The sequence below is a fragment of the Pseudomonas sp. FA117 genome, from assembly GCF_057370475.1.
The window spans coordinates 4,805,288-4,920,630 of sequence record NZ_CM170675.1 but is presented as its reverse complement, the minus strand read 5'-3'; the positions used below and the strand labels follow the sequence as shown (position 1 = coordinate 4,920,630).

Here is a 115,343-nt window from a genome sequence, read left to right as displayed (position 1 = left end):
GCATCGGCGGCGAAACCCCTCCGGAGTCGATCATGCAGGAATGCCGCAACTGCCTGAACAGCGTGGCTGGCATCCCCGCCAGCGACAGCCGAGTGGACCGCTACCGCAAGCTGCATATCCGGGTGTTTGGCGCATGAGCCGCGACGAGCAGGGGCTGGACTTCTCCACGGTGATCGCCTCCACTGTGCACGACATGAAGAACTCGCTGTCGGCGCTGATCCAGGCCCACGACCAGTGGCTGGCACGCTTGCCCGAGCCTGCCCGCAGCGGCAGCGAGCAGGGGGTGATGGAGCACGAGTTCCGCCACCTCAACGGCATGCTGGTGCAGTTGCTGGGGCTGTACAAGCTGGGGATCAACCAGTTGCCGATCTGCCCCGACTACCACGAACTCGAGGATTTCGTCGAAGCGCAGCTGGCGGCTCAGCAGGAAGTCATCCGCCACCGCGACGTGCTGGCGACCTGGCGCATCGAGACCGAAAGCCCGCTGGGCTTCTTCGACCGCGAACTGGTCGCCTCGGTGGTGGCCAACGTGCTGACCAACGCCATCCGCTATGCCGGCCATACGCTGCTGATCAGCGTCGAGGAGGAGGGCGAGCAACTGGTGATCAGCGTCAACGATGACGGCGTCGGTTATCCACAGCGCATGCTCGAACGCCAGCAGGACTACGTCCAGGGCATCGACCAGCAGAGCGGCAGCACCGGCCTTGGCTTGTACTTCGCCGCCAGGATCGCCGCGCTGCACGAGCGCAACGGCGTGCGCGGGCGCATCGAAATCGCCAACGGTGGTGCGCTGGGCGGTGGGTTGTTCAGGCTGTATTTGCCTTGAGTTCTGCTGCTTGAGGGTCGTTTCCCACGGCTTTGTGGGATAGCTCCCGACCTCGGTTTCATGACTTCAAAGACAGCACTTCAGATGACAATGTAGACACGTTGTTTATACACGTTACTTGCAATCATCTGGAGGGTTTCTACTATGTATCTACCTTTGGAGATACTTATGGAAGTCAAGATTCAACAATGGGGCAACAGCGCTGCCATTCGCCTGCCAGCGACCATTCTCAAGCAGATGCGCCTGAGCGTGGGCTCCGTCCTCAGCCTGGACACCACCTCCGGGTCGATGGTGCTCAAGCCTGTGCAGGCAAAACCCAAGTACAAGCTCGAGGAACTGATGGCCCAGTGCGATCTCGATGCTCCTGAACCTGAGGAGCTCGCGGTGTGGAATGCTGTTCGCCCTGTCGGTCGTGAGGTATGAGGCGTGCTGGGTTCGCCAGAGGCGATATCGTGCAAGTCGATCTTGAACCTGTCGTCGGCCGCGAGCAGCAAGGCGTGTCGCGTCCAGTCCTGGTCCTGACCCCGGCAGCCTACAATGCTGCGGGGCTGGCCGTGGTCGTGCCGATTACCCAAGGCGGAGATTTCGCCAGGCATGCCGGGTTTGCAGTAACGCTCAGTGGGGCTGGTACGCAAACCCAGGGCGTGGTCTTGTGCAACCAGTTGCGTACACTGGATCTCCAGGCGCGTGGCGCCCGACGTGTCGAATCTGTTCCCGACGTTGTCATCGACGATGCGTTGGCGCGCGTACGAGCCCTGTTTGAATGAGCGTGAAATTCATGGAATTTTTGCGCTTCGCTGCAATCCAAGCCTGGCAGTGGTCCGTGTGCCATCCGCTGCACTTTCGAATTTCACCAGGAGCTTGTTCATGTTCACCATGCGTCGTCTGATTATCGTCGCTACCGCTGCTGCCCTGATGTCCGGCTGTGCCGGGCAGAATCCCTATGACAACCAGGGCCAGGCGCAAGGCGAATCCACCGGGATGAGCAAGACAGCCAAGTACGGTGGCCTGGGTGCGCTGGCCGGTGCCATCGCCGGCGCGGCCATCGACCACAACCACCGGGGCAAGGGCGCGCTGATCGGTGCTGCAGCCGTGGGCGCCGCCGCTGCCGGCTATGGCTACTATGCCGACAAGCAGGAAGCCGAGCTGCGTGCACAGATGGCCAACACCGGCGTCGAGGTGCAGCGCCAGGGCGACCAGATCAAGCTGATCATGCCGGGCAACATCACCTTCGCCACCGACTCGGCGAACATCGCCCCCAGCTTCTACTCGCCGCTGAACAACCTCGCCAGCTCGTTCAAGCAGTTCAACCAGAACACCATCGAAGTGGTCGGTTTCACCGACAGCACCGGCAGCCGCCAGCACAACATGGACCTGTCGCAGCGTCGCGCGCAGGCCGTCAGCACTTACCTGACCTCGCAGGGTGTCGATGCTTCGCGGGTATCGGTGCGTGGCATGGGGCCGGACCAGCCGATCGCCAGCAACGCCGATGCCAATGGCCGGGCGCAGAACCGTCGCGTCGAGGTCAACCTGAAGCCGATTCCCGGCCAGCAGTATGACCAGCAGGGCACTGTCCAGCAGTATCCATAAGGCATGAGGAAAGGGCCGCGCACGCGGCCCTTCTGCATTTCAGCGCACGTGACTGGCCTGGATCGCCGTCAATGCGATGGTGTGCACGATGTCATCCACCTGCGCCCCGCGCGGCAGGTCGTTCACCGGTTTGCGCAAGCCCTGCAGCATCGGCCCCAGGCTTACGCAGTCGGCACTGCGTTGCACTGCCTTGTGCGTGGTGTTGCCGGTGTTCAGGTCGGGGAACACGAACACCGTGGCACGCCCGGCCACCTGGCTGTGCGGTGCCAACTGCCGGGCAATCTCCGGGTTGGCTGCGGCGTCGTACTGCAATGGTCCGTCGATCAGCAGATCATGTTCGGCCTGCTGCGCCAGGCGCGTCGCCTCACGCACTTTTTCCACTTCCTCGTCGCTGGCCGCCGAGTCGCTCGAATAGCTGAGCATTGCCACCCGTGGCAGGATGCCGAAGGCCTGCGCCGATTCCGCGCTTTGCCGGGCGATCTCCGCCAGTTCCACGGCGCTGGGGTGCGGGTTCATGATGCAGTCGCCGTACACCAGCACCTGCTCGGGGAACAGCATGAAGAACACCGATGACACCAGGCTGCAGTCAGGTGCGGTCTTGATCAGTTGCAGGGCCGGGCGGATGGTGTTGGCGGTCGAATGCACCAGCCCCGAGACCAGGCCGTCGACTTCGTCCAAGGCCAGCATCATGGTGCCGATCACCACCGGATCCTCCAGTTGCTGCTCGGCCATCGGCGCATTGAGGTTGCGGCTCTTGCGCAGCTCGACCATCGGCTCGACATAGCGCGCGCGAATCAGCTCCGGGTCGAGGATTTCCAGGTCGGCCGGCAGGCTGATGCCCTGGGCCCGTGCTACGGCCTGGACTTCCTCGGACTTGGCCAGCAGCACGCAGCGGGCAATGCCGCGCGCCTGGCAGATGGCCGCAGCCTGCACCAGCAGCGGCTCGGCGCCTTCGGGCAGGACGATGCGCTTGTTGGCCTGCTGGGCGCGCTGGATCAGCTGGTAGCGGAACACCGCCGGTGACAGGCGCATTTCCCGTGGCGTGCCGCAGCGTTGGTGCAGCCAGTGGGCGTCGAGATGGCTGGCGACGAAGTCGGTGATGAACTCGGCGCGTTCACGGTCGTCCACCGGGATCTCGCGGTTCAGCGAGTTGAGCTGGTTGGCGGTGTCGTAGGAGCCCGTGCTCACCGACAGGATCGGCAGGCCGGCCTGCAGTGCGCCGCGGCACAGCTCGAGGATGCGCGGGTCGGGCTTGCTGTCGCTGGTCAGCAGCAGCCCGGCCAGGGGCACGCCGTTGATCGCCGCCAGGCTCACGGCGAGGATGATGTCGTCGCGGTCGCCCGGCGTCACCACCAGTGTCCCCGGTTTGAGCAAGGGCACGGTGTTGGCCACGGTGCGGGCGCAGATGATGATCTTGTTCATCCGCCGCTGTTCGTAGTCGCCAGCATTGAGCACCTGGGCGCCGAGCAGCTCGGCCACATCGCGGGTGCGAGGAGCGTTGAGGTCGGCCTGGTAGGGGATGCAGCCGAGCAGGCGGAAGTCGTTGCCGCGCAGCAGGGGGGAATGCTCGCGCAGGCGCGTGGCGAAATCGGCCATGCTCTCGTCGGTACGGACCTTGTTCAGAACCACGCCCAGCACCTTGGGATCACGTGGCCCGCCGAACAGCTGGGCCTGCAGCTCGACGCGCCCGGACAGCTCGCTGAGCACCTCGTTCTCCGGCGCCGAGACCAGGATCACCTCGGCATCCAGGCTCTTGGCCAGGTGCAGGTTGACCCGTGCCGCATAGCTGGCGTGGCGAGTCGGCACCATGCCCTCGACCACCACCACGTCGTTGCCGATGCAGGCCTGCTGGTACAGGCGGATGATTTCTTCGAGCAGTTCGTCGAGCTGGCCGTCGCCGAGCATGCGCTCGACCTGGGCCAGGCTCAGCGGCGTGGGCGGCTTGATGCCGTGGGTGCGCGCGACCAGTTCGCTGGAGCGTTCAGGGCCGGTGTCGCCGGGATGCGGCTGGGCGATCGGCTTGAAGAAGCCGACTTTCAGTCCGCCGCGTTCGAGGGCACGAACCAGGCCGAGGCTGATGGAGGTCAGGCCGACGCCAAAGTCGGTCGGCGCAATGAAAAATGTCTGCATGCGTGCTTCTCGGAATAAGCGGTGCAAGGGATCAACGGGCAAGGGTAGCGCTATCGGCCCCCTTCGCGCACCAGCCGCAGGCAAAAGCCTGGCCGATACGCCGTGCACGCTCCCGGGCATCGAGCACCCAGGGCCGCGCCTGCCAGGGCGGTTGGTGGCGCAGGTGCTGGGTGTGACCGCACGACAGCTCGACCACCCAGTGGCCTTCCTCGTCCTGGTGGAAGCCGGTGATCCGACTGATGGGCCGTTGCCTGTCGGTCGCGCGTTCGCAATCGGACGAGGCCTTGGTTACACTTGTGCGCTCTACATTCTTTTGCAAAAGGTCTTGCCCCATGCTGATCGCCGCCAACAAGGCAGTCTCCATCGACTATACCCTGACCAACGACGCCGGGGAGACCATCGACAGCTCCGCCGGCGGCGCGCCGCTGGTTTACCTGCACGGTGCCGCCAACATCATCCCGGGCCTGGAAAAAGCCCTGGAAGGCAAGCAGGCCGGTGACGAGCTGACCGTTGCCATCGAGCCGGAAGACGCCTACGGCGAATACCTGGCCGAGCTGGTCAGCACCCTGAACCGCAGCATGTTCGAAGGTGTCGACCAACTGGAAGTCGGCATGCAGTTCCACGCTTCGGCGCCGGATGGCCAGATGCAGATCGTCACCATCCGCGACATCGACGGCGACGACGTGACCGTCGACGGCAACCACCCGCTGGCAGGCCAGCGCCTGAACTTCCAGGTCAAGGTGGTCAACGTGCGTGACGCCAGCGAGGAAGAAATCGCTCACCGTCACATCCACGGTGAAGGTGGCCATCACCACTGATTTCTCAGCTAAGCTCTGAGAGTCGTCAGGCGCTCGGGCAAGTCGGCTTACCCTCTGCGGAGGGTGCACGGCTTGGTCGCGCGCCTTTTTAGTGGGCGAGATTCGCCCCAGCGGCAACCGGGAACCTGAGAGGGGAAACAACATGAGTGCATTTCACGAACTGACGCTCAGGGCGCTGGATGGCCAGGACCTGCCCCTGGCACCGTTCAAGGGGCAGGTGGTGCTGGTGGTCAATGTCGCGTCCAAGTGCGGCCTTACCCCTCAGTACGCATCGCTGGAAAAACTGCACCAGCAGTTCAAGGGCAAGGGTTTCAGTGTGCTGGGCCTGCCATGCAATCAGTTTGCTGGCCAGGAGCCGGGCTCGGAAAAAGAGATTCAGGACTTCTGCAGCCTGAACTATGGCGTCAGCTTCCCCTTGAGCGCCAAGCTGGAGGTCAACGGACCTGAGCGTCATCCGCTGTACCGCCTGCTGGCGGGCGAGGGCGCGGAGTTTCCCGGCGAAATCACCTGGAATTTCGAGAAGTTCCTGGTCGGCAAGGACGGCCGTGTGCTGGCCCGGTTCGCGCCGCGCACTGCGCCCGATGATCCGGCGGTAGTACAGGCGGTCGAGAAGGCGCTGGCCTGACGCGTGCAGGTGCGGGGTTGTGTCGCGTGCAATCGCGGCACAAGGCCGCTGCGGCAGTTACCCAGCAAACCGAGCCCTATCCTGCTCAATCACCCAGATCAATAATGCTGGGCCGGCTGCACCGCTGGCCCTAAGCTCTGGCGCATTTCCTCACCCGTATCGGGAGCGCCGCATGTCCAGCAACCCTTTGTTCCAGCCCTTCAGCCTGGGCACCCTCGAGTTGCCGACCCGCGTGGTCATGGCGCCGATGACCCGTACCTTCTGCCCCGGCGGCGTGCCGCATGACGGCGTCGTCGAGTATTACCGCCGGCGTGCCGCAGCGGGCGTGGGCCTGGTCATCACCGAGGGCACCACGGTCGATCACAAGGCCGCCAACGGTTACCCCAACGTACCGCGCTTCCACGGCGCAGACGCCTTGGCCGGGTGGAAGAAAGTCACCGAGGCGGTGCACGCCGAAGGGGGCCGCATCGCTGCGCAACTCTGGCATGTGGGCAACGTGCGGCGCCTGGGTACCGAGCCGGACGGCAGCGTCCCCGGCTACGGCCCGAGTGGCAAGGTCAAGGATGGCAAGGTGCTGATCCACGAGATGAGCCACGAGGATATCTGCGAAGTCATCGCCGCCTTCGCCCAGGCCGCACGCGATGCCAAGGCCATCGGCATGGATGGCGTCGAGATCCACGGCGCGCATGGCTATCTGGTCGACCAGTTCTTCTGGGCCACGAGCAACCAGCGCACCGACGAATATGGCGGTGACCTCGCGCAGCGCTCGCGCTTCGCCATCGAACTGGTCCAGGCCGTACGTGCTGCAGTGGGGCCTGACTTCCCGATCATCTTCCGCTTCTCGCAGTGGAAGCAGCAGGACTACAGCGCGCGCCTGGTCGAAACGCCCGAGGCGTTGGCGGCCTTCCTGAAGCCGCTGGCCGACGCCGGTGTGGATATCTTCCACTGCTCCACCCGACGCTTCTGGGAGCCTGAATTCGAAGGTTCTACCCTCAATCTCGCCGGCTGGGCGCGCCAGCTGACCGGCAAGCCGACCATCACCGTCGGTAGCGTCGGCCTGGACGGCGAGTTCCTGCAGTTCATGGTCGACACCGACAAGGTGGCCGAGCCGGCCAGCCTGGAGGGCCTGCTGCAGCGCCTGGGCGATCAGGAGTTCGACCTGGTGGCAGTGGGGCGCGCGCTGCTGGTGGATGCCGACTGGGCGCAGAAGGTCCGCGAGGGGCGTGAGGACGAGATCCTGCCGTTCAGCCGCGAGGCGCTGTCGAGCCTGACTTGATCGTCAGCGGCGCGACCGCTGCGGCGTCCTGTGCGCCTGTCTGCCGACAGGCGCTGTAGAGGTAGCCCTCGAACTGCTCGACGATCGCCTGCCAGCCCTGGCGGCTGGCGTGCTGACGGGCATTGAGGCGCACCCGGCGCAGGGTCTCGGCATCTTCGAGCAGCCAGCATGCGGCGTCGATGAACGCGCCCTGGTCGCCCGGCATCGCCAGGGCACCACTGTGTCCATGACGAATATGCTGGGCCGCGGCGGCTTCGTCGTAGGCCACCACCGCAAGGCCCGAGGCCAGGGCCTCGAGCACCACGTTGCCGAAGGTCTCGGTGAGGCTGGGGAACAGGAACAGGTCGCCGCTGGCGTAGTGCTCGGCCAGCTGTTCGCCGCGCTGCACGCCGCAGAACACGGCATCGGGAAACTGCTGCTGCATCTGCAGGCGCTGCGGTCCGTCGCCGACCACGACCAGGCGCAGGCGCTGCTGTGGATAAGTCTGCTGCAACGTCTGCATGCATGGCAGCAGCAGGGCGAGGTTCTTTTCCACCGCCAGGCGACCGACGTGCAGCACGGCAATGTCGTCCGCGCCCAGGCCCCACTGCTCGCGCAGCGCATGGCTGCGCCGTGCCGGGTTGAACAACTGCGCGTCGACCCCGCGGGCCATCAGGGCCAGGCGCTCGAAGCCTCGCCGTTCCAGCTCCAGGCGCTGGCTGGCGCTGGGAACCAGGGTGGTTGCAGTGCGCCGATGGAACCAGCGCAGGTAGTGGGTGAGCAGGCGCGCCAGCAGGCCCAGGCCGTACTGGCCGGAATACTGCGGGAAATTGGTGTGGAAACCGCTGACCACGGCGATCTTCAGGCGTCGCGCGGCGCGCAGGGCGCTGAGCCCGAGCGGGCCTTCGGTGGCGATGTAGAGTACGTCCGGCCGCACTCGGCGCCAGCGGCGCCACAGCTTGTGCATCGATACCTCGCCCCACTGCAGGCCGGGATATCCCGGCAACGGCCAGCCCCGGCACAGCAGCAGCGTATCGTCGGCATTGCCCGGTGCATCACTGGCCTGGCGCGGACGCACCACCTCGACCTGGTGCCCGCGCAGGCGCAGGCCCTCGCTGAGGCGACCGAGGGTATTGGCCACGCCATTGATTTCCGGTGGAAAGGTTTCGCTGACAAGGGTGATGCGCAGGGGCGGAGTATTCATGTCAAAAAGTTTCCGCCTGCTTGGTTGCCATTATGTGACATGAAAATGATCCCCTGGTGACGTGTGATTTCCAGGTTTTTCAGGCCACTGCAATATTTCCCTGCGCGGCACTCAAGAACTGCTGCCCGCCAGCCGATGCAAAGGCATTCGACCGATGGATTGCGCTCTGGGAGAGCGGTGATGTTCAACAACAAACTGAAACAAGAAATCCAGCAACTGCGCGAGGAACTGCAATCCATCGAGCAGGTGAAAAACAGCCTCGACAGTGAAATGCTGGTGCTGCAGCTCGATCCCCAGGGCCGTATCGAAGTCGCCAACGGCAACTTCGAGAAGGAGATGTTCTACAGCAGCGACCGCCTGATCGGCCGCAATATCGAGGAAATCGTCCCCGAACATGTGAAGAAGCTGGATTTCTACCAGCGGATGAAGACGGCCATCGCGCGCGGCGAGCACCTCAACGGTGCCTTCCGCCTGCTGCGCGGCAACGGCGAAGAAGCCTGGTTGCGCTCGATCCTGCAGCCGGTCAAGGGCAGCGACGGGCGGATCAAGTACTTCACCCTGCATTCCAGCGACCTGACCCGCACCATCGAGACCTCGCGCGAGCATGAAAGCCTGATCAAGGCACTGATGCGTTCCACCGCAGTGATCGAGTTCAACCTCGATGGCCAGGTGCTGACGGCCAATGACCGCTTCCTGCAGACCATGGGCTACAGCCTGGAGCAGGTACGCGGCAAGCACCATCGCATGTTCTGCGAGCCGGAGGAGGTGAGTTCTGCCGCCTACCAGCAGTTCTGGGACAAGCTGCGCCGGGGCGAGTACGTTGCCGAGCGCTTCAAGCGCATCGATGCGCACGGCCGGGTGGTCTGGCTGGAAGCCTCGTACAACCCGATCATCGACGCCCACGACGTGCTCTACAAGGTGGTGAAGTTCGCCACCGTGATCACCGACCAGGTGAACCAGGAAATTGCCGTCGCCGAGGCTGCCGACATCGCCTACAGCACCTCGCAGGACACCGACGCCAGTGCGCGCAAGGCCACCGATGTGGTGACCCAGACCGTCGAGGTGATGCGCGGGCTGGAGAGCTCGATGCAGGAGGCGGCCGAAGGTATCCAGGCGCTGGACAAGCAGTCCAAGGTGATCGGCTCGATCATCAAGACCATCAGCGATATTGCCGGGCAGACCAACCTGCTGGCGCTCAACGCCGCCATCGAAGCCGCCCGTGCCGGCGAGCAGGGCCGTGGCTTTGCCGTGGTCGCCGACGAAGTGCGCCAGCTCGCCTCGCGCACCAGCAGCGCCACCGAGGAGATCGCCCGCGTGGTGCAGCAGAACGAGCAACTGGCGCAGGCGGCGGTGGACATCATCGACACCAGCAAGCGCCAGGCCGAGCAGGGCCTGACGCTGGCCGGGGAGACCGGCAGCGTGATCGTCGAGATCCAGGATGGGGCGAAGAAGGTGGTCAATGCCGTGGGGCAGTTCTCCAGCCAGCTGAGTCACTGACCGCTGCCAGGATGGCGCCGCATTGATGCCTTGAAAGCCGGAGGCGCCGCCGGGCCTTTGTGGGAGCAACTGTCTTGCTCCCACCCAAGTCCGGGCATCGGGGCCCGGACGCCTCAGGTGCGCTCGCGCACCCAGAACAACGTCGCCCCCGCCACCGCCGCCGGTATCATCAGCACGTTCACCCCCGGAATCATCAATGCCAGGTAGGTGATCCCGCCAAAGCCCAGCGACTGCCAGCGCTTCTCGCGCAGCCAGGCGAGCATGTCCTGCCAGCTCATCTTGTTGTTGTCGGCCGGGTAGTCGATGTACTGGATGGCCATCATCCAGATGCCGAACACCAGCCACAGCGGTGCGGCCACCACGTTCACCACCGGGATGAACGACAGGATGAACAGGCCGATGGCCCGCGGCAGGAAGTAGCCGAGCTTGCGCATCTCGCGGCTGAAGGTACGCGGCACCATCGCCACCAGCTCACCCCAGCTGAACGCCGGGAAGGTGTCTTCGCCACGGACCACCACTTCGACCTTCTCCGCGAGAAAGCCGTTGAACGGTGCGGCGATCACGTTGGCGAACAGGGTGAAGGTGAAGAACACCATCAGCACCACCAGGGCGACGAACAGCGGCCAGAGAATGTAGGTGAGGAAACTCAGCCAACTGGGCAGGGTCGGCATCAGTGCATCGACCCACAGGCTGAACTGATGGCCGGCAAAGTAGATCAGGCCGCCGAACAGCAGCAGGTTGACCGCCAGCGGCAGCAGCACGAACAACCGCAGGTTCGGGCTCAGGACCAGCTTCAGGCCCTCGCGCAGGTACTGGGGGCCGGACAGGACGGGGGCTTGCATCGGGATGCTCCACAGAAGGAAAACGGACCTGACATTACCGAGTTCGAGGCGCCGACGAAAGGCGCGACACCGGCTGTAACAAAGCATAGGGACAATCCAGGATCGGATTTGTCACTGGATAGAGCCTGTCTATAAGGTGGATTGTCGAAGGATATTTCCTTAATCTTTGCCACCTCGCTACAGTGCGTTCAATTTCTGAACGCCGTGAAACGCCGCGAGCCCTCTACGGGAGGTGGCACCCAGGTTTTCGGACCTGCGCGTTGTAGCCTTCCCCAAGTGCTGCGCAGGTCCTTTTTAATTTGCAGCCGGCCTCGCCGGCACAGCGGTGCCGGCCCGACGTGGCCGGCTCGACAGGAGCACGACATGTCCGAAGTTCGTCATTCCCGCGTCATCATCCTCGGTTCCGGCCCTGCCGGTTACAGCGCCGCGGTCTACGCTGCCCGTGCCAACCTCAAGCCGCTGCTGATCACCGGCATGCAGGCCGGCGGCCAGCTGACCACCACCACCGAAGTCGACAACTGGCCGGGCGACCCCCATGGCCTGACCGGCCCGGCACTGATGCAGCGCATGCAGGAACACGCCGAGCGTTTCGAGACCGAGATCGTCTTCGATCACATCAATGCCGTCGACCTGGCCAGCAAGCCGTTCACCCTGACTGGTGACAGCGGCACCTATACCTGCGATGCACTGATCGTCGCCACCGGTGCCAGCGCCCGTTACCTGGGCCTGCCGTCGGAAGAGGCGTTCATGGGCAAGGGCGTATCGGCCTGTGCCACCTGCGACGGTTTCTTCTACCGCAACAAGCCGGTCGCCGTGGTCGGTGGCGGCAACACCGCCGTGGAAGAGGCGCTGTACCTGGCCAACATCGCCAGCAAGGTGACCCTGGTGCACCGCCGCGATACCTTCCGTGCCGAGAAGATCCTGATCGACAAGCTCAACGCCCGTGTCGCCGAAGGCAAGATCGAGCTCAAGCTCAACGCCACCCTGGATGAAGTGCTGGGTGACAACATGGGCGTGACCGGTGCGCGCCTGAAGAACAACGACGGCAGCAGCGACGAGATCAAGGTCGACGGCGTGTTCATCGCCATCGGCCACACCCCGAACACCTCGCTGTTCGAAGGCCAGCTGACCCTCAAGGACGGCTACCTGGTGGTTCATGGCGGCCGCGAAGGCAATGCCACCGCCACCAACGTCGAAGGCGTGTTCGCTGCTGGCGACGTGGCCGACCACGTCTACCGCCAGGCCATCACCTCGGCCGGTGCCGGCTGCATGGCGGCACTGGACGTGGAACGCTACCTGGACGGCCTGGCCAACGCCTCGTTCTGAGTCGCAGCCTGATCACGAAAAGAACCGGCCCTTTGGCCGGTTCTTTCGTTTCAGCCCGCCGCTGCACTGCGAAACGCTGTGGGCGAGAGTCCGGTCACGCGCTTGAAGGCAGTGCTGAAAGCGCTTTCCGAGCCGTAGCCCAGCGATGCAGCCAGTACCGACACCGGCGTGCGTTCTTCACGCAGGGCGCGTTCGGCCAGGCGCATGCGCCATTCGGTGAGGTAGGTCAGCGGCGCCACGCCTGCCACCGTCCTGAAATGCAGGGCAAAGGTGGTGCGCGACATGGCGCACGCCTGGGCCAGTTCGTCGAGGTGCCAGGCCCGCGCCGGATCGCCATGCATCAGGCGCAATGCCGGGGCCAGGCGTGGTGCGCCGAGTGCGCGCAACCAACTGGCCGGCATGGGCGCGGCGGTCTGCAGGTGAGCCCGCAGGATCTGGATGAACAGCAGTTGTGACAACTGCGCCGAAGCCAGCTGTGCGCCCGGTTGCCCGGCGCTGCGCTCGGCTACCAGCTGATCGAGCAGCCAGCGGAAGTTGCTCGCCTGCTGCGAAGCGGCCGGTACGTGGATCCATGGCGGCAGCACATCGGCCAGCAGGCGTCCGCTGCCGGGGTCGAGCAGCACATGGCCGCCAATATGGGTGAAATCGTTGCCATCACCCAGCACCACTGGCGACTGCCCGGAGGCGCTGAACACGCTCATCGCATCGACAGGTTCGGTATCGAGGTCGCTGGCCAGGACGAAGCCCCGCCTGGCAGTCAGCAGACCGACGTCACCGGTATTGAACTGCACGGCCTGGGGTTCGCCATCGATCCGTACCCAGCAACTGCCCCTGACCACGGCGAAGAACTTGATCTTGTCGGGGGGAGGAAAGCGCAGCGCCCAATGCCCGCCCGCGCTGAAGCCGCCGGTGGTCAGTGACGTGGCGTTGGTGAGCCGGAGTATCTCGGAGAAAGGGTCGATGTTCATTGCCGTACTCTCGCGCAACCAATGCGCACCTTCAAGCATTAACAGTACGCATGGGGCGCCTTAACCTCTCCTGCATCCGCGCCTTGCGCAACGAATCGAGAGAGGAAGGCAACATGAGCGACCCATGGGTACTGGTCACCGGCGGCACCGGCTTCATCGCCCAGCATTGCATCATTGCCCTGCTGAACGAGGGCTACCGGGTGCGCACCACGATCCGTTCGGCCACCCGTGAAACCGAAGTGCGCGACCATCTGAAGGTTGGCGGTGTCGAGCCGGGCGAGCGCCTGCAGTTCGTCGTCGCCGACCTGGGCGCCGATGCCGGCTGGGCCGAGGCGAGCGAAGGCTGCACCTACGTGCTGCACGGTGCGTCGCCCACGCCGTCGGGCGACCAGCAGCGCGAAGAAGACTGGATCAGGCCCGCCGTGGACGGCAACCTGCGGGTACTGCGTGCCGCGCGTGATGCCGGGGTCAGGCGCGTGGTACTGACTTCTGCCTTTGGTGCGGTGGGCGTTGGGCACAGCCCCGAATATCGACGCCCGTTCGATGAGACCGACTGGAGCGACCTGAACGGCAATGTCGCGCCCTACCAGAAATCGAAAACCCTGTCCGAGCGTGCGGCCTGGGATTTCATCCAGCGCGAAGGCGGTGAACTGGAGCTGTCGGCGATCAATCCGGTGGCCGTGCTCGGGCCTGCGCTGGGCGCCGACTATTCGCATTCCATCCGCATCATCGTCAGCCTGCTGCAGGGGCAGGCAGGGTGCCCGCGAATCAACTCGGGTTTCGTCGATGTGCGTGATCTCGCCGACCTGCACCTGCTGGCCATGATTCACCCTGCAGCCAGGGGCGAGCGCTTCCTGGCGATTGCCGGTGAAAGCATGTGGATGACCGAGGTCGCCAAGGTGCTGCGCAATACCTTGGGCGAAGTCGCCAGCAAGGTCTCGACCCGCGAGCTGCCCAACTGGCTGGTGCGTCTGGCCGCGCGCAGCAACCCGAACATGAAGTCGATGGCGCCGCTGCTGGAGGTGGACATGAACTGCACCAGCGAGAAGGCGCGACGCCTGCTCGGCTGGTCGCCCAGGTCACGTGAGGAGGCGATCGTCGCCACCGCCCGCAGCCTGGTCAGCCTCGGGCTGGTCGGCTGACGGGCAGCGGGGTCAGAGGCTCAGGCGCATCGACAGGTCGACTGCCTTCACATCCTTGGTCATCGCGCCGATGGAGATGTAGTCCACACCGGTTTCGGCGATGACCCGCAGGGTGGTTTCATTGACCCCGCCGCTGGCTTCGAGCCTGGCCTTGCCTGCGGTGATGCGCACCGCCTCGCGCATTTCATCCAGGCTCAGTTCGTCGAGCATGACGATGTCTGCGCCGGCCGCCAGGGCCTGGCCCAGCTCGTCCAGGCTCTCCACTTCGATTTCCACCGGCTTGCCCGGCGCGATGCGGTGCGCTGCGGCCACCGCCTCGGCAACCCCGCCACTGGCGGCGATGTGGTTTTCCTTGATCAGGAAGGCGTCGAACAGGCCGATGCGGTGGTTGTGGCAACCGCCGCAGGTGACTGCGTACTTCTGCGCCAGGCGCAGGCCCGGGAGGGTCTTGCGGGTGTCGAGCAGGCGCACCTGGGTGCCTTCGACCAGATCGGCGAGAAAGCGCGCTCGGGTTGCCACGCCCGAGAGCATCTGCAGGAAGTTCAGCGCCGAGCGCTCGCCGGTGAGCAGCGAACGGGCCGGGCCTTCGAGGTGGAACAGGACCTGGTTGGCCGCAGCGCGCTCGCCATCGCTTACCTGCCAGTGTACCGCCACCCGTGGGTCGAGCTGACGGAACACCGCATCGACCCAGGCGGTACCGGCGATCACGCAGTCCTCGCGGGTGATGATGGTGGCCTTGGCCAGGCGCTCGGCGGGAATCAGCTGGGCGGTGATGTCGCCGCTGCCGACGTCTTCCAGCAGTGCACGGCGCACGTTGGATTCGATTTCGGCGGTGAGATCGGCGAGACGTAGGTTCGGCATGGTCGGCTCCACAAGCTAGATGCCGGCGATTATAGGGGAGGGGGCCGCGCTTTACAGCCGCCGATTCCCCGTCTGGCAAATGTGCGCCCGATCGCGTCCTGCAAATGCTGTGTTGGCAGCTGTCATCTTTTTCACGGATAATGGCGCCTTGTATTTGGCGTCATAGCTTTGACGATTCTCTCGCCAGTCGACCAATACCCTGCAAGGAGTCCGGGATGCATGAAGAAGGCAAGATGGGGCCTCTAGGGGTCGCCATCGACAGAGGGGTGCGCACGCCCCTGCCTTGCCTTCCCGTCGTGCTCCTTCAGGTGCGTGACAAAGCCGCGCTGCAATTGCGCCAGGGCCTGCAGGCCCTGTTCGACAACGCCGACGACACCCTCTTCGAGATGGCCGACAAGGCCGGCGACCAGCAACACCTGTACTTCGAAGCCATGCGTGACCTGCGCCTGAAGCGCAAGAGCATCGAGCGCACCTTCATCGATACCTTCCACGACACCTTCCTGCGTATCGGCCAGGTCGATCCGCTGGGGCCTCTGGGCAGCATCGACCTGCCCGTAGGCAAGGCGCAGCGTGAGCGCACGCTGGCGGTCGGGGCGATGGTGGAACGGGTGCTGTCGCGCGATGGCTTTGCCCTCCAGCAACTCGGCCAGCGTTTCAGCGCCTTGCTCGAAGTCCCGCTCGATGCGCGCTGCAATCCGCTGGGGCCTGCCTGCCTGTGCGGGTACTTTCTCGATGCCGGGCGCAGTCTGGGGGTCGACCTCAAGGTCAAGCTGATCCTGCTCAAGCTGTTCGAGCGCTATGTGCTGCGCGACCTCGACCTGCTCTATGGCCAAGCCAACCAGTTGCTGGCGGCTGCCGGGGTGCTGGCAGAGCTGGCGCCCGGGCCGCGTCGGCGTGCAGAGGACCGAGGCCTGGCGGCACGCCGCTCGCAGGCGGCGCTGATCGCCGGTGAGGGCCTGGGCAGCGACAGCGCCGGCCAGGCCTACTTCGCGTCGCTCGAAGGGCTGCTGGCACCGGTGCGTGGCCGCCTGGCGCCGCGGCTGCAAAGCGTGTCGGCGGCGCAGACGATCGGCAGCGCCGACCTGCTGCGCCTGCTCACCCACCTGCAGCACTACGTGCCCGGGCCGTTCGAAGCCGACGATTTCGACCTCGGCCAGCAGCTCGAGCAATTGCTGCTGCGCGTCAGCGTGCGCAGCGGCACGCGCCGGCGCCTGGCGACCGCCGATGAAGACATGATCAACCTGGTCGATCTGCTGTTCGAGTACATCCGCGACGACGACAACCTGCCCACGACGCTGCGGGCCTTGCTCGGTCGCCTGCACATTCCCCTGCTCAAGGCGGCGCTGCTCGACAAGAGCCTGTTCAGTCGGGCCAGCCATCCGGCGCGTCGGCTGCTGAACGAGATCGCCGCCATGGCCATCGGCTGGGAAGGCGCAGGTGAAGGGCTGCATGCGCGCGTGGAGCGCATCGTCCAGCGCCTGCTCAACGACTTCACCGAAGACGCGCGGCTGTTCAGCGATGTGCTTGACGAATTCCTGCTGTTCAGCAGCGAGGAGCGGCGGCGCAACGAACTGCTGGAGCAGCGCACCCGCGATGCCGAAGAGGGGCGGGCACGGGCGTCCCAGGCGCGACTGCAGGTGCAGCAGGCGCTCAACCTGCGTCTGCGCGGGCGTCGGGTGCCGCGCGTGGTGGTGCAGATGCTGGTGGAGTCCTGGAGTCAGGTGCTGCTGCTGGCCTGGCTCAAGCAGGGCGAGGCATCCGTGGCCTGGGTCGATGGCCTGGCGACCATGGACGCCCTGCTGCAGAGCATTGCCCCGCACCCCGAGCCCCTGGCGCGCGAGCAACTGCTCGAGCAGGTGCCTGGCCTGCTCAAGGCGTTGCGCGATGGCCTGGGCGGGGTGATGCTGGATTCCTCGGCGCTGCGCGAATTCTTCGTGCAACTGGAGCGCCTGCACCTGCGTGCCTGCGCCGACCCTGGCCTCTGGCAGAGCGAGGTCGACGAGGTGCGGATCGACGACGAGATCGTTCTGGCCAGCGCCGAAGACTCGACCGACAGCGACGCAACGGCGCTGGACGAGCACAGCCCTTCGCTGCGCCAGGTGCAGCGCCTGCGGCTGGGCACCTGGATCGAGCTCAGCGACGAAGACGAACCCTTGCGCTGCAAACTGGTGGCGCGGATCGACAGCAATGATCGTCTGGTCTTCGCCAACCGTACCGGCATGAAGGTCCGTGAATGGAGCCATGCCGGGCTGGCCCTGGCGCTGCATCGCGGCGAGGCGCGGGTGCTGGACGACGGCTTGCTGTTCGAGCGTGCGCTGGATGCGGTGCTCGACAACCTGCGCCAGGCCCAGGTGCGCTGAATCCACAATCATTTACATGCACGCAGTTTGACGGCGGGGCATACTGGCCCCTCGTATCCGGTCTTTTCAGGATCTGCCCATGCAATTGGACCGCGCCACTGGCTGGTTCTCCGGCGTTACCCACTGCCCCTCGCCGAACTTCAATGCCCGCCCTGACGGCGAGGCGATTTCCCTGCTGGTGATCCACAACATCAGCCTGCCGCCGGCCTGTTTCGGCACCGGCAAGGTCCAGCAATTCTTCCAGAATCGCCTCGACCCAGCCGAGCATCCCTACTTCGACAGCATCCGTCACCTGACCGTGTCGGCGCACCTGTTCGTCGAGCGCGACGGTGCGGTGACCCAGTTCGTGTCGCTGCTCGACCGCGCCTGGCATGCCGGGGTGTCGAGCTTCTGTGGGCGCGAGGGCTGCAATGACTTTTCCATCGGCATCGAACTCGAAGGCACCGACGAGCTGGCCTACACCGATGCCCAGTACGCCGCCCTGCGGCAGTTGACCCTGGAGATTCGCCGATGCTGGCCGGCCATCGACAGCGAGCGCATCCAGGGCCACAGCGACATCGCGCCGGGGCGCAAGACCGACCCGGGGCCGGCATTCGACTGGCGCCGCTACCGAGCCGCGCTGAACGACGAGGACAAGGCATGAGTTTTCTGGTGTTGGTACTGGTGTTGTGGATCGAGCAGTTCTCGGCCCTGCGCCACCGTCTGCAGCGTGACGGGTTCTTCCTCGGCGAGCTGGTGCGCCTCGAGCGCAGTGGCAAGGTCGATCCCTGGTGGAGCCTGGCGATCCTGGTGCTGGCCCCGGTGCTGCTGTTGGCGTTGCTGTTGCATGTGCTGCAGCCGGTCGCCTACGGCCTGCTGGCGCTGCCGGTGCACTTGCTGGTGCTGGTCTACAGCCTCGGACGCGGCGATGCCAAGGCGGCGCTTGGCCCGTTCCGTGACGCCTGGCGCCGGGGTGACGAACAGGCGGCGCTGCATGTGGCCGAGCGTGACCTGGGCCTGGCGGCGGACGATCCACGCGACCTGCTGGTGCGGGTTCAGGGCAATCTGCTGTGGCAGGCCTACCAGAGCTTCTTTGCGGTGATCTTCTGGTACTTCCTGCTCGGGCCGGCCGCTGCGCTGGGGTACCGCCTGCTGGCGCTGAGTGCGGCGAACAGCCATCAGCCGGCGCTCAAGGAACGGGCCGCACAACTGCGCCATGCCATGGACTGGCTGCCGGTACGGGTACTGGCGTTGAGCTTTGCGTTGGTCGGCAACTTCGTTTCGGTGACCCGCGTGATGCTGCATGAAGTGCTCAACTGGCACATCAGCGCCGGGCAGTTGATCGCGCGGGTAGGGCGGGTGGCTGACGATATTCCTGAAGAGGAAGAAGCACAGAGTGCGCTGGCGCGGCTGGACAGCCTGTGGGAGCTGCTGCTGCGCAGCGCAGTGTTGTGGTATGCGGTGTTCGCGCTGTGGACCGTGCTGCTCTAAAGGCTGGGCGAGTCGAAGCCCAAGGGCTGGGCCGCTCTTGCAGCAGGCTTCTCGCTTAACCTTAAGTTACAAACCTTGGATTGATTCTGCGCTATACAGAGCCACGGCCAGTCATGGCCTAGTGCTACCCCGCAGAACAATAAAAATCCAAGGAGGTGACCCATGAAGCGCCTGCTCCATCCGGCCATCGCGTTGATGAACCGGCTGAGCTTCGGCATGAAGTTCAGCCTGATCAGCGTCCTGTTCTTCCTGCCCATGCTGGTCACCAGCTTCTACCTGGTTCGCGATGCCTATCGGCAGTTCCACGTCACCCATGTCGAGCTGAACGGCCTCGAACCGTTGGCTGGCAGCCTGGCCCTGCGCGGCGATCTCGAGAACCTGGGCAACCTCCTGCAGATCAACGCCGTGCTCGGCCAGTCGGGCCAGGCCGGGGATGTCGAGGCGCGCATCGATGCCCTCGAGGACAAGGTCCAGGCCCGACTGCACGCCCTGCAGGGCAGCGATGCGCAACTCGAGGCCAAGCGCGCCGAGCTCGCCGAAGCCTTCGCCACGGCCCGCGGCGAAACTTCGTTGCAGAACAAGGTTGCCCTGTTCGACAAGCTGCTGGCCCAGGCCCAGGTGCTGACCCGGCAGGTCGCCAGCCAGACGGGCCTGAGCCAGGACAGCCAGGCATCGGTGCGCCAGCTGGGCGAACTGATCGGTGCCAGTACCGCACAGGTCAGCCAGATGCTCGGTGAAGGCCGGGCCATCGGGGCCGTGGCGCTGGGGCGCGGTTTCATCGACTCGGCGGGCAGCGCCCGCTTCGAAGACCTGCTGCAACGCCTGGAACGGCTGTCGGCTGACTATGCCCTGCGCCTGGACGATGCGCTGGCCGCCGATGCCGGCGCCCAGGCCAGCCTGGGCGAGCCGGCCCGGTCCAGCCAGGCCACGGTGCGCCAGGCCGCCACGCTGTTCGAGGAGCAGGTGGTGGTAGCCGAGACCCTCGATGCGCCTTGGCCCGCCTTCTACGAGCAGGTCAGCGCCCTGATGGGCCAGACCTACCGACTCAACGATGCGGTGATCGCGCATCTGCAACAGCAACTGCAGGAACGCCTGGGCGAGCATCGTCTGCGCATGATCGCCCTGGTGGTGGCGCTGGCGCTCGTGTTCCTGTCGATTGTCTATCTCTACAGCGGCTTCTACGTCTCGACCCGGCGCACGCTGAACAACCTCGGCGCCGCCATGGACAAGGTGGCCGGTGGCGACATGACCGTCAGCTTCGAGGTACGCAGCCAGGACGAACTGGGCGAACTGGGTCAAGGGTTCAACGAGACGGTGCGGCGCATCCGGGTGCTGATCGAGCAGGTGGGGCGCACCGTGACCACGGTCGAGGAACAGGCCGGACAGGTGCTGTCGGTGTCCACCCGCAGCAACCAGGCGGTGAGCGGCCAGCGCGAGCAGATCGAGCAGGTGGCCACGGCGATGAACCAGATGAGCGCCACCGCCCAGGAGGTGGCGCGCAGTGCGGCACTGGCGGCCGATGGCGCCGAGCAGGTCAACCGCGAGAGTGCCAGCGGACGCAGCCTGGTGGAGCATCAGCAGGACAGCATCGCCCGCCTGGCCGGAGAGATCGACCAGACGGTGACGGCGGTCAACCAGCTGGTTGGCGACAGCCAGGCCATCGGGCGGGTACTGGAGGTGATCCGCGGCATCGCCGAGCAGACCAACCTGCTGGCGCTGAATGCGGCGATCGAAGCTGCGCGGGCGGGCGAGCAGGGACGAGGCTTCGCTGTGGTCGCCGATGAGGTGCGCACCCTGGCGCGGCGTACCCAGGACTCCACCGCCGAGATCGCCCAGATGATCCAGCGTCTGCAGGACGGCGTCGGCGCTGCGGTGCGGGCCATGGGCAGCAGTCACCAGATGGCGGCGGGCACCGTGGATGAGGCGCGCCAGGTGCAGCAGGCTCTGGCCAATATCCTCGGGGCGGTGGGCGGTATCGTCGAGCAGAACCAGCAGATCGCCGCGGCGGTCGAGCAGCAGACGGCGGTGGCCCATGACATCGACCAGAATATCGTGGCGATCAACCGCGCGGCGCAGGACACCACGCAAGGCGCTTGTCAGACCGAGGACGCCAGCCGGGCGCTGTCGACTCAGGTGGTGGAGTTGAAGCGCCTGATCGGGGCGTTCCAGGTCTAGGCGCTGTCCGAAAGGTGTCTGCACGGGCTCTTGTCGTGTTGAAACGGGGCTTGGAATGCCCGTGTACTTCCCGGTACACAGCGCTTCCTCGCCCCAACATCAGCAATCAACGCCTCGAGGAGGGGCGCGCCTCGTGCCGGTCGGCAAGTTCGAAGATCGATGCCCCCAGTGCCAAGGGGATCTCAACGCGCAGGATTCGATGGACCTTGAGCCCTGCGCGTTCCTGCGCGCGCTGATACATGATGCCTTTGCGTGCATCCTCCAGCGTTTTCAGATGGCCGGCCTGAAAGGCGTATTGAGCCCTGGGGGTGTCGAGGGCGGGGTAGTGGAAGTGCGCTTCCCATAGCCGCTTGCCATCGGTGTCCATGATTGAATAGGCGTCCATGAAGCTTCGATCCTGGCCCCTGCCAACCGTTGCGCGGGTTTCATGCAGCTTGCGTACGGTGACCTGATTGCGCTTTATCAGCTCGGCAAGGTGAGCCGCCTTCGGTTTGCGGGGGTTCTTGTAGATGGCCATTTCCAGCCTTTGCGCCAGTGAGCGCAACTGCGCGCTGGAAGCCTGCAGGCGTGTGTTCAAGGTGGCGCTGGCAGCTGGGAGGGGGGCCAGATCGGCTTGGCCATATTGATTTGTCAGGATGTCCATTTCTTCCGCGAGGTTGAGCAAGGAGTCGCTGATATCGGCAGCCACCGCGTCATCGCGCAAGGCCCTGGCTTGGGCCTGTCTGCTTGTGGATTGGAATTCTTCGAGCCGACTGGTCGATGCGCTGTCCAACTGTGTCAGCGTGCGCGAGGGAGGCACAGCGGTCATTTGCCAGGTGCCTTGTTGTGTCCGGGTGAGTGTTCGCCGGGTGGCTCGGTCATCCTCCGCCACGACGGTCAGCAGGTCGGCATCGAGAGGGCTGGACCTGACTTCCACCAGCCGATCGCGTCCATGGTGTCTGACGGCGACTATCCTCGCCCTGCGGGGGCTTGGGGAAGGACCGGGTCTGTCGGTCACGTGCTGCGAAGGAATGAAGTCGAAATCGATACCGTCAAGGGCAGTGGAGGGAAGTGGTCCGTCCTTCTGTTCGTCGATGATTGCCGCCAGGCGGGTGTCGCAGTGTTCGCGATAGTGGTGGATTATCTTGAGGAGTTCCACGATGTGTTCGTTGTTTCGATCAATGTCGTTCAGAGGCGTCTCGGTGGCCAGTTGTTCGAAGCCATTGGTGAGCGCTTCGAGTTTCTCCTGCAGGTTGGCCAGGACCGCAAAACGTCGTTGATCCGGAACGCTGTCCAGGTGCCTGATGGTCCGTGTCAGGACGTTGAGTTCGTGGTGCAGCGCCTTGGCGGGGACGTTGAAGATCGCTGGCGTCGAAGGCTCGTACGGGTCACCAAAGCCGAGCAACACCCCACGTATGAACTGAATGCTGGCCATGAGCGTTTGCGACGGCTGCAGATCCTTGGGGATGTCATGCGTCGAGGCATCGAAATACTGGGACTGCTTCAGTGCTTGCAGGGTACGCTCATACCTGAGAGTGAGGGGCAGTTTGCGGATCTTGCAATCGAGCAGCAGTCTCTGAGACTGCCTGAAATTACTGGCCACCTGCACATCACCGAGGATTTCCTCAGCTGCGGGCATGGCGGTCGCGTCCAGCTGCTTTTCCTTCACCCTGTCTTGCAGGACGAGGTCGTGCAGATAGATGGCTCTCTCGTAGCAGGTAAGCTGCGAGCGCTGCTTGCGGGCGGTGAACTCGGCCAGGCTGGTTTCGGGATTGAGCTGGGCGAATTGCTGGGGTTTATCCTGCAACAACTTCAACTGCTCATCTACCACATCGATGTACTTGCAGTACTCGGTGATGGCGGTGTCGCGGCCCGCACCGGGGTGTCGGGACAGACTGGCGATGATCACGCTTCGTTTGAAGAAGTCCTTCTGCTTGGCCTCCAGCGCCTCGGAACTCAGGCTCAACTCACGCAATGCGGCGTCTGTTTCGACCAGATCCCGCTCCTGCTGCTGCCTTTGTCTTGCCTGGTTCGCCTCCCTGAGCGATTGGAGCCTCGACTTGCGCCCGCGTCCAGAACCACCGGGGCCCCCGACCAGAACACCTTGCCAGTTGCCGTCGACATCCCGGGTGACCGGTTCGCTGCGGCCGGGTCGTGTCGCCACGTAGAGGTTGTCGGTGGTATCGGCCACGGCATCCTCGCTACGGACGATTCGCCATATGGATTGGTCCGGCGAGGATGCGTCACGGTCGTGCAGGACCTGGTAACTGAAATTGTCCATGGTGATGAACAGCTTGTTGTCTGTGCGGTAGATGCCGTCGTGGTCGGCCTGTATCGACGGCTCCAACGGAGGATGGCTGAAGTCGGCGAGCCTTGTGGTACTCAGTGGATAGTGCTGCCGCTCCGGCAGCAGGTCCTCGAGCACCGTGCGTTGTGCCAGGGCTTGCTGTTCCACCTGGCTGATGAGTTTGCCCGGTTCGTAGATGTTGACCCCCAGGGACTGGCGGGAGACGTCGTCGAGGGTGCGCAACAGCGCCTGTGCCAGGGCGGCCTGGCCTGGATCGACCTGAATCAGGTCGCCGGTTTCCAGGCTCCCGGCGTAGTGGGTGGCAGAGCGGTAGAGCCTGATGAATGTGGTCGTGCTGTCCAGCTCATAGGTGGCGAGCCGCTTGCGGGTTGGTGCCATCAGCCCGTTACGGTCTTTCACCGCGTCGTACACCTGGATGCCGAGGCTCTCGGGCCAATGCGGATCCGCGAGCAGCATCGAACAGAACAGCGCTTCACTGTCAGGGTCGGGAACTCGGCTGCTCGACTCCAATCCCGACAACGCATTGATCACACGTTGCTGGAGCTGGGTCAGCAAGATGGCTTGCAACTGCTCGTGGTTCAGCAGTGTGTCATGTGTCAGGCGACTCAGCTCAGGGTGGTGCCGATAAAGATGAGCGCGCGCAGCTGGCGACAGGAGCGGGAAACGTGTTTTCAGTGCGCTGGTATCGTTTGTGGGCACCAGGTCGACGATGACATTCTCCTGTTGCAACAGATCCAGCAACTGCCAGGGTGCTTCACCCTGCGAGTACCATATCGCTTCCAGTGATCCACGGCTGACATCGGCCAGTGCCAGCAGGCGTTCGGCGCGCGTGGCTTCAAGTGTGGGCAGCGCCGATGAGGTCAGTAACTGCAGCAACCGAGCGTCAGTGAGCGGACCGATGTCCAGATGTCCGTATGCCCCGCTCTCGCTCTGCAGCGGGCCTGTGGACCAGGCCGCTGGCGCCGGCCCGGGGAGATGGGTGGGCCTTGGATTGAGCAGGCTGTGCATGAGTTGCCGGGTTCTGCGCTGCGAAAGTTTGCCTGCACTGACCTGTAGCGCGCCGGTGACGATCAGGTCGGTCACATCGATCACCGCCTGTACCGCCTGTGCCCGCTCGCCCTCGCTCAACGCCAGGGCGGCGGTGATGACCTGATGGCCAAGGGCGCCCAGGCTGACGCTGACCATCAACCTGTTGGCACCGATCACACCGCCGGGCAGCGCCAAGGTGAGCAAACCGAGAGTTTCGCTGACAACGATACCGGCATGGTCTTTCAATGCTTTCCAGCGACGTGAGGAAAGGGTTGCCGCGCTGGCCAGGAGGTCGGCCCTGAAACGCTCCGAGGACAACTGGTGCAGGCCTTGCCGGATGGGCACCGTGCTGCCCTGAGCGGTGATCTGCAATTTCTCGATCGGGGGTACGTCCAGTTGCATCAGGTCGTACAGTTTCTGGCTGATCCAGTTGAGATTGTCCCGGTCCGTCACGGGGGTCGCCAAGTGCTCGTGCAATGCGTCTTGGGATGCCTTGTCCAGCCCTGCGAGGAACCACGCGTTGCTCGGGTGTCGCTTTACCTGATCCAGCAGCGCCTCGACAGCCGCATGCTCGCTGAAGTGACGTCTCAGTGCACCACCTGCGCGGTTCGGGAAGTAGCTCACAACCCGCTCGCTACCCAGCTCCCGGACCGTGCAGGTGAAGAACGGCAGGGGCACGGTCGCACCGGTGAATTTCAGTTGATACTGCTTCCACTGGCGGTTGCTGTCGCTGTAGATGCCGGACAGCGACGCTGCTGCCTGGCGAGCAACATTGGCATCCTTTTCCTGGCGCAGGTCATCGAGCAGCGCCAGCCCGAACAGTCCCTCATGGTAGTGGGTCAACCACCCCATGAAGCGCGCATCCATGGCTGCATTGACTTTCGCCTCGAGCATCGATCCCAGATCCAGGGCATGGGCATGCAGCTCGAAGCTGCTGGCGCCGAGTACTTCATGAAACTCCCGGATGCCGTTTTCGTGACGGCTGATGTAGCTGTGTTCCAGATAATTGTTCTGATAGGACCGCGGGTAGACCTTGTTCAGGTCAAGCCGAGCGGCGTCCCACAGCGAATAGGACTGGATCTTCTGTATGGGCTCTCTGATGCCTATGGCGCGTCCATGGCGCGGCGGGACCAGGAGCATCTGAGTATGAAAGTACCAACGCTGCGGGTCGATGATCGTGCTGCTCAGCGGGGCCAGTGCCTGCCTGAGCTTCTCCAGGCCTTCCTGCTCGAAGCGCTTGAGGCAGTCGGCAAGGCTCTCGGCTATCGAGGTATTGTTCTGACCGACCTGTCTGGCCAGTTCGAAATAGCGTTGTCGTTGCGTATTCTCCAGGTGCCCGAAATAGCGCTCGAGATTCTGGTTGATCGCATTGACGGCCTGGAGATCCTGGTAGCTTTGAGCATCGAGCAGAACCGGGTGTTCTTGAGTCGAGAGCAGACGTTGATGGAGCATGGGATGATCCTTTGAACATGACGAGGACGTGCGCGTCTGGCACATCGTGTCCATGGAATCGGATCGGACCCCATGCAGGGGGGTAGATGGTTGCTACCCTGCGCAAGAATGCTCAGTGCGGCCAGCCGAGCAACTCACAGGCGTTGGTGGTGCTGGCAAGCGCCAGTTGCTCGACGCTGACGCCCATCACGGCGGCCAATTCGGCTGCGATTTCCGGCAGGTGCACCGGGCTGTTGCGCTGGCCTGGAAACATCGCCGGGGCCATGTCCGGGGAGTCGGTCTCGAGCACCACGCTTTCCAGCGGCAGGCGTGGCAGGGTCTTGCGCAGGCGCAGCGCCTGCGGCCAGGTCGCGGCGCCACCGAGCCCGAGTTTGAAGCCAAGCCTGATGTATTCGCGGGCTTCTTCGTAACTGCCGGCAAAGGCATGGATGATTCCGCCGCGTGCCGGCTTGTAGCGCTTGAGCGTGGCGATCACCTGGGCGTGGCTGCGGCGCACGTGCAGCAGCGCGGGCAGTGCGAAATCGCAGGCCATCTGCAACTGGGCTTCGAACAACGACTGCTGGCGGGGCTTGTCCAGTTCGGGCAGGTAATAGTCCAGGCCGAACTCGCCGACGGCACACAGGCGCGGGTCGCCCTGCAGGCGTTCGAGCCACTCGCGCAACTGCAGCAGATGCTCGGGGCGATGCTGCTCCAGGTACACCGGGTGCAGGCCGAGGGCTGCCGGCAGGCGTGCATCGCCGCAGGCCAGGTCCCAGACCCGCTGCCAGTTCTGCTGGTGGACGCCCAGCACCACCATGCGCTCGACCCCGCGCCCCGCCGCAGCGTCCAGCAGGCGCTGGCGGTCGGCGTCGAAATCAGGGAAGTCCAGGTGGGTGTGGGTGTCGATCAGACGCATGTTCAGGCCGTGATGCGCTGCTTGAAGGTTCGGGCCACGGCGTGCACACCCGGGGCGTAGGTCTTCTGCTCGATGGCCGCCAGGGCCAGTTCCAGCGCGGTGGCGGCAATCTGGCCATGCTGCTGGGCCATGGCGTTGACCGGCAGGGGCAGGAAGTCGAGCAACTGGTTATCACCGAAGGTGCCCAGTTGCAGTTCGCGCGACTGGCTGCCACGCGCCTGCAGCGCATCGAACACCCCTTGCAGCAGCACGTAGGAGGTCGTGACCAGCGCGTCGGGCAGGCCGCCGAGTTCCTTGATCAGTGTTTCCATCAGGCGTTGGCCGCACTCGCGGCTGAACGCTTCGCCCTCAAGGCGGCGCACTTCACCGTCGAACCCTTGCAGGGCGGCGTCGAACCCGCCGGCGCGGGCCTGGCTCACCGACAGCTCCGGTCGGGCGCCGATCAAGGCGATGCTGCGTGGGCGGGTGCCCAGCAGACTCTCGGTCAGTTGCCGGCTGGCATCACGGTCGTCGCTGATCACCGAGCAGAAGTGCGCAGGGTCCAGACGGCGGTCGATGGCGATCACCGGCAGGCCCTTGTTCTGCATGTCGCGATAGCTGTCATCTTCCGGCGGCAGGCAGCTGGCAACGAACAGTGCATCGCAGCGGCGGGCGCGGAACAGTTGCTGCAACTGGCGCTCGCTCTCGGGCTGGTCATCGCTGCTGGCGATCAGCAACTGGTAGCCACGGGCCCGCGCGCCTTGCTCGAGCTGCTTGGCGATGCGTGCGTAGCTGGGGTTCTCGAGGTCGGGCAGGATGAAGCCGAGCGTGCGTGTGTGCCGGCTACGCAGGCCGGCAGCCTGTGGGTTGGGCGTGAAGTCGTGGGCCTCGACCACGGCGCGAACCCGTTCGACGGTGGCGCTGCTGATGCGCTGCTGTTCGGCCTTGCCGTTGATGACGTAGCTGGCAGTGGTCACGGATACACCGGCCAGACGTGCGATATCGCTGAGTTTCACCGCATTTTCCTTGTTATTACCGGGGCAGCCAGAGGCGCCTGATCGGGTAGTCTTACTCAGAATTGTGTCCAAGTGCAGGCGACCATTGTCGCAATTGTTCCGACAAACTGGGGCTTTTTCCTACGCAGATTATCGAGTAACGTGGCCACCTGGTCAGGTTAAACGTTTCAGCACTCGAATATACCAGGTCTGCCCTGAATGCCCGGGTGAATCAGCGCGTTGAATTCCACAACAATAACCTCAGTCCCGGCCTGCGGGTACTGCAAAAGGAGAAGGTCATGCTCGAGCTCGCCAATGAGCAGATAGCCATGGGCCAGGTGGCCGTCGACAAAGCGGCGGCCCTGGGTCTGCTGGCGGATCGACTGGTGGCCGATGGCCTGGTTGCCGAGGGCTATCTCGAAGGGCTGCAGGCCCGCGAGGCGCAAGGTTCCACCTTTCTCGGCCAGGGCATCGCCATCCCCCACGGTACCCCGCAGACCCGCGACCTGGTGTTCGCCACCGGCGTGCGCCTGTTGCAGTTCCCCGAAGGGGTGGATTGGGGCGATGGACAGAAGGTCTACCTGGCGATCGGTATCGCCGCACGTTCCGACGAGCACCTGCGCCTGTTGCAACTGCTGACCCGCGCCCTGGGCGAAACCGACCTGGCCGAGGCGCTGCGGCGTGCGACCACGGCCGATGCCCTGCTCAAGCTGTTGCAGGGAGCGCCCCGCGAACTGGAACTCGATGCACAGCTGATCGGCCTGAACCTGCCAGCTGACGATTTCGACGAGCTCGCCTGGCGTGGCGCCCGCCTGCTGCAGCGAGGCGGATGTGTGAACAGCGGTTTTGCCGCGCTGTTGCAGCAGGCCGAGCCGCTGCCGCTGGGCGAGGGCCTGTGGTGGTTGCACAGCGAACGTGAGGTGCTGCAGCCGGGCCTGGCCTTCGTCACCCCGCAGCAGCCTTTGCGTCATCGTGGCCAGCCACTCAATGGCCTGTTCTGCCTGGCCAGCCTGGGCGCTGCGCACCAGGCCCTGCTCGAGCGCCTGTGCCAAGTGCTGATCGAAGGTCGCGGGCAGACCCTCTACCAGGCCACCAGCAGTCGCGACGTGCTCCAGGTGCTGGGCGGCGATGCGCCGGCCGACTGGCCCGGGGTACGGGTGATGCTGGCCAACCCCCACGGCCTGCATGCCCGCCCGGCGAAGGTGCTGGCGCAACTGGCCAAGGGCTTCGATGGCGAAATCCGCATCCGCCTGACCGACAGCGCCCAGCCTGCCGTTTCGGTGAAGAGCCTCAGCCGCCTGCTGTCGCTTGGGGCACGGCGCGGGCAGGAGCTCGAGCTGATCGCCGAACCGGGCATCGCTGCCGATGCTCTGCCTGTGCTGCAGGCAGCCATCGAGCAGGGGCTGGGCGAGGAGGTCGAGCCGCTGCCGGCGTTCAGCCTGCCGATGGCCGAGGCGGTACGTGAAACCCTGCAGGCACCGCTGCCCGGCAGCCAGGTCCAGGGTGTCGGCGCCGCGCCGGGTATCGCCAGCGGGCCGGCCCATGTTCGTGTCGAGCGCGAGATCGACTACCCGCTGCGTGGCGAATCCAGCACCCAGGAGCGCGCCAGGCTGCGCGCGGCGCTGGCTGCGGTCAATGGCGAGCTGCAGGCCTTGGTGCAACGCAGCGACAAGGCCATCGGCGAGATCTTCGTCACCCATCAGGAAATGCTCGCCGACCCGGCCCTGGGTGACGAAGTCGATCAGCGCCTGGCCCAGGGCGAAAGTGCGGCGGCGGCGTGGATGGCGGTGATCGAAGCGGCTGCCAGCCAGCAGGAGGCGCTGCGTGATGCGCTGCTCGCTGAGCGCGCCGCGGACCTGCGCGACGTTGGCCGTCGTGTGCTGGCGCAGCTGTGCGGCATCAGCGAACCGGCCGAGCCCGAGCAGCCCTACGTGCTGGTCATGACCGAAGTCGGTCCGTCGGACGTGGCCCGTCTGGATCCGGCGCGGGTCGCCGGCATCGTCACCGCCCAGGGAGGGGCTACCGCGCACAGCGCAATCGTCGCCCGCGCCCTGGGCATCCCGGCGGTGGTCGGGGCCGGTGCGGCGATCCTGCTGCTCGAATCCGGTACGCCGCTGCTGCTCGACGGCCAGCGCGGCAGGGTCAGCGTCGCGCCGCCTGCCGAGGAGCTGCAGCGCGCCCTGGCCGAACGCGACCAGCGCGAACAGCGTCTGCAGGCTGCCTGGGCCAATCGCCACGAGCCGGCCGTGACCCGCGACGGTCATGCCGTCGAGGTGTTCGCCAACATCGGCGACAGTAGCGGCATCGACAAGGTGGTCGAACTGGGCGCCGAAGGCGTCGGTCTGTTGCGCACCGAACTGATCTTCATGGCCCATCCGCAGTTGCCGGATGTGGCTACCCAGGAAGCCGAATATCGCCGTGTGCTCGATGGCCTGGACGGTCGCCCGCTGGTGGTGCGAACCCTCGACGTGGGTGGCGACAAACCCTTGCCCTACTGGCCGATTGCAGCGGAAGACAACCCCTTCCTCGGCGTGCGCGGCGTGCGCCTGACCCTGCAGCGCCCACAGGTGATGGAGGATCAGTTGCGCGCGCTGCTGCAGGCGGCCGACCAGCGGCCATTACGCATCATGTTCCCGATGGTCGGGCAGATGCACGAGTGGCGCGCCGCCAAGGCCATGGTCGAGCGCCTGCGCGAGCAGATCCCGGTCGCCGACCTGCAGGTGGGGATCATGGTCGAGGTGCCTTCGGCAGCGCTGCTGGCGCCTCGCCTGGCGCGCGAGGTGGACTTCTTCAGCATCGGCACCAACGACCTGACCCAGTACGCCCTGGCCATCGACCGCGGCCACTCGAGCCTGTCGGCCCAGGCCGACGGCCTGCACCCGGCGGTGCTGCAACTGATCGACATGACCGTGCGCGCTGCCCATGCCGAAGGCAAGTGGGTGGGTGTGTGCGGAGAACTGGCTGCCGATCCGCAAGCTGTGCCGGTGTTGCTGGGCCTGGCGGTGGACGAGCTCAGCGTTTCCGCGCGCAGCGTCGCCGAAGTCAAGGCCCTGGTGCGCCAGGCCGATTACCCCACGGCCCGCGCACTGGCGCGCGAGGCCCTGCAACAAGACAGCGCCGAAGCGGTACGGGCGCTGGTGGAGCGTTATTGAAATGGCCAAGATCCTTACCCTGACCCTCAACCCGGCGCTGGACCTGACGGTAACCCTCGATCAGCTGCGTGCCGGCGAGGTCAACCGCGCGCACGACCAGTGCAGCCACGCAGCGGGCAAGGGCTTGAACGTCGCCCAGGTGCTGGCCGACCTGGGGCACCAGGTGACGGTCAGCGGCTTTCTTGGCCGTGACAACCTGCAACCTTTCGAAGCGCTGATCGCCCGTCGCGGCTTTGCCGATGGCTTCATCCGCGTCGACGGTGAAACCCGCACCAACCTCAAGCTGGTCGAGGCACACGGGCGCGTCACCGACATCAACGGCCAGGGACCGCAGGTCGATGCGCCTGCACAGGCCGCCTTGCGTGAACGTCTGACCGAGATCGCCCTGGCGCATGAGGTGGTGGTGGTTGCCGGGAGCCTGCCGCGTGGGGTGAGTGCCGAGTGGTTCGGGGAGTTGCTGGGCGGGCTGGTGCGCCAGGGTGTGAAGCTGGCGCTCGACACCAGCGGCGAGGCCCTGCGCGCCGGTTTGCAGTGCGCGCCCTGGCTGGTCAAGCCCAATACCGATGAGCTGGGCGAATTGTTCGGCAGCACCGTGCAGGGTTTTGCCGAGCAGCGTGAAGCCGCCCGGCGCTTGCTCGACAGCGGCGTCGCCCATGTCGTGGTGTCCCAGGGCGCGCAGGGGGTGAACTGGTTCGCCGCCGACCTGGCGCTGCATGCCCAGCCACCGAAGGTATCCATCGCCAGCACCGTGGGTGCGGGCGACTCGCTGGTGGCCGGCATGGTCCATGGCCTGCTGCAGAAGGAGGACGCCGCGCTGACCCTGCGTCTGGCGACTGCAATCGCGGCCCAGGCGGTCACCCAGGTCGGTTTCGGCATCGACGACCGCGAGCAGCTCTCGCGCCTGGAAGCCGCCGTGCAACTGACAGAACAACAACAAGAGGCTCGCCGATGAACATCGCAATCGTCACCGCCTGCCCGAATGGCCAGGTGTCGAGTGTCCTGAGTGCACGCCTGCTGGCCGCCGCGGCCCAGCGCCGGGGCTGGAGCACCAGCGTCGAGGTGCGGGACACCGACCACCCCGAACGCTGCCTGAGTGCGGCGCAGATCGCCGAGGCCGACTGGGTGCTGGTGGTCAGCACCGGACCTGTCGACCTGAGCCGCTTCGTCGGCAAACCTGTCTACCAGAGCACCCCGGCCCAGGCGCTGGCGGATCGTGAGGGCTTTCTCGACGAGGCTGCGGCCAATGCCAGGGTCCTCGAAGCGAGCGTCGGCACCGAGGTGGCAGCCAGTAACGAGGCTCCACGTATCGTTGCGGTCACTGCCTGCCCGACCGGCGTGGCCCACACCTTCATGGCCGCCGAAGCGCTGCAGCAGGCAGCGCAGGCGCTGGGCTACGGCTTCAGTGTGGAAACCCAGGGCTCGGTCGGGGCGCGAAACCCCTTGTCGGCGGATGCCATCGCCGAAGCCGACGTGGTGCTGCTGGCGGCAGATATCGAGGTGCCGACTGCCCGATTTGCCGGCAAGCGCATCTACCGCTGCGGCACTGGCATCGCCCTCAAGCAGGCGCGCGCCACCCTCGAAAAGGCGCTGGCCGAAGGCAAGCTCGAAAGTGCAGGGGCGACGCCCGATGCCCCCGGCAAAAGCGAAAAGACCGGGGTCTACAAGCACCTGCTGACCGGTGTGTCGTTCATGTTGCCGATGGTCGTGGCCGGTGGCCTGCTGATCGCCTTGTCGTTCGTGTTCGGCATCGAGGCGTTCAAGCAGCCGGGCACCTTGCCTGCGGCGCTGATGCAGATTGGCGGCGAGGCAGCGTTCAAGCTGATGGTACCGATGCTTGCCGGGTATATCGCCTGGTCGATTGCCGACCGCCCGGGTCTGGCGCCAGGGATGATCGGCGGTCTGCTGGCCAGCACCCTGGGCGCCGGATTCATCGGCGGTATCGTCGCAGGTTTCCTGGCCGGCTACAGCGCCAAGGCGATCAGCCGCTGGGCGCGCTTGCCGAGCAGCCTGGAAGCGCTCAAGCCGATCCTGATCATTCCGTTGCTGGCCAGCCTGTTCACCGGCCTGGTGATGATCTACGTGGTCGGTCATCCGGTGGCGGCGATGCTCGAGGGGCTGACGCGCTTTCTCGACAGCATGGGCACCACCAACGCCATCCTCCTCGGCCTTTTGCTCGGTGGCATGATGTGCGTCGACCTGGGCGGGCCGATCAACAAGGCGGCCTATGCCTTCTCGGTGGGGCTGCTGGCTTCGTCGAGCTACGCACCGATGGCGGCAACCATGGCTGCAGGCATGGTGCCGCCCATCGGCCTGGGCATCGCCACCTTCCTGGCCCGGCGCAAGTTCGCCCAGAGCGAACGTGAGGCGGGCAAGGCGGCGCTGGTGCTGGGGCTGTGCTTCATCTCCGAAGGGGCGATCCCGTTTGCCGCCAAGGACCCGTTGCGGGTGATTCCGGCGAGCATCGCCGGAGGCGCGTTGACCGGGGCGTTGTCGATGTACTTCGGCTGCAAGCTGATGGCGCCGCATGGCGGATTGTTCGTGCTGCTGATCCCCAATGCCATCAACCATGCGCTGCCTTACCTGCTGGCAATCCTTGCGGGGAGCCTGGTGACGGCGGTGGTGTATGCGTTGATCAAGAAAGCGGAGCGGGTGGAGATGGTGGTGGCGCCAGCCAAGTGACCGGCGCTGGGTGGATGTTTCGCGGGCAAGTCCGTCATGGACCTCAATGCTTGCGGCGCAATGGCACCAGCAACTCGCCCAGGCCGTTGTGATCGATCTCGTGCATCAACGCCAGCAACCCGCCCAGTTCTCCGGGCGGGAACCCCTTGCGCGCGAACCACGCCAGGTAGTCGCCGGGCAGGTCGGCGATGATTCGGCCCTGGTATTTGCCGAAAGGCATGGTGCGGGTGACCAGCAGTTGCAGGGATTCGGGTTTCATCGATCGGCCTGGTGCAGTGAAAACCTCGACCATACAGCAATTGCCACGCTCCACCCTGCAATCTGCACGAGAACCCAATCGGCGATCATGCAGAACACCCGTAGAAGGCTGCAGTGTATTTGCATAAGTTTTTGAATTTATTGGTTTTTATTTATTCGCTCGGCTTGGCACGAAGCCTGCTCCAGTCAGTGTGACTATCACCTGCCTAGGAGTTACGCCATGAGCAATCCAAACAAAGACGTGATCGACGTGCTGAACAACCTGATCGAGTACAGCAAGGATGGCGAGAAGGGTTTCAAGGAGTCGGCCGATGATGTCAAGAATCCTGAGCTGAAGGCGTTCTTCGTCCAACGTGCCACCGCGTGTGCCCAGGCCGCGGCCGAACTGCAGGCCGAGGTGCGTCATCTGGGCGGCGACCCCGAGACTTCGACCAGCTTGAGCGGTGACATCCATCGTGGCTGGGTCAACTTCAAGTCGATGCTGACCGGTAAAAGCGAAGAGGCTGTGCTCAACGAGGTCGAGCGTGGTGAGGACTATGCGCTTAAAGCGTACAAGGAAGCCCGTGAGAAACTCGTCAAGCTCAATACGCCAAACGCGCAGAATGCCCTGACCCTGGTCGACGGCCAGTTGCAGGGCGTGCAGCGCAATCACGACCAGGTGAAGATGCTGCGCGACACCGCCCGCGCCCGCTCCTAAGCGCCCGGCCCCTCGACCCGGTTGCGGCCATTGGCCTTGGCCCGGTAGAGCGCTTCATCCGCGGCACCCAGCACCCTGGTCAGGTCGTGCTGGGTGCCCGGCTCATACAGGCCGATGCCGATGCTCACCGTGATCGGCCGGTCATCGCCAGCGAATGGCGGCATCGCCTCCACGCTCAGGCGGATGCGTTCTGCGAGCAACAACGCACCGCTCAGTTCGGTTTCCGGCAATACCACCTGGAATTCTTCTCCACCGTAACGTGCCGCCAGGTCCGCCGGGCGCCGGATACTGCGCTGGATGGTGCGTGCGACCTCGCGCAACGCCTGATCGCCTCCGGCATGGCCATGACGCTGGTTGAAGGCCTTGAAGTGGTCCACGTCCACCATCAACACGGCCATCGGTTTGCGGTTGCGCTGGGCGCGTGCCCATTCCTGGCGCAGCATCTGGTCGAGCTGGCGGCGGTTGGCCAGCCCGGTAAGGCTGTCGGTGGCGGCCAGCGTGGCCATGCCCTGTTCGGCGCTGTGACGACGACGCAGCTCGCGACCCAGCAGCAGGGTCAGCCAGAGGATGCCCAGGCACAGGGCGCCGGTGGCAATGCCGACCATCAGCGCCGTGCGGCGCCAGGCCTGGAACACCTCGGCTGACGAATGCACCACCAGCACGATCAGCGGCAGGTCGCCGACCCGGGCGAAGGTGTACATGCGCTGTTCGTTGAACAGGTCCGAGTGGGCGCTGAAGCTGCCGCTGCGCTCGCCGAGGATGCGCTTGAAGCTGGGGTGCTGGCTGAAGTCGCTGCCGATCGGCGGATCTTGCGGCCCTGCAGGTTCGCGGGCCAGCAACTGGCCGCTGGTGTTGATCAGGTTGATGCTGCTGCGCTGGCCGATGTCCAGGCGCTGGAACAGTTCGCTGAAGTACGACAGGCGCAGCGCGCCGGTGGCAAGCCCGGCAAACTCGCCGTGGGGGCCGGGGATGCGGCGGCTGAAACTGATGCACCAGTCCAGGTCGCCCAGCCTGGCCTTGAACGGCGGCCCCACCAGCAGCCCGAGGTCGGGATCGTTCTGGTGAGCCTTGAACACGCCGGTGTTGGCGAAGTTGGCCCGGCGCGGGATCAGGCTGGTCGAGTCGCCGACCACATCGCCCTCGGCATCGAGCCACAGCACATCACCGCGGCTGCGGTCGACGAAGGCCTGGTTGAACAGCAGGCGCTGGCGCAGAGGGCTGGGCACTTCCGGCAGTTCGCTGCGCCCGACGGCCCAGATCAGGCCCTTGAGCGACTGGTCGTAGAGTTCGGCGTTGCGCAGGATATCGCTCTCGATGAGCTGGACAATGTTGCTCGACGCGCGGATGGACGACTGCTCGACACTGTCCCGCTCACGGCCGAGCAGGTAGCTGACGATACCGACTATCGCGAGCACGGCGAGGCAGCTGCCCAGATTGAGGATCAGCTCGGGGTGGGGCCTGGACAGGACAGGGCGCGGGGATCGAGTGTGCAACATCAGGCTCGCTACTGCATAAGCCCCTCTTTCCGTGAGGGTAGGGCTATCAAGCGGCGGCGATATTCTAGGGAAGTGGCAATTGTCGGACAAGTTTAGTCCGTCGGAAATGCTTCAGGGCATACCAGGTTGCATGGCACCGATTGCATCGGTGGTCGCGGGCGAGTCGCAGCGGCGAACCGCTGCCCACCACCGGCAAGGCCGGCGCCATGCGCTGCAAGGGTTCGGGTCAGAACACGTTCAGCGGGTAATCGACGATCACCCGGAACTCGTCGTTGTCGTTGTCCACGGCCGAATACCCCTGGCTGCCGCGGTGGCTGGCGTAGCGCAACAGCACCGACAGGTCCTTGAGCTGGCCTTGCTGGAACACGTACTTCACGTCCAGATCACGCTCCCAGTGCCGCGCATCCTTGCCCTGCTCGCTGTACCAGTGGCCATAGCCGGCGCTGTAGGGATCGACCTTGGTCAGGTCCAGCTTGCCGCGCGAATACGACAGCGACGAGGTCAGGCCGGGGATGCCCAGCCCTGCGAAGTCGTAGTCGTACTGCAGTTTCCAGGAGCGCTCGTTGGGCCCGTTGAAGTCCGAGTACATGCGCGAGTTGTCGAGGAAGATGCTGTCGCCCAGGTTGATGTAGTCGAACGGCGTGTTGCCGTTGACCCGCTGATAGGCGGCGGTGACGCTGTGATGCCCGGCGGCCACGGTGAAGTGCAGGCTGTAGGTGTTGTTGTCGATCTTGCCCAGCTTTGCCTGGCCGGTATCCTGGGTGTGGTAGAAGTGCACGCCCGGATTGAGGCTGACCAGCTCATTGACCACGTAGGTGTAGTCGAAGTCGGCGTAGTACTGGTTCCAGATGTCCTTCAGCTCGGCGGCATACACGTTGGTGATGACGTTCTCGGTGCCGTTCCACGAAGCGCCGGCCCACGACAGGTGCTTGCTGCGCTGGTCGTCGCCCTGCTGGCTGTAGTAGGTGTCGATGCGACGGTGACCGCTCTGGTTGTAAGGCTTGGTGAAGCTGACCTGGCCGCCCTCGAGCAGCAGTCCCTCGACACTGGTGTTGGTCAACGCCACGCCACGGAAGGTCTGCGGCAGCATGCGCGTCTCGCCACCGGCGATCACCGGGTTGGTGAGAAACAGGTCGCCGGCCTTGAGTTCGGTATCGAAGCCCTTGAGCTTGATCGCAGCGCCTGCCGTCGAGAATGCGTGCGGTGCCGCGCCCAGTTCATCTGCATTCTTCTGGTGGGTCGGCAGCAGGCTGGTGCCCGCATGGCCGCCGCCGCCATCGAGCTTCAGGCCGAGTATGCCGTGGGCGTCGACACCCAGGCCGATCACGCCGGGGGTGTAGCCCGACTCGAAGCGCGCGACCGCCCCTTGGCCCCACTCGCGGTTGTCACGCACACCGCTATTGAGCTGGTTGCGGTTGAAGTAGGCGTTGCGAAAATGCAGGTTCAGCGATGAACCCTCGAAGAAGCCTTCAGCCTTGTCGTCGTCTGCCTGGGCGGCGTGGGGAATCGTTGCGGCCAGTGCAACGAACAGCGGGGTGACGCGTAAAGCGAGGGACACAGGTAAATGCTCCTTTGGTCTAACGGTGAGGCAGTTTTTAGTTATCGAAATTGCAGTTTCACAGGAAGGACGAAACTCACCGGCTGATAATTTTCGAATGCATAAAAAAAGCCGCTGATGCGCAGCGGCTTTGAAAGGCTAACATATCGACATGGGCACTGCCCATGATGCAGCCGGGGGAAAGGGAGCGTGTTGCAGGCGCCGGTCAGCTGTCGGCGTGGCCGTCGGCGGTTGCCTTGGAAGCGGTCTGTTGCGAGTCTTTGCCTGCAGCCTGATGCTCGGCGGCGTAGCGCTCCTGCGACTGCTGCAGGCTCGTGGCAACGGCGGCGTTACGGGCGACGAAGGCCGGCGATTCCTCAGCCATGGCCAGGGGCGACAACAACAGGGACGACAGGACGAAGACGCTGGCAATACCCATACTGTTGGACATTTTGAAACTACCTTCTTGCGTGGCAAGTGCTAATGGAGACAAGGCTAAGTTAGCCCTGGACGGGCACTTGAAACAGCGTCGGGAACGAAAATGACTCTTGTGTAAAAGGTAAGTATTGCGGGCGGGCGCGCTTGTCCGTCTGGTATTTCTGTCAGTTGTGCGCCTGCCAGGCCATACGAATACTGGAGCCTGGCCAGGAGGGCTAGGTATGGCTTACATCAGGGATCACTTCGCCAGGCATCCGTATTTCAACCATCCTGCCTCACATCATGTGCAGGGCGCTGCCGAACACAGGCGACAGCCGCCTGGCAGCGCGGCTGTTCAAGTGCCCTACCTGATGACCCACCCGTGCGACGGCTATCTGCCCCACATCACCGGTTTCACGCACCAGCGCACGGGCAGCCTCGGAAATGGCTGGCACAGCACCCTGCCCATCAAGGCTGACCGTGCACTTGCAAAGGGCGAGATGCTCAGTGCGTTTCTGGTCAACCAATCCGATGGCGAAATCACGTGCTTCGACTATGTCGCGCAGGAGAGTGAACTTGGCCATGACCAATGGCCCGAGGCATTCGCCCGGCATCTATCGCGCCAGAACGCGCTGATCAGTGCCGGCGCCTCAGGTCCGCAATGTACGGTCCCGGACCCGGAAGCGCCGTTGCGACTCTGGAGCCATGTCGATTTTCGGGCCTTCACGACTGCGCCGTTCAAGGGCAACTTCGTCAAGGTGCTGGCCTGCAATGACGCCTACTCGCCCGGGGGTGAGAAAACGCTTTGCCTGCAGGTCAGGGACCGCAGTACCCAGGCGCTTTTCGAACAGCACTTCTTCACTCCTGCCCGGGGGCAACTCGGGGCAGCCTGGCAAGCGTCGCTCTGCGAGCAGGTCAACCAGCACAGTCGCCTGTTGCGTGCGGGCAGGTTGGACAAGGGCTGCAACGTGGCAGTCGCTGCAAGCCAGAATGCGTTCTGGGCGCCGCTATGCGCCGACCTGAGCGTGAGCTTGACCGAGGTGAGCTGGTGGGCGTGCCGGGAGCTCGACGGTTCGATGGCGCTGCCTGAAGGCACCACCCTGCAGGCATGGGTGTTCGATATGTTCTCGAGCCGGTTGCTGGCGCACCATCGATGGACGCCGACCAAGGCCCTGCGGGCCAGCGGGAAATGGTTGCTCGCCTGGGCTGCTGCACTCGATGCCGATCAGATCAGCCGTTACCTGCGCGTCAGTGGCGCCTACCCCACGCAGCCGCTTCCTACACGGACCGATGCCTGCAACCTGATGCTGTGGCAGCGGGGCGACGCATTGCGCATCTTCACCTCGCTGCCCGACGCGGGCAATTGGGTGGCAGGCCCCGTGTTGAGATTGCCGGCTGGCGGGGCAAGTACCGATGCAGTCAGGATCACACTGCGCCATTCTTGCAACGCCACGGTGCTGCACACTGCAGTGCTCGAGCCTGACGCGCAACGCGGTACTCTGGATCCCTTCGCCTGGAGCCTGGCAATGGCTGACCTTGTGAACCGCCAGCGCTGGCCCCAGCTCAAGGTGCAGGCAGACGGCACAGGTGCACTGAACACCTGGATACCCCGCTACAGCGGGTTGCAGCCTGGCCTTGAACGGGTTGCCCCTTCTGTCACAACTGCAGATCCCGCGGATAAACCTTCGCTGAAGGTACTGGCCGAGCTCAACGGCTACCGCGGCCCCAGCGTGCCTGGCAAACGAATCCCGAAGACATTGATGCCTTTGCCGGTGTTCACGAACACATCCCCTCCATGCATCAGCGCGATCGCCTTGACGATCGCCAACCCCAGCCCATGATTGCCGCCACCGCTGTTGCTGCGAGCGGCATCCACCCGATAGAAGCGCTCGAACAGCAGCGGCAGGTGCTCGCTGTCGATGGCCGGCCCCGGGTTGCTCACGGCAATGCTGACCTGATCGTGGTCCGAGTCGATCCGCACGCGGATCACCTGGTCGGGTGCCGTGTGCTGCACGGCGTTGTTCAGCAGGTTGATCAGCGCCCGGCGCAATTGCGCTTTCTCGACAGGGGCCTGGGCGTCGCCGCTGACTTCGACGCTGACGCGGGCGTCCTCGAGGATGTAGTCGAGATAGTCGAGGGTGGTTGCCACTTCCTCGGCCAGCGATGCCTGGGTCAGCGCGGTGGCCTTGCTGCCCTGGTCGGCGCTGGCCAGGAACAGCATGTCGTTGATGATGCTGCGCAGCCGTTCCAGCTCCTCGAGGTTCGATTGCAGCACCTCGAAGTAGTGCTCGGCGCTGCGCCCGCGGGTCAGCGCCACCTGGGTCTGGCCGATCAGATTGGTCAGTGGCGAGCGCAGTTCGTGGGCGACGTCGGCGTTGAAGGCTTCAAGCCTTGAGTAGGCCTGGCTGACCCGGTCCAGCGCGGCGTTGAAGGCATCGGCGAACTGCGCCAGCTCCGGCGGCAGGTCCTGGGTGCACAGGCGTCCGTCCAGGCGCGGTGGCGCCAGCGCCTGGGCCTCGGCCGACAACGCCAGTAACGGGCGCAGGCCGATGCGGGCAACCCAGTAGGCCAGCAGCGAAGCCAGCAGCACACCGAGCACGGCCAGGCCGATGATCGCCACCAGCAGGCTGTGCTGGGCCTGCCAGAAGGTCTCGGTATCGATGCCGATCAGGAAGCGCACGGCCGGGCGCTCGCCCAGCGCGGGCAACTGGCTGACCAGGATCTTGAACGGATAGGGGCTGCCGTTCAGGTGCAGGTCGCGCATGCCTTCGGCCCCTTGGGCGAAGTGGCGCAGCTGTTGATCGGGGTGGCCGTACTCGAAGCGTGGATCATCGCCCACCACCCAGAAGCGAATGCGCCGGTCTTCCTCGGCGAGCAGGTTGAGCTTGTTGTGGATCTTCGCCCAGTGTTCCTGGGTGCCGAAGCGGTTGAGGGTGCTCTCCAGCACGCTGAAGCGCGCATCCAGCTCCGCCGCCGGCAGCAGGTCGAGACTGCGGTCGACCTGGCGATACAGGGCGCTGCCGATCAGTACGAACACCGCCAGCGCCACCAGGGTGAACAGCAGCGACAGGCGCAGGGCGAGGGATTTAGCCCGCTCGGTTTTCCAGGACATAGCCCATGCCTCGGATGGTGTGCAGCAGCTTGTTGTCGAAAGGTCCGTCGAGCTTGGCGCGCAGGCGCTTGATCGCCACCTCGACGACATTGGCGTCACTGTCGAAATTGATGTCCCAGACCAGCTCGGCGATGGCGGTCTTGGACAGGATCTCGCCCTGGCGGCGGGCCAGCACGCTGAGCAGCGAGAACTCCTTGGCGGTGAGGTCAAGACGCATGCCGGCACGGCTGGCCTTGCGCGCCATCAGGTCGATCCACAGGTCGGCGACCTGGATCTGCAGCGGCTCGTGGCTGCTGCTGCGCCGGGTCAGGGCCTGCAGGCGGGCGACCAGCTCGAGGAAGGAGAACGGCTTGCCCAGGTAGTCGTCGGCGCCTTCGCGCAGGCCATGGATGCGGTCCTCGACCCGCTCGCGGGCGGTGAGCATGATCACCGGCGTCTGCTTGCGCGCGCGCAGGGCGCGCAGCACGCCGTAGCCATCCAGGCCCGGGAGCATGACGTCGAGCACGATCACTGCGTAGTCGCCCTCCAGCGCCAGGTGCAGGCCGTCGATGCCGTCGCGGGCCAGGTCGACGGTGAAGCCCTGCTCGGTCAGGCCGCGATGCAGGTAGTCGGCGGTTTTCTCTTCGTCTTCGACGATCAGCACACGCATGGTCTTTTCTCAGCTGGCGGTCGCAGCCGCGTTGGCGGCCTTGCGGCGGTGGAACAGACGCTCCAGGGCCAAGTATATGACGGGGGTGGTGAACAGCGTCAGCGCCTGGCTGACCAGCAGCCCGCCGACCACCGCGATGCCCAGCGGCTGGCGCAGTTCGGCGCCGGCGCCGAAGCCGAACATCAGCGGCACCGCACCGAGCAGGGCGGCGAGGGTGGTCATGATGATCGGCCGGAAGCGCGTCAGGCACGCCTGGTGGATCGCCTGTTCGGGCGTCATGCCCAGCGTGCGCTGGGCATCGAGGGCGAAGTCGATGAGCAGGATGCCGTTCTTCTTGACGATACCGATCAGCAGCACGATGCCGATCAGGCCCATGATGGTGAAGTCCTGGCCCATGGCCCAGAGCAGGATCAACGCGCCAAGGCCGGCCGAGGGCAGGGTGGAGATGATCGTCAGCGGGTGCACGAAGCTCTCGTAGAGCACGCCGAGGATGATGTACACCGCCACCAGCGCCGCGAGGATCAGCCATGGCTGGCTCGACAGCGAGCTCTGGAAGGCCTGCGCCGCGCCCTGGAAGCTGCCGACGATGGAGTCGGGCATGCCCAGCTCGCGCTGGGTCTGTTCGAGGATGCGCACGGCATCGCCCAGCGCCACGCCGGGGGCCAGGTTGAACGACAGGTTGGCGGCCGGGAACAGGCCGTCGTGGGCGATCGACAGCGGGCCGGTGCTGGGCGGTGCGACATGCGCCAGCGCCGACAGCGGCACCATCTCGCCCGACAACGGCGAGCGCAGGTAGAAGTAGTTCAGGCTTTCGGCCTTGCCACGCTGACGGGTATCGAGTTCGAGGATCACCTTGTACTGGTTGGTCTCGGTCTGGAATTCGCTGATCTGGCGCTGGCCGAAGGCATCGTACAGCGCCTGGTCGACGTCGGTGGTGGTCAGGCCGAAGCGCGCGGCGGCCTGGCGGTCGATGTCGATATGGGTGACGCTGGCGCCCAGTTGCAGGTCGTTGGACAGGTCACGCAACGCCGGGTTTTCCCGCAGGCGTTCGGTCAGGCGCTGGGTCCACAGGTTCAGGGCCACGCCGTCGTTGCTCTTGAGCACGTACTGGTACTGGGTGCGCGACGGGCCGGAGCTCAGGTTGATGTCCTGGCCGGCGCGCAGGTAGAGGACGATGCCGGGCACCTGGGCCAGTTTCGGACGCAGGCGGTCGATCAGCTCGCTGGCCGACACATCGCGCTCGCCGCGGGGCTTGAGGCTGATCCAGAACCGGCCGTTGGCGATGGTCTGGTTGCTGCCGGTGACCCCGACCGAATGGGAGAAGGCTCGCACCGCAGGGTCGGCCTCGATGATCTTCGCCAGCGCCTGGTGTTTCTCGATCATCGCCGGGTACGACACGTCGGCGGCGGCCTCGCTGGTGCCGAGGATGAAGCCGGTATCCTGCAGCGGGAAGAAGCCCTTGGGGATGGCAATGTAGCCGACCACGGCCAGCGCCAGGGTCAGGCCGAACACGCCGAGGGTCAGGCGCTGGTGGGCGAGGGCGCGGTCCAGGCCCTTCTCGTACCAGCGCAGCAGGCGTTGGCCGAAGCCGTCGTGGTGTTCATGCGGTGGCTTGCGCATGAACAGTGCGCACAGGGTCGGGGCCAGGGTCAGCGACACCACCACCGAGATCAGGATGGTCGAGGTGGCGGTCAGGGCGAATTCCTTGAACAGCCGCCCGACCACGCCGCCCATGAACAGCAGCGGAATGAACGCGGCGATCAGCGAGAAGCTGATCGAGATCACGGTGAAGCCGATCTCGCCAGCGCCCTTGATCGCCGCGGTGCGGCTGTCGTCGCCGGCTTCCAGGTGCCGGTGGATGTTCTCCACCACCACGATGGCGTCATCGACCACGAAGCCCACGGCGATGACGATGGCCACCAGGGTGAGGTTGTTGAGGCTGAAGCCGGCCACGTACATCAATGCGCAACTGGCGATCAGCGAGACCGCCAGCACGCTGGAGACGACCAGCGTCGCCGACCACTGGCGCAGGAACAGCGCCATCACCCCGATCACCAGTACCACGGCGATCATCAGGGTCAGCTCCACCTCGTGCAGCGAGGCCCGGATGGTCTGGGTGCGGTCGTTGAGCACCGAGACCTCGACCGAGGCCGGGAGCATTTCCTGCAGGCGGGGCAGGGCTTCGAGCACGTGATCGACGGTATCGACGATGTTGGCCCCAGGCTGGCGGAAGATCACCAGGTTCAGCCCCGGTGTGTCCCCCGACCAGGCCTTGACGTAGGCGTTCTCGGCACCCTCGACCACCTTCGCCACATCCTGCAGGCGCACCGGCGCGCCGTTGCGGTAGCTGACGATCAGCTGGGCGTAGTCTTCAGGGTGAAACAGCTGGTCGTTGGCGGCGATGGTCGAGACGCTGTGCTCGCCGTACAGCGCACCCTTGGCCAGGTTCAGGCTGGTCTGCTGAATGGCCTGGCGGATGTCGGCCAAGGTCAGGCCAATGGCGGCGAGCTTCTCGGGCTGGGCTTGCACGCGGATCGCGGGACGCAGCTGGCCGGTGATGTTGATCAAGCCGACCCCGTCGATCTGGCTGAGCTGGCGGGCCAGCAGGGTTTCGGCGTAGTCGCTGAGTTCGTTGCCGGGCATCTGCTCGGAGCTGATGGTCAGCACCAGCACCGGGCTGTCGGCGGGGTTGACCTTGCGCCAGGTCGGCGGGCTCGGCAGGTCCTGCGGCAGGCGCGCAGTGGCGGTGTTGATCGCCGCCTGGACTTCCTGGGCGGCGGTGTCGATGTTCTTGTCGAGGGTGAACTGCAGGATCAGCGTGGTCGAGCCCAGGGCGCTGCTGCTGGTCATCTGGGTCATGCCGGGGATGGCGCTGAACTGCACCTCAAGCGGCGTGGCCACCGAGGAGGCCATGGTTTCCGGGCTGGCGCCGGGTAGTTGCGCAGTGACCTGGATGGTCGGGAAATCGGCCTCCGGCAGTGGCGCCACGGGCAGGCGCGGGAAGGCGATGGCGCCAAGCAGCACCAGGGCGAAAGTCAGCAGCAGGGTGGCGATGGGGTGGTCGATGCACCAGGCAGACACGCCTTTGCGGGTGATCATGGCTGGCTCCGGCGTTCAGCCACTTCGGGGCTGGCGGGCAGATCCGGTGCGACCACCACCGCCGAGCCGGGCTTGAGCCTGGACTGACCGTCGAGCACCAGGCGATCCCCGGCCTTGACCCCGGCGACGATATTCAGCTCGCTGTCCTGGTACAACACCTTGACCGGCACACTGGTCACCTTGTCGCCGTCGAGGCGGTAGACGTAGTGGCCATCGACGCCGCGCTGCACCACTGGTGGCGGCACCACCAGTGCATGGGTGTCGACGGCGGTGCGCAGGCGTACGGTCACCAGTTGGCCGGGCCACAGCAGGCCGTCCTTGTTGTCGAACTCGGCCTTGATGCGCAGGGTGCCGGTGTTGGCCGAAATCTGGTTGTCGATCAGGGCCAGATGGCCCTGGCCCAGCAGGCTGCGGGCACCGTCGGCATCCATGTAGGCCTCGACCAAGGCCGGCGACGGCGCCTTGAGCAGGTTCTGCAGGGTCGGCAGCATGTGCTGCGGCAGGGAGAACTCGACGGCGATCGGATCGATCTGGGTGACGCTGAACAGGCCCTGGGTGTCGCTGGTGCGCACCAGGTTGCCGGGGTCGACGTTACGGATGCCGACACGACCGGTCACCGGTGAGCGGATTTGCGTATACGACAATTGCACTTCGGCATTGGCGATGGCCGCCTGGTTGCCCTTGACCGTGGCCTGCAACTGGTTGACCAGTGCCTGCTGCTGGTCGAGGGTCTGCTTCGACACCCCGTCGTCGCTGCTCAGCAGACGGTAGCGCCTGAGGTCGACGCCAGCCACCTGCAGTTGCGCCTGGCTCTGGCCAAGCAGGGCACGGGCCTGTTCGAGGCTGGCGTTGATTGCACGGTCGTCGAGGGTGGCGAGCAGGTCGCCTTCCCTGACCCACTGGCCCTCCTTGACCAGCACTCGGGTCAGGATGCCTTCGACCTGTGGCCGAACATCGACGCTGTGCAGCGACAGCACCGAGCCGATGGCGCTGGCGAAGCGCGGCACATCCTGCTCGGTGACGTTGACCACCCGCACCGGCACGGCGTTCTGTGCGCGTGGCGCAGGGGCGTCCTGGCGCAGGCGCAGCCAGCCGGCCACGACGATCAGCGCAAGGATGGCCAGGGCGGCGAAGACGAGGGGGCGGGAGGGACGTCGCATCGGGGCTGGTACCGGTCAGTGGGCAGGGTTGGGTACGTTGTTGTCTTCTTCGCGGGCAAGCCCGCCTGCAGTACCCGTGGGAGCGGGCTGGCCCGCGAACAGAACACCTCGGTTGCAGGCTGGTCCTGTTCTTTTCCTGCTTATAGCCCCCCGATCGGGTCGGCAGCGTGACGCCTGGCTGACAGCGCTGACAGTTTCCAATCATTGATGGCTAATTGCCAGCCTGCCCGTTGCTGACAGCGCTGATTCCAGTTCAGAACGCGATGAAGGCGTAGTACACCGGCGCTTCCCCGGTCGTCAGCAGCCCATGGCCCTGCAGCCCGCCGGCCAGCTCCGGATCCTGCACATGCACGGTCCATGGCACTTGAGAGTCGTTATCCAGCTGATCCAGCGCCGCGAGAAACGCCGGCATTTCCGGGAGCCAGGCGGTGAAGCCATTGCCCTTGAGTGCGCTGGTGGTCATGCCCAGTGCCTGGCACACGGCGACCTTGGCGGCGATGTCGTCACGGTCGGCCTGGCGCGAGGCTTCGATCAATGCGGTCAGGTGCGGGTCGACCGCAAGATTGCCGACGATCAGTTGCGGGCCTTGTTGCCACGCTTCTGGTGGGCAATCCTTGGCCTCGGTGCGCAGCGGCAGGTGCGGATTGATTTCGGCCGGGTAGATGCGGCACACCAGCGGGCGTGTCTCGTAGACGCCACACAGGTTGTCGGCCCTGAGGTTGCGGCAACGGCCGGGGTTGAAGGCGGCAAAGGTCACCGACACCTGAACCTCGCTGCTGCCGCAGGGCACGGTGTGCGAGCGGCGCAGCACGTGGTCGCGCTGTTCGGGCGGCATGCCCAGGCCGTCAGTGACGAAACCTTCGATCAGCACCACGATCTGGCCGCCGTCCAGGGCCCACTGGCGTGATTCGGCGAGGGTCAGCGGCAGGTGGTGGCCGCTGCAGCACTTGCCGCAACCGGTGCAGGCGAAATGGATGCTGTCGTTCACTTGGCGCCCGGCTTCCATTCGGTGACGTACGCCTGGCGGGTGGCGCGGTCGTACAGGCACAGCTCGGTGCCGGTCTGGTTGTTCATGTGCCTGGGCTTGTACACACCTTCGATCAAAAGAGCACTGTAGGCGGTGCGGTCATCGAATTCGGCAGGCTTGCCCAGGGCATGGGCATCCTTGAAATCGCTGGCGGCCAGGCAGCTCTTGACCATCTGCTGGCGGTACTCGTTCCAGGCTTCGGAGCTGGAGGCATGGGCCAGGCCAGTGGTCATGGCGAGGGTGATCAGGGCGATACGAGCAAGAGTCATAGACGATACCGGCAATAAAACCTCGGAAGGGTAGGGATTATGCCCGAGTCCTACCCGCCATCAAGTGAAGGCATTTTGTCGCCAGATATATCAGCGCTCGGCGAAGCCCACGGTGCGCGCGGCGACTACCAGGCAATCGGTGAGTTCGGGCGACGAGAACTTGGTGAGGATCGCATTGGCCCCGGCGGCCTTGGCCTTTTCCGCGCTCATGGCGCTGTCCAGCGAGGTGTGCAGCAGCACGTAGAGGTGCTGGAAGTCGGGGGTTTCGCGCACGGTGCGGGTGAAGGCGTAGCCGTCCATTTCCGACATCTCGATGTCCGAGACCACGATGTTGATTTCCTGCGCGGTGCCCTGCAGTTCCAGCAGCACGTTGATCGCATCCTTGGCGCTGCGTGCGGTGTGGCACTCGATACCGAGGTGGCGCAGGGTGTGCACCGACTGCTGCAACGCGACCTGGCTGTCGTCCACCACCAGGATGTTGGCCGCCGCGAGCAGGCTGGCATCTTCCTCGCTGAGTTCTCCCGGCTGGGTTTCCGGCTCCGGCGGGGCGATGCCGTGGATGACTTTCTCGATGTCCAGTACCTGCACCAGGGTGTTGTCGACCCGGGTCACGCCGGTGATGAAGGAGCGGTTGCCCGAGCCATATGGCGGCGGCTTGATGTCGGTGCTCAGGCAATGGACGATGCGGCTCACCGCCTGCACGTGCAGGCCCTGGCGGGTGCGGCTGATGTCGGTGACGATCAGGCAGCCGCCGTCCGGGTCGGCCAATGGCCTTTCGCCGATCGCCCGCGACAGGTCGATGACCGACAGCGGGTTGCCGCGCAGGGTCGCCACGCCCTTGACGTGCGGGTGCGACTCGGGAAGCCGGGTCAGCGGCGGGCAGGGAATGATTTCGCTGACCTTGAGCAGGTTGATGGCCATCAGCTTGCCGCTGCGCAGGGTGAACAGCAGCAGGGACAGCGAGTCCGCGCGGGCATTGTGCGTGGCCATGGGCAACCTTCGGATATGTCTGGAAAGGAGAGATGCCGGGTTATCGGCGTTTGTCCGCCAGGCTTTAGGCAAAAAGAAGGGCCTTGCGGCCCTTCAGCGATTACCAGTTGTAACGGACCCCCAGGTTCAGGCCCCAGGGTTGTTCGATGTTCTTGCCCTTCATGTAGTCGAAGCCAGCCTGGACCTGCAGCACCTCGTTCAGTTGCGCCGAGACGCCGGTGCCCAGTTCGATCCGGCTGCCGGACAGATCGTTGTCGAATTTGTTGCCGTTGACCCGCACCGGGTTGCTGCGGGCGAACTCGTGAGCCGCGGCGACTTTCACGTAGGGCTGCACGAAGCCCCCCTCCTGCAGCGCGAAGGTGCGCCCGGCGTGGCTGCCGATCTTGCCCAGCAACGATCCGGCACTGCCGGCGCTGGCGCGCATGCCGTTGTCCAGGCTGTAGCTGGCGCCATCGACCCAGAGGGTGGAGACCTGGGTGTAGGGCTCGACGAACCATCCTTCGTCCAGCTTGAAGTGCTTGCCCGCTTCGAGGGTCGCGCCAAGGGCGTGGTTGTTGTAATCGCCCTTGGCCTTGCGCCCGTCGCTCATGCGTACATCAGAGCTGTTCTGCAAGCGGTTGGCCTTGACCAGGGCGTCGATGTACAGGCCATCGTCCGCCAGCCAGGTGCTGTAGGCGCCGATGTGGAAGCTGTCGACCTGACCCGAGGTGCCGCCGGACAGGTCCAGGTTCGAGCGGCTGTAACCGCCCATCAGGCCTAACAGCCATTGACCGTTGCCTGTCGACAACGGCCTGTCCGCACCAAAGGCGATGCCTTGCTGGACCTGGTCATAGGCTGCGCCCGCACCGGCCGCCACCTTGTACTTGTTGCCATAGCTGCGCAACCAGCCGCCGCCCTGGTCCTGGCCGTTGCGCAACTCACCCATGCGGCCGCGCAGGGTCGTCGACTCGCCATACCAGACGGTCGGGGCGGCACTGAACAGACCGGTGACCGAGCGGGTGCCCGGCGTCGTGGTGTCGCCCTTGCGGACCAGGAACCAGTCGTCCCCGCGCTGCTCCAGTTCGTAGGCGAAAGTACCGAAATCGACCTGCCCACCGATCAGGTCGAAGCGCGATGTACTGCCTTCGCCGGTGTGCACGACCTGATGAGCAGCCACGGCAGCGCTCGGATCGGTACCGGTGTTCTCCACCAGCAGGTGATGGTCGCCGCTGGCCTGGCCACTGACATCGACGAAGTCGCCGTGGCCGGTGCTCAGGTCGGCACCCAGCATGAAGGTGCCGGAGCCGGTCAACTCGCCCAGTTGCAGGTGGGTGAAGCCCGTGCTGCCTTCGGGGCCGCGCAGGTTTACCGTGCCGCCGGCCAGGTCCAGTCGACCGACGTCGGAGTCGCCGGTCAATGTCCAGGCCGAGGTGTCGTCCAGCGCAAGCGAAGTTGCGTTGCTGATAGTGCCGGTGAGGCTGGCGTGGTTGGCCAGGGCCAGGTCCAGCGTGCCGTCCTTGTCGACCCGAATGTCGCCAGTGAGCTGGCTGTTGTTGACCACCGCGCTGGCGCGAGCATCACCGACCACTTCGAGGATCACGCCGTTGCCGCCAACGAGTTGCGAGCCGTTATTGATCTCGATATGGGAGCGCTCATTGGAGGCAGCGGTTCTGATCACCTTGATGGCGCTGCCCTCGCGACCGACGGCACGCGACTGGTCCAGCACCAGTTTCGCGCCGATTTCGGCGGGGCCGGTACGGCTGGCGAACAGCACTATGCCGTTGTTGTCGCCCGAGACTACGCTATCGTTGCGAACGTGCGCCGTTGCGCCAGCGACCACGACTCCAGCTCCGCCAGTCACGGCCCCGCTGCCAGGGTGACCCGCCAGGCCTTCCACCTGTGTGTTGGAGAGGTCGAGGACGGCATCGCTGGTGACGTTGATGCCCCGGCCGTAGCCCGAGACGAAACTGTTGCTGATGCAGGCGGTAGAGGCCTGCTCGCTGCCGGTCAAATTGATCGCGAACACACTGGCATTCGGCTGTGCCGGGTCGTAGCTGGCAATGATCCTGGAACCGTCGATACGGGCGTGGCTATTGTGCAAGGTGATGGCCGTGATACCCGTTGTGTTCACCTGGCCACCATTGATGTTCACCCGGGACTGCCCGGTTGCGAAGACTCGTGCGGTGCTGCCTCCCGGCAGTACATTGAGTGTCGATCGATTCAGCAATTCATAGCGTTGGAGCGGCGTATCCCCTCTTACGACGTACTGGCTGTTGGGGGGCACTACGACCACAGGTTCAGCCAGGGGGGAGGCGGCAGCTGTCGTTACTCCAAAGGCGAGCAACGTTCGCGCGGTCAGGTGATTCATGGTTGTTCTCGATCAAATCAGGGGGGCGTGATTTGACCGAGATAACACCTGGTTTCATGTAGGAATTACCTGACGTGAATGCGGAAGTTTTCTTGCGTGAAGGCTTGGTGCCACTACCGGAGGAAATTTTACCAAGCCCATTGCACGCCGAAATTGACCCCCCAGGGCTGTTCGATATTCTTGCCATTGCTGTAGTCGACATTGCCATGCAGTTGCAGTACATCGCTCAACTGGGCGACGATGCCGGCACCGATTTCCCCGCGGCCGCCGGAGAGATCATCATGGAAGGTCGTGCGGTTGATCTTGATTTCGTTGTTTCGGGCGAATTCCCGTGCGGCAGCCAGCTTGACGTAAGGCTGCACGAAGCCGCTACCTTTGAGGGGAATGGTACGACCCACGTGGGTGCCCAGTTTGCCGAGCAACGAGTCGGCGCGGTTGTTGTCGGCTTGCAGGCCGTTGTCGAGCGAGTAGTGTTCACCCCCAACCCACAACGCCGAGGCCTGAAGGTATGGCTCGACGAACCAGCCATCGTCGAGCCCGATGTGTTTCCCGGCCTCCAGCGTGGCCCCCACCCCGTAGTTGCTGTAGTCACCGTCGGCCTTGGCACCATCGCTCATGCGGACATCGGCTTTGTTGTCGAAGCGGTTGGCCTTGATCGCGGCGTCGAGATAGTAGCCGCTGTCATTCAACCACGTGCTGTACAGGCCGACATAATAGCTGTCGACGCGTCCATTGCTGCCCAGGCGCATGTTGAGCTGCGAATTGCTGTAGCCTGCCATCACGCCCACCAGCCATTTGCCGCTATCGGTTGGCAGTGCAGTATCGAGGCCCAGTGATACACCCTGCTGGTTCTGCTCGTACCGCACCTGGTCAGCCGCCGAAACACGATACTTGTTGCCGTAGGTGCGAACCCAGAAGCCACCTTGATCATAGCCTTGTCGCAACTCCCCCATCCGGCTTCGCAAGGTGCTCATTTCCCCGTACCAGACCGTGGGTGCGGCACTGAACATGGCAATTGCAACCTGGGCGCTGGGGCTGATGACGGGTTTGGATGCATGAACCAGGTACCAGTCGTTCGCCTGTTTTTCCAGCATGTAGGAATAAGTACCGATGTCGGCCAAGCCTGTGACGCTGAGCAGGCTGAACTGTGCTGCACCGCCCCCGGTATGCACCAGCTGTTGAGCGAAGTCGCCAACTGCCAGATCGACACCTGTGTTGACGACATCCAGGCCGAAGCTGCCTTCAGCCATGCCTTCGATATTGACCAGGTCGCTCTGGCGCTCAGCCAGATCTACTCCCACGACGAAGGTTCCGGTGCCGTCGAGGGTGCTGGCGGTCAGGGTGCGATGGCCTGCATCGCCGCCGCGCAGGCTTACCATGCCGTCGCGCAGGCTCAAGGTGCCGACGTTGGAATCATTGACCATGTCGAACCTGGAACGCGTCTCGATGTGGGTACTGCTGGCATGGCTGACAGTGCCGGTCAATTGGGAACCGTTGGTCAGGGCAAGGGTACCTGCCATAGCAGGATTCTGAATGATATCGCCTGCCATCCGGCTGCGGTCGAGGGTCACGCTGGCGGCGTGGCTGATCGATCCTGTCAGGGAGGAGCCGTTCGCGAGCGCGATGGCGGTCGTGCTTCCCGGCAGCGAGGTGACATTGCCACTCAAGTTGCTGGAGTCCATGGTCAGGCTGCTGATGTTGTTGACGTTGCCGCGCAGCGTGGAGCCGCCCGTCATGCCCAGCGTCGACGTCGATCCTGCGGGTTCGTTGATCGTGCCGTTGAGCGTGCTGGCATCCAGGAGTATGTTGCGCACATTGTTCAGGGTGCCGTCGAGCACTGCACCGTTGTTCATGGAAAGATCAGCCACGGCGCCACTGGCGACCTGGATATCACCGGACAGCGTGCTGGCCCCGATCACGATGTTCGCCTGCGCAGCACGATCGGCGGGATCTGTGGCAAAGCCGACTTCGATCAGGTTGCCATTGGCCGAAGTCAGCTTTGAATCGTTGAGAATCTCGATTTGTGCCTGCATGGCGTAGCGGCCCAGGTTGCTCACCACGATCGCACTTCCGGTCATCGATTCGAGCGTCGAATGATCCAGCACCAGCCGAGGCGTTCCGCTGCCGGGGGAATTGGAGAACAGCCCGGCCCCCCAGTTGCTGCCGGTGGCACTGGTGTCTATCAGGATCGCTTCCCCGCCCACCATCGAGACACCAAGGCCGCTGCCTGCGATCGAAGCGCCGACGGCGCCTTGCGCAGTAATGGTCGAGCCGACGACGGTGGCCGTGCTCCCTCCCGCTACGTTCAGCCCGCGACCGGCCGCGCTTATGGTGGAGTTTTCCACCCGTACGCGCGATCCCTGAATGCTCTCGTCGATGCCCCTGACCACCGACAGTCCGACATTGGCGTTGGATGTCAGTGTCGAGTTTCGAATTGTGCCTTGGCTTTCGGACATGACCACCGCCCGAAGGTTGTTACCTGTGACCGTGGCGCCGTCCAGCGTAATGGTCGAACCCGGATTGGCATTGATCGCGAGTGACTGACCACCAGGCTCTATGGTCAGGGTGGCGGCATCGAGGTTCCAGCGTTCCGCAGGTGCACCGGCCTGCACGGTGGCGCTGCTTCCCGGTGAGAGATCGGCAGCATTGACATATCCGGATAAAACTCCACAGGTCGCCAGCATGAAGGTTGTGCAGAAATAGCCGGATCCATTGCCCATTGGATGAAACTCCTTTGAAAGATGGCGCGTAATACTCCCGAATAACGGGCTCCTGATCGGCAGATCAAGAGTGGTTTTGCGTCGTCAATGTATAGAGAAAATCCAAACGTGGGCACCTGTTAAAAATGCTAGGTTACGACCCATTCTGAAATCACTAGTATCGAGCGGTGGCTGACGTTGCAGCCAGGTCATCGGGGAGGACGTTCCAAGTTCGCCTGATGCGATATTGATGAGGTGAATGTTTCGGAGGTTGTAATGGGAACTTCCTTTAAACCATCTGGTGCTCGTGCGTCCGGTCAACGCCAGGCCTTGGGGCCCCCCGTTGTTCCTGTGCGTGATGACGTAAAATTCATCATTCCTATTCGACATCTGGAAAATGATCTGTTGGTTGAAGTGCCTAGGGGGGCGGAATTCAAGGATTCACTATCCATCCAGTTGTATATCAACAATGATTTTGATGAAAAGAGCAACTGGAGAGGGGATCCAATTGATCTTGCCGACTACGATCTCACGGACCCGTCGCTCACAAAGTTCTCGATGCATTACAGTAAGAGTCAGTTTCCAGCTGACGGCACCGATGTGACCGAATCGCTGAACTATTTCCTGTTCGATACCGACTCGGAAAGTTACGAGGCTGGAGGGACCGCGATCCCCGTCCGTTTCGACCGCCTGGCGGCAGGTGGGGAAGAACTGCCGATTATTTATTTTACGCCAGAACAACTCACTGGCATCACCAGCAGCCATTTGGATACAGATGGAAAACTCAACATCTCCGTTTCCCCTTATTATCTGGCCGAAGACCAGGATAGTATTGAGATGTGGATCGGCGACTCACGGACCACTGGCACATACCTGCAGCCGCCTTTCCCCGTCTCGGATCCGACCAGGCAGATACCCACCAACTACACACGTCAGCAACTCGATGCTGCAGGCGATGCGCGCACGCTGTTCTTCGGCTACCGGGTAACCGATCTGGCCGGCAACATAAGCCGAATGTCGAACCTGGTGGCCATCCCGGTGTTCATCAACTTGCCCGATCTCGGGGCACCGGTCGTTCCCGCTGCAGAAGCCAAAGGCCTGGTCACCTATAACGATGCCAATCCACTACTTGCCGTCGAAATTCCTCGTTACACCGGCGCAGCCGTCGGGGATCTGATCGTCGTATCCTGGGCAGGTACTGAAGGTCCGTCCTACCGGTTGACCCAAGCAGACATCGACCGTGATCCTCTGCAACCGATGACCTCGATCGACGTACCTTTCGCCCTGGTCGCTCTGGGCGGTAACGGTAGCGTAAAGGCGTCTTATGAAATGCGCCGGGCCAACAACCCATCTGTTCCATCACCTGAGGCCGACGTACCGGTCAATCTCACCACACCGGGCGGGCCGGATCCGGACCCCGATCCAGATAAACCCGAGCACGGTAACATCAAGATGCCGTCGGTTCTGGTTGGGACAAGCCCGATGAACACGATTTCCCCCGCCGATTTCGGCAAGGATGGTGTTGCGACCACCTATCGCCAAGGTAACGACCTGGCGCCTATCTGGCTGGTAGACGATGTGATTCAAATGCACTGGGGTACGGTTTCCAATCCTGAGATCGCGTCTCGTACCGTGACGGCGAGCAATGAGGGGGCCAATATCGATGTGACGATCCCCTTCGACGATGTGATCGAGGCAGTGGGCGTCGGACAAATCGCGATGTACTTCACCGTCACCCGACAGTTGCCTGTGCCGGCGCCAGGAACCGGGACCGTACCGGTAACGGTCAAGTCCCAGGTTCAGACCGTCAATGTTTCATCTTCGGACGCCTTGCCGGGTGATGGAGGACCATTGCGTCTTGCAAGCTTCCCTGAAGCGAACGCGCGCAACATCATTACCCTGGCGGTAGGCACCAGGGGTACCTTCTTCCGTATCCCGCTTGACGGCGTCACGAACATTGATCTTGCGAAGAATCCACGTGTCAGCTACGAGTTTGTCGGCGTGACCAGTGGCGACGCTGGTGTACCCTCGGGCGACCCCATCGAGCAGTCTCGGATCAGCGGCGTGGACGTGCCTCTGACGCAGCAGCACCTCACACAGGAATACGTTGACGTGCTACTGCCTTATGCCAGGACCTACTTCATTTGCCGTAACGGTGCCACGGTCGACTATTCGCTTGCCAATGATATGGGACGTAACAGTAATACCGCACAGGCATTCGTGCGCTTTGCCATGAATCGGGCAGGAGGTACCTGTGACCTTCCCACCCAGAAAACTCATTCTGGGATGCTTGGCACAGGTTTGTTGAGTCTGCCGACGCGGCAGGCTTGCAACTCGAACACTACGAGTGCACCCGTGCTGCCACCGATTGCATTCACGCAGGAGCAGCGTGACGGGATCAGTGACGAACATCTGGAACGGGGGGTGTTGGTCTCGTCGGTCAGTCCTTATGGTGGTATGAAACGGGACGATCTTGTCGAGCCTTGGGTGGGCACTTCGACACAAGTGGATTCAGGGCATTACCTGGAGTCCACAAGTACCGTAGGCAATCCAGGGTCCGTGACGCCGATCACTTTCACGCGTGCTGACCTGCTGGCGACCGGTAATCGGACCCGGCTGTTCTTCGGTTATCGGGTAACCAGTAGCGATGGGACTATCAGTGATTTGTCCGCACTGGTTCCGATCATGGTGAATCTGTCGGAGTAAAGGGCACATACGCATGACGGTTGGGGGGCGCAAGCCCCCTTTCCTGTTAACGCTTTCGGCCCTGACGCTGTTCACCAGATCGCGCCTCTGGCTCAGCGAACGTTCAATCGACGTGCCAGCCGACTCAGGTTGGCACGGTCGATCCCCAATTCGCGTGCCACCGCAGCCCAATTGTCTCCGTGACGCAGCAGGCAGTTCTCGATGAGTGAGCGCTGGTAATCGTCCACTGCCTGGCGCAGACCGCCTTCAGCAATTGACGGCGTTTGCATCTGCACAAGGGGGGGCGATGAGGCTGTGGCCTGGGACGCAATCTGCAGGTCCAGATCCTCGGCATCGAGTGTGAGTATGCGCGGGCGTCGAGGATGTCGGCCGAGCGCCTTCAGCGCGCAACGGCCAATGAGGTGTTCCAGTTCGCGGACATTGCCTGGCCAGTCGTAGGCCAGTAACGCTGCCTGCGCCGCACTGCTCAGGCGCAGGCTGTCGAGCCCCAGTCTCGAGCGATTCTGCTCGAGGAAGAAGCCTGCCAGCAGCAGCACGTCGCGTCCGCGTTCACGCAGCGGTGGCACCTGCAGTGGATAGACGCTGAGGCGGTGGTAAAGATCGGCCCGGAAGTGGCCGTTGCGTACCTCGCTGGCGAGGTCCCGGTTGGTCGCGGCTATCAGGCGTACATCCACCTTGTGCTCGTGGTCCGAGCCCAGCCGCTGCAATTGACCGCTCTGCAACACCCGTAGCAGCTTGGCTTGCACCGACAGCGGCAACTCGCCGACTTCATCGAGAAACAGCGTTGCGCCATGGGCCAGTTCGAACTTGCCACGCCGCTCGCCGTGGGCGCCGGTGAAGGCCCCTTTGACATGACCGAACAGCTCGCTTTCCACCAGCGTATCAGGCAAGGCGGCGCAGTTGAGGCTGACCATGGGTTTGTCCGCGCGCTTGCTGGCCTGATGCAGCGCCAGTGCGACCAGTTCCTTGCCGACTCCAGTCTCGCCGGTGATCAGTACGGTCAGATCGCTGCCTGCCACCAGGCGGATTTCGTCCAGCAGGTGGGTGTGCACGGGGCTTTGGCCAATCAGTTCCCTGTGCTGGTCGGTGGCCTGGCGATAGCTCTCGGCGCGCTGCTGCTCGTTCTCCACGCGCAAGGCGAGGTTCTCGATGCGCTCGGCCACGGTCACGGTTGCTGCAGCCAGGCTGGCAAAGGCCTGCAAGGCATCGAGCTCAAGGCTCTGGAACTGGCCAGGGGTGAGGGCGTCCAGGGTCAGCAGCCCCCAGGGGCGTTCATCGACCATCAGTGGGCAGCCCATGCAGTCGTGCACGTGCAGGTCGGTGTCGATGGCATTGACCAGGCCGTCGTAAGGGTCGGGCAACGCCGAGTCGCTGGCAAAGCGCGTCGGTTCCGGGCGGCCCAGGAGTATCTCGAAGCGCGGATGCTCGCTGACCTTGAAGCGTCGCCCCAGGGTATCTGTCGACAGGCCATCGACTGCCAGCGGCACCAGCCATTCACCGTCCAGGCGCAGCAACGCAGCGGCGTCGCATGGCAACAGGCTGCGCATGGCTTGCAGCAGGCGGCGATAGCGTTCCCGGTCGGGCAGGTCGCGAGACAGGTCGCTGACCAGGGGGAGGAGGGCGGTGAGCAACGGTTTGGCGAGCATGTGGGCATTCCAGGGCGGCGTCGTTATCAGTTCGCTGGCCAAATTTTTGGTCATTATGACTCGGTTTGTCAATTTGACTCGAAGCAAGTGTTTGTCAATTTGACTCTATAGATTTCTAAGTCATTGATTTTATTGGGGTTAAATGTTGGCATTGTAATTGCGATGCTCTGGGCAACCATTCGAAGCCCAAGGCTCAGGAGTCACTGCAATGCTCAATGCCGAACAACGTGCAATCATCAAGGCCACCGTCCCGCTGCTCGAAAGTGGTGGCGAGGCGCTGACCACCCATTTCTACAAGATGATGCTCAGCGAATACCCGCAGGTGCGTCCGCTGTTCAACCAGGCGCACCAGGCCAGTGGCGACCAGCCGCGCGCCCTGGCCAACGGCGTGCTGATGTACGCCCGGCACATCGACCAGCTGGAGCAACTGGGCGGCCTGGTGGGCCAGATCATCAACAAGCACGTCGCCCTGCAGATCCTGCCGGAACACTATCCCATCGTCGGCAGCTGCCTGCTGCGCGCCATCGAGGAAGTGCTGGGCAAGGACATCGCCACTGCGCAAGTGATCGCTGCCTGGGGCGCAGCCTATGGCCAGTTGGCCGATATCCTCATCGGCGCCGAAGAAGGGCTGTACAAGGCCAAGGAGAGCGCTGCCGGTGGCTGGCGCGGCGGCCGCGAGTTCCGTGTGGTGCGGCGTGAGCAGGAGAGCAGCGAGATCGTCTCGTTCTACTTCGCGCCGGTCGATGGCAAGCCGGTACTCAAGGCCGAGCCGGGGCAGTACATCGGCCTGCAACTGTTCATCGACGGCGCCGAGCAGCGCCGCAACTATTCGCTCTCGGCGCTGTGCGATGGCCAGCAGTACCGTATCAGCGTCAAGCGCGAGGCCGGCGGCAAGGTCTCGAACCACCTGCATGACCAGTTGCAGGTCGGCGACACCCTCACGCTGTTCCCACCCTCGGGCGATTTCACCCTGGCCGCCAGCGACAAGCCGCTGGTGCTGATCAGCGGTGGCGTCGGCATCACCCCGACCCTGGCGATGCTCGAGGCGGCGTTGCAGACCGGGCGTGCGGTGCATTTCATCCACTGCGCGCGCAATGGCGCGGTGCACGCGTTCCGTGACTGGATCGACGCGTTGGCGCAGAAGCACCCGCAACTGCAGCGCTTCTACTGCTACGCCGAGGACGACGGCAGCCGTGACGCCCATGCGGTGGGCATGCTTAGCCAGGACCTGCTGGCCGAGTGGCTGCCGCGTGAGCGTGACGTCGATGCCTACTTCCTCGGGCCGAAAGGGTTCATGGCGGCGATTCGTCGTCATCTCAAGGGCCTGGGTGTACCCGATGCGCAGAGCCGCTACGAGTTCTTCGGGCCGGCCTCGGCCCTGGAGTGACCGGCTGACCGGACCGGCCGGCTCGCGGGCAGCGCAGCTCCCGCGCAGGCCGGTCGGTACCTATATAAAGGAAGGATGAACGCCAGCGCGCAGCTTTCATCTTTAATCCTCCTTTAATCACTGTATCCTTCACTCCCAGGTGTCGAGGGGCTGGTCCCTGCGCGATACCCGGGCAGCCGCTTTTTTTTTACCGGCCGAGGTTGAACCGAAGTCGGCAATGCCGGTCACAGCATCTCCGGATAGCCCTGCGCAGTGCTTTTCGCCGCTTCCTCGACACGCTGAAAGCTCATCCCTGCGTGTAGACTTGCGCCCAGGCAGGCGGAACACGCGGCCACTATCCATCGAAGGAATCGGCAATGAACGAACAAACCCTGCGCCTGAATCGGGAACGGCGCTTTCTGGTGCTGCTGGGAGTGATCTGTCTCTCCCTGATCGGCGGTGCGCTGTACATGCAGGTGGTACTCGGCGAGGCGCCTTGCCCGCTGTGCATCCTGCAGCGCTACGCCTTGTTGCTGATCGCGCTGTTCGCGTTCATCGCCGCCGCCATGCCGGGGCGACGCAGCCTGACCTTCTTCGAGGCGCTGGTGGTGCTCAGTGCAATTGGCGGAATCGTTGCGGCCGGCAACCATGTGTATATACTCGCCAACCCTGCTGTCAGTTGCGGCATCGATGTGCTGCAACCGATCGTCGACGACCTGCCGCTGGCGCGGGTCTGGCCGCTGGCGTTCCAGGTCGATGGTTTCTGCACCACGCCGTACCCGCCGATCCTGGGCCTGTCGCTGGCGCAATGGGCGTTGGTGGCATTCGTCCTCACCGCCATCCTGGTGCCGCTGGGCATCTATCGGAATCGGCGCCGGGCTTAGACAAAAGTCCCGATTTGATGCAGGTCTATTGCACGGTGAGATAACCGGCAAAATCTTCCCCCCGACTGATCTCGGTCAACCTCCGGCCCTTGCGTGGCAAGGGCTGCAAGGCTATCAAGCCGGGTGCGACAAACTGTCGCGAAGTTGATTTTTCAGGCAGGATTATTACAAATCCTGTAAAAGACTGTTGCTCAATAAGTCATAGTCAAGGGGGGGCGACCTATCTACAATCGCCCCCAATTTCCGTTCGGCACTGCTTGCGAGTCGCAGGATTGAAGGAAGCCCCAGCGCTCCTTTTGCTGACTTCGACAAGTTTCGCCCAACGGCGATCCGGGCGGACACCCCTCCGCGTTTTCCCGCACCAAATGGAATTGGTCTGAAGTACAGGCCTTTAGCCTAAGAAAACCCCAAGCTCGTCCAGTCGCTCAACGCCCAGATCCAGCAGTCGGATCCCAGGCAGGAGCGGGTTCGAGCTCGAAATGCTAACGCTTGGCAGGACGAAGTGTTGGCGAACAAAACACATTGCATTGAAGCAAGCTGATCTAGAGGTCGTGAGATGAGTAAAAAGCGTTACCCCAGACTGTTTGGCATATTGCCCTTTTTAGGCATGCTTTTACTCAGTGGGTGCAACTGGACCCTGCTCGACCCGAAGGGCCAGGTCGGCATTGAGCAAAAGAACCTGATCCTCATCGCCACCGGCCTGATGCTGCTGGTCGTGGTGCCAGTCATCATCATGACCCTGGTCTTCGCCTGGAAGTACCGTGCTTCCAACAAGGCTGCCACCTACACCCCCGACTGGTCGCACTCGACCAAGATCGAAGCTGCGGTGTGGATCATCCCGATCCTGATCATCATCGCCCTGGGCTACGTCACCTACCACTCCACCCACAAGCTCGACCCTTATCGTCCGCTGGATTCCGATGTGAAGCCGGTGCAGATCGACGTGGTCGCCCTGGACTGGAAATGGCTGTTCATCTACCCGGAGCAGGGCATTGCCACGGTCAACAAGATCGTCTTCCCGGCTAACACCCCGGTCAACTTCCGCGTGACCTCCGACGCCGTGATGAACTCGTTCTTCATCCCTGCGCTGGGCGGCCAGATCTACGCGATGGCCGGCATGACCACCAAGCTGCACCTGATCGCCAACGAAAACGGCGAGTTCGACGGTATCTCCGCGAACTACAGCGGTGCCGGCTTCACCGGTATGAAATTCAAGGCAACCGCCACTTCGCAAGCCGACTTCGATGCATGGGTCGCTGAAGTGAAGGCTTCGCCGAAGAAGCTGGACAAGGCCGAATACGACGCCTTGGCCAAACCAAGCGAAAACAACCCAGTCGTGCTGTACAGCGAGGCTTCGCCTGACCAGTTCCAGCTCATCGTCGACAAGTACGAGGGCATGAACCGTGGTCGTCCGAGCCACGAAGAAGCAGGCAGCAAAGACCTGGCCACTACCAAGGGTGTGGAATCGAGTATGCAACCAGCTGCCGGTGCAGAGGAGTAAGAGATGTTCGGTAAATTAAGCCTGGAGGCGATACCCTATCACGAGCCGATAGTCATGGTGACGATTGCCATGATCGCGCTCGGGGGCCTCGCCGTCGTTGGTGCCATCACCTATTTCCGCAAGTGGTCCTACCTGTGGACCGAGTGGTTGACCACCGTCGACCACAAGAAGATCGGGGTGATGTACATCATCGTCGCGATGGTCATGCTGCTGCGCGGCTTCGCCGACGCCATCATGATGCGTACCCAGCTGGCTGCCGCCACCGGCGGCTCCGAAGGCTACCTGCCGCCTGAACACTATGACCAGATCTTCACCGCCCACGGTGTGATCATGATCATCTTCATGGCGATGCCGTTCTTCACCGGCCTGATGAACCTGGCCCTGCCTCTGCAGATCGGTGCACGTGACGTTGCCTTCCCGTTCCTGAACTCCCTGAGCTTCTACCTGCTGCTGGCAGGTGTGCTGCTGGTCAACATCTCCCTGGGCGTCGGCGAGTTCGCCAAGACCGGTTGGGTTGCCTATCCGCCACTTTCCGGGATCGAGTACAGCCCTGGCGTCGGGGTCGACTACTACATCTGGGCGCTACAGCTATCAGGCCTGGGTACGACACTGACAGGCGTGAACTTCCTCGTCACCGTGCTGAAAATGCGCGCGCCTGGCATGAAGCTGATGGACATGCCGATCTTCACCTGGACCTGCACCTGGGCCAACGTGCTGATCGTCGCTTCCTTCCCGATCCTGACCGCCGCACTCGCCCTGCTGACCGTTGACCGTTATCTGGACTTCCATATCTTCACCAACGAGCTTGGTGGGAACCCGATGATGTACGTCAACCTGTTCTGGGCATGGGGTCACCCTGAGGTCTACATCCTGATCCTGCCGGCCTTCGGTGTGTTCTCGGAAGTCACCTCGACCTTCTCCAGCAAGCGTCTGTTCGGCCACCATGCGATGATCTATGCATCGGGTGCGATCGCCGTACTGGGCTTCGCGGTCTGGCTGCACCACTTCTTCACCATGGGTGCCGGCGCCAGCGTCAACACCTTCTTCGGCCTGGCGACGATGCTGATCTCCATCCCGACCGGTGTGAAGCTGTTCAACTGGCTGTTCACCATGTACCAGGGTCGCGTGCGCTTCACCCCGCCGATGCTCTGGACCCTGGGCTTCATGGTCACCTTCTCCATCGGTGGCATGACCGGCGTACTGCTGGCCGTTCCAGGTGCTGACTTCGTTCTGCACAACAGCCTGTTCGTGATCGCCCACTTCCACAACGTGATCATCGGCGGCGCGGTGTTCGGCTACATCGCCGGCTTCGCCTTCTGGTTCCCGAAAGCCTTCGGTTTCACCCTCAACGAGAAGTGGGGCAAGGCGGCATTCTGGTTCTGGCTGTCCGGTTTCTACGTGGCCTTCATGCCGCTGTACGCACTGGGCTTCATGGGCATGACCCGTCGTCTGAACCACTCCGACAACCCACTGTGGGAACCCTACCTGTACGTGGCCGTGGTCGGTGCGGTGCTGATCCTGTTCGGTATCGCCTGCCAGCTGATCCAGCTGTACGTATCGGTTCGCGACCGCAACCAGAACCTGGACGTCACCGGCGATCCATGGGGTGGCCGTACCCTGGAATGGTCGACTTCGTCGCCACCTCCGTTCTACAACTTCGCCCACATGCCCGAGAAAGTCGGCCTGGACGCCTGGCAAGAAGCCAAGGAAGCCGGTGTCGCCTACAAGGTGCCGGCCAAGTACGAAGCGATCCACATGCCGAACAACACCTCGACCGGTCTGTTCATGGGTCTGTTCCTGACCATCTTCGGCTTCGCTTTCATCTGGCACATCTGGTGGCTGGTGGGCGCGAGCCTGGTGGCAACCATCGCGGTCTTCGTTCGCCACGCTGCGCGTGACGACCAGGGCTACATGGTTCCTGCCGAAGAAGTGGCGCGCATCGAAGGCGAACGCCAGCGGGCTCTGCAGCTTGCCGGTGTACCTACCGGTGGCGCACGTGTCGAAACCTTTGAACGGGTGTAATCAATGTCCAGTCAAGTAATTCACGGCGATGCTCATGGTCACGACCATGGGCACGACGATCACCACCACGACTCGGGCCAGATGACCGTCTTCGGTTTCTGGCTGTACCTGATGACCGACTGCATCCTGTTTGCGTCGCTCTTCGCCACTTACGCGGTGCTGTCCGGCAGTTTTGCCGGCGGCCCGTCGGGTCACGACATCTTCCAGCTCGACTTCGTGCTGGTCGAAACCGCGTTCCTGCTGCTGTCCTCGATCACCTTCGGCTTCGCCATGCTGAAGATGTTCGCCGGCAACAAGACAGGCGTACTGGGCTGGTTGGCAGTGACCTTCCTGTTCGGTGCCGGCTTCATCGCGATGGAAATCTACGAGTTCCATCACCTGATCGTTGAAGGCTACGGCCCGCAGCGCAGTGGCTTCCTGTCGGCGTTCTTCGCGCTGGTCGGTACCCACGGTCTGCACGTGACCTCGGGTCTGATCTGGATGGCCATCCTGATGTACCAGATCAACAAGCACGGCATCACGCCGACTGCCAAGACCCGCATGAGCTGCCTGAGCCTGTTCTGGCACTTCCTGGACGTGGTCTGGATCTGCGTCTTCACCGTCGTCTACCTGCTGGGGGTTCTGTAATGGCTAACGCACACGACACTCACCACGAAGGTAACCACGGCAGCGTGAAGTCCTACATGATCGGCTTCATCCTGTCGATCATCCTGACCGCGATTCCGTTCGGCCTGGTGATGTACCCGACCCTGCCGAAGAACCTGACCGTCCTGATCGTGGTGGCCATGGCCGTCATCCAGGTCGTGGTGCACCTGGTGTACTTCCTGCACATGGACCGCTCGAAAGAGCAGCGCTCCACTGTCTCGACGTTCCTGTTCACCGCTCTGGTAATCGCACTGCTGGTAGGCCTGTCGCTGTGGATCATGTTCAGCATCCACTACGAAATGTTGGCCAAGTGAGGTAAGACTGCATGTCCGTGAAGCACTTTATCCAAATCACCAAACCGGGGATCATTTTCGGTAACGTGCTTTCCGTGGCAGGCGGGTTCTTCCTTGCCGCGAAGGGCCATGTGGACTTCGCCCTGTTCCTGGCGGTGGTGGTAGGTACTTCGCTGGTGGTGGCATCCGGTTGCGTGTTCAACAACTGCATCGACCGTGACATCGACCAGAAGATGGAACGTACCAAGAACCGCGTCATGGTTCAGGGCGGCATGCCGCTGCCCCTCGCACTGATCTACGCCACCCTGCTCGGGGTGGTGGGTTTCAGCCTGCTGTACGTCCAGGCCAACCCGCTGTCGGCGTTCTGCGCGCTGATTGGCTTCGTGGTCTACGTCGGCTTCTACAGCCTGTGGCTCAAGCGCAAATCGGTGCACGGCACCCTGGTCGGCAGCCTGTCCGGTGCCATGCCTCCGGTGATCGGCTACTGCGCAGTGAGCAACAGCTTCGACCTGGCAGCGGTCACGCTGCTGGTGATGTTCAGCCTGTGGCAGATGCCGCACAGCTTTGCCATCGCCATCTTCCGCTTCAAGGACTACAGCGCCGCCAACATCCCGGTCCTGCCGGTGGCGCGCGGTATCCTGGCGGCGAAGAAGCAGATCGTGCTGTACGTACTGGCCTTCGTGCTCGCCACGCTGATGCTGACACTCGGCGGTTATGCCGGGCTGGGCTACCTGGCCGTGGCTGCTGCCATGGGCCTGTACTGGCTGTACATGGCCTGGGGCGGCTACAAGGCCGAGGACGACAGCAAGTGGGCACGCAAGGTGTTCGGTTTCTCCATCCTCACCGTCACCGCCCTGAGCGTGATGATGTCGGTGGACAGCCAGACCGCTGCCGATGTGCTGATGACCTACGCACGCTGAAACCTCCGTATCAAACGAAATGCCCCGGCCCTGGTCGGGGCATTTTCGTTTTCGCAGCAGGTGTTGCGTGGCACTCCTTCCGCCTGTGTGCACCTCTTCGAAGCCTCTACCTTGGCCTCTCCATCAAATCCGAGGGTCATGGCATGAGTGTCTTCACAGCCTATTTCTGCGGTACCGGCTCGCACCGCTTCGACGAGAACAACCCCAACTTCTGGAATGGCGAACTGGTTTCGACACTGGCCGGCAACGACCAGGGGCGTGAGTTCGCCCAGTGGATCGCGGTCGACGGTCCGGGCAGCGGCAACCTTCAGGACGATCAGCTGTTCGTCGAACCAGGCGGCTACTTCAACTGGACAGGGCAATTGTTCGGGCGTGGTTGGGAAGAGAACGTGGCGCACGTCCAGCAGGTGATCAAGGGCAAGAGCAACTGGTCGCGCACCAAGCTTTCCGAGGAGGAGTACCAGAGGCTCAGGCGCGCCGGTGTGAACATCCCGGATGCCAGCGCCACGGCCTCGTGGTTCTGGCGCTCCTACGACTACGGCAACCGCGTGCCGACCCCGCAGCAGTTGCAGGAACAGATCATCAACCAGTTCCGCAAGCCACGTATCCCGACCCAGGTCAACCTGGTCGGCTGGAGCCGCGGTGGGATCAGTTGCCACATGCTGGCCAACGCCATGGCTGCCGACCCGGAGCTGCGCCATATCCCGGTCAACATCTTCGCCATCGATCCTGTGCCTGGCCTGGGCAATGCACAGGAGCAGCGGGTGACCTTGGGCGCGAACGTCAAGGAATACGTCGGGTTCTATTCCCGCGACGAGCGTTCCAAGGGCTTTGCCTGCGTGATTCCATCGGTTGCACGGGGAACGCGCAAGAGCATCTTCCCGATGCCAGGCCGCCACGCGACGCTGGTGGGCAACGCTTCGGCCGATGGCGCCGGCAGTGGCAAGGTCCTGGCCGAGCCCGGACTGATCGTGCGTCACTTCGCTGAGGTCTGCCTGACCCGCTGGGGGGTGAAACTGGCCCAGTGCGTGAATCTGAGTGACAAGCAACTGATGAGCTATCACCAGTCGATCGACAGGGATGACGCCAAGTACAAGGCCATGCGCAGCAAATCCTATACCGTCGTGACCGAAGGCTCGGTGCAGGAGCGGACCGTGCATCGTGGTACCAGGAGCATGGAGTTCAGCCAGGTGCGTGGTGAGCATCTGCAGCCCAGCGATGGATTGAGCATCCAGCGCTTCGATCTGAACGTCTACAAGGCGCTGCGCTGAGGCCCGGCGGCTCCCGCCGCGTCTTGCGGTGGGAGCCGCCTGTTGCGGTGCTTTACAACCAATAGCCAATCGGTCTATGTTTCGCCTCGGCCACCGCAGTGGCCAACGTCGCTCGGACGGTTCCGGGCGCTTACGTATTCCGAGGAAAGCATGGCCAACCCAGGTTCGCCGCGCCGCTTTGCGCGCATCGATCGTCTCCCCCCGTACGTCTTCAACATCACTGCCGAACTCAAGATGGCCGCCCGCCGCCGTGGCGAAGACATCATCGACCTGAGCATGGGCAATCCCGATGGCGCCACGCCCCCGCATATCGTCGAGAAACTGGTTCAGGTCGCTCAGCGCGAAGACACCCATGGCTATTCGACCTCGCGCGGTATTCCACGCCTGCGCCGGGCCATTTCGAACTGGTACAGGGAGCGCTACGAGGTCGATATCGATCCCGACAGCGAAGCCATCGTCACCATCGGCTCGAAAGAGGGCCTGGCGCACCTGATGCTCGCTACCCTCGATCATGGCGACACGGTGCTGGTCCCCAACCCCAGCTACCCGATCCACATCTACGGCGCGGTGATTGCCGGCGCCCAGGTCCGTTCCGTGCCGCTGGTGCCGGGGGTGGACTTCTTCAACGAGCTGGAGCGGGCGATCCGCGAATCGATCCCCAAGCCGAAGATGATGATCCTGGGCTTCCCGTCCAACCCGACCGCCCAGTGCGTGGAGCTGGATTTCTTCGAGCGCGTGGTGGCCCTGGCCAAGCAGTACGATGTACTGGTGGTGCACGACCTGGCCTATGCCGACATCGTCTACGACGGCTGGAAGGCGCCGTCGATCATGCAGGTGCCGGGGGCCAAGGATATCGCGGTGGAGTTCTTCACCCTGTCCAAGAGCTACAACATGGCCGGCTGGCGGATCGGCTTCATGGTCGGCAACCCCGAACTGGTCAGCGCCCTGGCACGGATCAAGAGCTACCACGACTACGGCACTTTCACGCCGTTGCAGGTCGCGGCGATCGCTGCACTGGAAGGCGACCAGCAGTGCGTGCGCGACATCGCGGAACAGTACCGTCAGCGTCGCAACCTGCTGGTCAAGGGCCTGCACGAACTGGGCTGGATGGTCGAGAACCCCAAGGCCTCGATGTACGTCTGGGCCAAGATCCCCGAAGCCTACGCCCATCTCGGCTCGCTCGAGTTCTCCAAGAAGCTGCTGGCTGAGGCCAAGGTGTGCGTGTCGCCGGGCATCGGGTTTGGCGATTATGGCGATGACCATGTGCGCTTCGCCCTGATCGAGAACCAGGACCGGATCCGCCAGGCGATACGCGGTATCCGCCAGATGTTCCGCGCCGATGGCCTGAGCAGCAGGTAAACGTCGATCCGCAAGCGGCTTGCGACGGCAGGCTGCTTGTGGCTTTTTCCGGCGGCCTGGCCTTCGCCACGAGAGGGCCGCGACCGGCGGCCATGTTTTTTTCATTTCCCCTCTATCCAGCCGCTCGCGCTTGGATTAAAAATGGCGCCGCGAGCGCCCGCTCGACAACAACAACTTCCCTCCCTGGCCATCATGTCCGAACAGAACCCTTGCCTGACCTGCGGCGCCTGCTGCGGCTACTTTCGTGTGTCCTTCTTCTGGGGCGAATGCCAGTCTTCGGGCGGGCTCGTGCCTGACGACCTGGTCGTGCAGATCAACCCCACCCGCGTGGCCATGATCGGCACCGATGCCAAGCCCTGCCGCTGCATCAGCCTGGAGGGCGAGATCGGCTCCCAGGTGGCGTGCACCATCTACGAGAACCGCTCCAGCCCCTGCCGTGAGTTCGAGGCCTCGTGGGAACACGGGGTGCACAATCCCAGCTGTGATGACGCCCGTGCAGCCTATGGCCTGCCACCGCTGACACCGCCTGGCGCCAACGAGCCGCATTGGCCCGACGATGGGGCAGAAGTCGCCTGAACGGCCAAACACATCAGGTTTCGCCCAGCGGACATGACCGTTCGTCGGTTGGATCCAAGCGACACCCTTCTGCAGCCCGCGAATTACGTGCTGCCTAGAAAAAGTATTAACACCATTTGACCGTCCCCGCGACACCCCATGCCTGCTCGCCAGCGGCTACACATTCCCAACAAGGAATCATGTAGCCATGGTCAGGTGTTTCGTCGTCGCGCGTTCGACTAACCGGCAACATAGCTGTGCACGCGTTCAAGGACGAAATACCTGATCCACGAAGGAGCTCTCCGTGGACAGAAGCGTCGCCTCCGTTTTGCCTACCCGTCTCTCCCATTTGTCGCTGGCCGTGAGCCTGGCCGTTGGCGCCCTGGCGTTTGGCCTGTCGAGTGAACAGGCGCTGGCCGCCTGTACCCCGGCCAACCCCACTGCGGGGGCCACCGTCACCTGCACGGGGGCGGCCAACCCGCTCGCACCCAGTTACAGCGCCACGGCGAACAACCTTACGGTGAATTTCCAGGCGGGGTCGTCGGTCGGCGTGTTGCTGGGGGTGGGGGGCACGGCGCTGTCACTGACGGGCAACAACGTCACCCTGAACAACGCCGGTACCATCGATCCGACGCTGCTCGGCCTGCTGAGCCTTCAATCCACCGGTGCCGTGATCGGCAACACGGCGGCTGCCAGTACCATCAACATCACCAACGCTGCCACCGGTGTCATTCGAGGTACCGGTGCACTGCTCGGTGCCAGCCTGCTCAGCCTGACGGGCATGGCACTGGATGTACGCAATGGCGCCACTGGCATCACCAACATCACCAACAATGGCACCATCGGTTCCAACGCCCTGCTAGGCCTCTCGATACTCAGCGAGGATACGCCGGTGGTCGCAGTGACCGGCGGCGGCGCGGTCAATTTCACCAACTCGGGCACCATCCTGGGGCGCACCGCATTCCAGACCTCTGCTGCGGGCAACACCTTCACCAACGCAGGCACCATCACCGGCAGCCTGTCGATGGGCGCTGGCAGCACCAACCGTTTCAATGCGGTCACCGGCTCCAGTGTCTCGGCAGGTCTGGGCATCGGTATTGCGCTGTTGGTCACCGGCAACCCCAACCTGGCCTTCGCCCCGGCCGGCACGGTCGACGGCGGCGCAGGTGGCACCAATACCCTGGCCCTGCAGAATGCGATCGGTGGCGGTTCGGGTACCTCAGGTAGCGGGACCATCAATGCCGGCAACTACATCAACTTCAATCGCCTGATCGTCGACAGCGGCACCTGGAGCCTGATCGGCCAGGTACTCAACGGCACCACCCAGACCACCCTCAATGGCGGGCTGCTCAACTTCGACAACGCCAACGCTTTCGGCAGCGGCGCGATCACGGTCAATGGCGGTGGCCTGGCGGGGACCGTCGCTGGCTTGAGCCTGGCCAATGCGCTGACCCTCAACGGCGGCCTGAACGTCGGCGGGGCTACCGACATGACGCTGGCTGGCGTAGTCTCCGGCGTCGGTGGCCTGACCAAGACCGGCGCCGGCCTGCTCACCCTCAGCGGCACCAACCTCTACAGCGGTGGCACCACGCTGGCTGCGGGCGGCCTCAACCTCACCAGCGCTGCGGCACTGGGCAGCGGTGGCCTCACGGTCACCGGGGCCGGCAGCCTGCAAGGCAGCGTGCCGCTGGTATTGAACAACGCAGTACAGCTCACCGGCGGCACCCTGACCCTGCCGGGCAACAATGCGCTGACCCTGGGCGGCGTGCTCAGCGGTACCGGCGCGCTGGTCAAGAGCGGTACCGGCAACCTGACGCTCAATGGCATCAACACCTTCAGCGGCGGCACCACGCTTGGCGGTGGCACGCTCACCGTGGGCAACAACGCCGGCCTGGGCACCGGCGCGCTGGCCCTGACCGGCAACGCCAGCCTGGATGCCAGCACTGCCGTCAGCCTGGGCAACGCCGTCAACCTCGGCGCCAGTACTCTCAACCTGCTGGGCACCAGCGCCACCACCCTGGGTGGGGTGATCAGCGGCACCGGTGCATTGGTCAAGAACGGTAGCGCCGGCCTGACGCTCAACGGCAACAACACTTTCAGCGGCGGCACGACTGTCAATGGCGGGGCGTTGGTGGTGGGTAACGGCAATGCCCTGGGCACCGGTGCACTGACCCTTGGCGCCAGCACCAGCCTGGATGCCAGCGCGGCGGTAAGCCTGGGCAACGCGGTCAATCTGGGGGCCAATACCCTCAACCTGCTGGGCACCAGCGCCACCACCCTGGGCGGGGTGATCAGCGGTACTGGTGCACTGGTCAAGAACGGGACGGCCAGCCTGACGCTCAACGGCAACAACACCTTCAGCGGCGGCACGACCGTCAACGGCGGTGCGTTGGTGGTGGGCAACGGCAACGCCTTGGGCACCGGTGCACTGACCCTTGGCGCCAGCACCAGCCTGGATGCCAGCACGGCGGCAAGCCTGGGCAACGCAGTCAATCTCGGCGCCAATACCCTCAATCTGCTGGGCACCAGCGCCACCACCCTCGGTGGGGTGATCAGCGGCACCGGTGCACTGGTCAAGAACGGCACCGCAGGCCTGACACTCAACGGCACCAACACCTTCAGCGGCGGCACCACGCTCAATGCGGGAACCCTGACCGTCGGCAGCAACAGTGCCCTGGGTACCGGTGCCCTGAGCCTGGGTGGCAACGCCAGCCTCGATGCCGGTGTCGCGGTGAACCTGGGTAACGCAGTCAACCTGGGGGGCAATACCCTGACCTTGCCGGGCACCGCTGCAGCCACCCTCGGTGGAGTGATCAGCGGTACGGGTGCACTGGTCAAGAACGGCACGACCAACCTCACCCTGGGAGGCGCCAACACCTTCACTGGTGGCCTGACGCTCAATGCCGGCACCCTGACCCTGGCCGATGCGGCCGCGCTCGGTACTGGCGCGCTGAGCGTCGGTGGGGCTGCGACCCTGGCCAACACGGCGGCGATGACCCTGAACAACGGTGTCAACCTGGGGGCCAACCTGACCCTGGCCGGCGCCAACAACCTGAACCTGGCCGGCACAGTCAGCGGCACCGGCGGCCTGGTCAAGAACGGCTCGGCCAGCCTTACCCTGACGGGCAACAACACCCAGAGCGGCGCAACCACCCTCAACGCCGGCAGCCTGATCCTGGGCAGCAACACGGCGCTGGGGACCGGTGCGCTCAATGCCGCGGCCAACACCTCGCTGGACACCAGCGCCGCCGGCCTGAGCGTCGGCAACAACGTCAACCTGGCCGGCAACCTGAATCTGACAGGCAGCAACAACCTGACCCTGGGCGGCGTCATCGCCGGTGCCGGTGGGCTGACCAAGAATGGCGCGACCACCCTGACCCTGACCGGCGCCAATACCTATGCCGGAGCCACCAACCTCAACGCAGGCGCCATCGTGGTCGGCAGCAACGGCGCACTGGGTACTGGCGTACTCAATGCGGCGGCAGGCACCAGCCTGGATGCCAGTGCTGCGGCCAACCTGGGCAATGCGCTGAACCTGGCGGGTGCGCTGACCATTGGCGGCAGCGCCAACCTCGGTCTCGGCGGCGTGGTCGCCGGGGCGGGATCCCTGGTCAAGAATGGTGCCGCAGATCTGAGCCTCAGCGGCAACAACACCTTCAGTGGCGGTACCCTGCTCAACGCCGGCACCCTGACGGTTGGCAGCAACACCGCTCTGGGTACCGGTGCCCTGACCCTTGGCGGCAACGCCGGTCTCAATGCCAGCAGCGCTGTCGCCCTGGCCAACGCCATCGACCTCGGTGCCAACACCCTCAACCTGCTGGGTACCAGCGCCACCACCCTGGGCGGCGTCATCAGCGGCACCGGTGCGCTGGTCAAGAATGGCGCCGCTGGCCTGACGCTCAATGGCAACAACACCTTCAGCGGCGGCACCACCCTCAATGCCGGCGTGCTGACCGTCGGCAACAACAATGCCCTGGGCACCGGCGCCCTGACCCTGGGCGGCAACGCCAGTCTCGATGCCGGTGTGGCGGTTGACCTGGGCAACGCGGTCAACCTCGCGGGCAACACCCTGACCCTGCCGGGTAGTGCGGCCACCACGCTGTCGGGCGTGATCAGCGGCACCGGTGCGCTGGTCAAGAACGGTGCCTCCAACCTGACCCTGGGTGGGACGAACACCTTCAGCGGCGGCCTGACCCTCAATGCCGGCACCCTGACCCTGGCCAGTGCTGCAGCGCTCGGCACTGGCGCACTCAGCGTCGGTGGTGCTGCCACCCTGGCCAACAGCACGGCGATGAGCCTTGGCAACGATGTCAACCTGGGCGCCAACCTGACCCTGGCTGCAGGCAACAACCTGACCCTGACCGGTAATCTCGGCGGTACGGGCGGGCTGATCAAGAATGGCGCGGCAACCCTGACCCTGACCGGCAACAATACCCAGAGCGGCGCGACCGCCCTCAACGCCGGCAGCCTGGTTCTGGGCAGCAACACGGCGCTGGGGACCGGTGCACTCAACGCTGCTGCCGGCACTTCGCTGGATACCAGCGTGGCTGGCCTGAACATCGGCAACGCACTGAACCTGGCCGGGGCGCTCATCCTTCCCGGCAGCAATGACCTGACCCTCAGTGGCGTCATCGCCGGTGCCGGCGGCCTGACCAAGAACGGCACCACCACCCTGACCCTGACCGGCGCCAACGCCAATACCGGCGCCACCAACCTCAACGCCGGGCGCATCGTCGTCGGCAGCAATACCGCTCTTGGCACCGGGGTGCTCAATGCCGCCGCCGGTACTCGCCTGGATGCCTCCACCGCCGTGACCCTGGGCAATGCCGTCAGCGTGACCGGCGGCCCACTGACCATCGATGGCACCGCCAATCTCGGCCTGACCGGCCTGGTCAGCGGCACCGGCAGCCTGGTCAAGAATGGTGCAGCCACGCTGACGCTCACCGCTGCCAACACCTACGCTGGCGGCACCACCCTCAACGCGGGCGGTCTGGTCATCGGCAACGGCGCCTCGCTGGGCACTGGCAAGCTCACCGTGGCCGGCGCCGGCAGCCTGGACAACAGCGCCGCGCTCAGCGTCGCCAACGCCATCACCCTGGGCGCCGACCTCACCCTGGCGGGCAGCAACGCCCTGACCCTGACCGGGTTGATCGACGGCACCGGGCAGCTGATCAAGAACGGCACTGCCACCCTGACCCTCGACGGCCTGAACACCTACACCGGTGGCACGCTGTTGAACGGTGGTGGCCTGGTGCTGGGCAACGCCAGCGCCATCGGCAGCGGCGCTCTGACGGTCGGCGGTGCGGCAAGCCTGGACAACAGCGCCGCCATTACCCTGGGCAACGCCATCGGCCTGAATGCCGACCTGACCTTGGCGGGCAGCAACAACCTGACTCTGGGCGGTATCGTCAGCGGTACCGGCCAGTTGATCAAGAACGGCAACGCCACCCTGACCCTCGACGGCATCAATACCCACAGCGGCGGCACCACCCTCAATGCCGGTGGCCTGATCGTCGGCAACAACAGTGCCCTTGGTACCGGTACCCTCACGGTCGGTGGGGCGGCCAGCCTGGACAACAGCGCTGTCGCCACCCTGGCCAATGCCATCGACCTGGGCGCCAACCTGACCCTGGGCGGCAGCAACGACCTGACCCTCAGTGGAGCCATCAGTGGCACCGGCGGCCTGATCAAGAATGGCCTGGCCGACCTGACCCTCAGTGGCAACAACACCTTCAGCGGTGCCGTGGACCTGCTGGGCGGCAGCCTTACCACGGTAGGCAGTGGCGCCCTGGGCAATACCTCCGGCGTCAATGTCGGTGCAGGCGCGAGCCTGAACCTCGGCGCCAGCACCAGCGTCGGCGGCCTCAGCGGTGCCGGCGCGGTGAACGTGGCCGGAGGCAGCGACCTGACCGTTGGCGGCAGCAACCTGAACAACGTGTTCAGCGGTGCCCTGGCGGGCGGCGGCGGGCTGATCAAGACCGGCACCGGCGCCCTCGAACTGGCCGGCGTCAGCGTGCTGGGCGGCAACACCACGGTCAACGGCGGCCTGCTCAACGTCACCGGCTCGCTCACCAGCCCGAACGTTCAGGTCAATCTCGGTGCCAGCCTCGGCGGCACCGGCAGCGTACTCGGCGCAGTGGACATCGCCAACGGCGCCCACCTGCTCGCCAACAGCGGGGCAACGCTCAATACCGGCGCCCTGACCCTGCACAGCGGATCGATCCTCGACTTCGGCCTCGGCTCGCCCGCCACGGGCGGCACGGCGCTGGTCAATGTCAACGGCAACCTGACCCTGGAGGGTACGCTCAACGTCACCGACATTGGCGGCTTCGGCACCGGTATCTACCGGCTGTTCGACTACACCGGCGCGCTGGCCGGCAACGGCCTGGTGATCGGCAGCGTTCCTGGCAGCGTGCTGCCGGGCGATCTTGAGGTGCAGACGGCCATCGGTGCGCAGATCAACCTGCTGGTTGGCGGTGCAGCCGGTGGAGTGCAGTTCTGGGACGGCGTGCAGAGCGTGGCCAATGGCGTCATCGACGGCGGGACCGGCACCTGGAGTAGCGGCGGCACCAACTGGACCGACATCAATGGCACGCTCAACAGTTCGTGGGGAGGAACGTTCGCGGTCTTCCAGGGGGACGCGGGTGACGTGACCCTGGCCGGTACCCAGGCTGCCACTGGCCTGCAGTTCGTCACCGATGGCTATCGCCTGATCGGTGCAGGCAACCTGAACATGGTGAACGGCAGCAACGGCGCCTTTGCCGTGCGGGTCGATCCGGGCGTCACCGCCACCATCAATGCGGGGCTTGTCGGCACCGGTCAACTGGCCAAGCTCGACACCGGTACCCTGGTACTCAACGGGGCCAACAGCTACAGCGGCGGTACCCTGCTGCAGGGTGGGCAGATCATCGTCGGCAACAATACTGCGCTTGGGGCAGGCGCGGTCACGGCCGCCACCAACACCACCCTGGACAGCAACACAGCGGTCACCCTGGGCAACGCCTTCACCCTCAATGGCGGCATGACGGTCGGCGGCAGCGCCGACCTGGGGCTGAGCGGCGTCGTCGCAGGCGCCGGCAGCCTGACCAAGAATGGCGGCGCCAATCTGACCCTGGGCAATGCCAACACCTACACCGGCGGAACCACCCTCAACGCTGGCACGCTGACTTTGGGCAACGCCCAGGCTCTGGGCACTGGCGGGCTGGTCGTCGGCGGCGCTTCGAGCCTGGCCGCCAGCACCGACCTGAGCCTGGCCAACACCCTCGCGCTGAATGCGAACCTGACCCTGCCGGGTACCAGCAACCTGACCCTCGGTGGCGCCATCAGTGGCACCGGTGGCCTGGTGAAAACCGGCAGTGGCGTGCTCACCCTCAACGGCAGCAACAGCTATTCCGGTGCCACCAGCCTGAACGCCGGCACCCTGGTGGTCGGCAGCAACACGGCGCTGGGCAGCGGAGCGTTGAACGCACTGGGCGGCACCACATTGGGCAGCAGCGCCAGTGTGGCACTGGCCAACCAGATCAACCTGCTCGGCAACCTGACCCTGGACGCAGCGCAGGACATGGCGCTCAACGGCAACGTCACCGGCGCGGCCGGGCTGACCAAGAACGGTGCCGGCGTGCTCACCCTGGCGGGCACCAATGGCTACCTGGGCAACACCAACCTCAATGCCGGAACCCTGGTGCTGGCAAGCGATTCGGCCCTGGGCCTTGGCCAGCTCAATGCCGCAGCGGGTACCACGCTGGACAGCAGCGGCGCGCGCGTCATCGGCAATACCGTCAACCTCGCCGGCAACCTCACCGTGGCCGGCAGCAATGACCTGACGCTCGGCGGGCTGGTCACCGGCGCTGGTGGACTGATCAAGAACGGCGGCGCCAACCTCACGCTCACTGGCGGCAACACCTTTGCCGGTGGCGCCACGCTCAATGCCGGTACCCTGACCCTGGGCAACAACCAGGCCCTGGGCACGGGTACGCTGACCGTCGGCGGTGCTGCCAATCTTGCCACCACCAGCGCGCTGAACAACGTCGCCAACCAGGTGGTGCTCAATGGCGACCTGACCTTCGTCGGCAACAACGACCTGACCCTGAACGGCCAGGTCAGCGGTGCCGCCGGCCTGACCAAGACCGGCACCGGCAACCTGACCCTGAGTGGCGCCAATACCTACCAGGGCACCACCACCCTGGCCGCAGGCACACTCACACTGGGCAACAACACAGCGCTGGGCAGTGGCAACCTGTCGGTGACCGGCAACAGTGCCCTGGTCGCCAACGGCGCCCTGCAGGTGGCCAACGCCATCGGGCTCGGCGCAGGCGCCACGCTGGGCGTCACCAATGCACAGAGCCTGACCCTCGACGGTGTCATCAGCGGCGCCGGCGCGCTGGACAAATCCGGCATCGGCCAACTGGTCCTCAATGGCGCCAACAACTACAGCGGCGGCACCACCCTGCAGGCTGGCAGCCTGCTGCTGGGCAATGCCGGCGCCATCGGCAGCGGCGCCCTGAACGTCACCGGCGCGGCAACGCTCGACACGGCGCAGGCAATCGCCCTGGCCAACGCGGTCAACCTGAACGGCGCCAACCTCACCCTGGCAGGTGGCCAGGACCTCACCCTGAGCGGTGTGGTCGCCGGCACCGGCGCGCTGGTCAAGGCAGGTAACGCCAGCCTCACCCTGAGCGGTGCCAACACCTATAGCGGTGGCACCACCCTCAATGCCGGCAGCCTGATCGTCGGCAACAACGCGGCGCTGGGCAGCGGTGATCTCAGTGTCGGCGGCAGCGCCAGCCTGGATGCCGCGGGCACCGTCAACCTGGCCAATGCCGTGCACCTGGGCGGCACCCTCACAGTGCCGGGCACAGGTGACCTGACCCTGGGTGGCGTGGTCGATGGCACGGGTGCGCTGGTGAAGAACGGCACCGGCACCCTGACCCTTGCCGCTGCCAACGCCTATGCCGGCGGCACCACCCTCAACGGCGGCACCCTGCAGGTCGGCAACAACGATGCCCTGGGGCTCGGCGCGCTGACCGTCGCCGGCGCTTCCACCCTGGCCGGGACCACAGCCGTGGCCTTGGCCAACAACCTCAACCTCAATGCCGGGCTGACCGTCGCCGGCACCAACGACCTGGCGCTCAATGGCGTCATCAATGGTACTGGCGGCCTGGTGAAGACCGGCAGCGGCAACCTCGCACTCAATGGCAACAACGGCTACCAGGGCAACACCGAACTGGCCGCCGGCACGCTGACCCTGGGCAACAGCGGTGCGCTTGGCACCGGCTCGCTCGATGTCACCGGCAATGCCACCCTGGCCAACGCTTCACCGATGGTGCTGGCCAACGCTGTCAACGTCGCTACCGGCAGCGCCCTGACCCTGGATGTGGGCAACGCGCTGGTGGTCAGTGGCAACCTCGGCGGTGGCGGCAACCTGATCAAGACCGGCGTCGAAGACGCCACCCTGGTTGGAGCCAAGACCCTCACCGGCAGCCTGGACATCCAGAACGGCTCGGTCACCACCCTCGGGTCCGGTGTGCTGGACAGCGTCGCCGGGATCAATATTGGCGCCAGCGGCCTGCTCAACCTCAACGGCGATGCCAACCTGGCCGCCCTGACCGGTAGCGGCCAGGCGCAGGTCGGCGGTGGTGCGACCCTCAGCATTGGCGGCAACAACGCCGACAGCACCTTTGCCGGTGTACTGGGCGGCGCGGGCAACCTGAACAAGGTCGGCACCGGCGTGCTCACACTGAGTGGCGCCAGCACCCTGCTTGGCACCAGCGAGGTCGGCGGCGGTACCCTCAAGGTCGATGGCAGCCTGGCCAGCGCAGGCCTGAACGTTGCCAGCGGCGCCAGCCTCACCGGTAGCGGCAACGTTGCTGCGCCGGTCACCATCGCCAATGGCGGTCATCTGGTCGGCAACAGCGGCGCCACCCTCGGCCTTGGTTCGCTGGTGCTCAACAGCGGATCGATCGTCGACGTCGGCCTGGCCTCGCCAGGCACCGGCGGCACCGCACTGTTCAACGTCGGCGGCAACCTGACCCTCGACGGTACCCTCAACGTCAGCAACATCGGTGGCTTCGGCAACGGTGTGTACCGCCTGTTCGACTACGCCGGTGCGCTCACCGACAACGGCCTGGACTTCGGCACCCTGCCGCTGGGCGTGGCCCTTGGCGATGTGTCGCTGCAGACCGCTCTGGCCAACCAGATCAACCTGCTGGTCAGCTCCAGCGGCCTGAACATCCAGTTCTGGGACGGCAGCCAGAGCGTTGCGAACGGCCAGGTCGACGGTGGCGCCGGTGTGTGGAATGCCGGCAACACCAACTGGACCGACCTCAACGGCACCGTCAACACCACCTGGGGCAGCACCTTCGCAGTGTTCCAGGGCACCGCTGGCGACGTCACCGTCGAGGGCAGCCAGAGCGTCAACGGCATGCAGTTCGTCAGCAACGGCTATCGCCTGCTGGCCGGGACCGCCGGCCTGCTGGACCTGGTCAACGGCAGCAGCGGCGACACCAGCGTGCGGGTCGACCCGGGCGTGGTCGCCACCCTCGATGTCGGCCTGGCCGGCATCGGCAAGCTGAACAAGCTCGACACCGGCACCCTGGTGCTCAACGGCAGCAACAGCTACAGCGGCGGCACCCAACTGAGCGGCGGCACCCTGGTAGTGGGCAGCAACAGCGCACTGGGCAGCGGTGTGCTGGACACTGCCGCGGGCACCACCCTGGATGCCAACAAGAGCGTGAGCCTGGCCAATGCAATCAACCTGGCCGGCCCGCTGAACCTGAGCGGCAGCAACGACCTGGCGCTCAGCGGCAACATCGGCGGCGCCGGTGGCCTGGTCAAGGCCGGCACTGCGCAGCTGGCGCTGTCGGGCAACAACAGCTACAGCGGCGGCACCGCGCTCGATGGCGGCACCCTGGTGGTCGGTTCCAACAGCGCACTGGGCAGCGGAGCGCTGAACGCCGCGGCAGGCACCAGCCTGGACAGCAGCCAGGCGGTGACACTGGCCAACAACCTCAACCTGGCCGGCAACCTCAACGTGCTCGGCGGCAACGACCTGGCACTGGGCGGCACCGTGGCCGGGGCAGGGCGCCTGGTCAAGTCCGGCAACGCGCAGTTCAGCCTGCTGGGCGCCAACACCTTCAGCGGTGGCACCGAGCTGCAGGCCGGCACCCTGGTGGTGGGCAACAACGCGGCGCTTGGCACCGGCGGCCTGGATGTCACCGGCAATGCCAGCCTCGACAGCAACAGCGCCGTCACCCTGGCCAACCCGGTCAATGTCACCGGCACCCTCAACGTGCTGGGCAGCAACGACCTGCAGCTGGCCGGTGTGCTCAGCGGCAACGGCGTGCTGAACAAGAACGGCCTGGCCGACCTTACGCTCTCGGGCAACAACACCTTCAGCGGCATCCTCAACATCCTCTCGGGCAGCCTGAGCACCATCGGTACCACGGCGCTGGGCACCCAGAGCGAGTTGAATGTCAGCTCCGGTGCGACCCTGAACCTGGACGGCAACACCAGCCTCGGCGACATCGGCGGTACCGGTGCGATCCAGATCGCTGCGGGCAACAGCCTGAATGTCGAAGGCGGTGTGTTCGACGGCAACATCAGCGGCACCGGCACCCTCAACAAGCTGGGCGCCGGCACCCTGGCCCTGAACAGCAGCAACAGCCACACCGGCAACACCAACGTGCAGGCCGGCGGCCTGAAGGTCGACGGCTCGCTGTCCAGCAGCGCGGTCAACGTGGCCAGTGGTGCCACCTTGTCCGGTGCCGGCAGCCTCGGCGGCTCGGTTGCCGTGGCCAGTGGTGCGACGCTCGCGGCTGTCAGTGGTGCGACGCTGAACGCCGGCAACCTGTCGCTGGACTCGGGAGCGAACTTCAATGCCGCGCTCGGTGCACCGACTGGCGGCAGTGGCGCCTTGGTCAACGTGGCCAACGACCTGACCCTCGGCGGCACCCTCAATGTCACCGACATCGGCGGCTTCGGTGCCGGTGTGTACCGCCTGTTCGCCTACGGCGGCAGCCTGGTCAACAATGGCATGACCTTCGGCACCACGCCGGTACCGGTGACCGACCTGACCGTGCAGACGGCCATCGCCAATCAGGTCAACCTGGTGGTCGGCGGTGCCAGCAACGTGCTGTTCTGGGATGGCAGCAATACCATCGCCGATGGTGTGATCCAGGGCGGCAGCGGGGTCTGGGATGCGACCAACACCAACTGGACCGATGCCAATGGTGTGCTCAACACCCCTTGGAACGACACCTTCGCCGTGTTCCAGGGCGCAACCGGGACCGTCACCGTCAACGGCAGCCGCAGCATCACCGGCCTGCAGTTCATCACCGATGGCTACGTGCTCGATGCGGGAGCGGCGGGCGAGTTGCTGACCAGCACCAGTGGCGCCACCAACCTGCGCGTTGACAGTGGCAGCACGGCGACCCTCAACGTCGCCCTGAACGGGACCGGCAGTGTCGCCAAATACGACGCCGGCACCCTGGTGCTCAACGCTGCCAGCGGCTACAGCGGAGGGACCGCGCTCAATGGCGGCACCCTGGTGGTCGGCAACAACAGCGCCCTGGGCAGCGGCACCCTGACCGCCGCCGCGGGCACTACCCTGGACAGCAACACCGCCGTCACCCTGGCCAACGCCGCGGTGCTCGACGGCGCGCTGGCCATCGGTGGCAGCAACGCGCTGACGCTCAACGGCAACATCAGCGGTGCTGGCGGGCTGGTCAAGAACGGCGCAGGCCAACTGACCCTGGGCGGCAGCAACAGCTACAGCGGCGGCACCCAGATCAATGCCGGCAGCGTGGTCGGCAACACCACCAGCCTGCAGGGTGCAATCCTCAACAATGCGGCGCTGACCTTCGAGCAGAACGCCAACGGCAGCTACACCGGCAACCTCACCGGCAACGGTACGCTGACCAAGAACGGCACCGGCGAACTGCTGCTGACCGGCGTCAACGGCCTGACCGGGGCCACCACCGTCAATGCTGGCAGCCTGCTGGTCAACGGCCGCCTGGACAGCGCCACCGTGCAGGTCGCCACCGGCGCCCGACTGGGCGGCAGCGGCACCTACGCCGGTGCCGTGCAGATCGCCGACGGCGCCACGCTGGCCGCCGGCCAGAGCAGCACGCCGCTGACCGTGGGCAGCCTGAACCTCAGCGCCGGCAGTGCCCTGGACTTCTCCCTCGGCGCGCCAGCGGCCTCCACCACCGTGGTCAAGGTCAACGGCAACCTGGTGCTCGACGGTACCCTGAACATCACCGATGCCGGCGGTTTCGGCACCGGTGTCTACCAGCTGTTCAACTACGGCGGGGTGCTGACCAACAACGGCCTGGTCTTTGGTGCCATCCCCGGCAGCGTGGCCCTGGGCGACCTGAGCTTGCAGACCGCCATCGCCAACCAGATCAACCTGGTGGTGCAGGGGGCAGGCGACCAGCTGCAGTTCTGGAACGGCGGCAAGACCAATCCTGACGGCAGCATCGGCGGTGGCAGCGGCACCTGGGGTCCGGGTACCAACTGGACCAACTCCAATGGCACCACCGGCGAGACCTGGAGCGATGCCTTCGCCGTGTTCGGTGGCCAGCCGGGCACTGTCACCGTGGTCGGCAACCAGTCGTTCAGCGGCATGCAGTTCCTCAGCGACGGCTACCAGGTGGTACCGGGTACAGGCGGCAGCCTGAGCCCGGTCAACGGCACCGACGGCAGCCTGGCGCCGGTACGGGTCAATGCCGGTGCCAGCGCGGTGATCAGTGCGCCACTGGTCGGCACCGGCGGCATCGAGAAACTCGACGCCGGCACCCTGGTGCTCAGCGGTGCCAACACCTACAGCGGCGGCACCATCGTCAGTGGTGGCACCCTGGCCGGTAATACCACCAGCCTGCAGGGCAACATCACCAACAACGCCAACCTGGTGTTCGCACAGGGCAGCAACGGCACCTTCAACGGCACCCTCAGCGGTACCGGCACCACCACCAAGCAAGGCGCTGGCAGCCTGCTGCTGACCGGCAACCAGCCTTTCAGCGGGGCCTTCAACGTCAACCAGGGCACGCTGCAGGTGGGTAACGCCGACAACCCGGGCACCAATCTCGGCGCCCAGGTCACGGTGGCCAACGGTGCAGCGCTGACCGGCAACGGTACCGTCGCCGGCCTGACCAACCACGGCACCGTGCTGCCAGGCCCTGCGGGCAACCTCAACGTCAGCGGCAACTTCACCAACGCCAGCGACGGCAACCTGGTCATCGACCTGGGCACCGCGCCGGTGAACTACCTGAATGTCGGCGGCACGGCCAACCTGGGCGGCAGCCTGACGGTGGCCAACCTTGCCGGTGGCAACGGGCAGTACACCGTGGTCAGCGCAGCGGGCGGCGTCAACGGCACCTTCGCCAGCAACAACCTGGTGAACTCGGCGTTCCTCAACAGCTCGATCGACTACGGCGCCAACCAGGTGACCCTGTCGGTCAGCCGCAATGGCAACTCCTTCGCCGACGTCGCCGCCTCTGGCAACCAGCGTGGTGTCGCCACTGCCCTGGAAAGCGCCGGAGCGCCGGCCAGCCTGCGCAACAACATCCTGCCGCTCGACCGTCAGGCCGCGCAGTCGGCGTTCGACAGCCTGTCCGGCGAGATCCATGCCAGCACCGCGACCGTGCTCATCGAGGATTCGCGCTACATCCGCGACGCGGTCAACGACCGTATGCGTCAGCCGGACTGCAGCCGCGAAGACGATCCACGCCGCACCCTGGCACCGACGGCCAACCAGCAGCTGACTAGTGAAGGTTGCCAGGGCCAGGCCGTGGGCTGGATCCGCGCCATCGGCGGCTGGGGTGACTACGATGGCAGCAGCAGCCACGCCAGCGTCGACCGCGATCTGTCCGGCTTCATGCTCGGTGTCGACCGCGCCCTGGACGAGCAGTGGAAGGTCGGTATCGCCGCGGGCTACACCCGCAGCAGCATCGATGCCCATCGTCGGCAGTCGGACGCCAGCGTCGACAGCTACCACCTGGCCACCTACCTGGGCTACCAGATGGACGCCTTCGCCGCCCGCCTGGGTGCCAGCTACACCTGGCATGACATCGACACCAAGCGTGATGTCCAGGTCGGCAGCTACGACGATCGCCTGAAAGCCAAGTACAAGGCGCGCAGCGCCCAGGTGTTCGGCGAGGTGGGTTACGCCATCGACGCCGGTGGTATCGCCCTGGAACCGTTCGCAGGCCTTGCCTACGTCAACTACGACAGCGACAGTGCCCGTGAGAAGGGTGGCGAGGGCCGTCTGAAGGCCAGCGTCGATCAGGACGTGACCTTCTCCACCGTCGGGGTGCGTGCCGGCAAGCGCATCAAGCTCGACAACGGCAGCGAGATCACGCCTCGGCTGTCGGTCGGCTGGCGGCATGCCTTCGGCGACACCAAGCCCGATGCCGACGCTCGCTTCATCGCCGGTGGTGCAGGCTTCAGCACCGAAGGCGTACCGATCGCACGCGATGCTGCGGTGGTCGAGGCCGGTGTCGACCTGGCCGTGGGGCAGAGCGGCAAGCTGGGCGTGGGGTACTCCGGGCAGCTGTCCAGCGAGAACCGCGACCATGGTGTGGTGCTGAGCTTCAGCATGGGCTTCTGAAGGGCTGAACCGCAGGGGCTGCAACGCAGCCCCAACGCGGGACAGATCGCAGTGGCTTCACCGACGCACGACTTACTTTCATCACGCCGCTGACGCTAGACTGTCATCTTCCCGTACTCGGACAGGAGTCCCGGCGTGACCCACCCCCGCAGTTTCCCCAGCGACCTGTGCCTGGACAGCCCGCGCCTGCAATTGCGCCCCATGCGTCATGGCGATGCGGCGCAGTGGCTGACCATCATGGCCGATCCTGAGGTCATGCGTTTCTGGCACCACGCACCCTGGCAGGAACTGGCCGAGGCCGAAAGCGCCCTGGCCGCAGACCGCGAAGCCTATGCGGCCGGCAACCTGCTCAAGCTCGGCATGTACCGACGCGACAACGGCGAGCTGATCGGCATGGTCCAGCTGTTCAACCTCGACCAGGAGTCGCGCCGTGGCGAGATCGGCTACTGCCTGGCCAAGGCCGTGCAAGGGCGTGGCTACATGGACGAGGCGCTGACCTGTTTCGTCGACTACCTGGCCCACACCCTGCACATGCGTCGCCTGGAAGCGGAGATCGACCCGCGCAACCAGGGGTCGGCGCGCACCCTCGAGCGCCAGGGCTTCGTGCTCGAAGGCACCTTGCGCGCCCGCTGGTGCGTGGCGGGCGAGTTGTCGGACTCGGGGATCTACGGGCTGCTGCTCGAACCGCCTGTCGCCTGAGGCGCAGGTGCGGTAAGGTCGGGGTTTCGCCCGACCCGATGGAGCCCCGGTTGCCAGCCTACTACCTGAGTATCAGCCTGCTGCTGTACCTGCTCGGCCTTTTCTTCGACGGTGCGCTGATGGGCGCCGGGCGGCAGATGCCTGCGCTGCAGATGCTGCTCTATGGCCCTTGGGGCGTGGCGTTCGAACTGTACCAATGGTTCGCCAATCCGTTGCTGGCACTGGCGGTGCTGAGCCATCGGCGACTGCGCCGGTTCTCGCTGCTGTGTGGCCTGCTGGCGTTGTACCTGGCGGCGAGCAGCTTCGCCATCCAGCGCTTGCCGGACAACCAGAGTTACGCCTTCCATGACGTGACCGGTTTTGGCGCCGGGTTCTACCTGTGGCTGGCATCGATCCTGCTGTTCTGCGCAGGGCAGGCCTGGTGGTGCTGGAAGGTCCGTCGCAGCGCCGACATGCCGGGCTGGAACTGGCTGGACGTGGCACTGATCGCCGCGCTGGGCGTGATGCTGTACGCCGCCACGCAGATGCCGTCGCTGCGCTTCGAGGTGGACCAGGTGCTGATGCCACCGGAGGCCGCCCAGGCCCTTTGAGCACTGGGGCTCAAGCCCCGCGTGCGGTGCCCCATTGCACCACCAGCATGCCGCCGACGATCATCCCCACCCCCAGCAGCCGTAGCAGGTTCACCGGTTTTTCCGGCAGCCCCATCAGGCCGAACTGGTCGATCAGCAGCGAAGACAGTACCTGTCCGGCAATCACGCAGACGATGAACCCCGCCGCGCCAAGGCGTGGTGTCAGCACCAGCGCGGCAGTGATGTAGATCACCCCGGCGACGCCGCCCAGCCAGGCCCACCAAGGTGCCTGAGTCAGGTTCTGCACCTGCGGCATGGGCGCGCGCATCAGCAGCAGGGCAGGAATCAGCATCATCAGGCTCACCAGCAGTGAAACCCCCGCAGCCCACAACGGATGCCCGAGCAAGCGCCCCAGCGCCGCGTTGCTACCGGCCTGGAAGGGCACCGCAGCACCGGCAAGCAGGGCCACGAGCAACGGCAGCGCGGCAGACAAGCTGTAGAGATTGGGCATGGGAAACTCCTTGGGATGAACTGGCTGCAGTCTCGGGTATGCGCTTAAATGATGGAAATTCGAATTCTGCACAGGCTGTATTCGCCCTATGGATGATCTGCGCCGCATCGATCTGAACCTGCTGCTGACCCTGCATGCCCTGCTCAGCGAACAGCACGTGTCGCGCGCCGCGCTGCGCCTGCACCGCAGCCAGCCGGCGGTCAGCCATGCGCTGGCCCAACTGCGCGAGATCTTCGGCGACCCATTGTTGCTGCGCCGGGGTGCGCGCCTGGTGCTCAGCCCGCGTGCCCAGGCACTGCGTGAACCACTGCAGCAGGCGCTGGCGCAACTGGACGGCCTGCTGGGCAGCCCCGGCTTCGAACCGGGCAGGGCGCGCCGCACCTTTCGCCTGGCAATGTCCGACTACGGCGCCCAGGTGGTGCTGCCTGCACTGATGCGCCAGTTGCGCACCTGCGCACCGGGCATCGACCTGGTGGTTTCACAGGGCAGTCGCGAGGCCATGCTCGGACAACTGATCGACGGTGAGGTGGATCTTGCCCTTGGGGTGTTTCCCGACCTGCCCTCGGAGATTCATGAGCAGCGCCTGTTCGAGGAAACCTTCGTCTGCGTGGCCGACCGCAGCACCTTGCCCGAGCGTGGCGGCCTGACGCTGGATGCCTGGCTGGCCCGTCCCCATGTGCTGGTGGCGGTGAGGCCGGGCATCGACAACGAGATCGACCAGGCCCTCAAGACCTTGGGCGCCCGCCGGCGTGTCGCCCTCACGCTCCCGCACTGGGGGGTGGCCCAGGCAGTGCTGGCCGGCACCGACCTGCTGCTGACCGTGGCCCGGCGCAGCCTGGCGGCAAGCCCGCCAGGCCCGGCGCTGCGCGTTTTCGAGCCACCCCTGCCGATCAGCGCGTTTGGCTTCACCCAGGCCTGGCATGCCCGGCGCGAGGGTGACGCCGGGCACCAGTGGCTGCGCGAGCTTGTGCGAGCGCATTGCCAGAGCGAGAACTTGTCGGAGTAGGACCGGTCTGATTTCACCAGCACAGTGCGGCGCTGCCGTGCTCCGGCTGTTAGGCTCGTACCTTTCCGATCAAAGGATCTTTCTCGATGCTCAAGCATTCCCTGGCGGCCATCGTCGCCGCGCTGGCTTTCACCTCGCACGCTCAGGCCGACGAGAACTCCCCGGCCTACGGCACGTGCATGGACAAGGCCTCCAGCACTGTGGCGATGAGCGCCTGCATCAAGGATGAAACCAATCTGCAGGATGAGCGCCTGAATCGCGTCTACAAGCAACTGCTCGGCAAGCTCGATACCACCCAGCAGAAAAGCCTGCGCGCGGTGCAGCGCGACTGGATCAGCTTCCGTGACAAGAACTGCAAGTTCCATGTGCAGGCCAGCGGCGGCACCATGGCGCAGCTCGAAGGCGGCATGTGCGTGCTGGACATGACCCGCGAGCGTGCCTCGGAGCTCGAGCGGATTCTCAGCCCGGGTCAGTGAGCCCGAGCCGACGCGACCCGCCGAGGGAACGGCGCTTTATTGTCACCGCTGACGCAGCGCCCGGGCCTTCAGATACTCCCGCACTTCGACCGCATCCCCGGCAAACTCGACCCTGCCGGATTTCGCCTCGCGCTGGTACGCATACATCGGGTCGTAGTACTCGCTGAGCAAGCCCTCGATCCAGCCCCGGTGCAGCTCCACCTCGCCGCTGCACAACTGCACCTCCAGCGCCTGCTCGAGCAGCGCACTCAGGCGCTGGAGGCGTTCCCCGCCGAGGCGCTTGCGAATGTTGAGCATGCTCTGGCGCATGCGCTCGGCAAACAGTCGGCGCCCGTTTTCTTCACCGTGCAGTGCGACGAACTCGGCGCACAGGTCGATCACGTAGTCGCGCAGGATGCGCTGCACGCGGTTGTCGAAACTGTCCTCCAGCCACACCAGCGGATACTGCTGCATGCCCTGGTACAGTGTCAGCGGTACCGTGCAGCTGCCGACGATCCGCCCTTCGTCTTCCAGGACGAACTGGTCGATGCCGCGCGCACGTTTCTTCAGCACATCGATGGCCAGGCCGTTCTCGAAGTCGATCTGTGCCGGTTGTGCAGTGGCGCGCTTGCCGAAGCTCGAGCCGCGGTGGTTGGCGTGGCCTTCCAGGTCCAGCACATTGTCCAGTTGTCGCAGTACATCGGTCTTGCCAGTGCCGGTGAGCCCGCCCACCAGCACGAAATCGCACTGCGCCACTGCCTGCTCGGTGGTTTCCAGCAGGAAGCTGCGCATGGCCTTGTAGCCGCCCTTGATCCGGGGGTAGTCGATGCCGGCGTCTTTCAGCCAGCCCTGGACGATCTGCGAGCGCAGGCCGCCCCGAAAGCAGTACAGGTAACCCTGTGGATGGGCCTGGGCGAATGCCGCCCAGGCCTCGAGGCGCTGCTGCTTGACCGGGCCGTTGACCAGTTGGTGGCCCAGGGCGATCGCAGCGTTCTGACCCTGCTGCTTGTAGCAGGTGCCGACCTTCTGCCGCTCCTGGTCGTTCATCAGCGGCAGGTTGACGACGCCGGGGAAGGCGCCCTTGGCAAACTCGACCGGTGCGCGCATGTCCATCATCGGTACATCGTCGAGGAACAGCTGTTTGAAGTCGGTGCAGTCGGGGCGCATCAAATCACCTCGACTGCGTAGGTCTGTCGCTCGACCAGCGTGCCGATCGGCGCCAGCTCCAGGCCGAGTTCGGCAGCGACAGCGAGAAACTCCGACTGCCCCTCGGGGCTAACGGCCACCAGCAGGCCGCCGCTGGTCTGTGGGTCGCACAGCAGGTGCTTCTGCTCGTCGCTGAGCGCGCCGATCTTGTGGCCATAGCTATCGTGGTTGCGCAGGGTTCCGCCAGGCACGCAGCCTTCGGCGAGGTAATGTTCGACCCCTGGCAGGCGCGGTACCGCGTCGAATTGCAGGCGTGCGGTCAGGCCGCTGCCGTCGGCGACCTCGACCAGGTGGCCGAGCAGGCCGAAGCCGGTGACGTCGGTCATCGCCTTGACCCCGTCGAGCTTGCCGAAGCGGCTGCCCGGCGTGTTCAGCGTGCACATCCAGTCGCGCGCCAGGCCCTGGTCCTGCTCGCGCAGCTTGGACTTTTTCTCGGCGGTAGTGAGGATGCCGATGCCCAGCGGCTTGGTCAGGTACAGCGTGCAGCCGACGGTAGCGGTGTCGTTGCGCTTGAGGTTGCGCTTGCCGACCACGCCGGTCACCGCCAGGCCGAAGATCGGCTCGGGGGCGTCGATGGAGTGTCCGCCAGCCAGCGGGATGCCTGCTTCGGCGCACACGGCGCGACCACCGCGGATCACCTCGCGGGCGACCTCGGGCGGCAGCACGTTGACCGGCCAGCCGAGGATGGCGATGGCCATCAGCGGGTCGCCGCCCATGGCGTAGATGTCGCTGATCGCGTTGGTTGCGGCGATTCGCCCGAAGTCGTACGGGTCGTCGACGATGGGCATGAAGAAATCGGTGGTCGAGACCACCCCGCGCTCGTCGTCCAGGGCGTATACCGCCGCGTCGTCACGCGAGGCGTTGCCGACCCACAGTCTGGGGTCCAGCGCCTGGCTGCCGCTCTCGGCGAGGATCACATCCAGCACCTTGGGGGAAATCTTGCAGCCACAGCCTGCGCCGTGGCTGTACTGGGTCAGGCGAATCGGCTCGCTCATGGGCACCTCGGGGTCCGGTTGATGCGCGATTGTAGCAAAGCTGGCCTTTGCGCCCCTGGCTCTTATAATTCCACCAGTCGGTGTGTCGCCGGCCCTTTCCCCGCTATTGAACCGGAGAACCCCATGCTCAAACGTCCCCTGGCGCTCGCCGCCGGCCTCGTGCTGTCCTGCTGCGCCGTCATCGCCCAGGCTGCCGACACCCTGCGGGTCAGCGCCATCCCCGACGAGGCGCCGACCGAACTGCTGCGCAAGTTCAAGCCATTGGGTGAGTACCTCGAGCAGCAACTGGGCATGAAGGTGCAGTTCGTGCCCGTCGCCGACTACCCGGCGGTGGTCGAGTCGCTGGCCAGCAACCGCCTGGACCTGGCCTGGCTGGGCGGCTTCACCTTCGTCCAGGTGCACCTGAAGGACCCGACCGCCACGCCGCTGGTACAGCGTGAGCAGGATGCGCAGTTCACCAGCAAGTTCATCACCGCCAACCCGGACGTCAAGAGCCTGGCCGACCTCAAGGGCAAGACCTTCGCCTTCGGCTCGATTTCCTCGACCTCCGGCAGCCTGATGCCGCGCTACTTCATGCTCAAGCAGGACAACATCAAGCCTGAGAGCTACTTCAGCCGGGTCGCCTATTCCGGCGCCCACGACGCCACCGTGGCCTGGGTCCAGGCTGGCAAGGTCGATGCCGGCGTGCTCAACGCCAGCGTCTGGCAGAAGCTGGTCGATGCCGGCAAGGTCGATACCGCCAAGGTCCGGGTCTTCGCCACCACCCCGACCTACTACGACTACAACTGGACCGTGCGCGGCAACATGGACCCGGCCCTGAAAGACAAGATCAGGCAGGCCTTCCTCGCCCTGGACCCGGCCAAGCCCGAGCACAAGGCGATCCTCGACCTGCAGGCCGCCAGCCGCTTCATCGAGACCAAACCCGAGAACTACGCCGGCACCGAACAGGCTGCCCGTGAGGCCGGCCTGCTCAAGTGACTATCCAACTGCAGGAGGCGCAGCTTCGGCATGGCCAGGTTCGCGCCCTCGATGGCGTGAGCCTGCGCATCGACAAGGGGGAGCGGGTGGCGGTGATCGGCCCCTCGGGCGCGGGTAAATCCAGCCTGTTGCACCTGATGGCCACCGCCGTGCAGCCCAGTGCCGGGCGTGTGCAGTTGCTCGGCGAACAGCCCTGGGCTCTGTCGGCTGGTGCACGCCAGCGCTTGCGGGCGCGGGTGGCACTGGTGCACCAGGCGCCGCCGCTGCCACCGCGCCAACGGGTGGTCACCGCCGTGCTGGCCGGGCGCCTTGGCCAGTGGGGCACCTTGCGCGCACTGCTCAACCTGCTGCACCCCAGCGATGTCCCAGGGGCGCGGCAGGTGCTGGCACAGCTAGGGCTGGCCGACAAGCTGTTCGTGCAGTGCGGGCAGTTGTCCGGTGGTCAGTTGCAGCGGGTGGGTATCGCCCGCGCGCTGTACCAGCAACCCGAAGTGCTGCTGGCCGACGAGCCGGTCTCGGCGATGGACCCGGTGCTGGCCGATCACAGCCTGGGCCTGCTCAACCGTCACGCCCAGGCCCAGGGGGTAACCCTGGTCGCCAGCCTGCATGCGGTGGAGCTGGCGCTGGCGCATTTTCCCCGGGTGATCGGTATCCGCGAGGGGCAGGTGGCATTCGACTGCCCCGCAGCGGCGGTCAGCGACGCCCTGCTCGATGCGCTTTACGCCAACGAGCAACTGGCCTCGCCGGTGGCCGTCGGGCCGACGCTGACGGTGCAGATCCCACGATGCTGAAGACCGATTCCCGCGACCCGGCGGCGCTGCCGCGGCTGCTCGTGACCCTGCTGTGCCTGGCGCTGCTGTGGCCGGGGCTGCATTTGAGCGAGCTCGATCCCGGCGTGTTGCTGCAGGCCGAGAACCGTCAACAGATGGCCAGCTTCGTCGGCGCCTTCTGGCCACCTGCCCATGACCGGGACTTTCTTGCGTTGCTGTTCGAGGCCACCTTGCAGACGCTTGCCGTGGCCACTGCCGGAATGACCCTGGCCTTGCTGCTGGCGATCCCGGCCAGCCTGTTGGGCAGCCGGGCGTTGTCGCTGCGTGCGGCGTCGCGTGGTGGTCGGCCAGGGCCCTGGTCACGGCTGGCGCGCATGCCGGTGCGCGGGCTGCTGGTGTTCCTGCGCAGCGTGCCGGAGATCGTCTGGGCGCTGCTGTTCGTGCGTGCCGTGGGCTTGGGGCCGACGGCGGGCGTGCTGGCCATCGCCATCACCTACAGCGGCATGCTTGGCAAGGTCTACGCGGAAATCTTCGAGTCGGTCGACCAGCGCCCGGCCCACGCCCTGATGCAGGCCGGTAGCAGCCGCCTGGGGGCATTCTGCTACGGCATCCTGCCGATTGCCGCGGCGGAGGTGGTGTCGTACACCGTCTACCGCTGGGAATGTGCGGTGCGGGCCTCGGTGGTGATGGGGTTTGTCGGTGCCGGCGGGCTGGGCCAGCAGATCGACCTGTCGATGCGCATGTTCGCCGGTGCCGAGGTGGCGAGCATGTTGCTGGCCTTCCTGCTGCTGGTGTCCCTGGCCGATGGACTGAGCCGCGTGCTGCGCGGGAGGCTGGCATGAACCGCGCGATCAATCTGCTGGTGATCGTGGCGATACTTGCAGCGGTGGTGGGCTCGTTCGCCTATCTGGAGCTCGACCTGGCAGCGGTCATCGGCAATGGCGGGCTGGCGCAGATGGGCGAGTATGCCTCGCGTTTCCTCAGCCCCGATCTTTCAGCCGAGCACCTGCGTGCCGTGGGCCGTGGCGCGTTGGAAACCCTGGCCATGTCGGGGCTGGGCACCCTGCTGGCGATGCTGATCGGGCTGTTGCTGGCGCTGCCGGCCGCCGGGCGTTTCGGTTGGCCGCTGCAGGGCGCGGCACGCCTGTTGCTCAATGCCCTGAGGGCGATCCCGGAGCTGGTGTGGGCTGCGCTGACCGTGCTGGCCGCCGGGCTCGGCCCCAACGCCGGGACCCTGGCCCTGGCGCTGCACACGGCCGGCGTGCTGGGACGGCTGTTCGCCGAGGCGCTGGAGAATGCCCCCGCAGAACCGGCGGCGGCGATTCGCCTGCAGGGCGGTAGCCAGGTCGCGGCCTTCTGCTTCGGCACCTTGCCCAACCTGTGGCCGCAGCTGCTTGCCTACAGCCTGTATCGCTGGGAGAACAACATCCGCATGGCCAGCGTGCTGGGTTTTGTCGGCGCGGGCGGATTGGGGCAGATGCTCTATACCACCCTCAGCCTGTTCCAGGAGGCCCAGGCCAGCACCGTGATCATCGGCATGCTGGTGCTGGTGCTGCTGGTGGACGCGTTCAGCGATGTACTGCGCCAGCGCTATGTGCGGGCGTAAGCGCCCGCACAGTATCAACAGCAGCCGGGTTCAATCCACCCATTCCCCGCACTGCGCCTCGCGCTGCATCGACTCCAGGTTGCGCTCGATGGTCTCGCAGATCGTGTCCATCGGAATCTGGTGCTCGCTGCGCCGAAACGGGCTCTGCAGGTCGGTGCCGATCCGCTCGATCGCCAGCAGCATGAAGCCCACCACCGTCGAGGCCAGCGGCGTGAACCACTCCAGAGACTCCACCAGGCCGATCGGCACGATCACGCAGAACAGCGTGATGAACAGCCGCGGAAAATACACGTAGGGGTAGGGCAGCGGGGTATTGGCGATCCGCTCCATGCCGCCCTGGGCGTTGGACAGGTCCACCAGCGTCGATTCCAGCCGCGCCAGGCGGATGCTGTCCAGCCGCCCGGCCTTGTACTCCCGGGCCAGCAGGGCGGCCGAGCCGGCCAGGATGTCGTTGGCGAAGTTGTTCGAACCATTGCGCCGCTCGAACTCGTGATGCGGGATGAACGCCATCAGTTCCGGCGGGCACGGCTCGCCCTTCAGGTGCGCCGCCAGGCAGTTCACGTAGGCCACATGCCGGCGCAGCAAGGTCGCCTTGACCGGATTGAGCCCTTCATCCGGGTCGTCCACCAGCGTCAGCACCTGGCGCGCGAAGCTGCGTGAGCTGTTGACCATCGCCCCCCATAGCGTGCGCGCCTCCCACCAGCGGTTGTAGGCGCTGCTGTTGCGAAAGCTCACCAGCACCACCAGCGCCGAACCCAGCAGCGTCAGCGGGATCAGCGGCAGGCTGAACTTGCTGTTGAAGAACAGCATGAAGTCGATGGTGACCAGGATATCCCAGATCAGCAGCCACAACAGCGACCAACCGATGTAGTTGAACGTCTTGAGCACCAGGCGGTATTTGCGCACGAGGTAGTTTTTCACGCAGGGATCTCTTCGTGGAGCGGGTGAAGGATCCGACGTCGGGGGCGGGGCAAGGTTCGTTGAGGGGATGTTGCAAGAGTTGTGCGTTGATTGCGATTTCGGAAGAGGACGACATGTCCGGTGGAAACCTTTACCTGCCTACCACGGCGGCGTAGAGGAAAAATAGCGAGCTCATCCTGTTGATGTTATGTATTCGTATGGATACAGTTGGAGCTATGTGTGATTCACAAAATCCAGCAGACGAAGCTTTTTTCTCATTGGTTGATCAACCTTCGGGATAACCGAGCCAAGCTCGCGGTGGGTCGTCGTATCGAGCGTATGACGGCAGGAAACTTCGGGGATATGAAATCGTTGGGATGCGGGCTGCATGAACTCAGAATCGACGTCGGTGCAGGTTATCGGGTTTATTTCACCCGAAGACATGAGTGCTTGATCGTGTTGCTCGCCGGAGGTGACAAATCTTCACAGACTGCTGACATCCTGCTGGCTGGAAAAATGGCAAAGGAGCTGAAATGAGCGATGACCTGATTCCATTCGATATGGCGGTGTTGCTGGATAGTGACGAAGCGATCAGCGAGTACCTGAGCCAGGTGCTCAGCGATGGCGATACAGATGAGGTGCTTCGAGCGCTTGGTCATGTTGCCAGGGCAAAGGGTATGTCTCAGGTCGCTAGTGACAGCGGTCTGGGGCGTGAAAGCCTTTACAAAGCGCTTAGTCCTGGAGCCAAACCGCGTTTTGATACTGTCTTCAAGGTGATTCGTGCTCTAGGGATTGATCTGCTTGCTCAGCCACACGCAGCCATCCGGTGATAGCGATACGTTGTGGTGCCCGTCACTCTGTTCGACTCTGTGGACATTGGCGAAGCCCAGCATCACGCCGTCACGTTCCACTTCAGGCGACCCAATGAGCTGGGCTATGGCCCTGTTCTTGATGCTGCAGAGCCCGGGCAGGGTGGTGAGACAGAATTAACCCGCCGGTTAGTGTATTTCGTCCAGCGCGTTTGAAGTCCTGTTTTCGATAGTGGCACAATGCTCGAACGCCGAACCCCAGGGCATTTTCCACCTGGCTGCCTGTCCGGTGCATCCAAGGACAGTCCATTTTTCGGTGAGCCCTCGATGATCGAGCGAACGGGTAAGGGTCTTTCCTTCGCCAAACGCATGTACCCACCCCGCGCCATTGGCACCGGGCTTGGATTCTTCTGTGTGCTGATCGGCATCTGGCCGCTGCAGCCTGCCTGGTGGACTTGGGACTTGCTCGCGCTGCATGGCTTCGTCTGGCCGCACCTCGCTTATCAATTGGCCCGGCTTTCGAAACAGCCCTTCCGTGCCGAGCAGCGCAACCTGGTGTTCGACGGCTTTGCCGGTGGTTGCTGGGCGGGTGTCATGGGGCTCAATCCGCTGCCCAGCGTGATCATCCTGTCGATGATCGCGATGGACAAGATCGCTGCAGGCGGCTGGCACATGCTGGGCAAGACCTTCCTCGCCCAGGCGCTGGGCATCGGCCTGGGCATCTGGCTATACGGTCCGCCGTTGTTCCCGCCCACCAGCCAGGCGCAGATGCTTGCCTGCCTGCCGATCCTGCTGATCTACCCCATGGCCATCGGCCTGATCTGCTACCAGGTCACGGTCCAGCTGGCCCAGCACAAACGCACCCTGGCGCGCCTGAGCCAGACCGACAGCCTCACCGGCCTGATCAACCACGGCGCCTGGAAAGACCTGCTGTTGCGCGAGTTCGAGCGCTGCCGTCGCGACGCCCAGGCCAACGTGCTGGCGCTGATCGACATCGACCACTTCAAGCAGATCAACGATCGTCACGGCCACCTGATGGGCGATGATATCCTGCGCACCCTCAGCGCCTTCCTGCCATCTCACCTGCGCAAGAGCGATCCGGTAGCGCGTTATGGCGGCGACGAGTTCTGCGTGATGCTGTCGGGGGCTACCGTGGGCCAGGCCGAGGAAGTGCTTGAGCGCTTGCGCGAAGCAGTGGCGTGCTACCGGCATCCGGAGTTGCCGGAGCAGGGGCTGAGCCTGAGCATCGGCATCGCTCCTTATGGCGCCCACCTGCAGAGTGCCGAGGCCTGGCTGCATGAGGCGGATATGGCGCTGTATCAGGCCAAGAGTGCGGGGCGTAATCGAATTGCTACCTCTGTGCCATGAGGATAAGCGGACGTATCTGGTCCGATTGTTTTCGATAAGCAGTCTATTAAGCTATGCTTATGCTTACCTATCTTATTAATTAAGCGGACTTTTTCGTCCGTTTAATTTGAATAGTCGGACAGAATGGGCTGTTTATGGAAAGTTTTTTCCCGGTGGATTGTGAGGCAAGCCTCCAGCGCATAGGGCTTCTAGTCAAAACGGCGCGCCTGGAGCAGGGCGTCCGGCAATTGGATGTCGTCAGTAGACTCGGCGTTACCGAGAAGATGCTGCGCCGAATCGAACGGGGAGATCCCTCCGTCAGCGTCAGATCGTTGATGCTCGTGTTGTGGAACCTTGGTCTCACAGACAAGGTTTTCCGTCCTCTGGAGGACGCTTCAGTCTCCTTCGTTGAGTTGAAGGACGAGACCAATGGCCGCCGAGCGCGCAGACGCCGCGCCAAGCCGGAGGACTTCTGATGCCCAGTGCCTACATCTACATGGAGCACCCCCAGACCGCCGAGGTTCTGACGCTTGGGCGCCTGACCTTGAATGGCAACCGCCCTGGCGAGTTCGTCTATTCTCCCGCCGCGCTGGAGTCGAAGGTATGGGTGCCCGACCCCTTCCACTACCCTTTGTCGGATCAAGTCTTCACCGTCGCCAGCAACCACGGGGTTCCGGGCTTTATCGACGACGCCCTGCCCGATGGTTGGGGAGAAAGGCTGCTCCAGCGCCTCCAGCGTGACCCGATAACACGTTATGACCTGCTGATCGGTTCGCCCAACAGTGATCGTGTGGGAAACCTGATGACCGGTCGCGACAGAACTCCACCTGTCGGTGTCGGCCAAAAGCCCCTGCCTCGGCTGTCGGGGTTGGACAAGTTCATCGAAGCCTGTGATGTCGTCTACGACCAGGACATCGATGAGGAGACCGCCAGAACCCTGGGCGTGCGAGACCAGCGTTCATCTGCTGGAGGCGCCCGTCCAAAGCGCACGTTCCAGGGTGACGGAAAACTCATTCTGGCCAAGCCGCATGATCGCTATGACCAATATGAGCTGGCGCCGGTAGAGCACGCCTGCATGACCTTCGCCGCCATGAAAGGCATGCGCGTTGCCAACACCTCGTTGTACCTGGATGGAAAAGGGCCGACCTTGCTGGTAGAGCGCTTTGATCGCCGGCACGTGGACGGCGTTTTTCGGCGAGTCCCGATGCTCAGTGGCCTGACCTTGCTGAAGACGGATTGGACGCTGCTGGATCTCCAGGCCCGTTCGTACGCCCGTCTGGCCAATGAAATGCATCGTCGTGACGTACCGGACCAGGACCGACGCGAGCTGTACATGCGTATGGCCTATAACGCCCTGGTCGGCAACGCGGATGACCATCCCCGCAACCACGCCATCATTTTCGTCAACGATGGATGGCGGCTTTCGCCCATGTACGACGTGCTGCCGATTCTGGATGAGGGGCCTGCGAGTTATCTGTCCATGAGCGTCGGGTTGGATGGCGCGCGGGTTTCACGCGCGAATCTGCTGAGCCAACGACAGCACTTCGGGCTCGCCCAGGACGAGGCGGAAGGTATCCTTGATCTGGTTGCTGGTTGGGCCGATGAGTTGAATGAGTACTACGCGGGCTTTCTGCAAGGCAAGGTGTTGGAGCTGGCGCGCACTGCGACCAGTGCACAGAGGATTCTGGGCTGAGTCTTGGTGGTGGTGGGCGTGTGAAAAAGGAGGAGCTTTTGGCCCTGATGAACGATCGTCTTCAGCGATTCACCCAATTAGGCTGGGGCGCGATGGATGCGCTCATCATCGTGCTCTACGCAGTCGCCAGTATTCGCCGTGGTCGGATTCCATTTTGGGATGATCTGCAAAGCATTGTTGCCTTGTCACGTGAGCATGGTGAGTTGGCATTGTTTGTCGGTCTGACAGGTGTCGCGGTACACCTCTCGGTAGTAGTCAAGGTGTGGAGTTTGGTACTGCTGGTGCGAAGCCAGCGGTTCGCCCAAGCGACTGAATCACAGCCTGTGTAGCCGATTCGATTCAACAGGCCGGGGCTGTGTGCAGCCCCAACCGATGGACAATGCTGTTCTGACCTAGCGGCTTTCCCGCCCGCGCCCTATCTCCACGTCATCCATCACCGCCTTGACCATGTCGCACAGCAAGTGCGCGGCCCAGCCCAGGTCGGCCTCGCCATCGGTGGAGGCGAGCAAGGTCATGCGCTTGGCGCAGGCCATCATCGCCGATGCCTGTTCCATTGCCAGTTTCGAATCATGCCCGGGCTCGACCCGGAACAGCGGCTTGTCGCCATCGCCGTAGCCGAACCCGGTGACGCCTGCAGTGGTATCGCTCATGTTCGATGCTCCTTCAGTGACGTACCTGGATCCTGCTCAGGGTCATTTCCGCCAGCGTGCGTGCGGCGTCGACTTCGTGGGCGGTTGCGATGGTCAGGGGCTGAGCAGGGGTGCCGAGGGTGAGGGTGGTGCTGTGATGGGTGATGGCGAGGGCGCAGGCGAGGTGTTCGATGAGTTGAAGGACGATGTCTTCGAGGACGTGGGGGCTTTCGCTGGAGGAAGGGGGATCGGGGACGATCTTCAACATGGTAACTCCTTGAGCCGTTTTCAGGAGTTGCGGTCCATCGCTGTCAAACGAATGGAGGCAACCGTACGTGGGTTGACAGACCGGAGGCTCAAGAACCCGGCGCACACGAATGTGCCCCACGTACAGCTGCCATTGAGGTCAGCCGTCTGGACTTGAGCATGCGGCCTGTCAAAGCCGGTCGTTGATGAGCAACGACCGGGCGAGACTAGAACGCGACCCATGGCACCGCAACGGCTTTAGGCGGCCGAGAGTATGTTTGGGAAACGGACTACAGGGAATGGGGAAAAACTGAAAATCGAGGCACTTATCCACAACGAAAATGCCTTCGCCCAAGCTAATCTAGGGCAACTTCCCGCCAGGCAGAGCCCGCATGTCCATCGCCGATAATCTGATTGCCTTCACCCTCGCGGCTACCCTGCTGACGGTCACCCCTGGTCTCGACACCGCCATGATTCTCAGAACCAGCGCCGTCGAGGGGCGCAGGCAAGGGCTGCGCGCGGCGCTGGGCATCAACGCCGGCTGCCTGCTCTGGGGGGCTGCGGTGGCGTTCGGCCTTGGCGCATTGATCGCAGTCTCCGAACTGGCTTACAACATCCTCAAATACTGCGGCGCGGCCTACCTGGCATGGCTGGGCGTGAACATGCTGCTGCGCCCGAGGCAGTCGCTGGCGCCCCTCGAGGCCGAGGCGCGAGCGCCTGCCAACTGGTTCCTGAAGGGCATGTTGGGCAACCTGCTCAATCCCAAGGTCGGCATCTTCTACGTGTCCTTCCTGCCGCAGTTCATCCCCCAAGGCCAGCCGCTGATCGCATGGACCTTCGGGCTCGTGAGCATTCACGTCGTACTCGGCCTGATCTGGGCCTGCATGCTGATCGGCGCCACGCATTCCTTTGCCGGTGTCTTGCGCAAGGGCAAGGTCATCAGCTGGATGGATCGAATTACGGGTATGGTCTTCGTACTGTTTGCCGCGCGTCTGGCGTTGAGTCGGCGTTGAGTGGGGTGGGCATGATCTGCTCGTACATGGCTTTCGATGGCGGGGGCCACTTTGCGGCCCTTTCGCGGCACGAGGCCGCTCCTACACGGATTGGGTTTGAATTACCGACGGAGCTTTTCATAGGCGATCCATTGCTCGCGCATTCGCCGGATCACTTGAAGCCTTTTGCACATTTGGCGGTAGCGACGGCTGTTGTAGCAGGCGAGGGACGAGGCGGCGCAGAGCATGCCCACCAACGAAAACAACGCTAATCCAGGCTTGAAGTAGCTTATGCAGTTGGCTGCAAGGCATATCACCAATACCCCTACAATCCACCATGTGAATTTTCCTCTGCCACGGATTACCGAGTACTGAGCGCACCCTAGCACCGTCGTACCCAACATCAGCAGAGTAAAGGAGTACTCAAGGTAGTCTGGATGCTTGCGAAAGTAGACATCTGCTATGGCGCCTGCTCCTGTGGCGATGGCGATAATTGCCAGCAACATTGCCAGCGCAAGGATCGGGAAAAATCGTTTGAGGAAGGCGCCCAAACAAAAGGTAAGGAACATCATTCACCGACGTTCTCGATCAACGTGACTGCAAGATTTTCGATCATCCCGTTTCCTATGATGCCGACTTCGCTGTTGATGGACTCACCAATCATTGCTGAGTCGTACTACCGAGCAGGGCTGAAGCATTGGCTATCTCTTACGATCAGCGGCGGATTGCCTGCTCTATGGCTTTTATCGTTTCGGGTCTGATGCCCTGTGGTGCGGTGACTTCGATTCTGGGTGGAGTTCGCGGTGGTGCTACCGGTGTCACCTGTGCAGCCTTGGCTTTGGTTGCTCCGAGAGCTTGTGATTCGGCCCGATGAAGGGCGCGTTGGTAGACGGCCCAAACTTGTGCTGCCAGCAGAGTCGCCACAAACAGGATTGTCCAGACATTGCTTCTACGACCTTGGCGCTGCCAATTCAGGATGTCGCTGGGCTGCATCGTGATTACCCCCGAGAGTCTTTTTTCTGCTTTGGAATTGCCGGGGCCGCTGTGCGGCCCTTTCGCGGCACGAGGCCGCTCCTACACGGGTTGGATTTGACCCACCGACTGGACTTTTCATAGGCGATCCATCTTTCGCGCATTCGCCGTATTACTTGAAGCCTTTTGCACATTTGGCGGTAGCGGCGGCTGTTGTAGCAGGCGAGGGCCGCTGCGGCAGAGAGCATTCCCAGCAGCGAGGCCCACTTCACTCCGGGTTGGAAGTAGCCTCTTGCGCAAGCTAACAGAGCAATAATCAGCATCGCCACTATCCACTCTGTGGCTCCTCGTCTACCACGGATTACCGCGTATTGAGCGCTTACCAGAACTACAGCGCACAACATCATTATGGAATCGGCATATTCGAGTCGATTGGAATGTGTGGGGAAGTAGGTTTCGATAACCACTACGCCGAACATCGGAATGGCCATTAGTGTAAACAGCATTCCAAGAATTTTTATGGGAACAAAGCGTTTGTAAAATTTACTCCAGGAGAGGCTGAAAAACATCATTCGCTGACGTCCTCAATCAATGTTATTGCGAGGTTTTGGATAATTCCGTTGCCACCAACGCTTATGCTGCTATTGAGGGACTCAGCAATAAGCGCAGTGGTCATTTTACGGAGTTGTGCTGGTGTAAAGCGTTTAGGAAGCAGGCCGAGTCGCCGTCTGAGCTTCAGTTGCTTTTGAGTGAGGGATGGATGCCTGATTGAGAGAATCTCAGTCATCAGCTTTTGTCTTTGTTGGCGGCTCAGGCCACTGCTAGATGAGAACCATCCCCGGCCGGTTGCGCGTTTGTGTATCTGAAGATACTTGATGGTGCTGAGAGAGGCGCTGGCGATTCCTAACAGGGATATTACATCTAGCAATGGAGAGATAATCTGGAACCAGGTTTGGGGTTCACTTGATTCATTTTCTCCGGACTGCTCTGGCTCTAGACCAATCTGGAGGAGGCCAGAGAAACATTGGCTTGCCGATGCGACTACTGCAGCAGCGTTAGTGACGCTGATCACAATGCCTGCGCCGCCAGTGAAAACACTCACCGTGCCGCCTGACACCATCAATACCACCCCAATGATCGCCCCCGTACACGCCAACCCCGTATTCCAAACATCCGAAATCAACCGAGCCTGTCGCGGATCCTTCACTTGTTGCTCAAGATACTGTTGCGCCGTAACCGGCCTGGGCAGTTCCTGCAGCACCAGCCTCTTCGGCAGCACACTGCAAACAGGCTGAAACGCCCGCAGGGTAATCGCGTTGTAATGAGTATCGACATAAACCACCCCCGCCCCAACGATGGCAGGGTCGCGGTCGATTGCGGCATACAGTTTGGGAAGATTGATCGAGCTTTCGATCCGCTCCCGGGCGAAAGGCTTGAACGGGTTGCCACCTAGTTCCGTGATGGGCGGGCGAGGCATGACGGGTCCTGAGCAGGGCGTCAGCAGAGACCGTTGGGTCAGCCGCTAGCCCGCGAGTGAGGGACTCGCGAGCATAGAAAGGCGGCATCGGGGAGTATGTCGGACTGTTCCGATATGACTATGGGAGAGCTCCTGCGCGAGCTTCGCGTCTGATCGCGGGACGAGTCGCAGCAACGTACGGCGCGAGGCCGCCCCCACAGGAATTGAGCTGGCCTTTGGATTTTGGATAAGACAGTTGCTTCCACGCCGATTAGGCTTGAACTATCGACGAGACTTTTCATACGCGATCCATCGCTCGCGCATTCGCCGGATCACTTGAAGTCTTTTGCACATTTGGCGGTAGCGGCGGCTGTTGTAGCAGGCGAGGGCTGAGGCGGCGCAGAGCATGCCAGTCAGCGATATCAACTTCATGCCAGGTTCGAAATATCCTCTACCGCTGGCAATAAGACACATGGCTAGCATCCCCACGATCCACCATGTCGCTCCTGTTTTACCGCGAATAACGGAGTACTGAGCACTGCCCTGCACAACGCCACACAGTCCAAGCATGGCGACAATGTACTCAAGGTAGTTGGGGGGCTTATGCAAGTAGATATCGGTAATCAGTCCGCATGCTATTGGAACAGTCACCATGGTTAGAAGCATGCCTAGTGCCTTGATTGGGAAAAAGCGTTTGAAAAATTTTCTCCAAGGAAATGTGAGGAACATCATTCTGCTAACTCCTCAAGCAAAATTACTGCAAGATCTTGGATTCTTTCACTGCTGGCAATGCCGATGCCGCTGAGAATGGACTCAACAATCAGTGCTTTTGTTGTGTTTCTGACTTGTGCAGGTGTAAGCCGTTTGGGAAATATGTCGAGGCGCTGCTTGAGCTTAAGCTGCTTGGCTGTCAGCGATGGGTGCCGGATGGAAAGTATTTCTGTCATCAGCTTGCTGCGCTGCTGACGAGTCAGCTTTCTGCTCGACCCGAACCATCCCAAACCTGTGCTTCGCTTAAGCATCTGGAGATACTTTATTGTATTAAGGGAGGCGCCGGCGATGCCAAGGAGAGAGATTGTTTCCAAAAGAGGTGAGAGAATTTTAAACCAAGTTCTGTGGTCCAGCTCGTCATTTGCTTCTGGTTGCGTGAGCTCCAGATAAACACGCGCTCCACCCAAATAACATTGAATGGCGGAGGCTCCCAAGGCTGCATGACCAGCAGCACTTATCACAAGTCCGACACCACCTGTGAATGCGGCTATAGTCCCGCCCGACCACATCAATATCAGCCCACCTATCGCCCCCGCGCACGCTAATCCAGTATTCATGACATCTGAAAACAATCTCGCTTGCCGCGGATCCTTCACCTGCTGCTCAAGATACTGTTGCGCCGTAACCGGCCTGGGCAGTTCCTGCAGCACCAGCCTCTTCGGCAGCACACTGCAAACAGGCTGGAACGCCCGCAAGGTAATCGCGTTGTAATGAGTATCGACATAAACCACCCCCGCCCCAACGATGGCAGGGTCGCGGTCGATTGCGGCATACAGTTTGGGAAGATTGATCGAGCTTTCGATCCGCTCCCGGGCGAAAGGCTTGAACGGGTTGCCACCTAGTTCCGTGATGGGCGGGCGAGGCATGACGGGTCCTGAGCAGGGCGTCAGCAGAGACCGTTGGGTCAGCCGCTAGCCCGCGAGTGAGGGACTCGCGAGCATAGGAAGGCGGCATCGGGGAGTATGTCGGACTGTTCCGAGATGGTTGTCGGAGAGGAGCTGTCTTTGCCGCAGTTCGCGGGCCAGCACGCTCCTACAGAGGCCTTATCAGTTCACTGTCCGGCCCTGAATGCCGCCAGGATATGGTCGCGCACCTGCAGCATGCCGGCGCTACGTGGCACGCGTTTGTTCCACGCCAGGTAGAGAATGTTGCTCGGGGCATCGGCCAGTAAGGTGGGCGTCAGCAGGCGTCCGTCGGCAATTTCATCGGCGCATTGGTAGTCCGGTAGCACCGTCCATCCGCCGCCTGCGATGACCAGGTCCTTGAGCATTCGCAGGTCGGGTACGGTTAGCGCGGCCTGAAGCTGGGGGGCGATCTGGTGGGTCGTCGTCCACCACAGGCGTACCAATGGCAGATCTTCGTCGAAGGCCAGCAGCGGCTCGTTGGCCAGTTGTTGGGCCGTTGGAGCAGTCCCCAATTTCGCACGCAGGCTCGGTGCGTATACCAAGCGCATGCGTTCGGTCAGCAGGTGGGCGAAGCCCTGGGACTGCTCGTCGGGCATCGAGGCGGTTATGGCGAAGTCGATGCTGCTGCTGTCGAGCAATTCATAGATGCGCTTGCGATTGCCTGGGTGCAGACGCAGGCGGTAGCCCTGGGCGAGCAAGGCGCCCAGATGTGGGGCGAGTTGGCAATGAAGAAAGTCGGCGGGGCCGGCAAGGTGGACGGTCATTGGCTGGCTCTGCTCCGGGCGCAAGGCACTGATGCGCGCTTCGAGCCCATCGAGATAGGGCGCGATGGCGCGGGCCAGTTCGTCGGCAGCATCGGTGGGCTCTACGCCGCGTGGCAGGCGTCGGAACAGTGATCGGCCCACCAGGCTTTCCAGGGCCTGAACGTGCAGCGAGGCAGCGGGTTGGGTGATGCCCAGGTGCTGCGCCGCTCGGGTGATGGAACGGGCGCGGTAGATCTCGAGAAAGGTGCGCAGGTGGGTGAGGTGGCTCATGGTCAGGTATCGCCCGGCGAAGATGCTTCGTTGTAGCACGCAGTGGCCGGGCGCGACACTCAGGCGGTGGCCCGTTGCGCGGCGCTGCGGCCTTGGGTGAGCAACAGCAGCAGGCCGAGCAGAGAGACCAGTGCGCCGGTCAGGCCAACCTGGCTGACCGCGGCGTGGCTCAGGGTCAGGCCGCCCAGTGCCGAACCCAGGGCGATGCCGGCGTTGAACCCGGCGATGTTCAGGCCGGCCGCAACCCCCTGGGCGTGCGCGGCATGTTGCTCGGCAAGGCCGATCAGGCGGGCCTGCAGGGCCGGAACTGCGGCGAAGGTGAACATGCCGAGCAGGCCGACCAGCACGGCCATGGCCAGCGTCGAGGTCGACAGTGCCCACAATGCAAACAACACCAGGGCGATGCCGCCGACCAGCAGGGCGCTGGCGCGGTCTGCGCCCAGGCGGTCGCTCAAGCGCCCGCCGAGGATATTGCCGATGGCGGCCATCACGCCGTAGACAAGCATGATCGCGCCGATCGTGGCGGCGCTTGCGCCGCTGGTTTCGCTGAGCAGCGGGACGATGTAGGTATAGGCTGCGAACGATCCGGCATAGCCGAGCACGGTGACCAGGGCGCCGCCCAGCAGTTTGCGGTTGCCCAGGGCGGCGAGTTGCGAGCGCGGGCCGTGGATGCTGGCCGGGGTAGGCAGCGGATCGCGCATGCCCAGCAGCAGGCCGAAGTAGCCGAGTGCACCGAACACGCCGATGGCCGCCAGGGCCAGGCGCCAGTCGAGCATGCCGCCGAGCCAGGTACTCAGCGGTACACCGATGGCCATTGCCAGGGTGAATCCTGCGAACACCACGGCTACTGCGCTACCGGCACGGGCCGGTCCGACCAGGCGTGCGGCAGTGCTGGAGGCGACGGCGAGAAACAGGCCGTGACCCATGCCGGCGACGAAGCGCGCGCCGAGAATCAGACCGAGCCTATCGCCATAGGCGGCCAGTAGACTGCCTGCGGTGAATACCAGGGCGGTGGCCAGCATCACCCGTTTGCGTGGCCAATGGGCGGTCAGGGCGGTCAGTATCGGTGCGGCGAAGGTGGCGCCCAGGGCGTAGGCGGTGACAGTTGCGCCGGTAGCCTCGACCGGCACGCCGAGGCTGTGGGCCATTACCTCGGTGAGGCCGATGGGCACGAATTCGGCCAGGCCCAGCGCGAATGCGCTGATGGTGAAGATGTAGATGACGAAGGGCATGCGAGGCTCCGCGGGTAAGGGGAATGGAGCGGAGTCTAAAGAGCGGAAGAGGAATAGAAGAAATGATCCTTTTTACGGTCAGGCATAACAAAAATTATTGGTAGTTCAACTAGGACGCCGCTCCCGAGGCGCCACCCCGGAAGCGGCAGCCTTCACCCACGCATCGCTACCACCAACTCCACCTCAAGCAGACCGCTGCTCGGCAACCCCGCCACGCCCAGCGCCGAGCGCGCATGTCGGCCGCGTTCGCCAAACACCTCGATCAACAAACGCGAGCCGTGGTCGAGCACCTTCGAGTACTGCTCGTACCCGTTCTCGGCATGGACGAATCCGCGCATGAACAGCACGCGCTCGACCTTGTCCAGGTCGCCGATGGCCTGTTCCAGCGCGCTCAGGGCGCGCAGCACGCAGGTGGTCGCGGCCAGTGCCAGCACCTCTTCGGGGGTGTCGGCCCGGGCGGGACCCGTGATCACGTCCGGCCCGATGCGGCACACCTGGCCGCTGACGTAGGCCGTGCCGTGGTGGATCACCACCGGCACGTAGTCACCCTTGGGCGCGGGAGCTTCGGGCAGGCTCAGGCCCAGGCTGTGCAGCTTTTCGCGCGGGCTCATGCGTGCACCTGCGCCAGGCTCACCGGGCCGCCGAGCCAGAGCCCTTGCACCTGCGCCTGCTCGTCGTGGCGAAAGCGCAATGCGATCTGCGACGGGCGACCCATGGCGCGGCCCTGGCGCACCTGCAACGGACGCTCGTCTGCGCTGACCAGGCCATTTTCCAGCAGGCCGAAGGCCAGGGCGGCGGCGGCGATGCCGGTGGCCGCGTCCTCGGGGTAGCCCGAGGACTTGGGGAATTGCCTGGCGTCGAACTGACGGGCGGCGAGGTCGTGGACGGCGTAGGGGTACAGGCCGGTCGAGCCGATGCGTTCGCACAGTTGCTCGATGCGCCGGTAGTCCGGCTTGAGGCTGTCGAGCACGGCGACGCTCTTGAGCGGGACCAGCGTCTTCACGCGGCTGGTGGCGGCGTTCTGGATCGGCAGCGGGGCCAGTTCGTTGGCGCTGATGCCGAGCACCGAGAGGATTTCGGCTTCGATATCCGGCGCCGTCAGGGCCTCGACCTGGCCCTTGGGCTGGGTGATCTCGACCTGGATGGCGCCGTCGTGCGCGTGGCTGACCTGGGCCTGCACGCGGCCGCTCAGGGTCCAGAGTTCGAGCTTGCGCTTGTTCAGCAGGCCCAGGTGTTCCAGCAGCCAGATGGCGCCGACGGTGGCGTGGCCGCACATTTCCATTTCGTGATTGGGCACCCAGAAGCGCAGGGCGTAATCGTAGCCCGAGCCTGGCGGCGGGCTGCAGACGAAGCCGCATTCGTGACCGTAGGCGCGGGCCACGGCCTGCATGTCGGCGTCGCTCATGCCGTCGGCGCAGGCGACGGTGGGGGCGGGGTTGCCGCCATTGCTGGCGGCAGGAAACACGTTGATCAGGTGCACTTCGGGGGTCATTGTTGCGCTCCTCGCGCCTGTGACATTTCGGGGGCAACCGCCTCGACGATCGCATTGGTGAAGACAGCCTGCGGGTCGACGCTGACCGGCTCGGCCTCGACGGCATTCATGAAATGGATGTTCTTGTCGATGCCGGCCCGCTCCACTGCGGGAGTGGCAGGGTAGGAGGGCAGCGAGGCGGCCCAGGCGGCATCGAAGATCGTCGCGCTGGTGTGGGCGAAGTACGGCCGCACGGCTTCGCGGGCCTGGTCGGGAGCGCTGGCGATCAGTTGCTCGGCGCGCCACAGGGCGCGGACCATCTTGCGCGCGGTGTCGGCATTGCTGCTCAACCAGTCTTCACGGGCGATCATGGCGGTGAAGAGGAAGCCGTCCAGTGGCGGGTATTCACCCTTGGCCAGGTCCATCAGCACGAAGCCGCCCTGTTGTGCGGCAGTCGTGACGGTGGGTGGCGACAGCGAGAAGCCGTTGATGCTGCCTTGGGAGAATGCGGCGAGCATGTTCGGTGCGCCGCCGACGGGCATCAGGGTCATGTCCTGGTCGGGACGCAGGCCGGCGTCCTTGGCGAGGTAGCGCACCAGCATGTCGGTGGTGCTGCCCGGTCCGGTCACGCCGATCTTCAGGCCCTTGAGCGCCCGGGCGCGGTCGGCGATCGGCGAGGCAGCCGTCACCCCAGCGGCTGTGGCGCTGGCCTGGTCGATGACCACGGTGGTGCCGAACTGGGTCTGCACCGAGGCGAAGGCCTGGACCTTCTGGCCTTTGCTGTGGGCGCGGATGGCCACTGCCGGCAGCCCGACATAGATGTCGGCATCGCGCCCGAGCACGGCGGTGAGCGCCGCCGAGCCGCCTTTCTGGAAGACGATGGTCTCCACGTCCAGGCCCTCGTCGGCGAAATAGCCCGAGCGCTGCGCCACGTAGATCGGCACATACAGGAAGCCTTCGCTGGGGAAGGCCAGACGCACCTTGGTGGTCTCGGCCGCACCGGCAGCCAGGACGCACAGCGCCGTGCCGGCGAGCAGCGCCGTTTTGAGCAGTCGTTTGAACATGAGGGTTCTCCGATAAGGTGGGCAGGCTCAGACCGCGACTTCGCGGTCGGCGTCGTTGGCTTTCCAGGGCATCAAGCGGCGCTCGGCCAGCTTGACCAGGGTGTTGAGGATCAGCGCCAGGGCGACGATGCCCACCAGTGCGGCGAATACCCCGGCGGTGTCGAACTGCGAGGCGGCGTCCGAGAGCAGGTAGCCGAGGCCGCGGTTGGCGGCGATGATTTCACCCACCAGCGCGCCGATCAGCGCGTAGGGCACCGACAGGCGCAGGCCGGTGAACACCCAGGTGAACGCCGAGGGGATCACCACCATGCTCAGCAGGTCGCGCTCGCCGGCGCCCATCAGGCGCAGGATGGTCAACTGTTCGCGCGAGACGTTGCGCACGCCGCTGTAGGTGTTGAGGAACACCAGGAAGAACACCACGGCAGCGGTGAGGATGACTTTCATCGGCAGGCCGATGCCGAACCAGAGGATGAACAGCGGCGCCAGCGCGACTTTCGGCAGGCTGTAGAAGGCGGTCAGGAACGGGTCGAGGATGTCGGCCAGCAGCTTTGCCCGGCCCAGCGCCAGCCCGGCCAGCAGCCCGGCGAGGGCGCCGAAGAAGAAGCCCAGCAGCGCTTCGAGCGTGGTGATGCCAGCATGGTAGAAGAACACCCCGTTGAGCAGGATCTTCCACAGGCTGGCGGCCACGGCGCTTGGCCGGCTGATGAAGAATTCCACGCCCAGTGCGCGGGAGATGCCTTCCCACAACACCAGCAATGCGATCAGGAACAGCAGGCGATAGACCTGAATCATGGGGCCTCCAGGGCGTGGGTCAGCGAGGAAGGATCGGCGGCGCCAGCAATGTCGGGAGCCAGGCGTTGCCACAGGTCTGCGCACAGTTCGACGTAGTGCGGGTCGCTGCGCAGTTGCACGAGATTGCGTGGCTGCGCCAGTGGCACGTCGATGACGTGGTCGATGGTGCCGGGGCGCCCGGCGAACACCACGCAGCGGTCGGCGAGGGCGATGGCTTCGTCGACGTCATGGGTGACGAACAGCACGGTCTTGTTCAGCTGCTTGCACAGGCGCAGCAGTTCGGTCTGCAACGACAGGCGCATCTGCGCATCGAGCGCGCCGAACGGCTCGTCCATCAGCAGGGTTTCCGGGTCGCTGGCCAGCAGACGGGCCATGGCCGCGCGCTTGCGCATGCCGCCTGAGAGCTGGTTGGGATAGCTGGCGCCAAAGCCGCTCAGGCCCACCAGTGCCAGCAGTTCCTCGACACGCCGCTCGATGTCGCGCTTGGGCTGACGGCGGATCTGCAGCGGCACGGCGATATTGCCGGCCACGCTGCGCCACGGCAGCAGGTGGTCGGCCTGGGTCATGTAGCCGACGCGGGTGTTCACCCCTTTGACCTCGGCGCCGTCGTAGTGCACGCGTCCCTCACTGGGGCCGAACAGGCCGGCGGTCATGTTCAGCAGGGTGGACTTGCCGCACCCGGATGGGCCGACCAGGGTGATGATTTCGCCGCGCTGGACATCCAGCGACACGCTGTGCACTGCCACGAACTCGCGTCCGTTCACTTTGAAGCGCTTCTGCACTCCGGCAAAGCTGATGAAGGGTTCTCGCCTCACGGCCCCGTCCTCTTGTTGTTGTGTTCGGGAGGCAGGATGCAGGGCAATGGAAATCGCGGCGCACGCGATCGGGCCATCGGTTTCAGGGCGTCAGTGCTGGGCCTGGCGGCGGAATTCGTCTGGCGAGCAGCCGTGTGCGCGGCGGAACAGGTGCGCCAGGTGCGAAGGGGACTCGAGCCCGACGCTGTTGGCGATCTCCAGCACCGACAGGCGGGTGTGCAGCAGCAGGCTGCTGGCGTGCTCCAGGCGCAGTCGCTGCAGGTAGGCCAGCACCGACAGGCCGGTGTGTTGGGCGAACAGGCGGGTCAGGTGACGGCGCGAAATGTGGAAGGCTGCAGCGAGTTCGTCGAGCCCGTGAGCCTGCTCTAGGTTGCCGTTGAGGTAGCGTTGCACGTCACGCACCAGCGCCGCACCATGGCGCTCGGTGGTCGAGCGTTGCAGGCTGGGTTGGCTCAGCGAGATGGCCAGGCATTCGAGCAGCAGCAGGTGGTCGGTCTGGGTGATCTGCCGACGGCGGTCGACATAGGGATCGGGCTGGCTGAAGGCTTTTTTCGTCAACAGCAGGTGATGCAGCGGCGCCGAGGCGTGCCAGATACCAAGCGTGGGCAAGCGCAGCAGGCGATTGGCGTCGCCGGAAAGATCGCGCAGGGCGAAATTCATGTAGTCCGGATCGACATAGAACGCCACATGGCCCTGGCTTGCCGTGAGCGACGACGAGGAATGGCTCCACTGCGGCGGCACCAGCACGAACTGGCGGTCGACCACCGAGGTGGTGCGGCCGGTCTGTTCGTCCTTGAAACGCAGCAGCCCGTGCTCGGGGACCATGAGCATGAACTCGTCATGCGCGTGCGCCCCGGTTTCGTAGGCCCCGTTGGAATTGAAGACGCTGTAGATCTCGCGCATCGGCTACACCGAGGGACGTCAGTCTGGAAGCACGATAGTAATCCTGCCGACGGTATCGGCGAAAGCCGTCGGTCAGGGGGGGCTACCTCACCACCTGTGCCAGGTTGCCGATGAACTGGCGCAACCATTCATGATGCGGCTTGTTGTGCCGGGCGATGTCCCAGACCATGAAGCAGCGGAACGACGGCACCGGGAAGGGCACCGGGCTCACGGTCAGGTCGGTCATGGCCGCATAGCTCTCGGCGGCGAAGCTTGGAATGGTGGCGATGACTTCGCTGTTCATCAAGGTACTCAGTGCGCCGCTGAAATGCGTGAACGAGGCGGTGACATGCCGGGCATAACCTGCGGCCTCGAACATGTCGTCGATGAAGCCGCGTCGGCCATCGTAGGAAATCCGTACGTGGTTGGCGGCGAAATAATCTTCCAGGGCGATGGGTTCGTTTACCTCTCCATTACGTGAATGGTAGAGGCAGGCGTAGGACGAGGAAAACAGCACCTGTGAGGAATAGCTGGTGTTGAAGTCCTTCGGTTCGGCGCAGATCACCAGGTCCATGTCCGGATCCTGCAGCGACTGTTTCCACAGCGAACTGTTGCTCTGGTGGAAGGCGAAGGTCACGCCCAGGCCTTCGGCGGCTGCGGCGTTGACGATACGCGGCGCCAGGCAGGCCTCGATATCGTCAGACAGGCCGATATTGAACACATAGCTGGAATCATGCGGTGAAAAGTCGGGTTCTGCACCTAAAAGGCCAGATATGGAAGTCAGCGCTTCGGTGATCTTCGGCGCCAGCTCCATCGCCTTGCGCGTGGGTTGCATACCTGAAGCGGTGCGGATGAACAGTTCGTCGCCGAAGTGCTCGCGCAGGCGGCGCAGGGCCGAGCTCACCGCGCCCTGGGTCACGTGCAGCATGGCCGAGGCGCGGGTGGCGCTGCGTTCGGTCATCAGGCAGTGAAAGGTCAGCAGCAGGTTCAGGTCGATCCGAGAAATATTACGTACGTTAATCCGGCTCATATTTCCTAATCGTTTGCCCCCTGGTCGGTGGTGTTTCTAGTCTGGTGCCCACAACAGATAACAACACATAGGTGGATCCGGTGGGCACGATTTCGCATAGCGTGGGTGAAAGCAATACCCATACCAGGGGCGGGCAGGTGGATATCCGCAAGCGCGCCATCGCGGTGGGGATCGGCAACTTCATGGAGTGGTTCGACTTCGCCGTGTACGGCTATTTCGCAGCGGTGATCGGGCTGCTGTTCTTCCCCTCCAGCGCGCCTGGCGTGTCGCTGCTGTCGTCGCTGGCGGTGTTCGCGGTGGGCTTTGTCTCGCGGCCTTTCGGGGCGCTGATCCTGGGGCCGATCGGTGACCGTTTCGGGCGGCGGGCGGTGCTGATCATCACCGTGTTCGGCATGGGGGTGTGTACCACGATCATCGGGTTGTTACCCACCTACGAGGCGATCGGTATCGCCGCGCCCGTGTTGCTGATCGCCATGCGCTTCGTGCAGGGCATGATGGTCGGCGGCGAATGGTCGAGCGCGGGCATCTATATCGTCGAGAGCGCGCCGGCGAATCGCCGCGCCACGGCCGCCAGCGTGATCACGGGGACTGCAGGGCTGGCGTTCCTGTTCGGCACCTTCGTTGCCGCGACCATCACCAGCACTCTCAGCGACGCGCAACTGACGGTCTGGGGCTGGCGCCTGCCGTTCGTGGCCTCGATCGTCATGACCGGCATCGCCATCTTCATTCGCCGCAAGCTGGGCGATACCCCGGTGTACGAAGAGATGGTGCGCCAGCGCGATTCGGCGCAGGCGCCGAGCAAGGCGGTGCGGCGCCGGGCGTTCATCACCACCTTTGCCTTTTCGGCACTGTTCGGGGTGTCGCTGTACTACTTCGTCACCTACGCCAACAACCACCTGGTCAGCACCGTGGGGCTGCCGCGCAGCACGGCGCTGTGGCTGTGCAGCATCGCGCTGGTGGTGTACGTGATCGTCAACCCGCTGATCGGCCGGCTCAGTGACCGCATCGGTCGGCGCAAGCTGCTGCTGGGCGCCGCTGCGGCGCTGACGGTGCTGGCGTTTCCGATTTTCCTGCTGATCAACAGCGGCAACACTGCAGCGATCCTGCTCGGGCTGGTCATCCTGGGCGTTCTGGTGGCGGTGACGGCGGTGATGGACGTGGTGCTGCTGGTGGAGGTGTTCCCGGCCTCGATCCGCTCCACCGGTGCGGCCCTGGGCCACAACCTCGCGCTGGCGATCCTGGCCGGTCCCGGACCGTTCATCGCTGCGGCGCTGATTCGCATGACCGGCGACGCCAACCTGCCCGCCGCCTACCTCGCCGGCGTCTCGCTGCTGTGCCTGCTGGTGCTGTGCAAGACCTTGCCGGAAACCCGTGACAACGATATCAGCCGATTCTGACAAACAGACAGGAGTCATCATGACCCGTGTAGCAATCATCCAGGCCGCTTCCGTTCCCTACGACGCCATGGCCAGTGTCGAGAAGGCTGCCGGCATCCTGCGCCGGGTGGCCGAGCAGGGCGCACGGCTTGCCGTGTTCCCCGAGGCCTTCATTGGCGGTTACCCCAAGGGTGCGGCGTTCGGCAGCGTGGTGGGCAACCGCAGCGCCGCGGGGCGTGCGCTGTACCAGCGTTACGTCGACGGGGCGGTGGCCCTGGACGGCCCGGAGCTTGCGGCGTTTGCCGACAGCGTCGAGCAGACGGGCGTGACCGCGGTGGTCGGCATCATCGAGCGTCATGGCCGTACCCTGTATTGCACCGCCGTCACCCTCGTGCCGGGTCGGGGCATTGCCGGCTATCACCGCAAGCTCATGCCGACCGGGCAGGAACGCCTGATCTGGGGCTTCGGCGACGGTTCGACCCTTGAGCCGGTGCAGACCGACTTCGGTGTGCTCGGCAGCGTGATCTGCTGGGAAAACTACATGCCGGCGCTGCGCCAGGCCATGTACGCGCAAGGGGTGCAACTGTACTGCGCGCCGACTGCCGACGACCGCCCGTCGTGGGCCAGTTCCATGGTGCATGTGGCTTTGGAGGGCAGGGTCTTCGTGCTTTCGGCCTGCCAGGCGATTCGCCTGGGCGAATACCCGCAGCAGCACCGCGAGGCGTTCGGGCTGGACTTCGCCGCCGACGACTACGTGATGCGTGGAGGGAGCATGATCGTCAGCCCCTTGGGCGAGGTACTGGCCGGGCCGGTGTTCGATTGCGAGACCGAGCTGTATGCCGACCTGGACATGAGCCAGCTGAGCCAGGGCAATCTCGATTTCGATGTGGTCGGCCATTATGCGCGGCCGGATGTGTTCGAGCTGAGGGTCAATACGGCGCCGTTGCAGGCGGTGAGTTTCGAAGGCTGAAATCGCCAGGGCCGCTTTGCGGCCCATCGCGGGACAAGTCGGGGCGCCCTTATTCCAGCGCGATTGTATCGCCCTGTATCTGATCACCCCTCCCGCGCACTTGCTTACAAATCCCTGCCTCCCCGGATACGCCCCCGATACACGCTGCCGTTCAAATGGCTCCACCCGAACGAACGGGGCCAGGCGCCCGGTTCATCGGCTCTCTCGCCCTAGGGGCAATGAACCCAGCGGTACGACCGCACTGACATCCGGAGAAATGCCATGTCCCATACCCCGATTTCCAGCAAGGCTCGCATCGGCCTGTTCGCCATCGCCCTGGCCGGCGGTATCAACGTCACCAGCTCCGCGTTCGCCGTCGAGGCACTGCCCCAGGGCTACCAGCTGGCCGCCAACGAAAAGGCGCCGGAAGGCAAGTGCGGCGAGGGCAAGTGCGGTGCCCAGGGCAAGGCCACCCAGGCCGAAGGCAAGTGCGGTGAGGGCAAGTGCGGTGCCCAGGGCAAGGCCACCCAGGCCGAAGGCAAATGCGGTGAGGGCAAGTGCGGTGGTCAGGCCAAGGCTACCGGTGCCGAGGGCAAGTGCGGTGAAGGCAAGTGCGGCGATGCGTCGTTCGCCCGCACCGACACCGACCACGATGGCCGGGTATCGCGTGCCGAGCTGCTGGCCGTGGCGCCGAAGGCCAATGCCGAATTCGATGCCATCGATGCCAACCACGACGGCTACCTGTCTGAAGCCGAGGTGTACCAGTTCCGCAAGCATCAGTTCGACGCCAACGGCAAGCCGTTCCCATCCGACCTGTACAGCCGCCTGAGCCAGGCCAAGCAGTAATCGCCATTGCCGCCCTGCCTGTGCCGAAGGCCGGGCAGGGCGGCCCGAATCATACTGCCCATCAGTTCTGCCCATCAGGAGAAGCATCGTGGTCGATACCCTGACAACCCGCCTCTACACCGCCCACACCCACACCACCGGAGGGCGTGATGGTCGTGGCCGCTCCACCGACGGTGAGCTGGACCTGCCGCTGAGCCCGCCCGGCTCCGGGCGTCCGGGCAGCAACCCTGAGCAACTGTTCGCCATCGGCT

93 protein-coding genes and 2 pseudogenes (2 of these 95 running past the window's edge) are annotated in these 115,343 nt (G+C 64.2%); 52 read left to right on the top strand and 43 right to left on the bottom strand.

Annotated elements, in window-relative coordinates; genetic code table 11:
• From AC1TXO_RS22680 to AC1TXO_RS22660, 5 genes are all read left to right on the top strand, one after another.
• Positions 1–137, top strand: partial view of a tetratricopeptide repeat protein gene (locus tag AC1TXO_RS22680; protein WP_486406891.1) — the 3' portion only. 1,471 nt of this gene lie to the left of the window's left edge; only the last 137 of its 1,608 coding nucleotides appear in the window; its start codon lies off the left edge, out of view; the stop codon is at positions 135–137.
• On the top strand, positions 134–826 hold the full coding sequence (locus AC1TXO_RS22675; protein ID WP_486403805.1) for a sensor histidine kinase: 693 nt from the start codon (positions 134–136) through the stop codon (positions 824–826). Before AC1TXO_RS22680 ends, AC1TXO_RS22675 begins: the two co-directional genes overlap by 4 nt.
• A gap of 168 nt (positions 827–994) precedes the next feature.
• A complete protein-coding gene (locus tag AC1TXO_RS22670) occupies positions 995–1,249 on the top strand; it encodes an AbrB/MazE/SpoVT family DNA-binding domain-containing protein (protein ID WP_486403804.1) in 255 nt (84 codons plus the stop codon).
• 29 nt (positions 1,250–1,278) lie between these two features.
• A complete protein-coding gene (locus tag AC1TXO_RS22665; protein WP_486403803.1) occupies positions 1,279–1,593 on the top strand; it encodes a type II toxin-antitoxin system ChpB family toxin in 315 nt (104 codons plus the stop codon).
• Between the two features lie 100 nt (positions 1,594–1,693).
• Positions 1,694–2,416 carry a YiaD family glycine zipper/OmpA-like lipoprotein gene (locus tag AC1TXO_RS22660; RefSeq protein ID WP_486403802.1) on the top strand — a complete coding sequence of 241 codons (723 nt, stop codon included), beginning with the start codon at positions 1,694–1,696 and terminating at the stop codon, positions 2,414–2,416.
• A 39-nt stretch (positions 2,417–2,455) separates the two neighbouring features.
• Here the strand turns inward: AC1TXO_RS22660 and pta are convergent, their stop codons facing one another.
• Both pta and AC1TXO_RS22650 read right to left on the bottom strand, forming a co-directional pair.
• Entirely contained in the window at positions 2,456–4,546 is a 2,091-nt protein-coding gene (gene pta, locus AC1TXO_RS22655; RefSeq protein ID WP_486403801.1) for a phosphate acetyltransferase, read from the bottom strand.
• Positions 4,547–4,577: 31 nt separating this feature from the next.
• Positions 4,578–4,880 carry a DUF3565 domain-containing protein gene (locus tag AC1TXO_RS22650; RefSeq protein ID WP_486403800.1) on the bottom strand — a complete coding sequence of 101 codons (303 nt, stop codon included), beginning with the start codon at positions 4,878–4,880 and terminating at the stop codon, positions 4,578–4,580.
• On the opposite strand from AC1TXO_RS22650, the gene AC1TXO_RS22645 reads away from it, so the two are divergent.
• From AC1TXO_RS22645 to AC1TXO_RS22635, 3 genes are all read left to right on the top strand, one after another.
• Entirely contained in the window at positions 4,879–5,364 is a 486-nt protein-coding gene (locus AC1TXO_RS22645) for an FKBP-type peptidyl-prolyl cis-trans isomerase (RefSeq protein WP_054925639.1), read from the top strand. The genes AC1TXO_RS22650 and AC1TXO_RS22645 overlap by 2 nt on opposite strands.
• Positions 5,365–5,506: 142 nt before the next feature.
• Entirely contained in the window at positions 5,507–5,989 is a 483-nt protein-coding gene (locus AC1TXO_RS22640; RefSeq protein WP_486403799.1) for a glutathione peroxidase, read from the top strand.
• Positions 5,990–6,161: 172 nt separating this feature from the next.
• The gene (locus AC1TXO_RS22635) at positions 6,162–7,265 is read left to right on the top strand and encodes an NADH:flavin oxidoreductase (RefSeq protein WP_486403798.1); all 1,104 of its coding nucleotides are present in this window, start codon (positions 6,162–6,164) and stop codon (positions 7,263–7,265) included.
• Here the strand turns inward: AC1TXO_RS22635 and AC1TXO_RS22630 are convergent.
• Positions 7,234–8,448, bottom strand: a complete 1,215-nt coding sequence (locus AC1TXO_RS22630; protein WP_486403797.1) for a glycosyltransferase family 4 protein — start codon at positions 8,446–8,448, stop codon at positions 7,234–7,236. The two genes, AC1TXO_RS22635 and AC1TXO_RS22630, sit on opposite strands and share 32 nt — an antisense overlap.
• Before the next feature lie 135 nt (positions 8,449–8,583).
• On the opposite strand from AC1TXO_RS22630, the pseudogene AC1TXO_RS22625 reads away from it, so the two are divergent.
• Both AC1TXO_RS22625 and AC1TXO_RS22620 read left to right on the top strand, forming a co-directional pair.
• Positions 8,584–9,351, top strand: a pseudogene (locus AC1TXO_RS22625) (PAS domain-containing protein); the annotation flags it as partial.
• A gap of 3 nt (positions 9,352–9,354) precedes the next feature.
• Positions 9,355–9,945, top strand: coding sequence for a methyl-accepting chemotaxis protein (locus tag AC1TXO_RS22620; protein ID WP_370671084.1), 591 nt, complete (start codon positions 9,355–9,357; stop codon positions 9,943–9,945).
• A gap of 113 nt (positions 9,946–10,058) precedes the next feature.
• On the opposite strand, the gene cysZ is transcribed toward AC1TXO_RS22620, so the two are convergent.
• Positions 10,059–10,787 carry a sulfate transporter CysZ gene (cysZ, locus tag AC1TXO_RS22615; protein ID WP_486403796.1) on the bottom strand — a complete coding sequence of 243 codons (729 nt, stop codon included), beginning with the start codon at positions 10,785–10,787 and terminating at the stop codon, positions 10,059–10,061.
• Between the two features lie 363 nt (positions 10,788–11,150).
• Here cysZ and trxB point away from each other — a divergent pair, with 363 nt between their 5' ends.
• Complete coding sequence (trxB, locus tag AC1TXO_RS22610; protein ID WP_486403795.1) at positions 11,151–12,113, top strand: thioredoxin-disulfide reductase; 963 nt, start codon at positions 11,151–11,153, stop codon at positions 12,111–12,113.
• A 50-nt stretch (positions 12,114–12,163) separates the two neighbouring features.
• On the opposite strand, the gene AC1TXO_RS22605 is transcribed toward trxB, so the two are convergent.
• Entirely contained in the window at positions 12,164–13,081 is a 918-nt protein-coding gene (locus tag AC1TXO_RS22605; RefSeq protein ID WP_486403794.1) for an AraC family transcriptional regulator, read from the bottom strand.
• 113 nt (positions 13,082–13,194) lie between these two features.
• Here AC1TXO_RS22605 and AC1TXO_RS22600 point away from each other — a divergent pair, with 113 nt between their 5' ends.
• Positions 13,195–14,223, top strand: a complete 1,029-nt coding sequence (locus tag AC1TXO_RS22600; RefSeq protein WP_486403793.1) for an SDR family oxidoreductase — start codon at positions 13,195–13,197, stop codon at positions 14,221–14,223.
• Positions 14,224–14,235: 12 nt separating this feature from the next.
• Here the strand turns inward: AC1TXO_RS22600 and nadC are convergent, their stop codons facing one another.
• The gene (gene nadC / locus AC1TXO_RS22595; protein WP_486403792.1) at positions 14,236–15,084 is read right to left on the bottom strand and encodes a carboxylating nicotinate-nucleotide diphosphorylase; all 849 of its coding nucleotides are present in this window, start codon (positions 15,082–15,084) and stop codon (positions 14,236–14,238) included.
• Positions 15,085–15,299: 215 nt separating this feature from the next.
• Between nadC and AC1TXO_RS22590 the strand changes: the two genes are divergently transcribed.
• The 5 genes and pseudogenes from AC1TXO_RS22590 (at position 15,300) to AC1TXO_RS22570 (ending at position 21,089) form a co-directional block, all read left to right on the top strand.
• On the top strand, positions 15,300–17,444 hold the full coding sequence (locus tag AC1TXO_RS22590) for a DUF1631 domain-containing protein (RefSeq protein ID WP_486403791.1): 2,145 nt from the start codon (positions 15,300–15,302) through the stop codon (positions 17,442–17,444).
• 79 nt (positions 17,445–17,523) lie between these two features.
• Positions 17,524–18,087 (top strand): 1,6-anhydro-N-acetylmuramyl-L-alanine amidase AmpD, encoded by a 564-nt coding sequence (gene ampD / locus AC1TXO_RS22585; RefSeq protein ID WP_486403790.1) that lies wholly within the window; start codon positions 17,524–17,526, stop codon positions 18,085–18,087.
• Entirely contained in the window at positions 18,084–18,914 is an 831-nt protein-coding gene (ampE, locus tag AC1TXO_RS22580; protein WP_486403789.1) for a regulatory signaling modulator protein AmpE, read from the top strand. Before ampD ends, ampE begins: the two co-directional genes overlap by 4 nt.
• Before the next feature lie 162 nt (positions 18,915–19,076).
• Positions 19,077–20,183 (top strand): annotated as a pseudogene (locus AC1TXO_RS22575) (heavy-metal-associated domain-containing protein); the annotation flags it as partial.
• Positions 20,160–21,089 (top strand): methyl-accepting chemotaxis protein, encoded by a 930-nt coding sequence (locus tag AC1TXO_RS22570; protein ID WP_486406890.1) that lies wholly within the window; start codon positions 20,160–20,162, stop codon positions 21,087–21,089. The pseudogene AC1TXO_RS22575 and the gene AC1TXO_RS22570, both read left to right, overlap by 24 nt.
• A gap of 106 nt (positions 21,090–21,195) precedes the next feature.
• Here AC1TXO_RS22570 and AC1TXO_RS22565 read toward each other — a convergent pair whose 3' ends face one another.
• The 3 genes from AC1TXO_RS22565 to cra form a co-directional block, all read right to left on the bottom strand.
• Positions 21,196–25,857, bottom strand: coding sequence for a hypothetical protein (locus tag AC1TXO_RS22565; RefSeq protein WP_486403788.1), 4,662 nt, complete (start codon positions 25,855–25,857; stop codon positions 21,196–21,198).
• Between the two features lie 112 nt (positions 25,858–25,969).
• Entirely contained in the window at positions 25,970–26,752 is a 783-nt protein-coding gene (locus AC1TXO_RS22560) for a TatD family hydrolase (protein ID WP_486403787.1), read from the bottom strand.
• Positions 26,753–26,754: 2 nt separating this feature from the next.
• On the bottom strand, positions 26,755–27,747 hold the full coding sequence (gene cra, locus AC1TXO_RS22555; RefSeq protein WP_486403786.1) for a catabolite repressor/activator: 993 nt from the start codon (positions 27,745–27,747) through the stop codon (positions 26,755–26,757).
• Positions 27,748–28,025: 278 nt separating this feature from the next.
• On the opposite strand from cra, the gene ptsP reads away from it, so the two are divergent.
• From ptsP to AC1TXO_RS22540, 3 genes are read left to right on the top strand one after another with little or no spacing between them, the layout of a single operon-like run.
• Positions 28,026–30,878, top strand: coding sequence for a phosphoenolpyruvate--protein phosphotransferase (ptsP, locus tag AC1TXO_RS22550; RefSeq protein ID WP_486403785.1), 2,853 nt, complete (start codon positions 28,026–28,028; stop codon positions 30,876–30,878).
• A gap of 1 nt (position 30,879) precedes the next feature.
• Positions 30,880–31,830 carry a 1-phosphofructokinase gene (gene pfkB / locus AC1TXO_RS22545; RefSeq protein ID WP_486403784.1) on the top strand — a complete coding sequence of 317 codons (951 nt, stop codon included), beginning with the start codon at positions 30,880–30,882 and terminating at the stop codon, positions 31,828–31,830.
• Positions 31,827–33,557: a PTS fructose-like transporter subunit IIB gene (locus AC1TXO_RS22540; RefSeq protein ID WP_486403783.1), complete on the top strand. Its 1,731-nt coding sequence runs from the start codon at positions 31,827–31,829 to the stop codon at positions 33,555–33,557. Before pfkB ends, AC1TXO_RS22540 begins: the two co-directional genes overlap by 4 nt.
• 43 nt (positions 33,558–33,600) lie before the next feature.
• Here the strand turns inward: AC1TXO_RS22540 and AC1TXO_RS22535 are convergent, their stop codons facing one another.
• Positions 33,601–33,816 (bottom strand): DUF3820 family protein, encoded by a 216-nt coding sequence (locus AC1TXO_RS22535; protein ID WP_486403782.1) that lies wholly within the window; start codon positions 33,814–33,816, stop codon positions 33,601–33,603.
• Between the two features lie 219 nt (positions 33,817–34,035).
• On the opposite strand from AC1TXO_RS22535, the gene AC1TXO_RS22530 reads away from it, so the two are divergent.
• Complete coding sequence (locus tag AC1TXO_RS22530; protein WP_486403781.1) at positions 34,036–34,512, top strand: ferritin-like domain-containing protein; 477 nt, start codon at positions 34,036–34,038, stop codon at positions 34,510–34,512.
• Here AC1TXO_RS22530 and AC1TXO_RS22525 read toward each other — a convergent pair.
• From AC1TXO_RS22525 to AC1TXO_RS22470, 12 genes are all read right to left on the bottom strand, one after another.
• Entirely contained in the window at positions 34,509–36,005 is a 1,497-nt protein-coding gene (locus AC1TXO_RS22525) for a diguanylate cyclase (RefSeq protein WP_486406889.1), read from the bottom strand. The two genes, AC1TXO_RS22530 and AC1TXO_RS22525, sit on opposite strands and share 4 nt — an antisense overlap.
• 229 nt (positions 36,006–36,234) lie before the next feature.
• Positions 36,235–37,566 carry an OprD family porin gene (locus tag AC1TXO_RS22520; RefSeq protein WP_486403780.1) on the bottom strand — a complete coding sequence of 444 codons (1,332 nt, stop codon included), beginning with the start codon at positions 37,564–37,566 and terminating at the stop codon, positions 36,235–36,237.
• Positions 37,567–37,771: 205 nt separating this feature from the next.
• Entirely contained in the window at positions 37,772–37,996 is a 225-nt protein-coding gene (locus AC1TXO_RS22515) for a hypothetical protein (protein ID WP_486403779.1), read from the bottom strand.
• A gap of 1,680 nt (positions 37,997–39,676) precedes the next feature.
• Positions 39,677–41,074 (bottom strand): heavy metal sensor histidine kinase, encoded by a 1,398-nt coding sequence (locus tag AC1TXO_RS22510; RefSeq protein WP_486403778.1) that lies wholly within the window; start codon positions 41,072–41,074, stop codon positions 39,677–39,679.
• A complete protein-coding gene (locus AC1TXO_RS22505; RefSeq protein WP_486403777.1) occupies positions 41,049–41,723 on the bottom strand; it encodes a heavy metal response regulator transcription factor in 675 nt (224 codons plus the stop codon). Before AC1TXO_RS22505 ends, AC1TXO_RS22510 begins: the two co-directional genes overlap by 26 nt.
• A 9-nt stretch (positions 41,724–41,732) precedes the next feature.
• Positions 41,733–44,822: a multidrug efflux RND transporter permease subunit gene (locus AC1TXO_RS22500; RefSeq protein WP_486403776.1), complete on the bottom strand. Its 3,090-nt coding sequence runs from the start codon at positions 44,820–44,822 to the stop codon at positions 41,733–41,735.
• Positions 44,819–45,982, bottom strand: coding sequence for an efflux RND transporter periplasmic adaptor subunit (locus AC1TXO_RS22495; protein WP_486403775.1), 1,164 nt, complete (start codon positions 45,980–45,982; stop codon positions 44,819–44,821). The genes AC1TXO_RS22500 and AC1TXO_RS22495 overlap by 4 nt, the downstream gene beginning before the upstream one ends.
• Positions 45,983–46,235: 253 nt before the next feature.
• Positions 46,236–46,970 carry a YkgJ family cysteine cluster protein gene (locus AC1TXO_RS22490; RefSeq protein WP_486403774.1) on the bottom strand — a complete coding sequence of 245 codons (735 nt, stop codon included), beginning with the start codon at positions 46,968–46,970 and terminating at the stop codon, positions 46,236–46,238.
• On the bottom strand, positions 46,967–47,278 hold the full coding sequence (locus AC1TXO_RS22485; RefSeq protein ID WP_486403773.1) for a hypothetical protein: 312 nt from the start codon (positions 47,276–47,278) through the stop codon (positions 46,967–46,969). Before AC1TXO_RS22485 ends, AC1TXO_RS22490 begins: the two co-directional genes overlap by 4 nt.
• A 90-nt stretch (positions 47,279–47,368) precedes the next feature.
• Complete coding sequence (locus AC1TXO_RS22480) at positions 47,369–48,268, bottom strand: chemotaxis protein (RefSeq protein WP_486403772.1); 900 nt, start codon at positions 48,266–48,268, stop codon at positions 47,369–47,371.
• Between the two features lie 100 nt (positions 48,269–48,368).
• Positions 48,369–50,378: an autotransporter outer membrane beta-barrel domain-containing protein gene (locus AC1TXO_RS22475; RefSeq protein ID WP_486403771.1), complete on the bottom strand. Its 2,010-nt coding sequence runs from the start codon at positions 50,376–50,378 to the stop codon at positions 48,369–48,371.
• Positions 50,379–50,743: 365 nt separating this feature from the next.
• Positions 50,744–53,335, bottom strand: coding sequence for an autotransporter outer membrane beta-barrel domain-containing protein (locus AC1TXO_RS22470; protein WP_486403770.1), 2,592 nt, complete (start codon positions 53,333–53,335; stop codon positions 50,744–50,746).
• A 255-nt stretch (positions 53,336–53,590) separates the two neighbouring features.
• On the opposite strand from AC1TXO_RS22470, the gene AC1TXO_RS22465 reads away from it, so the two are divergent.
• On the top strand, positions 53,591–56,020 hold the full coding sequence (locus AC1TXO_RS22465) for a hypothetical protein (protein WP_486403769.1): 2,430 nt from the start codon (positions 53,591–53,593) through the stop codon (positions 56,018–56,020).
• Positions 56,021–56,112: 92 nt separating this feature from the next.
• Here AC1TXO_RS22465 and norR read toward each other — a convergent pair whose 3' ends face one another.
• On the bottom strand, positions 56,113–57,666 hold the full coding sequence (norR, locus tag AC1TXO_RS22460) for a nitric oxide reductase transcriptional regulator NorR (RefSeq protein ID WP_486406888.1): 1,554 nt from the start codon (positions 57,664–57,666) through the stop codon (positions 56,113–56,115).
• A gap of 208 nt (positions 57,667–57,874) precedes the next feature.
• Between norR and hmpA the strand changes: the two genes are divergently transcribed.
• The 13 genes from hmpA to AC1TXO_RS22395 all read left to right on the top strand — a co-directional run bounded on the left by hmpA (position 57,875) and on the right by AC1TXO_RS22395 (position 85,375).
• Positions 57,875–59,053, top strand: a complete 1,179-nt coding sequence (gene hmpA, locus AC1TXO_RS22455; protein ID WP_486403768.1) for an NO-inducible flavohemoprotein — start codon at positions 57,875–57,877, stop codon at positions 59,051–59,053.
• A gap of 356 nt (positions 59,054–59,409) precedes the next feature.
• Complete coding sequence (locus AC1TXO_RS22450) at positions 59,410–59,916, top strand: disulfide bond formation protein B (RefSeq protein ID WP_486403767.1); 507 nt, start codon at positions 59,410–59,412, stop codon at positions 59,914–59,916.
• A 556-nt stretch (positions 59,917–60,472) separates the two neighbouring features.
• Entirely contained in the window at positions 60,473–61,417 is a 945-nt protein-coding gene (gene cyoA / locus AC1TXO_RS22445; RefSeq protein WP_486403766.1) for a ubiquinol oxidase subunit II, read from the top strand.
• 3 nt (positions 61,418–61,420) lie between these two features.
• The gene (cyoB, locus tag AC1TXO_RS22440; RefSeq protein WP_486403765.1) at positions 61,421–63,439 is read left to right on the top strand and encodes a cytochrome o ubiquinol oxidase subunit I; all 2,019 of its coding nucleotides are present in this window, start codon (positions 61,421–61,423) and stop codon (positions 63,437–63,439) included.
• A gap of 3 nt (positions 63,440–63,442) precedes the next feature.
• Positions 63,443–64,066, top strand: a complete 624-nt coding sequence (locus tag AC1TXO_RS22435; RefSeq protein WP_486403764.1) for a cytochrome o ubiquinol oxidase subunit III — start codon at positions 63,443–63,445, stop codon at positions 64,064–64,066.
• Positions 64,066–64,398, top strand: a complete 333-nt coding sequence (gene cyoD / locus AC1TXO_RS22430) for a cytochrome o ubiquinol oxidase subunit IV (protein ID WP_054892515.1) — start codon at positions 64,066–64,068, stop codon at positions 64,396–64,398. The genes AC1TXO_RS22435 and cyoD overlap by 1 nt, the downstream gene beginning before the upstream one ends.
• 11 nt (positions 64,399–64,409) lie before the next feature.
• On the top strand, positions 64,410–65,297 hold the full coding sequence (cyoE, locus tag AC1TXO_RS22425; protein WP_486403763.1) for a heme o synthase: 888 nt from the start codon (positions 64,410–64,412) through the stop codon (positions 65,295–65,297).
• Between the two features lie 143 nt (positions 65,298–65,440).
• Positions 65,441–66,568, top strand: coding sequence for a hypothetical protein (locus AC1TXO_RS22420; RefSeq protein ID WP_486403762.1), 1,128 nt, complete (start codon positions 65,441–65,443; stop codon positions 66,566–66,568).
• Positions 66,569–66,718: 150 nt separating this feature from the next.
• Positions 66,719–67,927 (top strand): alanine transaminase, encoded by a 1,209-nt coding sequence (alaC, locus tag AC1TXO_RS22415; RefSeq protein WP_486403761.1) that lies wholly within the window; start codon positions 66,719–66,721, stop codon positions 67,925–67,927.
• 192 nt (positions 67,928–68,119) lie between these two features.
• Positions 68,120–68,503, top strand: coding sequence for a YkgJ family cysteine cluster protein (locus AC1TXO_RS22410; protein WP_486403760.1), 384 nt, complete (start codon positions 68,120–68,122; stop codon positions 68,501–68,503).
• Positions 68,504–68,786: 283 nt separating this feature from the next.
• On the top strand, positions 68,787–84,086 hold the full coding sequence (locus AC1TXO_RS22405) for an autotransporter-associated beta strand repeat-containing protein (protein WP_486403759.1): 15,300 nt from the start codon (positions 68,787–68,789) through the stop codon (positions 84,084–84,086).
• Positions 84,087–84,221: 135 nt separating this feature from the next.
• On the top strand, positions 84,222–84,785 hold the full coding sequence (locus AC1TXO_RS22400) for a GNAT family N-acetyltransferase (RefSeq protein WP_486403758.1): 564 nt from the start codon (positions 84,222–84,224) through the stop codon (positions 84,783–84,785).
• 50 nt (positions 84,786–84,835) lie between these two features.
• The gene (locus tag AC1TXO_RS22395) at positions 84,836–85,375 is read left to right on the top strand and encodes a hypothetical protein (protein ID WP_486403757.1); all 540 of its coding nucleotides are present in this window, start codon (positions 84,836–84,838) and stop codon (positions 85,373–85,375) included.
• Between the two features lie 10 nt (positions 85,376–85,385).
• Here the strand turns inward: AC1TXO_RS22395 and AC1TXO_RS22390 are convergent, their stop codons facing one another.
• Positions 85,386–85,865 carry a DMT family transporter gene (locus AC1TXO_RS22390; protein WP_486403756.1) on the bottom strand — a complete coding sequence of 160 codons (480 nt, stop codon included), beginning with the start codon at positions 85,863–85,865 and terminating at the stop codon, positions 85,386–85,388.
• 88 nt (positions 85,866–85,953) lie between these two features.
• Between AC1TXO_RS22390 and AC1TXO_RS22385 the strand changes: the two genes are divergently transcribed.
• Positions 85,954–86,871, top strand: coding sequence for a LysR family transcriptional regulator (locus AC1TXO_RS22385; RefSeq protein WP_486403755.1), 918 nt, complete (start codon positions 85,954–85,956; stop codon positions 86,869–86,871).
• Between the two features lie 86 nt (positions 86,872–86,957).
• Positions 86,958–87,347, top strand: coding sequence for a lysozyme inhibitor LprI family protein (locus tag AC1TXO_RS22380; protein ID WP_486403754.1), 390 nt, complete (start codon positions 86,958–86,960; stop codon positions 87,345–87,347).
• 42 nt (positions 87,348–87,389) lie between these two features.
• On the opposite strand, the gene mnmH is transcribed toward AC1TXO_RS22380, so the two are convergent.
• Together mnmH and selD are read right to left on the bottom strand one after the other, a co-directional pair.
• Positions 87,390–88,493, bottom strand: a complete 1,104-nt coding sequence (gene mnmH / locus AC1TXO_RS22375) for a tRNA 2-selenouridine(34) synthase MnmH (protein ID WP_486403753.1) — start codon at positions 88,491–88,493, stop codon at positions 87,390–87,392.
• Positions 88,493–89,527 (bottom strand): selenide, water dikinase SelD, encoded by a 1,035-nt coding sequence (gene selD / locus AC1TXO_RS22370; RefSeq protein ID WP_486403752.1) that lies wholly within the window; start codon positions 89,525–89,527, stop codon positions 88,493–88,495. Before selD ends, mnmH begins: the two co-directional genes overlap by 1 nt.
• Positions 89,528–89,650: 123 nt before the next feature.
• On the opposite strand from selD, the gene AC1TXO_RS22365 reads away from it, so the two are divergent.
• The 4 genes from AC1TXO_RS22365 to phnE are packed head-to-tail and all read left to right on the top strand — an operon-like array spanning position 89,651 to position 92,881.
• On the top strand, positions 89,651–90,505 hold the full coding sequence (locus AC1TXO_RS22365; protein ID WP_486403751.1) for a putative selenate ABC transporter substrate-binding protein: 855 nt from the start codon (positions 89,651–89,653) through the stop codon (positions 90,503–90,505).
• A complete protein-coding gene (locus tag AC1TXO_RS22360; RefSeq protein WP_486403750.1) occupies positions 90,502–91,296 on the top strand; it encodes a phosphonate ABC transporter ATP-binding protein in 795 nt (264 codons plus the stop codon). Before AC1TXO_RS22365 ends, AC1TXO_RS22360 begins: the two co-directional genes overlap by 4 nt.
• On the top strand, positions 91,290–92,117 hold the full coding sequence (locus AC1TXO_RS22355) for a PhnE/PtxC family ABC transporter permease (RefSeq protein WP_486403749.1): 828 nt from the start codon (positions 91,290–91,292) through the stop codon (positions 92,115–92,117). Before AC1TXO_RS22360 ends, AC1TXO_RS22355 begins: the two co-directional genes overlap by 7 nt.
• Positions 92,114–92,881: a phosphonate ABC transporter, permease protein PhnE gene (gene phnE / locus AC1TXO_RS22350; protein ID WP_486403748.1), complete on the top strand. Its 768-nt coding sequence runs from the start codon at positions 92,114–92,116 to the stop codon at positions 92,879–92,881. The genes AC1TXO_RS22355 and phnE overlap by 4 nt, the downstream gene beginning before the upstream one ends.
• 30 nt (positions 92,882–92,911) lie before the next feature.
• On the opposite strand, the gene AC1TXO_RS22345 is transcribed toward phnE, so the two are convergent.
• A complete protein-coding gene (locus tag AC1TXO_RS22345; RefSeq protein WP_486403747.1) occupies positions 92,912–93,802 on the bottom strand; it encodes a bestrophin family protein in 891 nt (296 codons plus the stop codon).
• 219 nt (positions 93,803–94,021) lie between these two features.
• On the opposite strand from AC1TXO_RS22345, the gene AC1TXO_RS22340 reads away from it, so the two are divergent.
• The 6 genes from AC1TXO_RS22340 to AC1TXO_RS22315 all read left to right on the top strand — a co-directional run bounded on the left by AC1TXO_RS22340 (position 94,022) and on the right by AC1TXO_RS22315 (position 97,959).
• Complete coding sequence (locus AC1TXO_RS22340; RefSeq protein ID WP_486403746.1) at positions 94,022–94,318, top strand: type II toxin-antitoxin system RelE/ParE family toxin; 297 nt, start codon at positions 94,022–94,024, stop codon at positions 94,316–94,318.
• Positions 94,315–94,611: an addiction module antidote protein gene (locus AC1TXO_RS22335; protein ID WP_125931445.1), complete on the top strand. Its 297-nt coding sequence runs from the start codon at positions 94,315–94,317 to the stop codon at positions 94,609–94,611. The genes AC1TXO_RS22340 and AC1TXO_RS22335 overlap by 4 nt, the downstream gene beginning before the upstream one ends.
• A gap of 306 nt (positions 94,612–94,917) precedes the next feature.
• A complete protein-coding gene (locus AC1TXO_RS22330) occupies positions 94,918–95,958 on the top strand; it encodes a diguanylate cyclase (RefSeq protein WP_486403745.1) in 1,041 nt (346 codons plus the stop codon).
• A gap of 134 nt (positions 95,959–96,092) precedes the next feature.
• Entirely contained in the window at positions 96,093–96,413 is a 321-nt protein-coding gene (locus AC1TXO_RS22325; RefSeq protein ID WP_486403744.1) for a helix-turn-helix domain-containing protein, read from the top strand.
• Positions 96,413–97,630 (top strand): type II toxin-antitoxin system HipA family toxin, encoded by a 1,218-nt coding sequence (locus tag AC1TXO_RS22320; protein WP_486403743.1) that lies wholly within the window; start codon positions 96,413–96,415, stop codon positions 97,628–97,630. The genes AC1TXO_RS22325 and AC1TXO_RS22320 overlap by 1 nt, the downstream gene beginning before the upstream one ends.
• Positions 97,631–97,677: 47 nt before the next feature.
• Positions 97,678–97,959: a hypothetical protein gene (locus AC1TXO_RS22315; RefSeq protein WP_486403742.1), complete on the top strand. Its 282-nt coding sequence runs from the start codon at positions 97,678–97,680 to the stop codon at positions 97,957–97,959.
• Positions 97,960–98,022: 63 nt separating this feature from the next.
• On the opposite strand, the gene AC1TXO_RS22310 is transcribed toward AC1TXO_RS22315, so the two are convergent.
• Positions 98,023–98,280: a DUF3077 domain-containing protein gene (locus AC1TXO_RS22310; protein WP_054892538.1), complete on the bottom strand. Its 258-nt coding sequence runs from the start codon at positions 98,278–98,280 to the stop codon at positions 98,023–98,025.
• A gap of 13 nt (positions 98,281–98,293) precedes the next feature.
• Positions 98,294–98,527, bottom strand: a complete 234-nt coding sequence (locus AC1TXO_RS22305; RefSeq protein WP_486403741.1) for a hypothetical protein — start codon at positions 98,525–98,527, stop codon at positions 98,294–98,296.
• Between the two features lie 370 nt (positions 98,528–98,897).
• Here AC1TXO_RS22305 and AC1TXO_RS22300 point away from each other — a divergent pair, with 370 nt between their 5' ends.
• Entirely contained in the window at positions 98,898–99,518 is a 621-nt protein-coding gene (locus AC1TXO_RS22300; RefSeq protein WP_486403740.1) for a LysE family translocator, read from the top strand.
• Between the two features lie 101 nt (positions 99,519–99,619).
• On the opposite strand, the gene AC1TXO_RS22295 is transcribed toward AC1TXO_RS22300, so the two are convergent.
• The 14 genes from AC1TXO_RS22295 to AC1TXO_RS22230 all read right to left on the bottom strand — a co-directional run bounded on the left by AC1TXO_RS22295 (position 99,620) and on the right by AC1TXO_RS22230 (position 111,921).
• Positions 99,620–100,069 carry a hypothetical protein gene (locus AC1TXO_RS22295; RefSeq protein ID WP_486403739.1) on the bottom strand — a complete coding sequence of 150 codons (450 nt, stop codon included), beginning with the start codon at positions 100,067–100,069 and terminating at the stop codon, positions 99,620–99,622.
• Between the two features lie 426 nt (positions 100,070–100,495).
• The gene (locus tag AC1TXO_RS22290) at positions 100,496–101,041 is read right to left on the bottom strand and encodes a hypothetical protein (RefSeq protein WP_486403738.1); all 546 of its coding nucleotides are present in this window, start codon (positions 101,039–101,041) and stop codon (positions 100,496–100,498) included.
• Entirely contained in the window at positions 101,038–101,946 is a 909-nt protein-coding gene (locus AC1TXO_RS22285; protein ID WP_486403737.1) for an NAD synthetase, read from the bottom strand. Before AC1TXO_RS22285 ends, AC1TXO_RS22290 begins: the two co-directional genes overlap by 4 nt.
• A gap of 261 nt (positions 101,947–102,207) precedes the next feature.
• Complete coding sequence (locus AC1TXO_RS22280; protein WP_486403736.1) at positions 102,208–102,657, bottom strand: hypothetical protein; 450 nt, start codon at positions 102,655–102,657, stop codon at positions 102,208–102,210.
• A complete protein-coding gene (locus AC1TXO_RS22275) occupies positions 102,654–103,562 on the bottom strand; it encodes an NAD synthetase (RefSeq protein WP_486403735.1) in 909 nt (302 codons plus the stop codon). The genes AC1TXO_RS22280 and AC1TXO_RS22275 overlap by 4 nt, the downstream gene beginning before the upstream one ends.
• 185 nt (positions 103,563–103,747) lie before the next feature.
• A complete protein-coding gene (locus AC1TXO_RS22270) occupies positions 103,748–104,635 on the bottom strand; it encodes a LysR family transcriptional regulator (protein WP_486403734.1) in 888 nt (295 codons plus the stop codon).
• A gap of 59 nt (positions 104,636–104,694) precedes the next feature.
• On the bottom strand, positions 104,695–105,867 hold the full coding sequence (locus AC1TXO_RS22265) for an MFS transporter (RefSeq protein ID WP_486403733.1): 1,173 nt from the start codon (positions 105,865–105,867) through the stop codon (positions 104,695–104,697).
• A 152-nt stretch (positions 105,868–106,019) separates the two neighbouring features.
• Positions 106,020–106,478, bottom strand: a complete 459-nt coding sequence (locus AC1TXO_RS22260) for a RidA family protein (protein WP_486403732.1) — start codon at positions 106,476–106,478, stop codon at positions 106,020–106,022.
• Positions 106,475–107,359, bottom strand: a complete 885-nt coding sequence (locus tag AC1TXO_RS22255) for a PhzF family phenazine biosynthesis protein (RefSeq protein ID WP_486403731.1) — start codon at positions 107,357–107,359, stop codon at positions 106,475–106,477. Before AC1TXO_RS22255 ends, AC1TXO_RS22260 begins: the two co-directional genes overlap by 4 nt.
• Entirely contained in the window at positions 107,356–108,402 is a 1,047-nt protein-coding gene (locus AC1TXO_RS22250) for an ABC transporter substrate-binding protein (protein ID WP_486403730.1), read from the bottom strand. Before AC1TXO_RS22250 ends, AC1TXO_RS22255 begins: the two co-directional genes overlap by 4 nt.
• Before the next feature lie 27 nt (positions 108,403–108,429).
• A complete protein-coding gene (locus AC1TXO_RS22245) occupies positions 108,430–109,194 on the bottom strand; it encodes an ABC transporter permease (protein WP_054893546.1) in 765 nt (254 codons plus the stop codon).
• Entirely contained in the window at positions 109,191–110,009 is an 819-nt protein-coding gene (locus AC1TXO_RS22240) for an ABC transporter ATP-binding protein (protein ID WP_486403729.1), read from the bottom strand. The genes AC1TXO_RS22245 and AC1TXO_RS22240 overlap by 4 nt, the downstream gene beginning before the upstream one ends.
• Positions 110,010–110,099: 90 nt before the next feature.
• On the bottom strand, positions 110,100–110,912 hold the full coding sequence (locus tag AC1TXO_RS22235; protein WP_486403728.1) for an AraC family transcriptional regulator: 813 nt from the start codon (positions 110,910–110,912) through the stop codon (positions 110,100–110,102).
• A gap of 82 nt (positions 110,913–110,994) precedes the next feature.
• Complete coding sequence (locus AC1TXO_RS22230; RefSeq protein ID WP_486403727.1) at positions 110,995–111,921, bottom strand: LysR family transcriptional regulator; 927 nt, start codon at positions 111,919–111,921, stop codon at positions 110,995–110,997.
• A 137-nt stretch (positions 111,922–112,058) separates the two neighbouring features.
• Between AC1TXO_RS22230 and AC1TXO_RS22225 the strand changes: the two genes are divergently transcribed.
• The 4 genes from AC1TXO_RS22225 to AC1TXO_RS22210 all read left to right on the top strand — a co-directional run.
• On the top strand, positions 112,059–113,318 hold the full coding sequence (locus tag AC1TXO_RS22225; RefSeq protein ID WP_486403726.1) for an MFS transporter: 1,260 nt from the start codon (positions 112,059–112,061) through the stop codon (positions 113,316–113,318).
• Positions 113,319–113,337: 19 nt separating this feature from the next.
• Positions 113,338–114,267: a carbon-nitrogen hydrolase family protein gene (locus AC1TXO_RS22220; RefSeq protein WP_486403725.1), complete on the top strand. Its 930-nt coding sequence runs from the start codon at positions 113,338–113,340 to the stop codon at positions 114,265–114,267.
• Positions 114,268–114,528: 261 nt separating this feature from the next.
• The gene (locus tag AC1TXO_RS22215; RefSeq protein ID WP_486403724.1) at positions 114,529–115,092 is read left to right on the top strand and encodes an HvfA family oxazolone/thioamide-modified RiPP metallophore; all 564 of its coding nucleotides are present in this window, start codon (positions 114,529–114,531) and stop codon (positions 115,090–115,092) included.
• Between the two features lie 88 nt (positions 115,093–115,180).
• A protein-coding gene (locus AC1TXO_RS22210) for an organic hydroperoxide resistance protein (RefSeq protein ID WP_486403723.1) crosses the window boundary here: on the top strand, positions 115,181–115,343 show its start. Its footprint extends 260 nt past the window's final position; 163 of the gene's 423 nt are visible here — the first part of the coding sequence; the start codon lies at positions 115,181–115,183; its stop codon lies beyond the right edge, outside the window.

Excerpts from the sequence above, each read along its gene's own strand:
- AC1TXO_RS22675 (WP_486403805.1), top strand. The coding sequence starts at position 134 with ATGAGCCGCGACGAGCAGGGGCTGGACTTCTCCACGGTGATCGCCTCC.
- AC1TXO_RS22670 (WP_486403804.1), top strand. The coding sequence starts at position 995 with ATGGAAGTCAAGATTCAACAATGGGGCAACAGCGCTGCCATTCGCCTG.
- AC1TXO_RS22660 (WP_486403802.1), top strand. The coding sequence starts at position 1,694 with ATGTTCACCATGCGTCGTCTGATTATCGTCGCTACCGCTGCTGCCCTG.
- pta (WP_486403801.1), bottom strand. The coding sequence starts at position 4,546 with ATGCAGACATTTTTCATTGCGCCGACCGACTTTGGCGTCGGCCTGACC.
- AC1TXO_RS22645 (WP_054925639.1), top strand. The coding sequence starts at position 4,879 with ATGCTGATCGCCGCCAACAAGGCAGTCTCCATCGACTATACCCTGACC.
- AC1TXO_RS22650 (WP_486403800.1), bottom strand. The coding sequence starts at position 4,880 with ATGGGGCAAGACCTTTTGCAAAAGAATGTAGAGCGCACAAGTGTAACC.
- AC1TXO_RS22640 (WP_486403799.1), top strand. The coding sequence starts at position 5,507 with ATGAGTGCATTTCACGAACTGACGCTCAGGGCGCTGGATGGCCAGGAC.
- AC1TXO_RS22635 (WP_486403798.1), top strand. The coding sequence starts at position 6,162 with ATGTCCAGCAACCCTTTGTTCCAGCCCTTCAGCCTGGGCACCCTCGAG.
- AC1TXO_RS22630 (WP_486403797.1), bottom strand. The coding sequence starts at position 8,448 with ATGAATACTCCGCCCCTGCGCATCACCCTTGTCAGCGAAACCTTTCCA.
- cysZ (WP_486403796.1), bottom strand. The coding sequence starts at position 10,787 with ATGCAAGCCCCCGTCCTGTCCGGCCCCCAGTACCTGCGCGAGGGCCTG.
- trxB (WP_486403795.1), top strand. The coding sequence starts at position 11,151 with ATGTCCGAAGTTCGTCATTCCCGCGTCATCATCCTCGGTTCCGGCCCT.
- AC1TXO_RS22605 (WP_486403794.1), bottom strand. The coding sequence starts at position 13,081 with ATGAACATCGACCCTTTCTCCGAGATACTCCGGCTCACCAACGCCACG.
- AC1TXO_RS22600 (WP_486403793.1), top strand. The coding sequence starts at position 13,195 with ATGAGCGACCCATGGGTACTGGTCACCGGCGGCACCGGCTTCATCGCC.
- nadC (WP_486403792.1), bottom strand. The coding sequence starts at position 15,084 with ATGCCGAACCTACGTCTCGCCGATCTCACCGCCGAAATCGAATCCAAC.
- AC1TXO_RS22590 (WP_486403791.1), top strand. The coding sequence starts at position 15,300 with ATGCATGAAGAAGGCAAGATGGGGCCTCTAGGGGTCGCCATCGACAGA.
- ampD (WP_486403790.1), top strand. The coding sequence starts at position 17,524 with ATGCAATTGGACCGCGCCACTGGCTGGTTCTCCGGCGTTACCCACTGC.
- ampE (WP_486403789.1), top strand. The coding sequence starts at position 18,084 with ATGAGTTTTCTGGTGTTGGTACTGGTGTTGTGGATCGAGCAGTTCTCG.
- AC1TXO_RS22570 (WP_486406890.1), top strand. The coding sequence starts at position 20,160 with ATGACCGTCAGCTTCGAGGTACGCAGCCAGGACGAACTGGGCGAACTG.
- AC1TXO_RS22565 (WP_486403788.1), bottom strand. The coding sequence starts at position 25,857 with ATGCTCCATCAACGTCTGCTCTCGACTCAAGAACACCCGGTTCTGCTC.
- AC1TXO_RS22560 (WP_486403787.1), bottom strand. The coding sequence starts at position 26,752 with ATGCGTCTGATCGACACCCACACCCACCTGGACTTCCCTGATTTCGAC.
- ptsP (WP_486403785.1), top strand. The coding sequence starts at position 28,026 with ATGCTCGAGCTCGCCAATGAGCAGATAGCCATGGGCCAGGTGGCCGTC.
- pfkB (WP_486403784.1), top strand. The coding sequence starts at position 30,880 with ATGGCCAAGATCCTTACCCTGACCCTCAACCCGGCGCTGGACCTGACG.
- AC1TXO_RS22540 (WP_486403783.1), top strand. The coding sequence starts at position 31,827 with ATGAACATCGCAATCGTCACCGCCTGCCCGAATGGCCAGGTGTCGAGT.
- AC1TXO_RS22535 (WP_486403782.1), bottom strand. The coding sequence starts at position 33,816 with ATGAAACCCGAATCCCTGCAACTGCTGGTCACCCGCACCATGCCTTTC.
- AC1TXO_RS22530 (WP_486403781.1), top strand. The coding sequence starts at position 34,036 with ATGAGCAATCCAAACAAAGACGTGATCGACGTGCTGAACAACCTGATC.
- AC1TXO_RS22515 (WP_486403779.1), bottom strand. The coding sequence starts at position 37,996 with ATGTCCAACAGTATGGGTATTGCCAGCGTCTTCGTCCTGTCGTCCCTG.
- AC1TXO_RS22510 (WP_486403778.1), bottom strand. The coding sequence starts at position 41,074 with ATGTCCTGGAAAACCGAGCGGGCTAAATCCCTCGCCCTGCGCCTGTCG.
- AC1TXO_RS22505 (WP_486403777.1), bottom strand. The coding sequence starts at position 41,723 with ATGCGTGTGCTGATCGTCGAAGACGAAGAGAAAACCGCCGACTACCTG.
- AC1TXO_RS22500 (WP_486403776.1), bottom strand. The coding sequence starts at position 44,822 with ATGATCACCCGCAAAGGCGTGTCTGCCTGGTGCATCGACCACCCCATC.
- AC1TXO_RS22495 (WP_486403775.1), bottom strand. The coding sequence starts at position 45,982 with ATGCGACGTCCCTCCCGCCCCCTCGTCTTCGCCGCCCTGGCCATCCTT.
- AC1TXO_RS22485 (WP_486403773.1), bottom strand. The coding sequence starts at position 47,278 with ATGACTCTTGCTCGTATCGCCCTGATCACCCTCGCCATGACCACTGGC.
- AC1TXO_RS22480 (WP_486403772.1), bottom strand. The coding sequence starts at position 48,268 with ATGGCCACGCACAATGCCCGCGCGGACTCGCTGTCCCTGCTGCTGTTC.
- AC1TXO_RS22470 (WP_486403770.1), bottom strand. The coding sequence starts at position 53,335 with ATGGGCAATGGATCCGGCTATTTCTGCACAACCTTCATGCTGGCGACC.
- AC1TXO_RS22465 (WP_486403769.1), top strand. The coding sequence starts at position 53,591 with ATGGGAACTTCCTTTAAACCATCTGGTGCTCGTGCGTCCGGTCAACGC.
- norR (WP_486406888.1), bottom strand. The coding sequence starts at position 57,666 with ATGCTCGCCAAACCGTTGCTCACCGCCCTCCTCCCCCTGGTCAGCGAC.
- hmpA (WP_486403768.1), top strand. The coding sequence starts at position 57,875 with ATGCTCAATGCCGAACAACGTGCAATCATCAAGGCCACCGTCCCGCTG.
- AC1TXO_RS22450 (WP_486403767.1), top strand. The coding sequence starts at position 59,410 with ATGAACGAACAAACCCTGCGCCTGAATCGGGAACGGCGCTTTCTGGTG.
- cyoA (WP_486403766.1), top strand. The coding sequence starts at position 60,473 with ATGAGTAAAAAGCGTTACCCCAGACTGTTTGGCATATTGCCCTTTTTA.
- cyoB (WP_486403765.1), top strand. The coding sequence starts at position 61,421 with ATGTTCGGTAAATTAAGCCTGGAGGCGATACCCTATCACGAGCCGATA.
- AC1TXO_RS22435 (WP_486403764.1), top strand. The coding sequence starts at position 63,443 with ATGTCCAGTCAAGTAATTCACGGCGATGCTCATGGTCACGACCATGGG.
- cyoD (WP_054892515.1), top strand. The coding sequence starts at position 64,066 with ATGGCTAACGCACACGACACTCACCACGAAGGTAACCACGGCAGCGTG.
- cyoE (WP_486403763.1), top strand. The coding sequence starts at position 64,410 with ATGTCCGTGAAGCACTTTATCCAAATCACCAAACCGGGGATCATTTTC.
- AC1TXO_RS22420 (WP_486403762.1), top strand. The coding sequence starts at position 65,441 with ATGAGTGTCTTCACAGCCTATTTCTGCGGTACCGGCTCGCACCGCTTC.
- alaC (WP_486403761.1), top strand. The coding sequence starts at position 66,719 with ATGGCCAACCCAGGTTCGCCGCGCCGCTTTGCGCGCATCGATCGTCTC.
- AC1TXO_RS22410 (WP_486403760.1), top strand. The coding sequence starts at position 68,120 with ATGTCCGAACAGAACCCTTGCCTGACCTGCGGCGCCTGCTGCGGCTAC.
- AC1TXO_RS22390 (WP_486403756.1), bottom strand. The coding sequence starts at position 85,865 with ATGCCCAATCTCTACAGCTTGTCTGCCGCGCTGCCGTTGCTCGTGGCC.
- AC1TXO_RS22385 (WP_486403755.1), top strand. The coding sequence starts at position 85,954 with ATGGATGATCTGCGCCGCATCGATCTGAACCTGCTGCTGACCCTGCAT.
- AC1TXO_RS22380 (WP_486403754.1), top strand. The coding sequence starts at position 86,958 with ATGCTCAAGCATTCCCTGGCGGCCATCGTCGCCGCGCTGGCTTTCACC.
- mnmH (WP_486403753.1), bottom strand. The coding sequence starts at position 88,493 with ATGCGCCCCGACTGCACCGACTTCAAACAGCTGTTCCTCGACGATGTA.
- selD (WP_486403752.1), bottom strand. The coding sequence starts at position 89,527 with ATGAGCGAGCCGATTCGCCTGACCCAGTACAGCCACGGCGCAGGCTGT.
- AC1TXO_RS22365 (WP_486403751.1), top strand. The coding sequence starts at position 89,651 with ATGCTCAAACGTCCCCTGGCGCTCGCCGCCGGCCTCGTGCTGTCCTGC.
- AC1TXO_RS22355 (WP_486403749.1), top strand. The coding sequence starts at position 91,290 with ATGCTGAAGACCGATTCCCGCGACCCGGCGGCGCTGCCGCGGCTGCTC.
- phnE (WP_486403748.1), top strand. The coding sequence starts at position 92,114 with ATGAACCGCGCGATCAATCTGCTGGTGATCGTGGCGATACTTGCAGCG.
- AC1TXO_RS22335 (WP_125931445.1), top strand. The coding sequence starts at position 94,315 with ATGAGCGATGACCTGATTCCATTCGATATGGCGGTGTTGCTGGATAGT.
- AC1TXO_RS22330 (WP_486403745.1), top strand. The coding sequence starts at position 94,918 with ATGATCGAGCGAACGGGTAAGGGTCTTTCCTTCGCCAAACGCATGTAC.
- AC1TXO_RS22325 (WP_486403744.1), top strand. The coding sequence starts at position 96,093 with ATGGAAAGTTTTTTCCCGGTGGATTGTGAGGCAAGCCTCCAGCGCATA.
- AC1TXO_RS22320 (WP_486403743.1), top strand. The coding sequence starts at position 96,413 with ATGCCCAGTGCCTACATCTACATGGAGCACCCCCAGACCGCCGAGGTT.
- AC1TXO_RS22315 (WP_486403742.1), top strand. The coding sequence starts at position 97,678 with ATGAACGATCGTCTTCAGCGATTCACCCAATTAGGCTGGGGCGCGATG.
- AC1TXO_RS22310 (WP_054892538.1), bottom strand. The coding sequence starts at position 98,280 with ATGAGCGATACCACTGCAGGCGTCACCGGGTTCGGCTACGGCGATGGC.
- AC1TXO_RS22305 (WP_486403741.1), bottom strand. The coding sequence starts at position 98,527 with ATGTTGAAGATCGTCCCCGATCCCCCTTCCTCCAGCGAAAGCCCCCAC.
- AC1TXO_RS22300 (WP_486403740.1), top strand. The coding sequence starts at position 98,898 with ATGTCCATCGCCGATAATCTGATTGCCTTCACCCTCGCGGCTACCCTG.
- AC1TXO_RS22295 (WP_486403739.1), bottom strand. The coding sequence starts at position 100,069 with ATGATGTTCCTTACCTTTTGTTTGGGCGCCTTCCTCAAACGATTTTTC.
- AC1TXO_RS22290 (WP_486403738.1), bottom strand. The coding sequence starts at position 101,041 with ATGATGTTTTTCAGCCTCTCCTGGAGTAAATTTTACAAACGCTTTGTT.
- AC1TXO_RS22285 (WP_486403737.1), bottom strand. The coding sequence starts at position 101,946 with ATGCCTCGCCCGCCCATCACGGAACTAGGTGGCAACCCGTTCAAGCCT.
- AC1TXO_RS22280 (WP_486403736.1), bottom strand. The coding sequence starts at position 102,657 with ATGATGTTCCTCACATTTCCTTGGAGAAAATTTTTCAAACGCTTTTTC.
- AC1TXO_RS22275 (WP_486403735.1), bottom strand. The coding sequence starts at position 103,562 with ATGCCTCGCCCGCCCATCACGGAACTAGGTGGCAACCCGTTCAAGCCT.
- AC1TXO_RS22270 (WP_486403734.1), bottom strand. The coding sequence starts at position 104,635 with ATGAGCCACCTCACCCACCTGCGCACCTTTCTCGAGATCTACCGCGCC.
- AC1TXO_RS22265 (WP_486403733.1), bottom strand. The coding sequence starts at position 105,867 with ATGCCCTTCGTCATCTACATCTTCACCATCAGCGCATTCGCGCTGGGC.
- AC1TXO_RS22260 (WP_486403732.1), bottom strand. The coding sequence starts at position 106,478 with ATGAGCCCGCGCGAAAAGCTGCACAGCCTGGGCCTGAGCCTGCCCGAA.
- AC1TXO_RS22255 (WP_486403731.1), bottom strand. The coding sequence starts at position 107,359 with ATGACCCCCGAAGTGCACCTGATCAACGTGTTTCCTGCCGCCAGCAAT.
- AC1TXO_RS22250 (WP_486403730.1), bottom strand. The coding sequence starts at position 108,402 with ATGTTCAAACGACTGCTCAAAACGGCGCTGCTCGCCGGCACGGCGCTG.
- AC1TXO_RS22245 (WP_054893546.1), bottom strand. The coding sequence starts at position 109,194 with ATGATTCAGGTCTATCGCCTGCTGTTCCTGATCGCATTGCTGGTGTTG.
- AC1TXO_RS22235 (WP_486403728.1), bottom strand. The coding sequence starts at position 110,912 with ATGCGCGAGATCTACAGCGTCTTCAATTCCAACGGGGCCTACGAAACC.
- AC1TXO_RS22230 (WP_486403727.1), bottom strand. The coding sequence starts at position 111,921 with ATGAGCCGGATTAACGTACGTAATATTTCTCGGATCGACCTGAACCTG.
- AC1TXO_RS22220 (WP_486403725.1), top strand. The coding sequence starts at position 113,338 with ATGACCCGTGTAGCAATCATCCAGGCCGCTTCCGTTCCCTACGACGCC.
- AC1TXO_RS22215 (WP_486403724.1), top strand. The coding sequence starts at position 114,529 with ATGTCCCATACCCCGATTTCCAGCAAGGCTCGCATCGGCCTGTTCGCC.